We start from the raw sequence: 114,011 nt of genomic DNA, 5'->3' as shown, positions 1-114,011 counted from the left end.
TGCGCGCCGGGGCGTTGCGCCGGGTCCGCCTGCGTGCCGGGACGCCGCGCCGAGTCCCCCTGCATGCCAGGACGCTGCGCGGGGTCGGCTTGCGCGCCGGGGCGCCGCGCCGGGTCCGCCTGCACACCGGGACGCTGCGTTGAGCCCGCCTGCACACCTGGACGCTGCGCCGAGTCCGCCTGCCTGTCGGGACGCCGCGCGAAGTCGGCTGGCGCGTCGGGATGCCGCGCCGAGTCCCCCTGCGCGCCAGGACGCTGCGAAAAGTCCGCCTGCCCACCTGGACGCTGCGCGGAGTCGGCTTGCGCGCCGGGACGCCGCGCCGAGTCCCCCTGCGCGCCAGGACGCTGCGAAAAGTCCGCCTGCCCACCTGGACGCTGCGCGGAGTCGGCTTGCGCACCAGGACGCCGCGTCGAGTCCCCCTGTACGCCAGGACGCCGCACCGGGTCTGCCTCCACGCCGGGACGCCGTGCGGAGTCGGCCTGCGCGTCAGGGCGCCGCGCTGGGTCCCCCTGCACACCGGGAGGCTGCGAAAAGTCCGCCTGCCCACCTGGACGCTGCACGGAGTCGGCCTGCGCGCCAGGGCGCCGCGTCGAGTCCGCCTCCACGCCAGGACGCCGCGCGGAGTTGCCTTGCACGCCGGGACCCTGCGCGGAGTCGGCCTGCGCGCCAGGGCGCCGCGTCGAGTCCGCCTCCACGCCAGGACGCCGCGCGGAGTTGCCTTGCACGCCGGGACCCTGCGCGGAGTCGGCCTGCGCGCCAGGGCGCCGCGTCGAGTCCGCCTCCACGCCAGGACGCCGCGCGGAGTTGCCTTGCACGCCGGGACCCTGCGCGGAGTCGGCCTGCGCGCCAGGGCGCCGCGTCGAGTCCCCCTGCACACCGGGACGCTGCGCGGAGTCGCCTTGCACGCCAGGATGGCGCGAAGAGCCCGTCTGCACGCCGGGAAGCCGCGAGGAGCCCGCCTGCACACCGGGACGCTGCGAAGAGTCAGTCTGCACACCCGGCCGCCGTGTAAAGCCCGCCTGAGCGCCCGGGCGCCGTACCGCATCCCCCGTGTTCGCGTCCGCGCCGCCGGGACGGTGCCCCGTGGCTGGGGCGGGCCCGGTGCCGGGGAGCCCCGTGGAACTCGAGCCCCACGCAGAGCCCTCGGCCGGCCGGTCCGTGGTCGCCCGGCGCTCCCGGGGGGATGGCGCCGACGCTGCGAGGTGGTCGGGGGTGGGGGCGTCGGCCTCGTGGTTGCTTGCGGCGGGCAAAGGAACATCGTCCTCGTTGTCGTCCCAGGACGTCGCACGGGGCGGGGTGCCGTCCGTTTCGCCGTTGGCCCAGGGGGACCAGGATGTGCGGTGCCAGGGGGACCAGGCGCCGGACGTTGCGGAGGGCGGGGTCTCGGTCGCGTCCTGGGTGGGTTCGGGGTTCGCCCCGGCCGTCGGCGGCTCGGAGGGACGCGGTGGGATCGAGGCGTGCTGCGCTTCCGTGCTCATGCACCCCCCGTTTCCTCGCGCCCGGGCCGACTACCAGTACGCGGGCCGTCGTCCGTGCGCTCAACCGGTCGACGCCGGGTCAGTCCGTCCCGGGGCACGCATACCCGTACGAGCGGACCGGCATCCGTCGGCACCGTGTGCGGCCGACGTCGTTCCGCCGTACGTGCGCGTCACTCTACGGGTTGCCGATGTCGATTCGGGAACCAGTCCACGAGCCCGGGGGATCTGCCCGGAACGTCCCCCTACCCTGCGGTAATCCTGTCTGGCAGGCTTCGTTCATGACTGCGCGCGCCGCCGACCGGGCCCGTTACGACCGGGCCACCGCCCACCTGGACGCCCCTTTGGCCATCGTGGACCTGGACGCCTTCGACTCCAACGCGGACGATCTCGTGCGCCGCGCCGGCGGCAAGCCGATCCGCGTGGCCAGCAAGTCCGTACGCTGCCGGGCCCTGCTGGAGCGGGTCCTGGACCGGGACGGGTTCGCAGGTGTGATGGCCTTCACCCTCGCCGAGTCCCTCTGGCTGGCGCGCAGCGGTTTCGACGACATCCTGCTCGCCTACCCGTCCGCGGACCGCGCCGCGTACGCCGAGCTCGCCGCCGACCCCAAGCTCGCCGGCGCCGTGACCGTGATGGTCGACGACCCCGCGCAGCTGCGGTTCATCGAAGAGGCGCGCGACGGCGGGCGCGAAGTCATCCGGGTCTGCCTGGAGTTGGACACCTCGCTCAAGCTGCTGGGTGGACGCGTGCGCATCGGGGCGCGCCGCTCGCCGCTGCACTCCCCCGCCCAGGTCGCCGACATGGCGCGGGCCGTCGCGCGGCGGCCCGGCTTCAAGGTCGTGGGGATCATGGCGTACGAGGGCCACATCGCGGGCGTCGGCGACTCCGTCGCCGGGCGTCCGCTGCGGTCGCGTGCCGTGCGGCTCATGCAGGCCACCGCACGCCGGGAGCTGGCCGAGCGGCGCGGCGCCGTCGTGCGCGCGATCCGGGCGGTCGTACCCGACCTGGAGTTCGTCAACGGCGGCGGCACCGGCAGTGTGCAGTACACGGCCGCGGAGGACGCGGTCACCGAGATCGGCGCCGGATCCGGGCTGTACGTGCCGCGCCTGTTCGACAACTACACGTCGTTCAGCGGGCGTCCGGCGGCACTGTTCGCCCTGCCCGTCGTGCGTCGCCCCGGGGTCGGGGTGGTGACGGTGCTGGGCGGCGGATACCCCGCCTCCGGTGCGGCCGGCGGCGACCGGCTGCCGGTCCCCCATCTGCCCGAGGGCCTGCGCTACGACCCGCAGGAGGGCCCCGGCGAGGTGCAGACCCCGCTGCTCGGCTCCCCCGCCGACGACCTGCTGATCGGCGACAGGGTGTGGTTCCGGCACGCCAAGGCCGGTGAGCTGTGCGAGCGGTTCGACGTGCTGCATCTCGTGGAGGGCGAGACCGTGACGGCGACCGTTCCCACGTATCGCGGGGAAGGGCACACCTTCCTCTAGCGGCTTCCTCCAGCGGCTTCCTCTGGCGGCCCGTCCGTTCGCGGAGCATCGGTCCTCAGTCCGTCGGGCCGATGCTGCTGCCCACTCCGCCGCCGGTGGCCGCGTCGTCGATCGGCCGGATGCCCCTGGTGATCTTGTCCATGTCGGTGAGCGGCGGCCCGTCCTCGCCCGCGTCGAAGACGAACCGTACGAGCACCGGCGCCTCGGTGCCGACGCTGGAGGGGAAGGCGAGGGACTCGACGTAGCCGCCGGGGCCCTTGGCCGTCCTGACGCGCCAGCGCACGTAGTACCCCGCCCGTCCGGCGACCGCGATCTGCCCGGAGCCGACCTGCTTGTGGGACGTGATGCCGCCGTAGGGGCGCCGGTCGACGAGGTCACGGTCGTAGGCCGCGTCGGCGGCGTCGGAGATGTCCTTTTTGGCGAGGGCCTCGGGAGAGCTGGTGCCGCTCCCGCTCGCCGTGCGGGAGATGACGAGGCCGTGCCGGCACACTCCGGGGTCGCCCGGGCAGTCGTAGGTCCCGTCGGTGGTCATGACGACGTCGTCCTCGGTGACGTACTGCGGTCTGACCCAGCCGTCGGGCAGCGGCAGCGTGATGCCGTTGAGCTGGTCGGTGACCACGGCCGGGTCGTCGGCCGAGGGCTGGGACGTGGACGCCGAGGGCGAGGGGGCACCGGTCGTCGGTGAGGCGCCGGAGGTGGCGGGGTTCGGGACGGTACGGACGTTGGTGCCGCCGCCGTCGTCGCCCTTGCCGACGTAGAGCGCGCCGGTGACGATCGCCGCGACCAGGACGGCGCCCGCGGCGGTCAGCGCGACGACCTTCGCCCGGCCGGAGCCGCCGCCCCCGGCCGACGGCGGCCGCACGGGCACCGTCGGCGCGGCGGCCGGGGCACGGTGCTCGGTCCAGGCCGTGCCGTCCCACCATCGTTGCAGGTGGGGGGCCGACGGATCGGGATACCAGCCGGGCGGGGGCGACATGCTCATTGAGGCACTCTAGGACGGGGGTCGAAGATCAGTACACGACTCCTGGAGCGGCACTCCTGGAACGGGACTCTCGGATCGGGGACTCGTTGGAGCCGGATGTCTAGAGCGGTGTGACGTACGCGCCCGCGATCCCGCCGTCCACCAGGAAGTCGGTGGCGTTGACGAAGGACGCGTCGTCGCTGGCCAGGAAGGCCACGGCGGCGGCGATCTCGTCGGCCTCGGCGAACCGGCCGACCGGGATGTGCACGAGACGGCGGGCGGCCCGCTCCGGGTCCTTCGCGAACAGCTCCTGCAGCAGCGGGGTGTTGACCGGTCCCGGGCACAGCGCGTTCACGCGGATGCCCTCGCGGGCGAACTGCACGCCCAGTTCGCGGGACATGGCGAGCACTCCGCCCTTGGACGCGGTGTACGAGATCTGGGACGTGGCCGCTCCCATCCTCGCCACGAAGGACGCGGTGTTGATGATGGAGCCCTTGCCCTGGCGGCGCATGTAGGGGATGGCGGCCTTGCAGCACAGGTAGACGGAGGTGAGGTTGACCTCCTGGACGCGCTTCCATGCCTCCAGGCCGGTCTCCAGGATGGAGTCGTCGTCGGGCGGGGAGATGCCCGCGTTGTTGAAGGCGATGTCGACGCTGCCGTAGGTGTCGAAGGCGGTCTTGAAGAGGGCCTCGACCTGCTCGGCGTCGGTGACGTCGACCTTCACGAAGAGCCCGCCGACCTCCTCGGCGGCCGCCTTGCCGCGGGCCTCGTCGACGTCGCCGCAGACGACGTGCGCGCCCTCGGAGGCGAGCCTGCGCGCGGTGGCGAGCCCGATGCCGCTGCCGGCTCCGGTGATGACGGCGGTGCGGCCGACCAGGCGTCGGCAGACAGGGGTGTCGGTCACTGTGCGGGGCCTTCCGTGCTGATGAAGACGTTCTTGGTCTCGGTGAAGGCGGCCAGGGCGTCCGGGCCGAGTTCGCGGCCGATGCCGGACTGCTTGAAGCCGCCGAAGGGGGTCCAGTAGCGGACGGCGGAGTGGGAGTTGACGGACAGGTTGCCGGCGCGCACGGCCCGCGAGACGCGCAGGGCGCGGCCCAGGTCGCGGGTCCACAGGGAGCCGGCGAGGCCGTACGGGGTGTCGTTGGCGAGGCGGATCGCGTCCTCTTCGTCGGTGAAGGGAAGCAGGACCGCGACCGGGCCGAAGATCTCCTCACGGGCCGCCGGCGAGTCGGGCCGCTCCCCCGTGAGCACGGTCGGCGGGAACCAGAAGCCGGGTCCGTCGGGTGCGACACCGCGCAGGGCCGGGGCGTCCGCGGGCACGAACTCCCGTACCCGGTTCAGTTGCTGACGGGAGATCAGGGGTCCCATCTGGGTCTTCTCGTCGCCCGGATCGCCCACCACCACCGCGGACAGCGCGTCGGCGAGCAGCTCGCGGACCTCGTCGTACACCTGCTCCTGGACCAGGATCCGGGTGCGGGCGCAGCAGTCCTGGCCGGAGTTGTCGAGGAAGGAGAACGGGTCGGCCGCGGCCTTCAGGTCGGCGTCTGCGAAGACGATGTTGGGGCTCTTGCCGCCGAGTTCGAGAGTGACGCGCTTGAGCAGCGCCGAGCCCTTCGCCAGCACCTGCTTGCCCACGGCCGTCGACCCGGTGAACACGATCTTGGCTACGCCCGGGTGCTCGACGAGGGCGTTGCCCGCGACGGGTCCGTGGCCGGGCAGCACCTGGAACAGGCCCTCGGGCAGGCCCGCCTCCAAAGCGAGTTCGGCCAGGCGGAGCGCGGTCAGCGGGGTGGTCTCGGCGGGCTTGAGGAGGACCGCGTTGCCCGCCGCGAGCGCGGGAGCCGTGCCCCAGGCCGCGATCGGCATGGGGAAGTTCCAGGGCGCGATGACGCCGACGACCCCCAGCGGTTCGGGGATCGTGACGTTCAGGCCGCCCGGTACCGGGATCTGGTGGCCCATCAGCCGCTCCACTCCCCCGGCGGCGTAGTCGAGCAGGTCACGGGCGTTGCTCGCCTCCCAGCGGGCGTTGCCGACGGTGTGGCCGGCCTCGCGGACCTCCAACTGGGCCAGTTCTTCCAGGTGTTCGTCGACGGAGACGGCGAACCGGCGCAGCAGCCGGGCCCGGTCGGCGGGCGGCAGCGCGGCCCACCTGGCCTGTGCGGCGGTGGCGCGTACGACGGCCGCGTCCACGTCGGAGGCCGTCACGGCGGGGACGGTGGCGACGACCTCCTCGGTGGCCGGGTTCAGTACCTCGAGCTCGGACTCGTTCGACACGAAGGGCCTCACATGCGTTCGAAGGAGCGGCGCAGCTCCCAGTCGGTCACCGCGGCGTCGAAGGCCTCCAGCTCGACGCGCGCCATGTTGCGGTAGTGGGCGACGACCTCGTCGCCGAAGGCGGCCTGGGCGATCGGGCTGTTCTCCCAGAGCGCGGCGGCCTCCCGCAGCGTGGTCGGGACGTGCTCGTACTCGGCGGTGTACGCGTTGCCCGCGCAGGCATCGGGCAGTTCCAGCTTCTGCTCGATGCCGTACAGCCCGGCCGCCACCAGACCGGCGACGGCGAGGTAGGGGTTGACGTCGCCGCCGGGCAGCCGGTTCTCGAAGCGCAGGGAGCGGCCGTGGCCGACGACGCGCAGGGCGCAGGTGCGGTTGTCGTGGCCCCAGGCCACGGCGGTGGGGGCGAAGGAGCCCGGCTGGAACCGCTTGTAGGAGTTGATGTTGGGGGCGTACAGGAGCGAGAAGTCGCGCAGCGCGGCGAGTTGTCCGGCGAGGAAGTAGCGCATGACGTCGGACATGCCGCCCTCGCCGTCCCCGGGCATGACGTTGTTGCCGGCGGCGTCGGCGAGCGAGAGGTGGATGTGGCACGAGTTGCCCTCGCGCTCGTTGTACTTGGCCATGAAGGTGATCGACACGCCCTCCTGGGCGGCGATCTCCTTGGTGCCGGTCTTGTAGATCGCGTGCTGGTCGCAGGTGCGCAGGGCCTCGTCGTAGCGGAAGGCGATCTCGTGCTGGCCGGGGTTGCACTCCCCCTTGGCGGACTCGACGGTCAGGCCCGCGCCCGCCATCTCGTTGCGGATGCGGCGCAGCAGCGGCTCGATCCGGCCGGTGCCGAGCACCGAGTAGTCGACGTTGTACTGGTTCGCCGGTGTCAGGCCGCGGTAGTTCGCGTCCCAGGCCTGCTCGTAGGTGTCCTTGAAGACGATGAACTCCAGCTCCGTGCCGACCTGGGCGGTGAAGCCGTGTTCGGCGAGGCGGTCGAGCTGGCGGCGCAGGATCTGCCGCGGGGCGGCGAGGACGGGCGAGCCGTCGTTCCAGGCGAGGTCGGCGACGACCATGGCCGTGCCGGGGTTCCACGGCACGCGGCGCAGGGTGGTGAGGTCGGGGTGCATGGCGAAGTCGCCGTAGCCGCGGTCCCAGGAGGACATGGCGTAGCCGTCGACGGTGTTCATCTCCGTGTCGACGGCGAGGAGGTAGTTGCAGCCCTCGGTGCCGTGGTGCAGGACCTCGTCGAGGAAGAAGCGGGCGGCGAACCGCTTGCCCTGCAGCCGCCCTTGCATGTCGGGGAAGGCCAGGACGACAGTGTCGATCTCACCGCTCGCGACGAGGGCGTGCAGCTCCTCGACGCCGAGTGGGGGTGTGCGGTCTGCCACGGGAGATCTCCTTCGGCTGCTGCGCTTTTTCCACCGGGCCGGAAGCCATAAGGTATTCCGGAGAACCATTGCTTGGGAAGGGGGTGCGGCGAGTGTCGGTGGATGCCGACGGCGGCCCGGACGACCGGTTGACGCCGGTACTGCGGCCGGTGCGCGCGGGCAACGGTTTCGAGGAGGCGCTGGAGCAGATCCTGCAGGTGGTACGGCTGGGTCTGGTGCCGGGGGGCGAGCGGCTGCCGGCCGAACGCGAGCTGTCGGAGCGGCTCGGGATCAGCCGGGTGACGCTGCGCGAGGTGCTCAAGGTGCTGCAGGACCAGGGCCTGGTGGAGTCCCGGCGCGGGCGCTACGGCGGCACCTTCGTGCTGCCCCGCGCGGACGCGGGCGGCGAGGACGAGCTGCGGCGCCGGATCGCCGAGGTCGACATCGAGGACGTACTGCGCTTCCGGGAGGTCCTGGAGGTGGGGGCCGCGGGTCTGTGCGCCACGCACGGGCTCGGCAAGGAGCAGGCCGACCGGCTGCGCGAGGCACTGGACCGCACGGGCGACGCTCCGCTCGCCGAGTACCGCCGGCTGGACACCCTGCTGCATCTCACGCTCGCGGAGCTGTGCGGCTCGCCGACGCTGACCGCGCAGTACGCGGCGGTCCGGGCCACGGTGAACGACCTGCTCGACTGCATCCCCCTGCTCGTACGCAACCTGGAGCACTCGCAGCGGCAGCACGTCGCCCTCGTCGAGGCGGTCCTGGACCGGGACGCGGACGGGGCACGGACGATGATGCGGGAGCACTGCGCGGGGACGGCCGCGCTGCTCAGGGGATTTCTGGCGTAACCAAAGGTTTCTTTCGAGTCCATTGCTCTGAGCGGGAGGACGGACGTTATGGCGGGCGGGCCGTTGATCGGTGTCAGTACGTATCTGGAGGCCGCGGCGCGCTGGGGCGTGTGGGAGCTGGAGGCGGCGCTGCTGCCGGCCGGCTATCCGCGGTTGGTGCAGCGGGCGGGCGGCATGGCGGTGATGCTGCCGCCCGACGAGGCGTCCCGGGCCGCGGACGTCGTGTCCCGGCTGGACGGCGTGGTGATCGCGGGCGGCCCGGACGTCGACCCGGCCCGCTACGGCGCGGAGCGCGATCCCCGCACCGGGCCGCCCGCCCCTGCCCGCGATGCCTGGGAACTGGCCCTGATCGACGCCGCGTTGGCGGCCCGCGTCCCCCTGCTGGGCATCTGCCGCGGCATGCAGCTCCTGAACGTCGCCCTCGGCGGCACCCTCGTCCAGCACCTCGACGGCCATGCGGAGGTCGTCGGCACCTTCGGCCACCACCCGGTCAAGCCGGTCCCCGGCACCCGCTACGCCACCGCCGTCCCGGAGGAGACGTCCGTCCCGACGTACCACCACCAGTCCATCGACCGCCTAGGCACTGGCCTGCTCCCTTCGGCGTATGCGGCGGACGGCACGGTGGAGGCGGTGGAGCTGCCTTCGGCCGAGGGGTGGGTGCTGGGCGTGCAGTGGCACCCGGAGATGGGGGCGGATGTGCGGGTGATGCGGGCCCTGGTGAAGGCGGCGGAGCGGCCTCCGACCACCCCCTGAGCACCGACCGATCGGCAGACGCCGCCCACCGATCGAGCGCCGCACCGCCAGCTGCGGCAGCCGCAAGCCTGCCGGGCTCACACGGAGGCTTGCGCCCGCGCGCGGCAGCACCCCGCGTCGCGGTACACCGCTGCCGTCCCGGAAGCGGCACGACTGGGCACCGCGCCGCGGACATCAGCCGCCAACGCCCGCGCACAGCGCCACCCCCGCCTCACGGCACGCCACCGCTTCCCAGGAAAGGCCCAACTGCGCGCCGCGCCGCAAGCACCGACCGCCGTTCGAGCACCGCACCCTTGGCCCCGGCCGCCAAGCGCGAACTCCGCGCCCGCGCAGCCCCACCCCCGCCCCACGGCCCGCCGCCACCATCCCGCAAGCAACCCGCCCGAGCACCGCACCGCAAGCACCCGCCGCCGTCCAAACACCGCCCCCGTGCCCCGCCCCCACCCGCCAAAGCCGAGCGCAGCGCTACCCCCGCGTAAGCGACAGCAACCCCCTGGCCGGTCCCGTCGGGCGGTGGCCCGTTGGCCAGACCGCGCGCAAGTCGCGCGCCAGCGCCACCCCCTCGACCGGCACCCGCACCAACCGGCGCATCGCCAGTTCTTCCCTCACGGCCAGTTCGCTCAGTACGGCGGGGCCCGCGCCGCTGACTACTGCCGCCTTCACCGCGGTTGTGGAGGACAGTTCGATCAGGGGGCGGGCCAGGCCGCCCAGGGCCGCGTCCAGGACCTGGCGGGTGCCGGAGCCCTTTTCGCGGAGGATCAGGGGGGTCGACGCCAGTTCGGAGGCGGCCAGGGGGCGCCTGCGGCGGGCCCAGGCGTGGCCGGGTGCGGTCACGACGATGAGGTGGTCGTGGGCGATGACGGCGGAGTCCAGGCCGTGCGGGACGTCGACGCCCTCCACGAAGCCGAGGTCAGCCTCGCCGGAGAGCAGGCGCTGCGCGACCGCCGCCGAGTTGCCCGCGAGCAGGGACACCGCCGTGTCCGGGCGCTCGGCCCGCAGGGCCAGGAGCCAGCCGGGGAGGAGGTATTCGGCGATGGTCATGCTCGCCGCCACCCGCAGCCGCGAGTCCCGCCGGTCCCGCAGCGCCTGCGCCCCCGCGTCGAAGGCCTCCGCCGCCTCCACGATCCGCCGCGCCCAGTCCGTGACCAGCGCGCCCGCGTCCGTGAGACGCGAGCCGCGCGGGGAACGGTCGACCAGGGCCACGCCCAGCTGGCGCTCCATCGACCGGATCCGGCTGCTGGCCGCCGGCTGGGTGATGCCCACCTCCCGCGCGGCCGCGCCCAGGCTGCCGAGCCGCGCCACCGCCAGCAGCAGCTCCAGCGCCCCGAGATCAGGCACCCGGTGCGCCAGATTGCCCGCACCGCCGAAAGCCCGCGCACCCTCTTCGCTCATAACCCCAGGTTATGCCCCGATAGAACAACACTCCCTGGTGGCCCACCCCCGCCCACGGGACCGTGAACGCATGGTCACCGCAGCCCAGCACCTTCCGCACGCGACCGCACGCGCCCCACGCACTCCTCGCGCCGCGGCCGTCCGTCACCTCGGACCCAACTGGTACGCCGCCGTCATGGGCACCGCCATCGTCGGCACGGCGGGAGTGGGCCTCCCCGGCCACGTCCTCGGCCACGCCCCCGTCCACATCCCCGGCCTGCGCACCCTGTGCACCGCCGTGTGGGTACTCTCCCTCGCCCTGCTCGCCGCCCTGCTCGTCGCCCGCGCCCTGCACTGGACCCACCACCCCGACCAGGCCCGCGCCCATCTCCTGGACCCGTCAGCCGCCCCCTTCTACGGCTGTCTCTCCATGGCCCTGCTGGCCGTCGGCGGCGGCGCCCTCGCCGTAGGCCGCGACTGGATCGGCCAGCAGGCGGCGCTCGCCCTCGACGCCGTACTGTTCACCGCCGGGACGGTGGTGGGACTGGTGGCCGCCGTGGCGGTGCCGTACCTGATGGCCGTACGGCACCGGATCGAGCCGGGGCAGGCCTCCCCGGTGTGGCTGCTGCCCGTCGTCGCGCCCATGGTCTCCGCGTCGCAGGGCCCGCTGCTCGTACCGCATCTGCCGCCGGGGCAGCCCCGCGAGACCCTGCTCCTCGCCTGTTTCGCGATGTTCGGGCTCAGCCTGCTGGCGACCCTGGTGATGCTGCCGGTGATCTTCGCCCGGCTGATCACCGGCGCGCCGCTGCCGCTCGCCCTCACTCCGGCCCTGTTCCTGGTGCTCGGCCCGCTCGGCCAGTCCACCACCGCCGTCGGCAAGGTCGCGGACGCCGCACCCGGGGTCGTACCGGCGCCGTACAGCGAGGGACTGGACGTCCTCGTCGTACTGTACGGCGTCCCGGTCATGGGCTTCGCGCTGCTGTGGCTCGCGTTCGCCGCCGCCCAGGTGCTGCGGGCGCGGCGGCACGGCATGGGCTTCTCGATGACGTGGTGGGCGTTCACCTTCCCTGTCGGCACGTGCGTCACGGGCGCCGAGGTCCTCGCCCGACGCACCGGGCTGCTCGCCTACGACTGGCTGGCGGTCGGGCTGTACGCCCTGCTCGTCGCCGCATGGGGCGCCGCCTCGGTGTGCACGGCCCGCGGTCTGGTCAGCGGCGAGCTGCTCGCAGTACCTCGGCCAGCACCCGCGGGGCCTGGGCCAACGACGGTCCGTACCACGTCAGATGACGTCCGCTGACGAGAGCGCAGCGCAGCCCCGGGAAGGCCTCGGGGCCGTCGTCGGCGGTGAAGCGGTACGGCTCGTCCGGCAGCACGACGACGTCGGGGGCGGCCGCCCGCAGCTCCTCGACCGGCACGCGGGGATAGCGCTCGGGGTGAGCCGACCAGAGGTGGTCGACGCCCAGCCGGGCCAGGACGTCACCGGCGAACGTGTCGCGGCCCAGCACCATCCACGGCCGCCGCCAGATCGGCACCACGGCCGTCAGGCGGGGCCCGGTGTCCGGCAGCCGCGACCAGGCCGTCTCCGCCTCGTCCAGCCAGCGCGGCCGGGAGACCGCCCCGCAGGCCTCCAGCACCCGGTCCAGCTCCCGGAAGGCCTGCGGCACGTCCCGCACCTCGGTCACCAGGACCTCGACCCCCGCCTCGCGCAGGGCGTCGAGGTCGGGCTCGCGGTTCTCCTCCTCGTTGGCGATCACCAGATCGGGGGCGAGGGCGAGAACGCGGTCGAGCTTCGGGTTCTTGGTGCCGCCGACACGGGGGACGGCGAGGTCGGCGGGGTGGCTGCACCAGTCCGTCGCCCCGGCCAGGACGCCCGGCAGCGAGACGGCGACCGCCTCCGTCAGGGACGGCACGAGGGAGACGACGCGCATCCGCGGCTACCGCGACCGGTTCTGGACCGCCTCGACGTGCTCGGCCACCGCGACGACGACGACGCGGGTGTCCGACACCGTCGCCCGCCAGCGGTGCCGCACACCGCCGGTCAGATACAGCGTGTCCCCGCGGCCGAGCCGGTAGGCGCGCCCCTCGGCCTCGATCTCGACCGCGCCGTCGGCGACGTACATCAACTGGTCGTTGCGGTACTGGAATTCACGGCCCGCGTCATGGTCGCCGGTGAACTCCGAGGCGTGCATCTGGTGGTGACCCCGCACCAGGGAACGCACCCGCGGCCGGTCCGGCGGCTCGCACGTCTCCGCGCGCACGACGTCGACGCTGCACGCCGGGTCGGCGGCGGCGAGGAGTTCGACGGCGGTGGTGCGCAGCGCGTCGGCGACCTTCTCCAGGGACGCTCTGCTGGGCCGCGCCCGGTCGTTCTCGACCTGGCTCAGGAACGGGACCGACAGGCCGCTGCGCTCGGCCACGACGGCGAGGGTGAGCTGCAGCGCCCGGCGCCGTCGCCGTACGGCCGCGCCCACTCGCAGGGGCTGTTCCTTGTGGTCGCCCATCGCTCCCGCTCCCTCCTTGGCTCGTGGTCCGTGCGGCGGTTCGCCATGCTGAGCTTCGCCGTCCGCGGGCGGTGCTTCTGAAGAGTTCTCTGCACCTTACGCAGGTTCGGCAAACCGTTTCACGCGCCCGTCACATCCTCGTAAACACCGCGTGCGGTCAATTCGCCAATTCCCGGCGCCCGCTGAGCCCGCACGGCCCGTCGGACGCGGATTCCACCTCAAGGGCGAAAACGCTGACCAGGGGGCCCGGACGCCCGCCCGGGCCGGTGCCGGCACAGCCGGCGCACAGGACGCGGATCGCCGGCCGGCACGGGTCGGCACGACCTGCGGACGACTCCCTCGCGGGAATACGCCCGCCCTCGCGCGCGGGACGCCCGTCCGCGCCCGCCGGCGATCGGCACCGTAGTCCTCTTCTTTCGTTTTCTTCGTTTCAATGCGCGCACGAGCGCATGTGTTCCCGGCGCTTGCCCTCGCCCGCCGCATGCGATCAGGCCCGTGATCAGGGCTTGCCCGCCGGAGGACGAAGTCCCCTGCCGCGGCGGGCAGTTGATGCACGAGGCCGTCACGGACCCGGTGGCGTCGGTCCGGTTGGCCGCTACCGCACGCCTGCGCACATGCGTCCGGGGCGCCTTCGGCACCGCGCTGGAGGGTGCGGTGCCGTCGGTGCCCCGGACGAGTGGGCGGTGAGGCTCAGGTGAAGATGTAGCGCTATGTGGTTGGCCGGATCCTTTTCGTACCCGGGGTCACTACGGCGTCATCCGGCCGACCACCTCGGGGTGCTTCTTGGCCCACGCGGCGACCGCCTGCTCCTCATGCCCCTGGCCCTGCTGATTGATCTCGCTCTCCAGACTGCCGAGCTCGCCCTCGCTCATGTGGAAACCCTTGATCCACTTGGTGAGCTGCGGGTACTGCCCGGTGAACTTCTCATTGGTGATGGTGCGGATCGTGTTGCCCTCGCCGAAGAGCTTCTTGTCGTCCTTCAGCTTGGTGAGGTCGTAGCGGCTGTAGGCCCAGTGCGGCGACCAGAGCACGACGGCGACCGGCTTCTTCTGGGCGTAGGCGCGCTTGAGTTCGGCCAGCATCGCCGGGGTGGAGCCGTCGACGACCTTGTACTCCTTGTCGAGGCCGTAGCCCGGCAGGACCTTCGTCTTGAGGAGGTTCATCTCGCCGGTGCCCGGCTCGATCCCGATGATCTTCCCGTCGAAGGTGGACGCCTTGCCCTTGAGGTCCTCCAGCGACTTGACGCCCTTCACGTACGAGGGCACGGCGACTTCCAGCGAGGTCGGCTGGTACCAGGTGCCCAGGTCCTTGAGGCTGTCCTTGCTCTTGTCCCAGTAGTTCTTCTGGGCATACGGCAGCCAGGCGTCGAAGTTGACGTCCAGGTCGCCGGAGGCGAGGCCGGTGTAGACCGGGCCGACGTCCATCTGCTTCAGGTTCAGCTTGTAGCCGCGCTTTGCGAGGACGTTCTTCCACAGGTAGGTGACGGCGACGTCCTCGTCCCAGGGGAACCAGGCGACGTTCACCGGCCGCTTGGCCTCGGCCGGGGTGGAGCCCGCGCCGCCGGAGACGGGGGCCAGCTTGTCGACGACCCCGGGGTTGTCCTTCAGCCAGGCCCGCACGGCGTCCTGCTGCTTGCCCTTGCCCGCCTTGTTGATCTCGGCTTCCAGGCTGGTGAGCTGCTTCTCGCTCATCATGAAGTTCTTCAGCCACTTGCCGACGACAGGGTTGTCCTTGGCGAAGCCCTTGCGGGAGAGCGTGTGCACCCCGTCGCCCTTGCCCCAGGCGCCCTTGGGGTCCTTGAGCTTCTTCAGCTTGTAGTCGTTGTACGCCCAGTGCGGCGACCAGAGCGTGGTGACGATCGGCTCCTGCTTGCTGTACGCCCGCTTGAGCTCGGCGAGCATGGCGGGCGTGGAGCTGTCGACGACCTTGTACTCCTTGTCGAGGCCGTACTCCTTCAGCACCTTGCTCTTGAGCAGGGCCATCTCACCGGCGCTGGACTCGATGCCGGTGATCTTGCCGCCGAAGGTGGACGCCTTGCCCTTGAGGTCCGACAGGGAGTTGATGTCCTTCATGTACGCCGGGACCGTCAGCTCCAGCGAGGTCCGGTCGTACCACGAGCCCAGGTCGTCGAGCTTGCTGCCGTACTTCTTCCAGTACTGCGCGTGGGTGGTCGGCAGCCAGGAGTCGGTCTCGAAGTCGATGTTGCCCTGGGCGAGGGAGGTGTAGAGCGGGCCGGCGTCGAACTGCTTGACGTCGACCTGGTAGCCGCGCTCCTCCAGGATCTCCTTCCACAGGAAGGTGGAGGCGACGCCCTCGTCCCAGGGGATGTAGCCGATGGAGACCTTCTTGCCCTGACCGACGTTCTTGCCGTCCGAGACGGCGGAACCGCCCGAGCCGGAGCCGAACATGCCCATGCCGCCCGCCACGAGGGCAAGGACGACGACGCCGACCACGGCAATCTGCGGGCTCGGCCGGTACGACCAGATCTTCACGCCCTGCGCGGCGCGTGCCTTGGCGGCGGCGCGGCGGCCCAGCGGGGAGACATGGCTGCCCAGCGCGCCGGTCATCCGGTCCAGGTAGATCGCGAGGATCACGATCGCGACACCTGCCTCGGAGCCGAGGCCGACGTTGAGCTGCCCGATGGCCTCGTTGACGTCGCCGCCGAGGCCGCCGGTGCCGACCATGCCGGCGATCGCGGCCATGGACAGGCCGAGCATGATGACCTGGTTCACGCCGGCCATGACGGTCGGCAGGGCGAGCGGCAGCTGCACGCGCAGGAGCGTGTCGCGGGGCGTGGTGCCGAACGCGTCGGCGGCCTCCACCAGTTCCTTGTCGACCTGGCGGATGCCCAGCTCGGTCATCCGGACGCCGGGGGCGAGCGCGAAGATCAGGGTGGCGACGATGCCCGCGGAGGCGCCGGTGCCGAAGAACAGGATCGCCGGGATGAGGTAGATCATCGCGGGCAGGGTCTGCATGAAGTCCAGGATCGGGCGGACGACTCCGCTGACCCGGTTGGAGCGCGCGGCCCAGATGCCCACCGGCACCGAGATCACCAGTGCGATGATCGTGGCGACGAGGACCAGTGCGAGGGTCACCATCGCGTCGTCCCACAGTTCGAGGGAGTCGACGAAGGCGAATCCCACGAAGGTGAGGACACCGGCCAAGGTGCCGCGCAGCCAGAACGCGAGCACGGCGAAGATGCCCGCGAGCAGCAGGGGCTGGGGTGCCTGGAGGACGGCGTTGATGCCGTCGTAGGTGCCCGTGAAGACGGTCTTGAAGAAGTCGAAGAGCCACGAGGCATGGCCGAGCAGCCAGTCCACCGTGTCGTTGACCCAGTCGCCGAGCGGGATCCTAGGCACGGGTCACCGCCTTCTCGTCGCCGAGGAAGCCGACCAGGCGCTGCCTCGGTACCACCCCGACGAGTTTGCGTTTGTCGTCGAGCACGGCCACCGGGTGGGTCAACCGGGCGCTCATCGCGCACAGTTCGGTGAACGGCGTGTCGGGCGTCGCGGTCTCGCAGTCGCTCTCGCAGCCGCAGTCCGCCTCGTCGCCGCGGACGTCCCGGTCCATGACGGCGGACGCGGTCAGCACCCGGGAGCGGTCGACGTCCTTGATGAAGGACTCGACGTAGTCGTTGGCCGGCCGCAGCAGGATGTCCTCGGCGGTGCCGGTCTGGACGATCTCGCCGTCGCGCATGACGGCGATCCGGTCGCCCAGGCGCATGGCCTCGTTGAGGTCGTGGGTGATGAAGACGATGGTCTTCTTCAACCTCTGCTGCAGTTCCAGGAGCTGGTCCTGCATGTCGCGGCGGATCAGCGGGTCGAGCGCGCTGAACGACTCGTCCATCAGCAGCAGGTCGGCGTCCGTGGCCAGCGCGCGGGCCAGGCCCACGCGCTGCTGCATGCCGCCCGAGAGCTCGTCGGGCCAGGACTCCTCCCAGCCGGCCAGACCGCACAGGGCCAGCGCCTCGCCGGCGCGCTTGTCGCGCTCGGCGCGGGGCACGCCCTGCACGGCCAGGCCGTAGGCCGCGTTCTCCAGGACACTGCGGTGCGGGAACAGTGCGAAGTGCTGGAAGACCATGCTGATCTTCCGTGCGCGCACCTCGCGCAGTTCGCGGGCACCGAGCGCGGTCAGGTTCTGCCCGTCGAAGCTGACATGTCCGGCGGTCGGCTCCAGCAGACCGTTGAGCATGCGCAGCAGCGTGGACTTGCCGGATCCGGACAGGCCCATGACGACGAATATCTGGCCGGGTTCGACGGTGAAGGAGGCGTCGATCACGGCGGCGGTGGTGCCGTCGGCACGCAGTTCCTCGCGATCGGCCCCCTGCCGGAGCCGCTCGACCGCTTTGTCTGGTTGTCTGCCGAACACCTTGTAGAGATGTTCGGCCTCAAGCCTGGATGACACGCGAAGCCCTCTTGCTCGACGACAGGAACTGGAGCCGACAGGGCATGACCGGTTGAAGGGGCAACCGCATCGCTCCGGGGCGGCGCCTGCCCAAAGTGGTCCAGTCCAAACCCACCAGTTGGCCTGTTCACAGGGCGTTTGCACTCGTCACACTGGGGTTGTGGCCGGGTGACTGTCAGTGCCGTACGGCATGATGCGAGACGTGACCGGACGACTGATGCTCCTCGACACCGCCTCGCTCTACTTCCGCGCCTACTTCGGCGTCCCGGAGTCCGTGAAGGCCCCGGACGGCACACCGGTGAACGCCGTGCGCGGGCTGCTGGAATTCATCGACCGCCTGGTCAAGGACCACCGTCCCGACCTTTTGGTGGCCTGCATGGACGCCGACTGGCGCCCCCAGTGGAGGGTCGACCTCATCCCCTCGTACAAGGCGCATCGCGTCGCCGAGGAGCGCGCGGCGGGCCCGGACGAGGAGGAGGTGCCCGACACGCTCTCCCCGCAGGTGCCCGTCATCGAGGCCGTCCTCGACGCCCTGGGCATCGCACGCGTGGGCGTGGAGCCCTACGAGGCGGACGACGTGATCGGCACGTTCACCGCCCGCGCGAAGGGTCCGGTCGACATCGTCACCGGCGACCGCGACCTGTACCAGCTCGTGGACGACGCGCGCGGGGTACGCGTGCTCTACCCCCTCAAGGGCGTCGGCACGCTGCAGCTGACCGACGAGGCCTGGCTGCGCGAGAAGTACGGGGTCGACGGCAGGGGGTACGCGGATCTGGCGCTGCTGCGCGGCGACCCGAGCGACGGGCTGCCGGGCGTGCCCGGGATCGGCGAGAAGACGGCCGCGAAGCTGCTCGCCGAGTTCGGGGACCTGGCCGGGATCATGGCCGCGGTCGAGGACCCGAAGGCGAAGCTCACGCCGTCGCAGCGCAAGCGGCTCGACGAGTCGCGGCCGTACGTCGCGGTGGCGCCGAAGGTGGTCAAGGTCGCGGACGACGTCCCGCTGCCGGACGTCGACACGGCCCTGCCGCACGCCCCGCGCGACCCGGCGGCCCTGGAGGAGCTGGCGGCGCGGTGGGGTCTGGGCGGGTCGCTGCAGCGCCTGTTGACCACGCTCGGCGCATAAGAGGAACTCCCCCGTCGTGCTAACTTAGGTAAACCTAAGCACGGAGCAGGGGAGGTCGCCATGGCAGAACGTCCGGCCCGCAAGCCACGCAGGGCGCGGTCCGCGCAGGTCGTCCGCACCGAGCGGCTGACCCCGCACATGCAGCGCGTGGTCCTCGGAGGCGAAGGGCTGGCCGACTTCGCGGCCGACACCTGCACCGACCACTATGTGAAGCTGCTGTTCCCGCCCGCCGACGGCATCACCTATCCGGAGCCCTTCGACATGGAGCGCATCCGCGAGGAACTGCCGCGCGAGCAGTGGCCGGTGACGCGCACCTACACCGTGCGCGCCTGGGATGCGCAGTCACTGGAGATGACGCTGGACTTCGTGGTCCACGGCGACGAGGGCCTGGCCGGCCCGTGGGCGGCGCGCGTCCAGCCGGGCGAGACCGTCCGGTTCATGGGCCCCGGCGGGGCCTACGCCCCCGATGTGAGCGCGGACTGGCATCTGCTGGTCGGCGACGAGAGCGCGCTGCCCGCGATCGCCCGCTCCCTGGAGTCGCTGCCCGACGGTGTCCGGGCGCATGCCTTCGTCGAGGTCTCCGGCCCCGGTGAGGAGCAGAAGATCGACTCCGACGTGGAGGTCGTCTGGCTGCACCGCGGTGAGCGGCCGGTCGGCGAGCTGCTGTGCGAGACCGTGCGCGCCCTGGAGTTCCCCGAGGGCCGGCTGCACGCGTTCGTGCACGGCGAGGCGCACTTCGTGAAGGAGCTGCGCCAGCTGCTGCGCGTCGAGCTGCAGATCCCGCGCGAGGACCTGTCGATCTCCGGCTACTGGCGGCTCGGTCACAACGAGGACGGCTGGCAGGCCTCCAAGCGTGAGTGGAACGCGCGCATCGAGCAGGAGCAGGAGGGCTCGGCGCCGGCCGCGTGAGAGCTGTCCCGAAGGGGTGGCACCTCACCGAGGTGCCACCCCCTTCGGCGTGCTCACACCTTGCGCTGGTACGACCGGAACGTGCGGATCGACAGCCACACCGCCGCCACCGCCAGCACGAGCAGCGCGCCGCCGCGGCTGGAGACATCACCCCAGTCGGGGTTCTCGGACAGTGCCGAACGGCCCGCGATCATCGCCCAGTTGAGCGGGTTGAAGTCGGCGATGTGCCGCATCCAGCCGGGCATCTGGGACGGCGCCATGAAGGCACTGGACAGGAACGTCAGCGGCAGCAGCAGGAAGGTGTTGATGCCGATGATCGACTCGCGCTCCTGCACCAGCATGCCCAGCGCGTTGGACAGCGCCCCGAAGACCGTGCCGAGCAGCACGGAGGCGAGGACCAGGACGGCGACCCCGACGACGCCGCCCGGGTAGTCGGCGCCGCCCGCAAGGGCGAGCAGCACGATGACGACCGACTGGAACGCGGTGACCAGGCCGTTGTTGACGACGTTGCCGTTCATCAGCGCGGCCCTGCTGACCGGGGTGGTCAGGAACCGGTTGAGCGTGCCGCGCTGGATCTCCTCCAACGTGGCCATCCCGGCCCACATGTTGGAGCTGAGCGCGCTCATCGCCACCACGCCGGGGACCAGGTAGTCGAGATAGCTGGTCGTCCCGAAGCCGCCCAGCTCGACGATCTTCTTGAAGAGGTTGCCGAACAGGAAGAGCCAGATCACCGGCTGGATCAGGGTGATGATCGCGTACGCCGGCTGCCGGGTGAACACCAGCAGCTGACGCTGGGTCATGTACCAGGTCTGGGAGATCGCCGTGCTCATCGCGCACCTCCGGCGAGGACGAGGCCGTCGGTCGCTTCGGTGTCCGCCTCGGAGTAACGGCGGCCCGCATAGCGCAGGTAGACGTCGTCGAGGGAGGGCCGGGCGACGGTCGCGGCGGCGACCCCCACCCCGGCCCGGTCCAGGGCCGTGAGCAGTGCCGGTACGGCGGCCGCTCCGTCGTCGGCGCGGACGCTGACGCGGCGCCCGTCGACCAGCACCTCGTGCAGGCCGGACAGCCGGCCGATGGCGCCCTCCAGGAGCGTACGGCCGGCGTCGCCGACCGCCTCCCTGAGCTCCAGATGGATGGCGTCGCCCCGCAGCTCGCCCTTGAGGGAGTCGGGTGTGCCCTCGACGACGACCCTGCCGCGGTCGACGATGGCGACGCGCTCGGCGAGCCGGTCGGCCTCGTCGAGGTAGTGCGTGGTGAGCAGGATGGTCAGTCCCTCCTCGCCCGCCAGCCGGTCGATCTCGTCCCACATGGCGGTACGGGCCTCGGGGTCGAGACCGGTGGTGGGCTCGTCGAGGAAGAGCACCTCGGGCCGGTGCACCAGGCCGAGGGCGACGTCGAGGCGGCGCCGCATGCCGCCGGAGTAGCCCTTGACGGGCCGCTTCGCGGCGTCGGCGAGGTTGAAGCGGTCGAGCAGCTCGGCCACACGACTGCTCAGGTCGGCGCCCCTCAACCCGTAGAGCCTGCCCTGGAGTTGGAGGTTCTCGCGGCCGGTGGCGACCGGGTCGGCGCCGGAGCCCTGGGCGACCACGCCGATCGCGCGGCGCACCCGGTCGGGGTGGCGCAGCACATCGTGTCCGGCGACGGTCGCCGTGCCCGAGTCGGGCTTCGCCAGGGTGGTGAGGATCTTGACGGTGGTGGACTTGCCGGCGCCGTTGGGCCCGAGGAGCCCGAAGACGGTGCCCGGTTCGACGGTGACGTCCATGCCGCGCAGCGCGGTGACATCACCGGCGTAGGTCTTGATCAGCTGGCGCGCCTCCACGGCGGGCGCACGGGTGGTACTCATGATGACAGCTCTCCTGATATGCGGATGACAGCGGATGACAGCTGATCCGTCCGTGCCGGGAGCGCCGGGCTATCCTGGGTGTGCCGCACCTCGATCGCCTGGCGCCGCCGCACGGCGGACTCAGCTCGGGGTTCGGGACCCCGGCCACGCTGCTCCAACAGCCCGGCCGGGGTCCTTTTCATTGGGTGAACTCCGGTGGCAGCTCCCCCGTTTCGTGGAAGCGGCGCCACGCGTCGACGCCGGGCAGCGTGCCCTTCTCGATCTCCTCCAGGAAACCGCGGACCCACCGCGCCTGCGCCTCGACCATGTGCAACTGGTACTCGACCTCGACGAGGACGAGCCGCGGCAGCGTCTCGCTGAGCTTGTCCAGCGCCGCGCGTCCGCCGGCCACCTCCACCTCGAGGTTCTGCAGCCGCTCCTCGAGCAGCCGCACCACCTCGTCGGGCGGCAGGGCACCGAGCAGCGACAGCGCGGTCTCGAAGATCGGGAACTCCTTGGCCGGGACGGCCAGCAGATCGGACAGCCAGTCGGCCATCTCCTCCCGCCCCGCCTCGGTGAGCCCGTAGACCGTGCGCTCGGGCCGGTTGCCCTGCCGCTCGACGTCGGCGACCTCGACGAAGCCGTGCTTCTGGAGGTTCTGCACGACCGTGTAGAGCGAGCCGTAGTTGATCTTCGTGGTGACGTCCTTCCCCTGTCTGCGCAGGGTCTGGGCGATCTCGTACGGATGCATCGGCTTCTGCCAGAGCGTGACCATCACGGCAAGCGCCAGCGGGTTGCTGAGCTTGCGGCGCTTCATCGCCATGACGGTCACCTCACTTGCCTCGTCCGCTGCCTCGTCTACGAATATCCGTGGCCGAACATATCTCGACTCGCCAGTGCACGTCAATACACACGATGTATCGCGTTCGAGCGAGCGGCGCAAGGTCCGGCAGTCCTACCCGGCGCCGTACCCTTGATCGTGATGAGTCGAAGGCCGCGCGTTCCGCCCTCCCCCCTGCCGCAGCGGCAGGGGGTCGATCCGGTGCGGGTGCGGTTTCCCGCCGGGGGCCCCTGGGCCACCGCGCGGGAGTATCTGGTGGAGCGGCTGAGCGCGGCGGGGCCCGGCGTCGTCGACGGGATGTTCGCCGCCGGCCGGATCGTCGGCGCCGACGGACGGGCCGTCGCGCCCGACACGGCGTACGAACCCGGCATGTTCGTGTGGTTCCACCGCGAACTGCCGAGCGAGGTTCCGGTGCCCTTCCCGCTGGAGGTCGTGCACCGCGACGAGCACATCGTCGTCGTCGACAAGCCGCACTTCCTGGCCACCACCCCGCGCGGCAGCCATGTCACCGAGACCGTTCTCGCGCGGCTGCGCCGGGAGTTGGGCATCCCGTCCCTGGGCGCCGCGCACCGCCTCGACCGGCTCACCGCCGGGCTGGTGCTGTTCACGGTGCGGCCCGAGAAGCGCGGCGCCTATCAGTCGCTGTTCCGCGACAAGCTGGTTCACAAGGAGTACGAGGCGATCGCCCCGCACGAACCCGGACTTGACCTTCCCCGGACCCTGCGCAGCCGGATCGTGAAGGTGCGTGGTGTGCTCGCCGCCTACGAGGTGGAGGGCGAACCGAACGCGGTCAGCCGCATCGAGCTGGCGGAGCACCGGGCGGACGGTCTCGGCCGGTACCGGCTCGTGCCGAGCACCGGGCAGACCCATCAGCTGCGCGTCCACATGAACAGGCTCGGTACGCCCATCCTCGGCGATCCGCTCTACCCCGTGGTGACCGACGCCGTGCCGGCCGGCGATTTCCGGCGCCCGTTGCAACTCCTGGCGCGAACGCTGGCGTTCACCGATCCGGTCACGGGGGCACAGCACCGGTTCCGAAGCGGCCGCAGCCTGGAAGCCTGGGCCTCCTACGAGAACTGGGCCGGTCGTTGACCGACCAAGTCCGACCATTCTTTGTCCCAAAGGCGGAATGACAGCCCCCGCTCACGGCTCACGCGGTGACAAGTGCCGCGCATTTCCCACCAGTTCACTCGCACAGCCGTGAACGAATCAGAACCAACCCTTTCGGATCGATGCCACGCATGACAACATTTCAACCAAGTGCGCCCCTCGTGTGCCGTCATACGCTCCTCCTACGCTCCTTCACGGACACCGGAGACACACGCACGCTGGGGTGTACAGCCACAAGTAGGACGTTCTTGCGGAGGCTCGGACCATGACTTCATGTCGTGTTGGGTGCGCGGTAGCAACCCCGGACGACCGTCCGCGTCTCTTATGGCGTCACTTATGCAGCGCGACACCCCATAAAACCGAACAACAACTCGCCGGAAATGCGGGGCGGGGTCGTATTCCGAGGTAATACCGGAACTTCCCATTCAGACCGCCGTCATGGCTGCTCGGAACAGCGGACAAGACCCAGTGCCCCTTCTCGCGGCTCATGGAAAGCTCCCTGTACGAATCCCCCTCCATGGACCTGTGCAATTCGGCGCTCGGCACCAGTTGGCCAGTTTTTCTTCGACCGGTTCCGTCAGCAGGCCCTGTACGTGCGGTGCAGAAGGACACCGTCACCACTCAGGAGGCAACCGTGTTGGACACCTTCCAACTACCCGCGTTCTACATGCCGTTCAAGGCCACGGTGAACCCGCACTTGGAGGATGTCCGGCCACGCGTCCGGGCCTGGGCATGGTCGCTCGGCCTGCTGGAGCCCCAGCACACCGACTCGCTGCACGGCGGGTGGAGCGCCGAGGTCTTCGACCGGGCGGACTTCACCCTGTTCACCGCGCTGACCTACCCCCACGCCTCCGCCGCCGAACTGGAGCTGCTGTCCAGCTGGCACAGCGTCATCTGGTGCCTCGACGACGTCTTCCTGCCGTGGTGCGAGGAGCTCGGCCACCGCTCCCGGATCCTGGAGCGCATCGAGCGGCTGATGGCCTTCCTGCCGGTGACGGCCTACGGCTCGGGCCCGGCTCCGCAACATCCGCTGGAGCGGGCGCTGCTGGACCTGTGGCACCGCACGGCCCCCTCGGCGTCGCGCGCGTGGCGCGTCCTCTACACCCATTCCGTACGGCAGTTCCTGGAAGCCTCGCTGTGGGAGGCGGACAATCTCACGCGCCGCCGATACCCCGATCTCGTCGAACAGACCGAGATGCGCCGCGATTTCGGGGCGGCCGGATGCAGCGCACTGCTGATGGAGCATTCGCTCGGCTGGGAGATGACCGAGGAGATTCGCGCGACCCGGCCCTTCACCGTGCTGATCAACTCGTTCCGGGACACGGTCGATCTGCACAACGACATCGTGTCCTACCCCAAGGAGGTCCGCGAAGGGGCCGCAAGGAACAACATCGTGCACGTGGCGCGGGAACTGTACGACATACCGCTGCACGAGGCGGTCTCCCTCGTCGACCGCATTCTCACCGGCCGGGTCAGGACGCTCGACGAAACGGTCCGGACCGATCTGCCGCAGGCGCTGCGCGATCTGCGCGCGGACCACGCCACCCGGCACGCCGTGCTGCGGCACGCCCGTGCCATCCAGGGCTGGGCGGCGGGCTCGTACCACTGGCACAAGGGCACCGACCGGTACCGTATGGCCGCCGTCTGACTCCGGCGCCCGCTCCGACTCGTGCGGCGGGCACCGGAGTCCACCGGCCGGAGCCGGTCAGCAGCCGCGCCACCAGCGCAGGAACCGGCGCCATGCGCCCATTGGGCGGGCCGGTTCCGCGGGTGCGGGTGCGGTTGCGGCCTGCGGCGGCGTCGACGGCTCGGGGCTCGGGGCGGGAGCGACCGGCTCGGGCCGGCCGATGCCGACCTCCCAGTCGGTGCGCTGCGCCGGGACGCCGATGTATCCGGGTTTCGCCGTCACATCCTGCTGGGGCCTCGCCTCGAAGCGGACCGGCAGTTCCACCAGGTGCCGGTTCAGGATGGACGTACGCCAGTGCAACTCGTCCTCGTCGCAGTCGAGTTGGATGTCCGGAAGACGGTTCAGCAGCGCGTCGACGCCGACGTCGGCGATGGCGCGGCCGATGTCCTGGCCCGGGCACTCGTGCGGGCCGCCGCTGAAGGCGAGGTGGGAGCGGTTGCCCATCATGTTCGCCGACAGGTCCGGGCGGACACGCGGGTCGACGTTGCCCGGCGCGATGCCCAGCAGGAGTCCGTCGCCCTTGCGGACCCGCTGGCCGCCCAACTCGGTGTCCTGCTTGGCGACATAGGGGAGCTGGGTGCTGAACGGCGGTTCGTCCCACAGGGACTGCTCGACCGCCTGAGGCACCGTCATCTGGCCGCCGTTGAGCTGTGCGCGGAAGCCCGGGTCGGTGAGCACCAGGCGCAGCACATTGGCGAGGAGGTTGGCCGTGGCCTCGTAGGCGGCCATCAGGATGACGCGCAGATGCTGGCCGACCTCCTCGTCGTTGAGCCGCGCCGAGTGGTTGATGAGATGGCTGGTGAAGTCGTCCTCGGGCTCGGCCCGGCGGCGGACGGTGAGCCGCATCAGGACGTCCATGATGTACGCGTTGCTGGCGATGGAGGTCTCGGTGCCCTTGAGCATGTCGCGGGCGGCGTGCACGATCCGGTCGTTGTACTCGTCGGGCATGCCGAGGATCTGGCACATCACCGCCATCGGCAGATGCTCGGCGAACTGGGCGACCAGATCGGCCCGGCCCTCCTCGCAGAACTGGTTGACGAGGTGCTGGGTGGCGCGGTTGATGTGGCGCCGGATGCCGCGGTGGTTGATGGTCGACATGGCACCGGTGACCGCTCCGCGCAGCCGCAGATGCTCGTTGCCCTCGGCGTGACAGCAGATCGGCTGCCAGGCGACCAGCGGCATGAGCGGGTGGTCCGGCTTGATCGATCCGTCCTGCAGGGCGGTCCACTGCCGGGTGTCGCGGCAGAACTGCGAGGGGGTGCTCACCATGTGCAGGTTCTCGCTGTGGCCGAGCACCACCCAGATCGGTACGTCCTCGTGCAGCAGCGCGGGGGCCACGGGGCCGTGCTCGCTGCGGAGTTTCTCGTACACGGCCGACAGGTTCTCCGCCTCGGGGCCGTACAGCCGGCGCAGCCCGCCGGGGCCGAGGCGGTGTGCGGGGCAGCCGGGGGGCGGGCCGGCCAGGGAGTCCGTTCCGGTCGGGGAGTGGGGTTCAGGCGTCACGATGATCGCTCCGAAGCTGAAGTGGAGATCCGGTCTGCAAAAGGGGGTGAGGTGGGCGCGGCCGCACGGCGGCCCGGTGGCTCGGCCGGCGCGGGCTCATGTGCGTGCCTTCGCCAGCGCCAGCGAGTGCAGGAAGCGCAGCAGGGTCATCAGGACGTCCCGGCTGGAGGCCCGCCGGCGCGCGTCGCACTCGATGATCGGGATCTCGTCGGGCAGGTCGAGTGCGGTGCGCAGCTCGGGGATGGGGTAACGGGGGCCGTCGGGGAAGGAGTTGACGGCGACCACGAAGGGCACGCCGCGCTCCTCCAGGCGGCCTATGACGTCGAAGCTGACCTCGAGGCGTCGGGTGTCGATCAGTACGACCGCGCCGAGCGCGCCCTCGAACAGCCCGTTCCACAGGAACCAGAAGCGCTCCTGGCCGGGGGTGCCGAAGAGATAGAGCACCAGCTGGTCGGTGATGCTGATGCGGCCGAAGTCCATGGCGACGGTGGTGGCCGTCTTGGTCTCGGAGCCGAAGTTGTCGTCGACCCCGATGCCGGCCTGGGTCATGGTCTCTTCGGTGGTCAGCGGCCTGATCTCGCTGACCGAGCCGACCATCGTCGTCTTGCCGACTCCGAAGCCGCCCACGATCACGATCTTCACCGCCGCCTGGGCCGTGTGCGGCAGATGATCCTCTGCGCGTGGTCCGGGGATGGTGTCAGAGCCTTTGAAGTCCATGCATCACCGCTTCGAGGAGGGAACGGTCGGGGAGCGCCTGCCGGACGATCGGGGCGCGCGCCTGCACCAGCTCCGCCGTCAGCATCTCGGTGAGCAGCACGGTCACCACGCTGAACGGCAGACTCAGATAGGCCGAGAGTTCGGCCACCGAGATGGGTGCCGTGCACAGGCGGAGCATCGCCGCCTGCTCCGGGGTGGCCGAGGGCGGTGGATCGGCGCGCGCCACGATCAACGTGACGAGGTCGATGTCCGCGCGCTCCCCGTCGGGTCCGGCGACCACGTAGAGCCGCTCCGGGGCCTTGGTCTCGCCCGTTTTTGCGGGCTTCGGTTTCGGGGGAGGTTGTGCGGTTTCCTGACTGGGATGTCGCCGCCGGCGTTGAGGAGGAGTCATACGGTCTGCCCGTTGCGCCTGGGCGGGCTGGTGAGATGGGCCCCGATGCGTACGACGAGGTCGCGCATGCGGTTGCTCATCAGCCCGGGTTCGGCGACCACGTCGGAGAGCACCGCCAGATAGGCGTTGGCCCCCGCGGCCATCAGATAGAAGTAGCCGCCGTTGATCTCGATGATGACCAGCTTCATCCGGCCGTCGCTGCCGGGGATCTCATGGGCGACGGCACCGGCCAGGCTCTGCAGTCCCGCGCAGGCGGCGGCGACGCGGTCGGCGGCGTCGGGGTCTCCGCCGTAGCGGGCGATGCGCAGGCCGTCGGCGGAGAGCACCACGATCATCTCGATGCCCGGTACTCCGTCAGCGAGATCCTTGAGCATCCAGTCGAAGTTGGCTCGCTGCTGGATCACTTGTGGTCCCTCTCGTCGTCGGCCTCGATACGGGCCGGCTCGTTGGTCGGCTGGGTGAATGCGGTCGGGTCCGGGTCGCCCTTGAGTCCCTCCCAGAACGCCTCGACCCAGAGCCCGGGTTCGGGCTCCTTCTCCGGCTCCGGTTCGACCGGGGCCGCCCAGGAGGGCCGCGCCGCCTGGGCCTCCCGCTCCGCCTCTTCGGCGGCGGCCTGTTCGGCGAGCCGCTGGCTGAGCGGGATCTTGACGCGACTGCGTCGCTGGGGCAGACCGCCGGCGGTCCATTCGGTGACCTCGGGGACCTCGTCCTCCATGGACACGCCGGCCGGGATGCGCGGGCTGGTGGGACGCCGCCGCTTGGGTGCGCGCTTGGGACCCTCGATGCCGCCGATGTCGAGCTTGGGGGCGGCGGTGGCGCCGACGCCGTGGGCGAGGCCGGGCGCGGGGTCGCTGGTCATCATCACGCGCGGCACGACGAGGACGGCGCGGACGCCGCCGTACGCCGAGGAGCGCAGCGAGATCTGCATGTCGAACGCCTTGCACAGACGGCCGACGACGGCGAGACCGAGGCGCGGGGACTCGCCGAGGTCCTGCAGGTCGACCCCGGCCTGGGCGCGCTCCAGCATGCCCTCGGCCCGGGCGCGGGCCTCCTCGCTGAGGCTGATGCCGGCGTCCTCGATCTCGATCGCGATGCCGGTCTGCACCTCGGAGGCGGTGACGTGCACCTTGGTCTGCGGGGGCGAGTAGCGCGTGGCGTTGTCGAGGAGTTCGGCGCAGGCGTGGATGACCGGCTCGACGGAGATGCCGCGGATGTTGACCTTGGCGATGTTGTCGAGCGAGATGCGCCGGTACTCCAGGATCCGGGACATGGCGCCGCGCAGCACGCTGTACAGCGGGACGGGCTGCGGCCACTGGCGGCCGGGACGGCCGCCGCCGAGCACGGAGATCGAGTCGGCGAGTCTGCCGATCAGCGCGGTGCCGTGGTCGATGCGCAGCAGGTCGTCGAAGACCTCGGGATTACGGCCGTGGTCCTCCTCCATCTCCCGGAGTTCCTTGGCCTGTTGGTGGACGATCGCCTGGACGCGCCGGGCAATGCTGACGAAGGCGCGCTGCGAGGAGTCCCGCATGGCTTCCTCGGTGTCGACGATGTCGAGCACCCGCTTGATCAACGCCACCTGGGCCTTGGGCAGATCGCGGTAGGAGGGGTCCATGTCGCCGAGTTGGCGAATCACCTCTCCGGGGGAATTGCCGCCCCGCAGGTAGTAGATGGCGGTCGGCGTGATCTCGTGCGCGAGCCGGTGCATGTCCTGCTCGTGCCCGGCGACACGCCGTTCCAGATACGCGGCGTGACGGAGGCTCTCTTCGCGCACGGCCCGCAGGGCGCGTCCGCGTCGTACGGCTTCGGCCGCTGTCGCGATCACGAGCAGCGTGGCGACGACGCCGCACCAGACGACGGCTGTCCGGGCCGGCCCGGACACCACAGCGGCAGCTGCTCCGGTCGCCGCGGCCATCACTATGGCGGGCAGCAAAAGCACACGTGCATAGGGAAGTTCACGGCGCTGGGGAGGGGATTGGACACTCACCATGTAGGCCTTCTGAAACGAATCGAGGGGAAGTCGCACATATGGGGAACAAGCGCACGAATACACCTCAACTCGGTGCGCTGCGGGCGAGCTTAGTCCGACCGGATCATCGCCGGGTCATATTCAGCAAGCACCTGAAACGGGGCACGGGCGAGGAGTACCCTCGGCCCCATTTATACGCTCAGATCCCAACCGAACACGCCAAGTGACGGCGCACGCGCATACGAAAACCACTCACCGTGACGAGTGAACGGCGCGAGTCTTCGGGGGCGCGGGGAACTGCGCGACAAGCCACAACGAACCCGCACCCGCCGTCAAAAACCCTCACCCCACCGACGAGTAGGCGACAACCCCCCGCAGCAACAGATCAACAGCCTTACGGGCAGCCTTCGAAACCGAAGACCCCTCCACCCCGGAAACGGGCGCCGCCGCCGCGATCTGCCCCAGCACATCGATCACCTGCTTGCACCACCGCACGAAGTCCCCGGCCGGCATCTCCGCCTCCCGGAGCACCTCGTCGAGCCCCTTGCCCGAGGCCCACATGTACGCGGCCCAGGCGAACCCGAGATCGGGCTCCCGCTGCCCGACCCCCTCGGTCTGCGTGATCCGGAAGTCCTCCTCCAGCGCGTCCAGCCGCCCCCAGATCCGCACCATCTCGCCGAGCGCGGCCTTGGCCCTGCCGGACGGCAGCTTGGGCGCCATCGCGTCGTCGCCGACCCGCGACTCGTACACCAACGCCGAGACGCAGGCCGCCAGTTCGGCGGGAGCGAGCCCTTCCCAGACCCCGGCCCGCAGACACTCGCTGGCCAGCAGATCGAGCTCGCCGTACAGCCGCGCGAGCCGCCTGCCGTGCTCGGTGGCCTCGTCGCCGCGCAGATAGTCCAGCTCGGTCAGCAGCGCGACGATCCGGTCGAAGGTCCGCGCGATCGTGTTGGTGCGGCCCTCGATGCGCCGCTCCAGCTGCGAGGTGTCGCGCAGCAGCCGGTGATACCGCTCGGCCCAACGCGCGTGGTCCTCGCGGTCGTTGCACCCATGGCAGGGGTGTGCGCGGATGGCGGTGCGCAGCCGTGCGATCTCGCGGTCGTCGGCGGCCTGCGACCGCTTCTTGCGGGCCCGCTCCGGCGGGATGTGCCCGGCCTTGCTGCGCAGCGCGGAGGCGAGGTCCCGACGGGACTGCGGCGAGCGGGGGTTGAAGGACTTCGGGATGCGCATCCGCTCCAGCGCCTCGACCGGTACCGGGAAGTCCATCGACGCCAGTCGCTTCACCTGCCGCTCGGCGGTCAGCACCAGCGGGCGGGGTCCGTCATGGTGCTCGAAGCCACGATGGCCGTTCGACCGCCCGGCCGGCAGGCCAGGGTCCAGCACCAGTGCGAGACCGGCGTACTTGCCCGTCGGCACATGGATGACGTCCCCCGGCTTGAGCTTCTCCAGCGCGACCGCGGCCTCCGCCCGGCGCTCCACGGCGCCCTGCCGGGCCAACTCGTTCTCCCGGTCCTTGAGTTCGCGCCGCAGGCGGGCGTACTCCTCGAAGTCGCCGAGGTGGCAGGTCATGGAGGCCTTGTAGCCCTCCAGGCCCTCCTCGTTGCGCTGCACCTGCCGGGAGATCCCGACGACCGACTTGTCGGCCTGGAACTGCGCGAAGGACGTCTCCAGCAGCTCGCGCGAGCGATGCCGGCCGAACTGCTCCACCAGATTGACCGCCATGTTGTACGACGGCTTGAAGCTGGAGCGCAGCGGATACGTACGCGTGCCGGCCAGTCCGGCCAGGTGCTCCGGGCTCATCCCGCGCTGCCACAGCACCACGGCGTGGCCCTCGACATCGATGCCGCGCCGGCCCGCGCGGCCCGTCAGCTGGGTGTACTCGCCCGGGGTGATGTCGGCGTGCTGCTCGCCGTTCCACTTGACGAGCTTCTCCAACACCACCGAGCGCGCGGGCATGTTGATGCCCAGCGCCAGCGTCTCGGTCGCGAACACGGCCTTGACCAGGCCGCGCACGAACAGCTCCTCGACGACCTCCTTGAAGGTCGGCAGCATGCCCGCGTGGTGGGCCGCGATGCCACGCTCCAGGCCCTCGAGCCATTCGTAGTAGCCGAGGACGTGCAGGTCTTCCCGGGGAATGGACGCCGTGCGCTCCTCGACCAGGGCGCGCACCCTCCCCCGCGCCTCGTCGTCGTTGAGCCGCAGGCCCGCGTACAGGCACTGCTGTACGGCGGCCTCGCAGGCGGCGCGGCTGAAGATGAAGGTGATGGCGGGCAGCAGGCCCTCGGCGTCGAGGCGCTCGATGACCTCGGGGCGGCCCGGGGTCCACACCCGCGAGCGCTGTCTGCGCTCACGCTCACGGTCGGCCTCCCGCATCGCCCGGCCGCGTCTGCGGTCCTGGTACGACGGCCGCTGGGCCTCCATCCGGGCCAGGCGGGTGAGGTCGGGGTTGACGGCCTTCTTGCTGCCCTCGCCCTCCTCGAACAGGTCGTACATCCGCCGCCCGGCGAGCACGTGCTGGAACAGCGGCACGGGCCGGTGCTCGGAGACGATCACCTCGGTGTCGCCGCGGACGGTGTCGAGCCAGTCGCCGAACTCCTCGGCGTTGGAGACCGTCGCCGACAGCGAGACGAGCGTGACCGACTCGGGAAGGTGGATGATGACCTCTTCCCATACGGCGCCGCGGAAGCGGTCGGAGAGGTAGTGCACCTCGTCCATGACCACGTGACCGAGGCCGAGGAGGGTCTGCGAGCCCGCGTACAGCATGTTCCGCAGCACCTCGGTGGTCATCACGACCACCGGTGCCTCGGAGTTGACGCTGTTGTCGCCGGTGAGCAGGCCCACCTTGTCGCTGCCGTATCGGCGGCAGAGGTCGGCGTACTTCTGGTTCGACAGCGCCTTGATGGGCGTCGTGTAGAAGCACTTCTTGCCCTGCTGCAGGGCGAGGTGGACGGCGAACTCGCCCACGATCGTCTTGCCGGAGCCGGTGGGAGCGGCGACCAGTACGCCCTTGCCGGATTCGAGCGCCCGGCAGGCCTCGATCTGGAAGGGGTCGAGGCCGAAGTCGTACATCTCGCGGAACGAGGCGAGCGCGGTGGCCTGGTCGGCAGCACGCCTGCGGGCAGCCGCGTACCGTTCGGCCGGGGAGAGGTCGTCTGTCATCGTGCTTTCGAGCGTACCGGGCCGCACTGACAACAGGACGATCATTATCCGGAACCCGGTCCGTCAAACACCGGGAGGTGCCCGCGTCACCAGGGACGGGGGCACCTCTCGCGGATGGGAGCGGGCGAACGCTCAGGTCACGTCGTCGTAGCCGTTGACCCGGTCCGTGGTCGCCTGCTCGGGCAGCGCGCGGTTCGCGGAGACCGGCTCTACCTCGCCGATGTCCTCCGGGGTGAGGTCCAGGTCCGAGGCCTCGTCGTCGTCGGGGCCCGCCGCCTCGCGCAGCCGCTTGCGCCGGTCGTTGAGCAGCGAGAAGACGACCGCGCCGAAGTACAGCACCCAGATCGGTCCGGCGAGCGCCAGCATGGTCAGCGGGTCGGTGCTCGGCGTCGCGATCGCCGCGAACACCGTGATCGCCATGATCATGCCGCGCCACCAGCCGAGCATGCGCTTGCCGGTCAGCACCCCGGTGAGGTTGAGCATGATCAGCAGCAGCGGAAGTTCGAAGGAGAGCCCGAAGACCAGCACCATGCGCGTGACGAGGTCGAGCAGATCGTCCAGCGGCAGCAGGTTGTTGACACCGTCCGGGGTGAAGCCGATCAGCACCTTCGCGGTGGTGGGCAGCACGCGGTAAGCGAAGTAGGCGCCGCCGAGGAACAGCGGCGCACCGGTGCCGACGAACGCGTAGGCGTACTTGCGCTCGTGGCGGTGCAGTCCGGGCGCCACGAAGGCCCACAGCTGGTACAGCCACACCGGCGAGGCCAGCACCACGCCGGCCATCAGGGACACCTTCAGCGCCAGCGTGAAGGGCGTGAGCAGACCGTTGATCGTGATCTGCGCGCACTGGTGGGTCTTCTCGTGCGACTTCGCCAGCTGTTCGAAGGTCTGGCCGCAGCCGACGGAGTCCAGCACCGGCTTGGTGATGAAGTTGATGATGTCGTTGTAGAAGAAGGCGGCAACGGCCGTGACGAGCACGATCGCCAGCATCGCCTTCGCGAGCCGGTTGCGGAGCTCACGAAGGTGATCCGCAAGGGGCATCCGCCCCTCGGGATCCTTCTCCTTCTTGCGGGCAGGCTTGGGCAACCCACATCCTCATCTCGTGCGGCAGGCCGGAGGCGTCCGGCCCTGCATCAGGCCTTCGTGGTGTCCGTCGGCTCGGTGACCGGGCGGGAGCTGGTCACATCGCCGGGAGAGGCCTGGATGGTGCGCGTCGCCGGGGGCTGCTCGCCGGTGGTGGGCGGGCCGGCCGGCGTCGCCGTGCCGCTGCCGTCCTCCTTCATCGCCTTGGCCTCGCTCTTGAGGATGCGAGCGGACTTGCCGAGCGAGCGCGCCATGTCGGGAAGCTTCTTCGCGCCGAACAGCAGGATGACGACGACGAGGATGAGAATGATCTCGGGGGCGCCGAGCCTTCCGAACATAAGTCTTTACCTTCTCACCGAGGCGGCTGGGGTGGGGTGCTGTCCGGCCGGTCGGACACATGACCGATCGACCGTGTTGACAGCGATCGTAACGCTCAGGGGTAAACGTGAGGCAATCCCCGTGCGTACTCCCGGTCAGCGGCTCGGGCCTCGTTCTCCGGGCCGCGACCAGCAGCGTACCTGCCGGGGTGGCCCCGGTGACAGGCCGAAGTGGCCCGAACCACCGTGGGCGCAGGACTCGCACGCCTCGCACGGCACCGCTCAGAGGGAGTCCACGGCGCGGGCCGTGCTCATGGCCGCCCGCTCCAGGTCCTCGGCGGCACGGTTGATACGGCGCGCGGAGTCCGTCACCTGCCTGCCCAGGCGCTGCGCCTCCAGGAACACCCGCACGGCGAACACCCCGAGCACGGCGAGACCCAGAAAACCCACGGCTACCGCGAACATCGGCCAGAACATGGGGTCGAGCCTAGAGGGTGGAGTGCAGCCGCAGGGTCCGGACCCCGCCGCCGGTCAGCAGCTGGACGATCCGCTCCCCTGCAGGCTTGCGGACCGAGGCACCGCAGTCGGGGCAGGTGAAGGAGTAGAAGGTGGTGCGGCTCGACGCGCCGATGGCCAGGCGCAGCGCGGCGGCCGCGAGCTCGAAGCTGCCGCGGCAGTCCGGGCAGCCCGCCCGGAACGTCACCGGCGAGACGCTTCTCATCCCGGCGAAGGCCGCCGCGACCGACATGTCCCGCGCACCGGCCACCCCAGACACCGACGACTCGCTCACAGCTGCTGCTCCTCTACTTCTGGTCGTTCGCCGCCGGTCTCCCGGCCGGTGCCGCATCGACGACCGCGCCCGGCCCCGCGGCCCTCGCGCGCTCCTCCCCGCACCGGCGCACTCTACGGCTCACTCCCGCCCGTCGTACTGTCCTCCGTCAACCGCAAGCTCACCGTGCGCCCCCTGCGCCTCCACCCCGTCGTACGCCGCCAGCGCCTCCCGGGCCGCCTGCCGGGCGCTGTCGGCGAGGTCGCGCGGGGCGACGATCCGCCCGTCGCGGCCCAGGCGCAGCGCCAGCCGCCGCAGCGAGGCCGGGTCGGGCGTGCGCAGGGTGATACGCAGCCCGCCGTCCGCAAGCTCATCCGCACTGTCGTGCGGGTAGTACTCGGCGACCCAGCGGCCTCCGGGGCCGACCTCGACGACGACCTCGGGGTCCTCCGCGGCGGGCTGCACCAGCGCCTCGGACAGGTCCCGCAGCTCGATCTCGGGCGGCGCGGACGGCTCGTCGAGGATCTTGATCTCGGCGACCCGGTCGAGCCGGAAGGTGCGGCGCGCCTCGGAGCGGCGGCACCAGGCCTCGACGTAGGTGTGCCCGACGCTGACCAGCCGGATGGGGTCGATCTCACGCTCGGTGAGCTCGTCGCGCGCGGGCGAGTAGTAGCGGATCCACAGCCGGCGGCGCTCCGCGATCGCCCGGTCGACGTCGGCGAAGACGCCGCCCTCGGACTCGAAGGTCACCGACAGCCGGGAGCTGGCGCCCGCCGTCTCGCCCGCCGCCGCCTCCACCTTGGCGGTGGCGCGCAGCAGCGCCTGCCGGTCGCCCTCGCGCAGCCCGGGCAGGGTGGACACCGCGCGGGCGGCCACCAGCAGCGCGGTCGCCTCGTCGGCGGCGAGGCGCAGCGGATCCGCCGTCTCCTCGCCGAGCGCCGCGGGGTTGTGCCACCAGATGCGCTCGCCGTCGGTGTCGATGTCGAGCAGATCGCCGCCGCGGAAGCTGGTGCCGCACATGGGCAGCACATCGAGGTCGGAGACCAGCTCGTCCTCGGTGATACCGAAGGCGCGCGCCACGTCCTCGACCCGGGCCCCGGGGCGCTCCTTCAGATAGGTCACCAGCGAGAGCATCCGCCGGGTCTGGTCGATGGCGTTCACTGGCCTGACCGGTTTGCCTGCCACAGTCCTGCTCCGCTCCCCCTCAGCCCTTGGCCACTGCGCGCAGCCGGTCCACCACGTCGGCACGCAGCTCGGCCGGCTCGAGGACCACCACGTCCGGCCCGAACTCCACCAGCCAGGCGTCCAGCCCGTGCCCGTACGGAATCTCCAACTCGTCCCAGCCGTCGCCGAGTTCCCGCACCGCCGTGGCCTTCGCCCGAAGGGGGTACCCCGACCCCGAGCGCAGCCGGATCAGCGCGGAACGGTCGGCGGTCTCCCCCGCCCAGCTCGCCACGGTCTCGCGGACGGTGACCACATCGGGCACCGGGACGGTGAACCGCCCGCCGCGGCTGCGCACCCTGCCCGTGATCCGCGAAAGCCTGAAGACCCGCTCGGCGCTGCGGTCGCGGTCCCAGCCCGCCAGGTACCAGTGGCCGCGCCAGCACTCCAGCGCCCACGGCTCGACATGCCGGGGCTCGGGATGGGCGGCGGTGGCCTTGCGGTAGTCGAAGGAGACCGGGCGGCGGTCGCGGCAGGCCAGCATCAGCGGTTCGAACGCGGCCTCGTGCACCGGGATGCGCGGTTCCAGCGCCCCATGGGCCTCGTACGGGTCGACGTCCTCGGGCAGGCCCGCCGCGCGCAGCTTCTGCAGGGCGCCGCTCGCCGCGCCCGCGAGCCGCGCCTGCTGCCACACCTTGGCGGCGAGACCGAGAGCCGCGGCCTCCTCGGCGTCGAGCGTGATGGGCGGCAGGCGGTTGCTGTCGCGGCGGGCCAGATAGCCGGTTTCGCCGTCGAGGTTCTCCACCGTCTCGATGACCAGGCCGAGTTCGCGCAGATCGTCCTTGTCGCGCTCGAACATGCGGCTGAAGGCGTCCTCCGAGTTCGCCTCCAGATACGCCTCGATGGACTCGCGCAGCTCGCGCTTGCTGAGCGGCCGTCGGGTCCCGAGCAGACACAGCGCCAGGTTCATCAGCCGCTCGGCCTTGGCAATGGCCATCGACGCCCTTCGCCTCCCTATGGTGCTTGACGACGTTGACCGTACCGCCCCGAAGTGGCGTGGCAAAAGCCGAGGGCCCATGCCTGGACAGGCATGGGCCCTCAGTTGATCGGGTCCGGTCGGATCCGGGGATCAGACGGCGACGAGGTCGACCACGAAGATCAGCGTCTCGCCCGGCTGGATCGCGGGGGTCGGGCTCTGGTTGCCGTAGGCGAGGTGGGCCGGGATGGTCAGCTGGCGACGGCCGCCGACCTTCATGCCCTGCACGCCCAGGTCCCAGCCCTTGATGACGCGGCCGCCGCCCAGCGGGAAGCGGAACGGAGTGCCGCGGTTCCAGCTGGCGTCGAACTCCTCACCGGTGCTGAACGCGACGCCCACGTAGTGGACGGTGACGGTCTGGCCCGCCTGCGCAACAGCTCCGTCGCCCTCCCAGATGTCCTTGATCTCGAGATCAGCCGGGGGCTCGCCGCCCGGGAAGTCGATCTCGGGCTTGTCGATGCTCACGTCTTTCAGCTCCTGCTTGTCTTCGGAAAGGCAACACGCACAGTCTTACACCTCACCGAACTCACATCTTCGCGAGGATGTCGACGGTGAAGACCAGTACGGAGTCCTTCTTGATGCCGCTGCCGGCCGGCGGCTTGTCGCCGTAGCCCAGCTTCGGCGGGATGACGATGAGGACCCGGCTGCCCACTTTCTTGCCGGTCAGTCCCTGCGCCCAGCCCTTGACGACCTGCTGCAGCCCGAACGACGTGAGCGCCTTGTGGCTGTACGTCGAGTCGAACTCCTTGCCGTTGTCCCAGAACACGCCCTTGTACTGCACGAGCACGCTGTCCTTGGCGGCCACCACGTCGCCGTCGCCCTCGATGACGTACTTCGCGACCAGTTCGGTCGGCGCGTCCTTCTTGGGGATGTCGATGGAGGGCGCCTTGCCGTCGGTGTTGGTGCCGACCTTCGGCAGGGCCGCGTCGTTCTGCGGGACGTCGGTGCCCTTGGCGGAGCTGGACGCGTTGAACGTGGCCTGGATGTCGGCGACGAAGACCAGGGTGTCGGTGCCCTTGATGCCCGCCTGCGAGTTCCCCTCCTTGCCGTAACCCCAGGTGGGGGGCACGGAGAAGATGACGCGGCTGCCGGCCTTCTTGCCCGCGAGCGCATAGCGCCAGCCGTCGATGATGCTGCCCTGGGCGAGCTGGATGAGCAGCGGGGTCTTGCGGTCGTAGGAGTTGTCGAAGACCTTCGCCGTGTCCCACACCTGGCCCAGGTAGTGCGCCTGGATGTAGTCGTTCTCCGCGACCGTTTTGCCCGATCCGGCGATCAGCGTCTTCACCGCGAGGTTCTTCGACGGGGTGCCCGTGCCCTTGGCGACGGTGGGCTTCGCACCGAACTTCGCACCCGCGGTGACGGCCGGCAGCGGACCGTCCACGATCTTCGGCGGCGGCGCCGCGGACGTGGCCGGTGCGGAGGGCGACGCGCTGTCGCTGGCCTTGCTCGAGTCGGACTTCTTGTCGTCGCCGCATCCGGCGAGCGTGACCAGTCCTGCGGGTACGGCGATGAGTAGGGAGCGTCGGCGCACGGTGGGGGCCCTCGTATCGGTCGATCTTGTGGATGGCGTGCGCGCAACTCTACGGCGTGAGAAGGGCGCCGTACTGGAAACGTACGGCGCCCGTGTTGCGTTCCAGTGGTTCACCGGAACGCGTTGCTCACATTCCCGCGATGAGCTTCTCCACCCGGTCGTCCACCGAACGGAACGGGTCCTTGCACAACACGGTGCGCTGCGCCTGGTCGTTGAGCTTGAGGTGCACCCAGTCGACCGTGAAGTCCCGGCGCTGCTCCTGGGCCCTGCGGATGAAGTCGCCGCGCAGCCGGGCCCTGGTGGTCTGCGGGGGAACGGACTTGCCCTCGAAGATCTTCAAGTCGCTGCAGATCCGCGTTGCTTGACCCTTCTTCTCGAGCAGGTAGTACAGGCCACGACGGCGGTGGATGTCGTGATAGGCGAGGTCTATCTGCGCGACCCTCGGGTGGGACATGGTCATGTTGTGCTTGGCCCGGTACCGCTCGATGAGCTGGTACTTCATGACCCAGTCGATCTCGGTGCCGATCTTGTCGAGGTCCTCGGCCTCGATCGCGTCCAGCGTGCGGCCCCACAGCTCCAGGACCTGCTCGACGGTGCCGGTGCGGATGCCGCGGCGCTCGCAGAAGTCCACGGCCTTCTCGTAGTACTCGCGCTGCACCTCCAGGGCGGAGGCCTCGCGTCCGCTGGCCAGGCGCACCTTGCGCCGGCCGGTGATGTCGTGGCTGACCTCGCGGATGGCCCGGATGGGGTTCTCCAGGGTCAGGTCCCGCATCACCGTGCCCGCCTCGATCATGCGCAGCACCAGGTCGGTGGCCCCGACCTTGAGCAGCATGGTCGTCTCGGACATGTTCGAGTCGCCCACGATGACGTGCAGGCGGCGGTAGCGCTCGGCGTCCGCGTGCGGTTCGTCGCGGGTGTTGATGATCGGCCTGGAGCGGGTCGTCGCCGAGGAGACGCCCTCCCAGATGTGCTCGGCGCGCTGGCTGACGCAGTAGACGGCACCGCGCGGCGTCTGCAGCACCTTGCCCGCGCCGCACAGCAGCTGGCGGGTGACCAGGAACGGAATGAGGATGTCCGCGAGCCGGGAGAACTCCCCGTGGCGCGCGACGAGATAGTTCTCGTGGCAGCCGTAGGAGTTGCCCGCCGAGTCGGTGTTGTTCTTGAAGAGGTAGACGTCGCCCGCGATTCCTTCCTCGTGCAGGCGTCGTTCGGCGTCTACCAGTAGCCCTTCCAGAATGCGTTCGCCGGCCTTGTCGTGGGTGACCAGTTCGGTCACGTTGTCACATTCGGGTGTCGCGTATTCCGGATGTGAGCCCACGTCGAGATAGAGGCGGGCGCCGTTTCGCAGAAAGACATTGCTGCTGCGGCCCCATGACACGACACGGCGGAAGAGGTACCGCGCCACCTCGTCGGGAGACAGGCGGCGCTGTCCCCTGAACGTACACGTGACGCCGTACTCGTTCTCCAGCCCGAAAATGCGGCGGTCCATGAGTGAACATTACGCCCGATCCCCTGAGCTGAAACGGGGTTCGACCGCTCGGTTCGGATCATTTTCCGATGAAGCCGCAACCACCGCACCCCCCGCGGGAGCTGCGAGGACCCGTCCGGTGGCCAGCAGAACCAGCAGGGACACACCGCCCGCCGCACCGGGTATCGCGAACCCCCACAGGGCCCCGCCCGCCTCGACGACCGGGCCCGCCAGACCCGTTCCCACCGAGGTCCCCACGGTGAACGTCGTCACAAGCCAGGAGAACGCCTCGGTGACAGTGCCGCGAGGCGCGTGCCGGTCGACGAGCACGAACGCACAGGCGATGGCGGGCGCCAGGAAGAGCCCGGCGACCACCGTCAGCGCCACCATCGCGACCGCGCCGGGCATCAGAGTCAGCGGCAGGTAACACACCGCCAGAAGGGCCACCAGCACCTGCAGTCGGCGCCCGGGCTCGCCGGTCCACTGCCGGGCCCCGTAGACACTGCCGCCGATGAGCGCGCCGAGCCCCAGGGCAGCCATCAGCCAGCCGTACACCGCGTCCCCACCGTGGTCGTCCGCATACGGCACGGACGCCACCATGATGGAGCCCAGCGCGATACCGATGAACAGGAACGCGCCCAGCAGGGCGAGCAGTCCTGGCGAGCGCAGGGCGCCGAGCCAGTGCGCCTCACGCGGAGCCGAACGCCACGCGCGCGAGGGCTTGGAGACGACCACGGACAGGGCGCCGAGCACACCCACCGCGTTCAGCACCAGCAGGGCCGCCCGCTCCGACCACAGCGCCACGCACAGGGTCACCAGCAACGGGCCGACCGTGAACATGATTTCCTGCGCCACGGCGTCCAGGGCGTACGCGGTGTGCACCTGACCCTCGCGGCGCAGCACGGACGGCCACAGGGCCCGCAGTCCGCCCTCCAGGGGAGGCGTGAAAAGGCCGGCGGCCGCTACGCACGCGTACGCGAGCACCAGCGGGTCGGTGCCCGAGAAAGCGAAGCCCGCCATCGCGAGGGCCGACAGGACGGCCGCGGGCAGCTGGACGCGCGGCTGCCCGTGCAGGTCCACCAGCCGGCCCAGCACGGGCTGCCCGACCGCGTTGGCGATGCCGTACACCGCCGCGAGCCCGCCCGCCAGGCTGTAGGTGCCGCCCTCGGCCCGCACGAAGAGCACCAGGGCGATCGCGGCGGTCGCATTGGGCAGCCGTCCCACCAGCGTGCCCGTCAGCAGACGGACCACGTGCCGTGCCCTGAGGATCTCCAGATACCCCGCGGCCATGTCCCGCCTCCAAGTTTTACGTATAACCTCGGTTCCCATACGTAGCATGTGCGCTGTTCGCAGTCCAGGCGAAAAACCCCTCCAAGAGGAGCAGGCTCCCGGTGGCACGCAGCAGCACGCGCCCGACCAGCCGCGACGTCGCACAGGCGGCAGGCGTCTCCCAGGCCGCCGTATCACTCGTGCTGGGCGACAAATGGCGCGGCCGCGTCTCCGAGACCACCGCCGAGCGCGTACGGGCAGCAGCACGCGACCTCGGCTACCGCCCCAACCTCGCCGCCCGCAACCTGCGGCTCGGCCGCACCCGCACCGTCCTCCTCGTCGTCCCCGCGCTGACCACCGAATTCTTCGCCGGCGTCTACACCGGCGCCGCGCGCGTGGCCGCCGAGCACGGCTTCGGCGTGGTCCTCTACCCCTCCCCCGAAGGCATCGGCCCCGCCCGCGACCCCTTCGCCTCCGCCCAGGCCGCCCTCGACGGCGTCATCGCCTCCTCCATGGCCGCCGACGCCCTCAGCGCCATCCGCGGCGACCAACTGCCCCTGGTCATGCTCGACAGCGACCCCGACGGCAGCCTCGGCGCGGCCACCGTCAACCTCGACATCGCCGACGGCGTCCGCCAGGTCGCCGAACACCTGCTGAACCTGGGCCACCGCCACTTCCTGCACCTGGCCGCGGACGTGCCCTCCTGGACCTTCGAAGTACGCGCCCGCGAACTCGCCGCCCGGGTGGCCGCAGTGACCGGCACGACCGTACGCACCGCGCGCGCCCCCATCTCCATCGACGACGCCCTGACCGCCGCCGAGGCCGCCCTGTCCGCGCCCGGACCCAGGCCCACGGCCCTCGTCTGCGACGACGACAAACTGGCCGCCGGCGCCTACAAGGCCGCCCGCCGCCTCGGCCTGCGCATCCCCGACGACCTCTCCGTCACCGGCCTCGACGACCTCGCCCTCGCCACCGCCCTCGACCCGGAACTGACGACCGTACGCCTCGACGCCGAACTCTTCGGCGAACGCGGCATGCAAGCCCTCCTGGCCGTCCTCGAAGGCCAGGAACCGGAGGCGGGCGACATCCCCGTCGACTTGGTCGTACGGGGTTCCACAGGGCCCCCGGGGCCCTCCTGAACGCCTTGTGCCCCGGCCGATCCACCCGTAGGGGCACACAAGGACTGCTCCTGGCCGGAGCTCTCGACCTCGGCGGCGGCTCCGCCGCTCACCGGAAGGCGGCCGAGCCGGGCGACCGGCGATCCGCTAGAACTCCTGCACCTACGGGCCGCCAGGCCTCCTGAACGCCCTGTGCCCCGGCCGATCCACCGGCCGGGGCACACAAGGGTGAGAGGAGCTAGAAGGTTGCGGACTACTCCTCGTCGGAGTTCGCAGCCTCGTCGGAGCTCTCGGCCTCCGTGGTCGCGCCGCCGGTTTCCAGGAGGCGGCCGAGCTGACGGCCCACGATCCGCTTGAACTTGCGGGCCTGCGGACGCGTGCGGTCCAGGACCGCGACCTCCAGGCGCTCGGCGGGAATCTCCCGCTCGCTGCCGTTCGTGTCGCGGGACAGGGCCGTCACGGCCAGCCGGAGCGCCTCGGCCAGGCTCATGCCGTCCTGGTGGCGCTGATCGAGATAGCTGCTGATCTGCTCCGCGTTGCCACCGACCGCGACCGAGCCGTGCTCGTCCACGATCGAACCGTCGTGCGGCAGCCGGTAGATCTGGTCGCCGTCCGGGGTCTCGCCGACCTCGGCCACCACCAGCTCCACCTCGTACGGCTTCTCGCCCGCCGAGGAGAAGATCGTGCCCAGGGTCTGGGCGTAGACGTTGGCCAGACCGCGGGCGGTCACATCGTCCCGGTCGTAGGTGTAACCGCGCAGGTCGGCATAGCGCACACCGCCGATGCGCAGGTTTTCGTACTCGTTGTACTTGCCGGCGGCCGCGAAGCCGATCCGGTCGTAGATCTCACTGAACTTGTGCAGCGCGCGGGACGGGTTCTCGCCGACGAAGACGATGCCGTCGGCGTACTGCAGCACGACCAGGCTGCGGCCACGGGCGATGCCCTTGCGGGCGTACTCCGCCCGGTCGGCCATCGCCTGCTGGGGGGAGACATAGAACGGCGTCGACACCGGTTATCCGTCCCTTTCTGTCGAGGTCAACTGGATCACCTGAGCAAGAACCGGTCGCCGCTACAGCAGCGCGGCCCGCGGACCGTCGGGCTGCTCCAGGCGCCGCTCGAGGATCGCGCGAGCGATCTCCGAGGACTCGTCCTCGGTGAGCCTGCGGAAGCCGTCCTCGGTGATCACGGTGACGATCGGATAGATCCGGCGGGCGACATCGGGACCACCGGTCGCCGAGTCGTCATCTGCCGCGTCATAGAGAGCCTGCACCACGAGCGTCGTGGCCTGCTCCTCCGTCAGGTCGTCGCGGAAGAGCTTCTTCATGGCACCGCGCGCGAAGATCGAGCCGGAACCCGTGGCCGCGAAGTTGTGCTCCTCGGAACGGCCGCCCGTCACGTCGTAGGAGAAGATGCGGCCCCTCTCGCGGTCCACGTCGTAGCCCGCGAACAGGGGCACCACGGCCAGGCCCTGCATGGCCATCCCCAGGTTGGAACGGATCATGGTCGACAGCCGGTTCGCCTTGCCCTCCAGCGAGAGCTGCGCCCCCTCGACCTTCTCGAAGTGCTCCAGCTCCAGCTGGAACAGCTTCACCATCTCGACGGCGAGACCGGCCGTGCCGGCGATACCGACGGCCGAGTACTCGTCCGCCGGGAACACCTTCTCGATGTCCCGCTGGGCGATGACGTTGCCCATGGTGGCCCGGCGGTCACCGGCCAGCACGACACCGCCGGGGAACGTGACGGCGACGATCGTGGTCCCGTGCGGCGCCTCGATCACGCCCTGGGTGGGCGGGAGTTGCCGGTTGCCCGGCAGCATCTCCGGCTGGTGCTCCGACAGGAAGTCCATGAAGGACGAGGACCCAGGCGTCAGGAAGGCAGCTGGTAGACGCCCGGTGCTACGAGTGTTGGCTTCCACGCGATTCCTTCCACATAAGCAGCAGCCCGCCTTATGGCATCGGGCCGATCCTTGAACTGCCCCAGTGCGGCATTGCAGCTGAAGCACAGTACGCCTCGGACCCTACCCGTCTTGTGGCAGTGATCCACATGCTCCGGCACGGCTGCCAAACATATGCAGCAGACGCCCCCTTGAGCGCCGATCAACTCGTCGCGCTCGGCTTCGGTGATGCCGTACTGGCGCTTCAGATGACCTTGCCGCCCCTGAATCGCCCGGCACGCCTTGCAGCGCGTCGAGAGTCCGTCGGAAGCGGTCGCGTTGCGGTGCCATTCGCTGTGCGGCTTCACCTCTCCGCACGTCCGGCACAGCTTGTACCCGTCCGGGACGTCCACTTTCTCGCGGACCGGCTTGCCAAGCGCCTCACGGCGGCGCCGGTAGTGCGCGGCGCTGTACTCCGCCACGCACTCCCGGCAGTGCACCTGGAGGCCGTCACGCCGATTCCTGTCCCGCGCGAATGCAGTCAGAGGCAGGTCTCGTCTGCACTTCCTGCATTGCTTCGCGTTCGGTTCACCAGCAGCCATCTTCCCCCGCCGCCTTCATTTCGAAGACAAATTGGCCGAATGGCCTTTACTGTCCGCCTTTTTGCACGAAGCTTCGCACGAAATCCTCGGCATTTTCCTCGAGTACGTCGTCAATCTCGTCCAGGACGGAGTCCACGTCGTCGCTCAGCTTCTCCTGGCGCTCCTTGAGGTCGTCCGAGGCCTGCGCGTCCTGCGCCTGCTCTTCGACCTCTTCCGTGGAGCGCGTCGCCTTCTGCTGGCCGCCGCCGGTGTCCTTGGTCGCCATAACCCTCACCCCGCTCGGTTCGACGTTCTTGATCAGACCCTACAAGCAGGGTCCGACATCGGCCCCGCAGTTTCACAACGTCCGGGGACCACCTCGATGATTCCCGGACGCCGGGTTTTCCACCCTGTCGGGCCACGTCGGCCCCGGGTACCCGTCAACCTCCGGAAAGCACCCTGACCAGGTCCTCCGCCGTTCGGCAGCGGTCCAGGAGCTCCTTGACGTGATTTCGCGTTCCGCGTAGCGGTTCCAGGGTTGGGACGCGCTGGAGCGAATCCCGGCCCGGCAGGTCGAAGATCACGGAGTCCCAGGACGCGGCCGCGACGTCGTCGGCGTACTGCTCAAGACAGCGTCCGCGGAAGTACGCGCGTGTGTCCTCCGGCGGGCTCGTACGTGCCCGCTCGACCTCGTCCTCGGTCAGGAGGCGCTTCATGCGACCCCGGGCCGCCAGCCGGTTGTAGAGGCCCTTCTCGGGGCGTACGTCCGCGTACTGGAGGTCGACCAGGTGGAGGCGGGCGGCGTCCCAGTCGAGGCTGTCGCGGCGCCGGTAGCCCTCCATGAGTTCTCGCTTGGCGACCCAGTCCAGCTCGCCGGCCAGGCTCATCGGGTCGTTCTCCAGGCGGTTGAGCGTGTCCTCCCAGCGGGCGAGGACGTCCTTGGTCTGCTCGTCCGCGTCGGCGCCGTAACGCTCCTCCACGTACTTGCGGGACAGCTCGAAGTACTCCATCTGGAGCTGGACCGCGGTGAGCGTGCGGCCGCTGCGGAGGGTGACCAGGCGCTTGAGGGTGGGGTCGTGCGACACCTGGTGCAGGGTGCGCACCGGCTGGTCGACGGCCAGGTCCACGGCGATGAAGCCGTCCTCGATCATGGACAGGACCAGGGCGGTCGTGCCCAGTTTGAGGTAGGTGGAGATCTCCGAGAGGTTGGCGTCGCCGATGATGACGTGCAGGCGACGGTACTTCTCGGCGTCGGCGTGCGGCTCGTCGCGGGTGTTGATGATCGGGCGTTTGAGGGTCGTCTCCAGGCCGACCTCGACCTCGAAGTAGTCGGCGCGCTGGCTGAGCTGGAAGCCGTGCTCGTGGCCGTCCTGACCGATGCCGACGCGGCCCGCGCCGGTGACGACCTGCCGGGAGACGAAGAAGGGCGTGAGGTGGCGCACGATGTCCGAGAAGGGGGTTTCCCGCTTCATCAGGTAGTTCTCGTGCGTGCCGTAGGAGGCGCCCTTGTTGTCGGTGTTGTTCTTGTAGAGGTGGATGGGCTGGGCGCCGGGGAGCTGGGCGGCTCGCTCGGCGGCTTCGGCCATGATGCGTTCGCCGGCCTTGTCCCACAGGACGGCGTCGCGTGGGTTGGTGACCTCGGGTGCGCTGTATTCGGGGTGTGCGTGGTCCACGTAGAGGCGGGCGCCGTTGGTGAGGATCACGTTGGCGAGGCCGATGTCCTCGTCGGTGAGCTGGCTGGAGTCGGCGGCTTCGCGGGCGAGGTCGAAGCCCCGCGCGTCCCGCAGCGGGTTCTCCTCCTCGAAGTCCCAGCGGGCCCGGCGGGCCCGGTGCATCGCCGCCGCGTAGGCGTTGACGATCTGGGACGAGGTGAGCATGGCATTGGCGTTGGGGTGGCCGGGCACGGAGATGCCGTACTCCGTCTCGATGCCCATTACTCGCCGTACGGTCATGCGGCCCTCCTTGCCCGGCGGCGCCCTCGGTCGGGGGCGCTGCTCAAGTACCGCTGGCGCTCCGGTGCGTGTGCGGTGCCCGTCCCCGCACTGCGCGACTCGGCGGTACCGAAGAGCCTAGAACGGCTTTGCGCTGGTGGGGAGATCATTTGCGTCATTGCCTTGCTCCAGCCGTGGCCTGAAAAACAGTCGGCTGCGGGTACCCGGTGAGGGCACCCGCAGCCGCCCTGTCTTTTACAGGTACTGACCGGTGTTCGCCACCGTGTCGATGGAGCGTCCGGTGTCGGCGCCCTGCTTTCCGGTGATGAGGGTACGGATGTAGACGATCCGTTCGCCCTTCTTTCCGGAGATGCGAGCCCAGTCGTCCGGGTTGGTGGTGTTCGGGAGGTCCTCGTTCTCCTTGAACTCGTCCACGCAGGCCTGGAGGAGGTGGGAGACGCGGAGGCCCTTCTGCTTGGCTTCGAGGAAGTCCTTGATCGCCATCTTCTTGGCGCGGCCGACGATGTTCTCGATCATGGCGCCGGAGTTGAAGTCCTTGAAGTAGAGGACTTCCTTGTCGCCGTTGGCGTAGGTGACCTCCAGGAAGCGGTTCTCCTCGGATTCCGCGTACATCTGCTCGACGGCCGTCTGGATCATGCTTTCGACGGTGGCGGCCTTGTCCCCGCCGTGTTCGCTCAGGTCGTCGCTGTGCAGCGGGAGGCGCTCGGTGAGGTACTTGCCGAAGATGTCCTTGGCGGCCTCGGCGTCGGGACGCTCGATCTTGATCTTCACGTCGAGGCGGCCGGGGCGCAGGATGGCGGGGTCGATCATGTCCTCGCGGTTGGAGGCGCCGATCACGACCACGTTCTGCAGGCCCTCGACTCCGTCGATCTCGGCGAGCAGCTGGGGGACGATGGTGTTCTCCACGTCCGAGCTGACGCCGGAGCCGCGGGTGCGGAAGAGGGACTCCATCTCGTCGAAGAAGACGATGACGGGGGTGCCCTCGCTCGCCTTCTCGCGTGCTCGCTGGAAGACCAGGCGGATCTGCCGCTCGGTCTCGCCGACGTACTTGTTCAGGAGTTCGGGGCCCTTGATGTTGAGGAAGAAGCTCTTGCCGGCGGCCTGGCCGGTGACCTCGGCGACCTTTTTGGCCAGCGAGTTGGCGACGGCCTTGGCGATGAGCGTCTTGCCGCATCCGGGCGGTCCGTAGAGCAGGACGCCCTTGGGCGGGCGCAGTTCGTGCTCCTTGAACAGGTCCGGGTAGAGATAGGGGAGCTCGACGGCGTCTCGGATGGCCTCGATCTGGCCGCCCAGGCCGCCGATCTGCTCGTAGCCGATGTCGGGGACCTCTTCGAGGACGAGTTCCTCGACCTCGCTCTTCGGGATGATTTCGTAGACGTAGCCGGATCGGGGTTCGAGCAGGAGGGCGTCACCGGGGCGGATGTTCACGTCCAGCAGCGGCTCGGCGAGGCGCACCACCCGTTCCTCGTCGGTGTGCCCGAGCACGAGGGCGCGTTCGCCGTCCTCGAGGATCTCCTTGAGGGTGACGATGTCGCCGGCGCGCTCGAACTCCATGGCCTCGACCACGTTGAGTGCTTCGTTGAGCATCACTTCCTGGCCGCGCCTGAGCTCGTCGAGGTCGACGCTGGGGCTGACGTTCACCCGGAGCTTGCGGCCTCCGGTGAAGATGTCGGCCGTGCCGTCCTCGATGGCTTGCAGGAAGACGCCGAATCCGGCGGGCGGCTGTGCGAGCCGGTCGACCTCTTCCTTGAGGGCCACGATCTGGTCGCGGGCCTCACGGAGCGTGTTGGCCAGTCGCTCGTTCTGTGCGGAGACGCCGGCCAGGTTTGTCTGAAGCTCGACGATCCGCTCTTCGAGAATCCTCGTGTGCCGCGGCGAGTCGGCGAGCTTGCGTCGCAGGACGGCGATCTCCTGCTCAAGGTAGGCAATCTGCCCGGCCGGGTCGTCGGACCCGCGTCCTGGGCGGATGCCGCGGTTCATGTCGTCGTCGTGGGCTGCCACGGTCCTCACCTCCTCCAAGGGGAGCTGGACGCTTCCAGACCCTACCTGGGTGGGTGTCGATTGAAACCCCTAGATCACAAAGACGGTCGGGGTGTGTCCGATCTTCACCCTTGCGCTCTCCCTCACGCCAGGGGAATACCCACCGAACATGATTGGAAAGCTGACCCGGGTAGGGTCGAAGTGTTCAACACCCTTCAGAGCTGGCCGGATTCCCGTCGGCCGGACTTGTAAACGGCAGGAGACATGAGCGTGCAGCAGGAGGCCGGGTCCGGCGGCGAGGTGCTCGAGGTCTGGATCGATCAGGACCTGTGTACCGGCGACGGGATCTGCGCCCAGTACGCGCCCGAGGTGTTCGAGTTGGACATCGACGGGCTGGCCTACGTGAAGGGCTCGGACGACGCGCTGCTGCAGGACAGAGGGGCTACAACGCCCGTGCCGCTGCCGCTTCTCACGGATGTGGTGGACTCGGCTCGGGAGTGCCCGGGCGAGTGCATCCATGTGCGGCGGGTTTCGGACAGGGTCGAGGTCTACGGTCCGGACGCGGAGTGACCGGATAGGTACGGTCCGTCACGCTGTCTGATATCTCACACGCGCTCATACGTCGCTCGCTCGTCGCTCGCGCGGTGGTCGCGTGGCGCTCGCGCGGTCAGACGCTGTGCGCTCCGGCGGATGTCGAGCGTGCGAACGCGCCGTTCTTCCACTGCCACTTCGCGTTGTCGGTCACGTCGGGGCAGCAGCGGGGCACGTCGTTGGAGGAGTAGCCGAGCAGGGTGGCGACGACCGCTTTGTCGCGTACGGCGAAGTCACTCACCGTGTCCCCGGACTTCGGGTCGACGAGGGTGGCGACGACGCGGGGTTTGCCGTTGGACGCGCGCGTGACGACGTAGATGCCGTCGGGCGGGGTGCCCATGGGGGCGTCGCAGTGCACCACGGCCACGGTTTCGGGGTTGCCGTCGCCGTCGAGGTCCCCGGTGGCCTTCTTCTGCACGACGGCTTTCACCGGGCCGCAGGTGAGCGGGAAGTGGAGGCCCGTGACGGAGGGCGCGGGCGCGGCGTGCGCCGTTTTGGTTTCGCTGCGGGCCGGCTGGGCGGCGGTCGCCGAGTTGGGCTGCAGGAGCGAGGAGAGGGCCATGACGCCCGAGACGGCCGTGGCGGTGGCGACCCAGTGGATGGGCCGGGTGTGCGTGTGGGCCAGTTCCGGAACGGCGGATTGCTGCACGAGGAGTGTCTCCTGTGAGGGCTGTGCCGGTGGGGGTGGCTGCATCGTGCCACACGTCACAGTGGGGCGGAACGGCGGGGTGTTCGGTTCTTCGGGACTCCCCGCCGGGTTTGTTCAATTTGTTACGGCATGTCAACACGGGGGCGCTGCGGCCGAGTTCCGGAGGGACCCGGGAACTCGGCGGCAGCGCCCGTACGTTGTCGCGGCACGGACCGCCCCGGCGGGGCACGGACCGTTCTAGCGGCCGGAGCCGCCGTCGGCGTTGGGGCCGGAGTAGTCCTCGCCGTAGGCGCCCTTGGCGGGGCGGCGGCGGCGCATGGGGGGCTCGACGCCGTCCGCGAGACGGCGGGCGGTGAGCAGGAAGCCGGTGTGGCCGATCATCCGGTGGTCGGGGCGGACGGCGAGGCCCTCCACGTGCCAGTTGCGGATCATCGTCTCCCAGGAGGTCGGCTCGTTGAAGCAGCCGATCTCGCGGATGGACTCCACGGTGCGGGCGAGCTGGGTGGTCGTCGCCACGTAGCAGCACAGGATGCCGCCGGGGACGAGCGCCTTGGAGACGGCCTCCAGGCACTCCCAGGGGGCGAGCATGTCGAGGATGACGCGGTCGACGTCGGTGTCGGACAGGTTGTCCTGGAGGTCACCGACGGTGAGCTGCCAGGCGGGGTGCGGGTCGCCGAAGTAGCGCTCCACGTTCTGCCGGGCGATCTCCGCGAAGTCCTCGCGTCGCTCGTAGCTGTGCAGCATGCCCTGGTCGCCGATGGCGCGCAGCAGGAAGCTGCTGAGCGAGCCGGAGCCCACGCCCGCTTCCACGACGCGCGCGCCGGGGAAGATGTCGGCGAAGGCGAGGATCTGTCCCGCGTCCTTCGGGTAGACGACGGCTGCCCCGCGGGGCATGGACAGGACGTAGTCGGGGAGCAGGGGGCGCAGCGCGAGGTAGGCGACGTTCCCGGTGGTGCGGACAACGCTGCCCTCGGGAGCACCGATCAGTTCGTCGTGCGGGAAGGAGCCCTTGTGGGTGTGGAAGTTCTTCCCGGCTTCGAGCGTGAACGTGTAGTGGCGGCCCTTGGGGTCGGTCAGCTGAACCTGGTCCCCGACCTTGAAGGGCCCGCGCCTGCGGGCGGCACCGGTCGGTTCGGACATGTGAGCAGCCTACCGGGGTTTGCGGGGACGGCCGACCACCGGGACGACCGCTAGGACGGGCGGGCCATGGCCTTCACGAAGGCGCGTTCCACGTCGGCGGCGGACAGGACGCCGTAGATCTCGCCGGTCTCCTCGACCACCAGGTACTCGGTGGCGGGGGTGGCCCGCAGGACGTCGAGGAGGTCCTCGCCGGCGAGTTCGGCGGAGACGCGCATGCCGTCGGTGAGTTCCTGGGCGAGGCCGCTGACGGCGACCCAGGGGCGGCGGTGTTCGGGTACGCCGACGATGGCCGCCTCGCGCACCAGGGAGAGGGGGTTGCCGTCGGGGTCGACGACGACGAGGGCGCGGGCCCCGGCGGCGTTGGCGCGGCGCAGGGCTTCGGAGAGGGGGGTGGTGGTCTCGACCGGGACGGCGCGGCGGGTGAGGTTGCGGGCGCGCAGTTCCGGCAGGTGCTCCCTGAGCCGGGCCATGCGCAGGCTGTTGCCGGCGCCGGTCCAGATGATCGCGGCGAGGATGGCGGCCAGCAGGGCGTCGGTGACGGTGTCCATGCCGACGCTGTCCTCGGCGGTGGAGCCGAGGGCGCCGGACTGGGTGAGCAGCGGCAGGCCGATCAGGACGGAGACGGCGAGGGCGCGGCCGACCCAGGCGGCGGCGATGGTGCCGCTCATGGGTTTGCCGGTGATCTTCCAGACCACGGCGCGCAGCATGCGGCCGCCGTCCAGGGGCAGGCCGGGCAGGAGGTTGAAGGCGGCCACGATGAGGTTGGAGATCATCAGGCCGGCCAGCAGGACGCCGGGGACGGTGCCGGGCTCGACGGGCTGCATGGCGACGTAGAAGAGGCCGGCGAGGACGAGGGAGAGCAGTGGGCCGACGAAGGCCAGCACGAACTCCCTGCCGGGGGTCTCGGCCTCCTTCTCGATCTCGGAGACGCCGCCGAAGAACTGGAGCTGGATGCGGCGCACGGGGAGCTTGAAGCGCAGGGCCGCGACCGTGTGGGCGAGTTCGTGGATGAGGACGGAGGCGTAGAAGGCGACCGCGAAGAAGAGGGAGACGAGGTAGCGGGCGGCGCCGAGTTCGGGCAGTACGCGGTCGAGCTGGCCGCCGAACACCCAGGTGATCAGGGCGGCGACGAGGAACCAGCTGGGCGCGACGTAGACGGGTACGCCGAAGGGGCGGCCCATGAGCAGGCCGCCTCGGGGGGATTCGGGGCGTCTGGGCGGGCGGTTGCCGGTGCCGGAGTGGGCGAGGGTGCGATCGCCGGAGTGGTCGGCCGGGTGGTCGTGCCCGGCGCGTTCGTCCGCGGTGTCGTTGCCTGCGGCGTCGTGGGCGGGGACCGCTTCGGGGTCGGTGCCGTGCGCGGTGTTCGGGTCGTGGGTGTCCCTGGGGCCGCCCTCGTTCTCCCCCTCGGTGGCCTGGGCGGGCCGTTCGTCGGCCGGGGTGGGTGAGGGGGCGGCCGGGGTCGTAGGCCCTGCGTGGTGCTCGGCCGGCTCGTCGGTGCCGGACCGCGGCTGCCCGCTCCCGCCGCTCTCGTCCACGATGTCCCCTCGTTCGAAGCGTCTTCCGCGCCTGCCGGGCGGAAGGGTCTGGGGTCGATGGTATGCGGCCGTCGCGGCGTGTTCCGCCCCGGCACCCCCTCAGTTTTCCCGGGCGTCGCACCCGTCACGGCCGTGGCTGGGTCACTGTCAGTGGCGGGCCGTATGGTCTGGGACATGGAGACGAGCGCGGAGGGTGCGGCCGAGGCCCGGGGCAGCGGTGCGGCACAGGGGGAATCGCCGGTGTCGGTGGAGCCGGTGACGACGACGGAGACCGTGACGGCGGTCGAGACGGTGACGACAGTCGAGCCGGTCGAGACGGTGACGACGGCGGAGGCTGTGGCGACGGTCGAGACGGTGACGACGGTCGAGCCGGTCGAGCCGGTCGAGCCGGTGACGACGGCGGAAGCCGCCGCGGTGCCGGGACCGTCGGCCGGTCCGGCGAGTGCGACCGCCCCGGTGGCCATAGCCCCCGCCAGTCTGTCGCCCTCGCGCGCGAGCGACTTCATGCAGTGCCCGCTGCTCTACCGCTTCCGTGTGATCGACCGGCTGCCGGAGAAGCCGAGCGAGGCGGCGACCCGGGGCACGCTGGTGCACGCTGTGCTGGAGCGGCTCTTCGACGCCCCGGCGGCGGAGCGGACGGCGCCGCGCGCCAAGTCCCTGATCCCCGGGCAGTGGGACCGGCTGCGGGAGAGCAGGCCGGAGGTCGTGGAGCTGTTCGCGGACGATCCGGAGGGCGAGCGGCTGGCGCGCTGGCTGGGCGAGGCGGAGCAGCTGGTCGAGCGCTGGTTCACGCTGGAGGATCCGACCCGGCTGGAGCCCGCCGAGCGCGAGTTGTGGGTCGAGGCGGAGCTGGATTCGGGGCTCACGCTGCGCGGCATCATCGACCGGGTCGACGTGGCGCCCACGGGCGAGGTCCGGATCGTCGACTACAAGACGGGCAAGGCGCCCCGCCCCGAGTACGCGGAGGGCGCGCTGTTCCAGATGAAGTTCTACGCCCTGGTGGTGTGGCGGCTGAAGCACGTCGTCCCGCGGCGGCTGCAGCTGGTGTATCTCGGCAGTGGCGACGTGCTGACGTACGACCCCGTCCTCGCCGATCTGGAGCGTGTCGAGCGCAAGCTGCTCGCGCTGTGGGAGGCGATCCGGCAGGCGACGGAGTCCGGGGACTGGCGCCCGCGTCCCACCAAGCTGTGCGGCTGGTGCGACCACCAGGCGCACTGCCCGGAATTCGGGGGCACTCCCCCGCCGTATCCGCTGCAGGTGAGGGCGGCCGAGTCCGGTGACCTCGCGCAGGGCAGAATGGGGCCGGACTAGCGAAGGAGACTTACGTGGCCATCCGCGTCCTACTGGTCGACGACCAGCCGCTGCTGCGTACCGGCTTCCGGATGATTCTGGAGGCCGAGCAGGACATCGCGGTCGTCGGCGAGGCCGGAGACGGCCTCCAGGCTCTCGACCAGGTGCGGGCTTTGCAGCCCGATGTTGTCCTGATGGACATCCGTATGCCCCGCATGGACGGGGTGGAGGCGACCCGGCAGATCACCGGGCCCGGGCGGGACGGCCCGGCCAAGGTGCTCGTGCTGACCACCTTCGACCTCGACGAGTACGTGGTGGAGGCCCTGCGCGCGGGCGCCAGCGGCTTTCTGCTCAAGGACGCGCCGGCCAACGAGCTGGTGCAGGCGATCCGTGTGGTGGCCGGCGGCGAGGCCATGCTCGCGCCGAGCATCACCCGGCGGCTGCTCGACAAGTACGCCACGCATCTGCCCTCGGGCGACGAGCCGGTGCCGGACACGCTGCACACCCTCACCGACCGCGAGGTGGAGGTGCTGAAGCTGGTGGCCCGCGGGCTGTCCAACGCCGAGATCGCGGCCGATCTCTTCGTCAGCGAGACCACGGTGAAGACGCATGTCGGGCATGTGCTGACCAAGCTGGGGCTGCGCGACCGGGTGCAGGCCGCGGTGTACGCGTACGAGAGCGGACTGGTGCGTCCCGGCGCGCAGTGAGCCCTCATGGCCGTAGAAGAAGGGCGTCCCCTGCGAGGGGGCGCCCTTCTTCCGTGTGCCCGGCTTCGGTGTGTCCGGCGGTTCAGTCCTTGCTGAGTTCCCAGAAGCGGAACACCGTCGAGGCGTCCAGGCAGTATTCGAGGCCGTAGACGTTCTCGCGGGTCACCGCGTACTGCTTGGCCTGCCAGATGGGCAGGACGGGCAGCTGGTCGGCGACGATGTCCTGCAGCCGGTCGTAGTCGTTGTCGGTCGCGGAGCGGTCTCTCTGGGCCGCGGTGCGCGGGATGAGCGTGCCGGTGATGGTGCTGTTGCTGTAGTTGTTGCTGAGCACGTTGCCCTTGCCGAAGAACGGGGCGGTGAAGTTGTCGGCGTCCGGGTAGTCCGGCACCCAGCCCTTGACGTACACGCCGTACTTGCCCGCGGCGATGTCCTTCTCGTACTGGTCGAAGGCCACGGACTTCACGTCGGCGTCGAACAGGCCGCTGGCGTTGAGCTGCTTGGCGATCGCCTTCAGTTCCTCGTCGGTGGCCGGGCCGTAGCGGGACGGGGTGGACCACAGGGTCAGCTTCACCTTGCCGGTGATGCCGTCGGCCTTGAGGGCGGCGGCGGCCTTGGCCGGTGAGGGGCTGGCGCCGTAGGTGTCGAAGAAGGCGGTGTTGTGGCCCGCGATGCCCGCCGGGATGATCGAGTACAGCGGGGTGGCCGTGCCCTGGTAGACGTTCTTGATGAGGGCGTCGCGGTCGAGCAGGTAGGCGATCGCCTTGCGGACGCCGAGCTTTCCGGCGACCGGGTCCTTCATGTTGAAGACCAGGTGCTGGACCTCGGCGCTGCTGCCCTCGACGACCTCGACCTTGGAGTCGTTGTTGGCGTTCTGCAGGTCGGCGATGGCGCCCGCGGTCAGACCGCGGTAGGCGATGTCGACCTTGTCGTTCTGGAGGGCCTTCTTCAGGGCGTTCTGGTCGCCGTGGAAGAACTTCAGCGTCACGCCGGAGTTCTTGACCTTGGCGGTGCCCTTGTAGCTCTTGTTGACCGAGAAGACGGCCTGCTTCTTGTCGAAGGAGTCCAGCTTGTAGGGGCCGGAGCCGACCGCCTTGCCGTCCTTGCGGAGCTTGTCGCCGTCGTACTGGGTGTGGTCGACGATGGAGCCGGCCCCGGAGGCGATCTTGCTCGGGAAGGTGGCGTCGGAGACCTTGAGCCGGAAGACGACGGTCTTCTCGTCGGGTGTCTCCACCTTGTCCAGCATGGGGAACATGATGGCCGGGCCCGCGGCGTCGTTGATCTTCAGCATGCGGTCGAAGGAGAACTTGACGTCCTGCGAGGTGAGTTCGTCACCGTTGCTGAAGTGCAGGCCGTCCTTGAGGGTGCACTTGTAGACCTTGGCCGAGGTGTCGCTGAAGCCGCACGACTCGGCCGCCTCCGGCTCGGGTTCGGTCCCGCCGTTGGGGAAGCTGAGCAGGGACTGGAAGACGTTGTTGAACAGCAGCCAGGACCCGGGGTCGTAGCCGGAGGCGGGGTCGGTGGCCAGTACGTCGTCCGACATTCCCATGACGACGGAGGATCCGGTTCCTCCTGAATCGCCGCTGTCGGCTCCGCAGCCCGTCAAAAGCCCGGAGGCCAGTCCCGCCACTACGGGCAGGACCGGCCACTGGTTGCGCATCTTCACGGCAATGTGCCTTCTCGTCGGTGTCAGGAATCCCGGGGCCGCCGTCCCTGGGGCCCCGGGGATCTTGTCAGCCGCTCACGCCCCGGCTGAGCTCCCACAACTGAAGAGTCGAGGAGGAGTTGAGAGCGTACGCGGTACCGGTCACGTCGTCGCGGGCGGCCACGTACTGCTTGCCCTGCCACAGCGGCAGGATCGGCACGTCGTTCGCGACGTCGTCCTGGATCTGGGTCAGATCGGGGGATGCGGCGATGCGGTCGGCCTCGCGGCGGGACGCCGGGATGAGGTCGTTGATGATCTTGGTGTTGTGGTACGGAAGCTTGAGGAAGTTGTCCTTGTCGAGGAACGGCGCCAGGTAGTTGTCGGCGTCCGGGAAGTCGGGGAACCAGCCCATGCCCCAGACGTCGTAGGAGCCCTTGCGCTCGGCCGGGATGTAGTCCTTCCAGAGCGAGCCCTGGATGCTGACGTCGAACAGGCCGCTGCTGTTGAGCTGCTTCTGAAGGATCTGGAACTCCTTCTTGGTGGCCGAGCCGTAGTGGTCGGTCGTGTAGTGCAGCGTCAGCTTCACCGGAGTGGTGATGTTGGCGGCCTCCAGCAGGGACTTGGCCTTGCCGGCGTTCGGGTCGCCGTACTTGTTGAAGAACGAGTTGGAGTGGCCGGTGATGCTGGCCGGGACCAGCGAGAACAGCGGCTCGGCCTGGGTGCCGTAGACCTTGGAGACGAGCTCGGCGCGGTTGATCAGCTGGGCCATCGCCTGGCGGACGGCCTTCGTCTTCACGCTCGGGGCGTTGGTGTTGAAGGCGAGGTAGCGGATCTCGAGGCCGGCCATCTCGACGAGGTCGACGCTGGTGTCCGAGTCGTTGGAGAGCTTCTGGATCTGCTCCGGCGACATGCTGCGGGTCATGACGTCGATGTCGCCCTTGTCGAGCGCCTTGCCCATGGCGTCGGCGTCCGCGAAGGAGACCATCTCCGCCTTGGAGTTCTTCACCTTGAGCGTCCCCTTGTAGTTGGGGTTCTTGGTGAAGGTGGCCTTGACGAGCGCGTCGTTCTTGACCTGGCTGGACAGGGTGTACGGACCGGAGCCGTCGACGTCGAAGCCGTCGCGCAGCTTGTTCTTCTCGTAGTCGTCGGGGTTGACGATGCCGGCGACGGGGGTCGACAGCTTGTACGGGAAGGTGGCGTCGGCGGTCTTCAGGTGGAAGATCACGTCGCGGTCGCCCTTGGCCTCGACCGTGTCGATGGTGGAGAGCAGGCCGACCGGGCCGCCCTCGGCGTTGATGGCGCGCACTCGGTCGATGGAGTACTTGACGTCCTGCGCGGTGATGGCGTCGCCGTTGGCGAACTTCAGGCCCTCCCGCAGCTTGCAGGCGTAGCGCTCGTTGCCGGAGTCGGTGAATCCGCAGCTCTCGGCGGCCTCGGGCACGGGGTCGCCCTCGCCGCGCGGCTGGATCATCAGCGTCTGCACGGTCTGGCGCAGGATGTTCCAGGTGCCCACGTCGTAGGCGTACGCCGGGTCGAGCGGCGCGGGGGCGTCCTTGGTGGCGGTGAACTGGTCCGTCGTCCCGACGACGATCGCGTCCCCACCGCTGCTGCCACTGTCGGAACCACCACAAGCGGCGAGCACGGGCGCGAGCAGGCCGACCACGGCAGGCAGCACCAAAGTCTTGCGGTTCATGCTCGAGTTTCTCCAGAAGCTGTTCAGGTCCGTGTACCCCGCATGCAGGGGTGTCGCAGCGGATCACGGGGATAGGGGCGATGGTCCTCGCGATGAGATTAGTCCGCACCTGCACGAGGGTTCGCAGCGACTGGAGTTGAGCCTCCATCACGCAGCGGAATCGGCTGCGGACGGACCGGAAGCCCACGATGGGAAGGATTCGTGCAGGCTTCCATCAATCGGGACACAAAGGCACGCCCGCGCACGCCGAAATCGGGCGGGCAGCACACGCCGCCCACCCTGTCGAGGGCCGCAAACGTGGGGAACGTCACATCTCAACGACCCCGCCAGGCACCGTAATTCGGCCGCTCGTCCCGCTTCGAATTCTTTCGCCCACCGGCACCGGGTAATGCTGTCCTATCAGTACCGCACCCTGCGTGAACGTTCAGCGCATTTCTGTCATCAGACGGTGATCAAACCGCGCAGAAATGTCAGGTCGACCTCTTCGAGGGAGGTGACGACGGTGCGCCGGTGGGCGGGGGCGATGGGGGCCACCGAGGGCACCACGACCACGTGGCAGCCCGCGGCCTCGGCCGCCGCGACCCCGGTCGCGGTGTCCTCGACGACCGCGCACCGGGCCGGGTCCACGCCGAGTCCTGCGGCGGCGGCCAGATACGGGTCGGGGTGCGGCTTGGTGCGGGGCACCTCGTCGCCGGCCACCGAGAGGGCGAAGTGCTGGGGGCCGAGCGAGGCGAGCACCCGGTCGATGATGCGCCGGTGCGAGGCGGAGACGAGGGCCGTGGGGATCTCGTACTCGGACAGTTCGGCGAGAAGTCTGGCGGCTCCCGGCATCAGCGGCAGGGCGCGGGCGATACGGCTCTCGAAGCCCTGGTTGAGCAGGACCGACAGCTCGGCGAGGGTGATGTCGGCTCCGGTGGCCTCGATCAGGAACCCCGCGCTGCGGGTCATGGGCCCGCCCACCACGACATGGCGCCAGGAGTCGTCGAGGGTGTGGCCGAGGCCGGAGAAGATCTCCACCTCGACGTCCCACCAGAAGCCCTCGGTGTCCACCAGGGTGCCGTCCATGTCGAGGAGCACGGCCTGCAGGGCTGAGCCTTCGGCCGTTCGGGTTCCGAGCGCGGGGACCGTACTGGTCATCCGGGCGCACCTCCTTGAGGGACGATCAGGCCGGTTCCCGTGCGGGGAACCGGCCTGCAGTGGACCGACCAGTGTACGACTGTCGCGGGCGAAGTGCCTTGTTTATCCGCTGTGGGCCGGGGCACACCCCATGTACGCCCCGGTCCGCTGTGAGCTGCGCCTTTGCGGTCCTGCTCGCCGTCCTCAGCGTGCGTTGAAGTACTTCGCCTCCGGGTGGTGGATCACGATCGCGTCCGTGGACTGCTCGGGGTGCAGCTGGAACTCCTCGGAGAGCTGGACGCCGATGCGCTCGGGCTCCAGCAGGTCGGCGATCTTGGCGCGGTCCTCGAGGTTCGGGCACGCTCCGTAGCCGAGGGAGAAGCGGGCGCCGCGGTACTTCAGGGCGAACATGTCCTCCATCTGGGCCGGGTCCTCACCCGCGAAGCCCAGTTCCGAACGCACGCGCGCGTGCCAGTACTCGGCCAGCGCCTCGGCCAACTGCACGGACAGGCCGTGCAGTTCGAGGTAGTCGCGGTAGGCGTTCGCCTCGAACATGCGCGCCGTCTCCTCGCCGATGCGGGAGCCGACGGTGACGACCTGGAAGCCGACGACGTCCGTCTCCCCGGACTCCTGCGGGCGGAAGAAGTCGGCGAGACACAGCCGGCGGCCGCGGCGCTGGCGCGGGAAGGTGAAGCGCGTGCGCTCGTTGCCGTGCTCGTCCAGGACGATCAGGTCGTCGTCCTTGGAGACGCACGGGAAGTAGCCGTAGACGACGGCGGCTTCCAGCAGGTTCTCGGTCTGCAGCCGGTCCAGCAGGCCGCGCAGCCGAGGTCGCCCGTCGCTCTCGACGAGTTCCTCGTACGAGGGTCCCTCTCCGGTGCGGGCCTGCTTCAGACCCCACTGGCCCTTGAACAGCGCGCCCTCGTCCAGCCAGGTCGCGTACTCCTTGAGCTGGACGCCCTTGATGACGCGGGTGCCCCAGAACGGCGGGGCGGGGACCGGGTTGTCGATGGCGACGTCGGAGCGGACGTGGCCCTCCTCCGGGCGCTCGTCGACCTCGACGGCGGTGCTCGCGCGCACCCGGCGCTGCTTGAGTTCCGGCAGCTTCGCGCCGGGGACGCCCCGCTTGACGCCGATGAGCGCGTCCATCAGGCGCAGCCCCTCGAACGCGTCGCGGGCGTAGCGGACTTCGCCCTCGTACACCTCGTGCAGGTCCTGCTCGACGTAGGCGCGGGTGAGGGCGGCGCCGCCGAGGATGACGGGGTAATCGGCCGCCAGGCCGCGCTGGTTGAGCTCCTCCAGGTTCTCCTTCATGATCACCGTGGACTTGACCAGGAGTCCCGACATGCCGATGACGTCGGCGCGGTGCTCCTCGGCGGCGTCGAGGATCGCGGAGACGGGCTGCTTGATGCCCAGGTTGACGACGTTGTAGCCGTTGTTGGACAGGATGATGTCGACGAGGTTCTTGCCGATGTCGTGCACGTCGCCGCGCACGGTCGCGAGGACGATGGTGCCCTTGCCCGCCTCCTCGCCCTCGACCTTCTCCATGTGCGGTTCGAGGTAGGCGACGGCGGTCTTCATGACCTCGGCGGACTGCAGCACGAACGGCAGCTGCATCTGGCCGGAGCCGAACAGTTCGCCGACGACCTTCATGCCGTCCAGGAGTGTGTCGTTGACGATGTCGAGGGCGGGGCGGTCCTGGAGTGCCGCGTCGAGGTCGGCTTCCAGGCCGTTGCGCTCGCCGTCGATGATGCGGCGCTTGAGGCGCTCCTCCAGCGGGAGGGCGGCCAGTTCCTCGGCCTTGCCCGCCTTGAGCGACTTGGCGGTGGCGCCCTCGAAGAGCTGCATGAGCTTTTGCAGGGGGTCGTAGCCCTCGGAGCGGCGGTCGTGGATGAGGTCGAGGGCGGTCTGCACCTCTTCCTCGCTGAAGCGGGCGATCGGCAGGATCTTGCTGGCGTGCACGATCGCCGAGTCCAGGCCCGCCTTGACGCATTCGTCGAGGAAGACGGAGTTGAGCAGGATGCGGGCGGCCGGGTTGAGGCCGAAGGAGATGTTCGACAGGCCCAGCGTGGTCTGCACCTCGGGGTGGCGGCGCTTGAGTTCGCGGATCGCCTCGATGGTGGCGATGCCGTCCTTGCGGGACTCCTCCTGGCCGGTGCAGATGGTGAAGGTCAGGGTGTCGATGAGGATGTCCGACTCGTGGATGCCCCAGTTCGTCGTCAGGTCCTCGATCAGCCGCTCGGCGATCTCGACCTTCTTCTCGGGCGTGCGGGCCTGGCCCTCCTCGTCGATGGTCAGCGCGATCAGCGCGGCGCCGTGCTCCCGCGCCAGCGCGGTGACCTTCGCGAAGCGGGAGTCGGGGCCGTCGCCGTCCTCGTAGTTGACGGAGTTGATGACCGCGCGGCCGCCGAGCTTCTCCAGGCCGGCCCTGATGACGGGGACCTCGGTGGAGTCCAGGACGATCGGCAGGGTGGAGGCGGTGGCGAAGCGGCCGGCCAGTTCCTGCATGTCGGCGACGCCGTCCCGGCCGACGTAGTCCACGCAGAGGTCCAGCATGTGGGCGCCCTCGCGGATCTGGTCGCGGGCCATCTCCACGCAGTCGTCCCAGCGGCCCTCCAGCATGGCCTCGCGGAACTTCTTCGAGCCGTTGGCGTTGGTGCGCTCGCCGATCGCCAGGTACGAGGTGTCCTGACGGAACGGCACGGTCTGGTAGAGGGAGGCGGCGCCGGGCTCGGGCTGCGGGGTGCGCTCGGTCGGGGTGACGTCCCGGACCCGCTCGACCAGCAGGCGCAGGTGCTCGGGCGTGGTGCCGCAGCAGCCGCCGACGAGAGAGAGGCCGTAGTCGCGTACGAAGGTCTCGTGGGCGTCGGCCAGTTCGGGCGGGGTGAGCGGGTAGCTGGCGCCGTTCTTGCCGAGGACCGGCAGGCCGGCGTTGGGCATGCAGGACAGGGGGATGCGGGAGTGCCGGGAGAGGTAGCGCAGGTGCTCGCTCATCTCGGCCGGGCCGGTGGCGCAGTTCATGCCGATCATGTCGATGCCGAGCGGCTCGAGGGCCGTCAGGGCGGCGCCGATCTCGGAGCCGAGCAGCATGGTGCCGGTGGTCTCGACGGTGACGGAGACGATGATCGGCAGGTCCAGGCCGGACAGCTCACGGGCGCGCTGGGCGCCGATGACGGCGGCCTTGGTCTGCAGCAGGTCCTGGGTGGTTTCCACGATGAGCGCGTCGGCGCCGCCCGCGATCAGGCCCTCGGCGTTCTGCTGGAAGGCGTCGCGGATCGTGGTGTACCCGATGTGGCCGAGCGTGGGGAGCTTGGTGCCGGGGCCCATGGAGCCCAGCACCCAGCGCTGCCGGCCGTCCCGGGCGAGGTAGCCGTCGGCGGTCTCGCGGGCGATACGGGCGCCCGCCTCGGACAGCTCGTAGACCCGTTCGGGGATGTCGTATTCGGCCATCGCCGCGTAGTTGGCGCCGAAGGTGTTCGTCTCGACGCAGTCCACGCCGACGTCGAAGTACTCCTCGTGGACCGAACGGACGATGTCGGGGCGGGTCAGGTTCAGGATCTCGTTGCAGCCCTCGAGGTTCTGGAAGTCCTCGAGGGTGGGGTCCTGCGCCTGGAGCATCGTGCCCATCGCTCCGTCGGCCACCACCACTCGGGTGGCGAGCGCCTCACGGAGCGCGGACACACGGGTCCGGCTGTCGGCGGAAGGGGTCGTTGGCGACGAGGCCATGAAGGGGCTCCCTTTAGGTGCGACGGCTGTCGGCTTTGCGCCCTGCCGCAGGACTTCCCGCGGCGGGCGCACCACGCCAGGGTAACCGGGTCCGCCCCGGGACGTTCGGGTCGTCCACGGGACGGACGAGGGTGACGGGCAGGTCACTTGCGGGATACCTGTGTCACAACAGATCGCGACAGATGCCGGCCGACCATTAGCGAGAGGTCGGCATCGACCGGTAGTGTTCGACATTGCCGAACACCGGCAGCGACGTCGCGCGTCGACGGTCGAAGGGGACGGAGGCAGTACGGCGATGGCACGGAACATCCAGTCGCTCGAACGGGCGGCCGCGATGCTGCGCCTGCTCGCGGGCGGCGAGCGACGGCTCGGCCTCTCGGACATCGCCTCGTCACTGGGCCTCGCCAAGGGCACCGCCCACGGCATTCTGCGCACCCTCCAGGCGGAGGGCTTCGTCGAGCAGGACGAGCCCTCCGGGCGCTATCAGCTGGGCGCCGAACTGCTGCGGCTGGGCACCACCTATCTCGACGTGCACGAGCTGCGGGCGCGCGCACTGGTGTGGACGGACGACCTGGCGCGCTCCAGCGGGGAGAGCGTGTATCTCGGCGTCCTGCACCAGCACGGCGTGCTGATCGTGCACCACGTCTTCCGGCCCGACGACAGCCGCCAGGTGCTGGAGATCGGGGCCATGCAGCCCCTGCACTCCACGGCCCTCGGCAAGGTCCTGTCGGCCTACGACCCGGTCGCGCACAGCGAGGCGCTGGAGGCCGACCGCAAGTCCTTCACCGATCGGACCGTGTGCGACCTCGAGGCCTTCGAGCACATCCTCGACATGTCCCGCGCGCGCGGGTACGCGGCCGACATCGAGGAGACCTGGGAGGGCGTCGCCTCCATCGCCGCCCCCATCCACGACCGGCGGCGGATGCCGGTCGGCGCGGTGGGCATCACCGGAGCCGTGGAGCGGCTGTGCCGGGACGGCGAGGTGCGGCCCGAACTCATCGCCGCGGTACGGGACTGCGCCCGCGCGGTGTCGCGGGACCTGGGCGCCGGACGGTTCTGAACCCCGGCACCCCCCGCGGCCGGACCGTCCGGTCGGTACGCACCGTGCTTGTTACCCCTCCGTACGCATCCGACCGCACCTGACCTGCAAGATCGTCAGCTTGTGGGGATCGGTAACGATCGTGCTTTCGACAACACGACCCTTGACGGGCGGCTGACGGCGGAGCAAGACTCCCGTCCATCGGTCGGCATTGTCGAACACCTACCGGCAATACGCGTTAGAGTGTGACAACGCCAAGGGCCGAGATCGCCCTCACCCCCGAGGGCAGCTCGAACTCCCGGAGGGACCCGGGGTTCGGTCCCCTGGACGAAGGACAAAGGAGTCGCGGGTGTCCAGCTCCGACATCTTCATCGGCGAGACCATAGGTACCGCCATACTCATCCTGCTCGGCGGTGGCGTCTGCGCCGCCGTGACGCTGAAGGCCTCCAAGGCCCGTAACGCGGGCTGGCTCGCCATCGCCTTCGGGTGGGGCTTCGCCGTCATGACGGCCGTCTACATCTCCGGCCCGCTCTCCGGCGCCCATCTCAACCCCGCCGTCACCGTCGCCCTGGCCATCAAGGACAGCGACTGGAGCAACGTTCCGGTCTACTTCGCCGGCCAGCTGCTCGGCGCCATGATCGGCGCGACCCTGGTGTGGGTCGCCTACTACGGCCAGTTCCACGCGCACCTGACCGACAAGGAGATCGTCGGCGGTCCGGGCGCACAGGCCACCAAGGTCAAGGCGGTCGAGGCGCAGGAGACGGGCGCGGGCCCGGTCCTGGGCATCTTCTCCACCGGTCCGGAGATCCGGCACGCGGTGCAGAACCTCCTCACGGAGATCGTCGGCACCATCGTGCTGGTCCTCGCCGTGCTCACACAGGGCCTGAACGCCAAGGGCGACGGACTCGGCGTCCTGGGCGGTCTGATCACCGCTCTCGTGGTCGTCGCCATCGGCCTCTCGCTCGGCGGCCCGACGGGCTACGCGATCAACCCGGCCCGTGACCTGGGTCCGCGCATCGTGCACGCCCTCCTGCCCCTGCCCAACAAGGGCGGCTCCGACTGGGGCTACGCCTGGGTCCCGGTGGTCGGTCCGCTGATCGGCGGCGCGATCGCTGCAGGCATCTACAACGTCGCTTTTGCTTAAAGGCACCGGTAGAACAGTCCCTCCCAACTCAGCACATCCCAGGAGCACACAGTGACCGACGCGCACACCGCCGGCCCCTTCATCGCCGCGATCGACCAGGGCACCACCTCCAGCCGCTGCATCGTCTTCGACAAGGACGGCCGTATCGTCTCCGTCGACCAGAAGGAGCACGAGCAGATCTTCCCGAAGCCGGGCTGGGTCGAGCACGACGCCACGGAGATCTGGACCAACGTCCAGGAAGTCGTCGCCGGGGCCATCGCCAAGGCCGGCATCACCCGGGACGACATCAAGGCCATCGGCATCACCAACCAGCGCGAGACCACCGTGCTGTGGGACAAGAACACCGGTGAGCCCGTCCACAACGCCATCGTCTGGCAGGACACCCGCACCGACGCCCTGTGCAAGGAGCTCGGCCGCAACGTCGGCCAGGACCGCTTCCGCCGCGAGACCGGCCTTCCCCTCGCCTCCTACTTCGCCGGTCCCAAGGCCCGGTGGCTGCTGGACAACGTCGAGGGCCTCAAGGAGCGCGCCGAGGCCGGCGACATCCTCTTCGGCACCATGGACACCTGGGTCATCTGGAACCTGACCGGCGGCGTCAACGGCGGCAAGCACGTCACGGACGTCACCAACGCCTCCCGCACCATGCTGATGAACCTGCACACCATGGCCTGGGACGAGAAGATCGCCGAGTCGATCGGCGTACCGCTGCAGATCCTCCCCGAGATCCGCTCCTCCGCCGAGGTCTACGGCGAGATCACCGGCGGCAGCCTGGGCGACCTGCTCGGCGGCATCCCGGTCGCCTCCGCGCTCGGCGACCAGCAGGCGGCCCTGTTCGGCCAGACCTGTTTCGCCGAGGGCGAGACCAAGTCGACGTACGGCACCGGCACCTTCATGGTGATGAACACCGGCGAGAAGATCATCAACTCCTACGCGGGCCTGCTGACCACCGTCGGCTACAAGATCGGTGACCAGGACACGGTCTACGCCCTGGAGGGCTCGATCGCCGTCACCGGCTCCCTGGTGCAGTGGATGCGCGACCAGATGGGCCTGATCTCCACCGCCGCCGAGATCGAGACGCTCGCGCTCTCGGTCGAGGACAACGGCGGCGCCTACTTCGTGCCCGCCTTCTCCGGCCTGTTCGCCCCGCACTGGAACGCCGACGCCCGCGGTGTGATCGCCGGTCTGACCCGGTACGTCACCAAGGCGCACCTCGCGCGCGCCGTCCTGGAGGCCACCGCCTGGCAGACCCGGGAGATCGCCGACGCCATGGTCAAGGACTCCGGCGTCGAGCTGGTGACCCTCAAGGTCGACGGCGGCATGACCGCCAACAACCTGCTGATGCAGACGCTCTCGGACGTCCTGGACGCGCCGGTGGTGCGCCCGATGGTCGCCGAGACCACCTGCCTCGGCGCCGCCTACGCGGCCGGTCTCGCCGTCGGCTTCTGGAACAGCACCGACGACCTGCGCGCCAACTGGCGCCGGGCCGCCGAGTGGACCCCCCGCATGGACGCGGCAACCCGCGACCGTGAGTACAAGAACTGGCTCAAGGCCGTCGACCGGACCATGGGCTGGCTCGAGGACGAGAGCTGACGCGGGCCCGCGAGGCCCGGCCGGCTCCGATGAGGAGTAAGTACCCGACATGACCAGTCAGTCCACCCTGCAGTCCGTGCCTGCCCTGGGCACGCGCCCGGCCTCCGGCTTCACCGCGAGCCGCGCCGAGACCCGGGAGCAGCTCGCCAAGGCGTCGTTCGACCTTCTTGTGATCGGCGGCGGCATCCTGGGCATCTCCACTGCCTGGCACGCCGCGCAGTCCGGCCTCAGGGTGGCTCTGGTCGACGCCGGCGACTTCGCCGGCGCCACCTCCTCCGCCTCCTCCAAGCTGCTGCACGGCGGTCTGCGCTATCTGCAGACCGGCGCGGTGAAGCTGGTGGCGGAGAACCACTTCGAGCGCCGTGCGGTCTCCCGCCAGGTGGCACCGCACCTGGCGAACCCGCTCACGTTCTACCTCCCCGTGTACAAGGGCGGGCCGCACGGCGCCGCGAAGCTCGGGGCGGGCGTCTTCGCCTACTCCGCGCTCTCCGCGTTCGGTGACGGCGTCGGCCACCTCCTCTCCCCCGCCAAGGCGGCGCAGGACGTGCCCGAACTGCGCACCGAGAACCTCAAGGCCGTGGCCGTGTACGGCGACGACCAGATGAACGACGCGCGCATGGCGCTGATGACGGTCCGCGCGGCCGTCGAGGCGGGCGCCGTCGTCCTCAACCACGCCGAGGTGAGCGGGCTGCGCTTCACCCGGGGCCGGGTGACCGGCGCCGAGCTGCGCGACCGCGTCACCGGCGACGAGTTCGGCGTGAGCGCCCGGCTCGTACTCAACGCGACCGGCCCGTGGGTCGATCACCTGCGCAGGATGGAGGACCCGAATGCGGCACCGTCGATCCGTCTGTCGAAGGGCGCGCATCTGGTCCTGAAGCGGACCTCGCCGTGGAAGGCGGCGCTGGCGACCCCCATCGACAAGTACCGCATCACCTTCGCCCTCCCCTGGGAGGACATGCTGCTGCTCGGCACGACCGACGAGGAGTTCGAGGGCGACCCGGCGGACGTCGCGGTCACCGAGAAGGACATAACCCAGATCCTGGACGAGGCGGCCTTCTCCGTCCGCGACCAGCAGCTCTCCCGTGACCTGATCACCTACTCGTTCGCGGGTCTGCGTGTGCTGCCCGGCGGTCCCGGCGACACGGCCAAGGCCAAGCGCGAGACGGTGGTCACCGAGGGCCGCGGCGGCATGCTGTCCGTCGCGGGCGGCAAGTGGACGACCTTCCGCCACATCGGCCGTACGGTGATGCGGAAGCTGGAGTCGCTGCCGGGCGCCCCGCTGGGCGACGACTTCGAGCCCATCGCCTCGCTGCCGAAGAAGCTGCCGCTGCCCGGTGTCGCCAACCCGCGTGCGGTCGCGCACCGGCTGCTGGTGGACAACCCGGCGCCGGGGCCGCGGATGGCCGCCGACACGGCCAAGCACCTTGCCACGCACTACGGTTCGCTGGCCTTCGACATCGCGCGGCTGGCGAACGAGAACCCGGAGCTGGGCGAGCGGGTGCACCCGGACGCCCCGGAGATCTGGGCGCAGGTCGTCTACGCCCGGGACAACGAGTGGGCCGAGACGCCGGACGACGTGCTGCGCCGCCGTACGACGCTGACGATCCGGGGACTTGCCTCGGACGAGGTCCGGGCGAAGGTGCAGGACCTGCTCGACAAGAAGTGACCTCGTGCCGGTTCCTCGCCCTGGCCGGGACCGGCACGACCGGGGAACGGCCTCTCTCCCCTAGGAGGCCGGATCCCGTGCGAGGGGCGGCTCCGCGCCGACGGAGCCGCCCCTCGCGCATGGCCGCGTGTTCCGGGGTCTGAGCTGAGCATTCGGCACCCCGTTCAGCCCACTGAACCCCCATAATGGCCTGAGACATCGGATGTCTGAACGACAGGGAGGCCGGACATGGCAGTCACCGACGAGGCGATCGAGAAGATCAAGGGGATGATCGTCTCCGGCGCGCTGCGCCCCGGCGACCGGCTGCCCAAGGAGAGCGAACTCGCCGCCGAACTCGGACTGTCGCGCAACTCCCTGCGGGAGGCGGTGCGCGCCCTGTCGCTGATCCGCATCCTGGACGTACGGCAGGGCGACGGCACCTATGTGACCAGCCTGGACCCGCAGTTGCTGCTGGAGGCGCTGAGCTTCGTCGTCGACTTCCACCGCGACGACACCGTGCTGGAGTTTTTGGCGGTGCGCCGCATTCTGGAGCCGGCCGCGACCGCGATGGCCGCCGCCCGGATCAGCGAGCAGCAACTGGACGCGCTCGCGGCCCAGTTGGACAAGCTCGGCAACGCGCCCTCGGTGGAGGAGCTGGTCGCCTGCGACCTCGACTTCCACCGCGGCATCGTGCAGGGCTCGGGCAACTCGGTGCTCTGCTCGCTGCTGGACGGCCTGTCGGGGCCGACCACCCGGGCCCGTATCTGGCGCGGGCTGACCCAGGAGGACGCGGTCAGCCGCACCCTGCACGAGCACCGGGCGATCCTGGCCGCCCTGCGCGACCGGGACGCGGAGGCGGCGCGGTCGTGGGCGACGGTGCACATCGCGAGCGTGGAACAGTGGCTGCGCTCGACGCTGTGACGGCCCAGGATGCCCTCAAGTCCGCTGGAGCCCTCCGTTCCGGCTCGCGCGGCCGAGGGGTGTCCCGGGGTGGCGATCGGGGCAGTGATCCGTTCACTCGCCCGTGCAAGGGGGCTGCGGGCGCCCCCGCCGCACGCCGTAAGGTTGGGTGGTCAAGCGGAGGGCACGTCGGAAGGAGGCCTGGGTGATCGAGCTCGAGGGGGTACCCGAGCTGATCGACCCGGTCATGGTGGCCGCGTTCGAGGGCTGGAACGATGCCGGCGACGCCGCCTCCACCGCGGTCGCGCATCTGGACAGGGAGTGGAAGGGCGAGGTGTTCGCGGCGCTGGACGCCGAGGACTACTACGACTTCCAGGTGAACCGCCCCACGGTGTGGATGGACGCCGGCGTGCGCAAGATCACATGGCCGACGACGCGCCTCTCGGTGGTCCGGGTCGGCGGGGACAAGCCGCGTGACCTCGTGCTCGTCCGCGGCATCGAACCGTCGATGCGCTGGCGCTCGTTCTGCAACGAGCTGCTGGGCTTCGCCCATGAGCTGGGCGTGGAGCTGGTGGTCGTGCTGGGCGCGCTGCTGGGCGACACCCCGCACACGCGTCCGGTCCCGATCAGCGGCACCACGTCCGACGCGGACCTGGCGCGGCGCATGGACCTGGAGGAGACCAAGTACGAGGGGCCCACGGGCATCGTCGGCGTCCTTCAGGAGGCCTGCACGCACGCGGGCGTGCCCGCCGTGTCGCTGTGGGCGGCCGTGCCGCACTACGTGTCGCAGCCGCCGAACCCGAAGGCCACGCTGGCGCTGCTCAACCGCCTTGAGGACCTGATCGACGTGCGCATCCCGCTGGGCGAGCTGCCCGAGGACGCGCGCGCCTGGCAGGTCGGCGTGGACCAGCTGGCGGCCGAGGACAGCGAGGTCGCCGAGTACGTCCAGACGCTGGAGGAGGCCCGGGACACCGCGGAGCTGCCGGAGGCGTCGGGCGAGGCGATCGCGCGCGAGTTCGAGCGGTATCTGCGCCGCCGGGACGGGTCGGGTCCGGCCGCCGGCGGTCACGCCACCGCGGACGGCAGCGAGAACCAGCCCTATCGGCGGGACAACCCCGGTGGCCGTACGAAACCACCGAAACCACCGAAGCCGAGCGAGGACGACGACGAGTCCTCGGAGGACTGAGAAAAGGGGCGGTGCGCGTGGCGCACCGCCCTTCGTCTGTGTACAGGCTTTGGCCGGATTGAGGCGTGACGGCTGTTTCACGCCGGATTGCACACGTTACCCAATTCAACTTGTTCCAAACCAAGTTGGCGGAAACCGGCTTTACGCGTCGGCGTGCGCGTGCTTGGTTGTGCAGCGACGGCGCACCCGCACGGACCGAACCGAAGGGAGCGGTACCGATGAGCGACCAGGTACAGCCGGCACAGGGTCCCGGAGCCGGTGGGCCCGGGCCCGACGGAGCGGGATTCACCTATCGAGGAGCCGAGCAGGAGCTGATCGTCGTCGCGAGCCCCGACGCCCGGCTGCGCGCCCGACCCGAGGGCGTCCGCTCGGCGACCGGCGCCGACCTCTCCGCGCTCAACATGTTCCTCAGCGACGAACAGCTCCAGTTGCAGCCGTTGTTCGGCAGCGAGGAGCGGCTCCAGCAGGTCTCCCCCGCGCCGGGCGAGCAGGGGCCGCCCGACCTCGCGCTGTTCTACCGCGTGCGCGGCGGGGAGAGCCGCGCCCAGGAGCTGCGGGCCCGGATCGCCGCGCTGCCGGGCATCGACACCGCGTACGTGAAGCCGGGTGCCGTCCCCGCGACGGTGGCCGACGACAACCGCAGGCTGAAGGAAGGCACCCCGGTCACACCGGACTTCAGCGGCCGCCAGGGCTATCTGCGTCCCGCTCCGGAGGGGGTCGACGCCCACTGGGCGTGGCACCGGCCCGGTGGTGCGGGGCGGGGGGTGACCATCGTCGACGTCGAGGGCGCCTGGCAGCTGGGGCACGAGGACCTGGCCGCCAAGCTGGCCGGCATCGTGGTCGGCACCCCGCTGACCGATGTGGCCTGGCGCAACCACGGCACCGCCGTCCTCGGTGTCATCGGCGGCGACCGGGGCGAGTACGGCGTGAGCGGCATCGTGCCCGAGGCGGTGACCGGCGCCGCGTCCGTCAAGGACATCGGCACGGCGGCCGCGATCCACGCATCGGCCGACCGCCTCGGCCCCGGCGACGTGGTGCTGGTCGAACTCCACCGCCCCGGGCCGCGGTTCGAGTACGCCGAGCGCGACGACCAGCGCGGCTACATCGCCCTGGAGTGGTGGCCGGACGATTTCGCGGCCGTCCGGTACGCCGCCGCCAGGGGTGTCCTCGTGGTGGAGGCGGCGGGCAACGGCGCCGAGTCGCTGGACGACGCGGTCTACGAACGCCGCCCGGACGAGTTCCCCGAGTGGTGGCGCAACCCGTTCAACCCCTCCAACGAGTCCTCCGGCGCGATCCTGGTCGGCGCGGGCGCACCGCCGCCCGGCACCCACGGCCGCGACCACGGACCCGACCGGTCCAGGCTCGCGTTCTCCAACTACGGCGCCCGGGTGGACGCCCAGGGCTGGGGCCGCGAGGTCACGACCACCGGCGGCTTCTGGGACCGGCCCGGCGATCTGCAGGGCGGGCCCGAGGAGATCGCCTGGTACACGGACACGTTCTCAGGGACCTCAGCCGCCTCCCCGGTCGTGGTCGGCGCGCTGGCCGCCCTCCAGGGCATGCTCACGACGGCGGGCCTGCCGCCGATGTCCCCGGAGCGTGCCCGTGAGGTGCTGCGGGCCACCGGCTCCCCGCAGCAGGACGCACCGGGGCGGCCCGCCTCCCAGCGGATCGGCAACCGGCCGGACATCAAGGCGGCGGTCACGCATCTGCTGCCGCAGTCGGTCGGCTCGGACCGGGCCGAGCGGTACTGGGACGAGCTGGTGCCGTATCCGCGCGAACTCCCGCCGCGGCTGAGGCTGTTCGTGGCCGGCGCCTGGCGGAACCTGGACCACCCGTCCCCCGAGGTGCGCCAGGCGGTGCACTCCGCCTTCGCGGGGGGACGGCCCGACGTCCGAGTGTGGTTCTCGGACGACGAGATCGTCGGCCTGGTCGTCACGGGCTGACGGATCCCAACCATCAAGGGCCCAACCATCAAGGGAAGGTGACACCCGCATGAGCACCACCCCGCAGATGAGCCAACTGGGACAGCAGAACCCGAGCACGTCGCCGTATCAGCAGCCGTTCGGCCAGCAACAGCCGTTCGGGCAGCAGCCGTTCGGGCAGTCACAGCCGTTCGGGCAGCAGCCGGGCCTCGGGCAGCAGCAGCCGATGGGGATGAGCGGCTCGCTGGAGCAGCTCCAGCAGCTCGGACAGCAGCAGCCGTACCAGCAACTGCTGCAGCAGATGGGGCAGCAGCCCTACGGTCAGCAGCAGGACCAGCACGACCAGCAGGCCCGGCAGCAGGAGCAGCAGACGCAGCAGCAGCTCCAGCAGCTCGGGCAGACGGTCGTTCAGCAGGTGATCCAGCAGGTCCAGGCCCAGCCGCTCGCGGCCGGCGTGGCGAACGGCTTCGTCGACATCGTCCAGCCGCTGCAGGGCCAGCCGCAGCAGGTCTTCCTGCGCATCAACAACCAGTTCCGGGTCCTCAACAACCCGGCCCCGCAGCTGCACCAGCAGATCCAGGAGGCCTTCGCGTTCGGCCACCAGGTGATCGGCGTCTGGGACACCCAGGCCCCGAACGTGCTGCGCAGCGTGCGGATCCAGCGCATCTGACCGGCCGCTGACAGCGGTGGGGCGCTTCCTCCCGGGAGGAAGCGCCCCTTTGCGTGTGGGGGGGTACTACAGGGCCACGCCCAGCAGTGCGTCCACGGCGCGCGAGACGACCCCGGGAGCGCCGGTGTCCGTGCCGCCCTCGGCGTCCTGACGGGCCACCCAGCGGTCGACCGCGGCGAGCGCGGCCGGGGCGTCCAGGTCGTTCGCGAGAGCCTCGCGGACCTCCTCGACCAGGGCCTCGGCCGGCGGACCGTCGGGCCGGGAGACGGCGGCGCGCCAGCGGCCGAGCCGGGCCACGGCGTCCGCCAGGACCTGGTCGGTCCACTCCCAGTCGGAGCGGTAGTGGTGGGCGTGCAGGGCGAGCCGGATCGCGGCCGGGTCCACGCCGTCGCGCCGCAGCTGGGACACGAAGACCAGATTGCCCTTGGACTTGGACATCTTCTCGCCGTCCAGGGCGACCATGCCGGCGTGGACGTACGCCTTGGCCATGGGGAACTCGCCGGTCAGCACCTGGGCGTGCGAGGCGCCCATCTCGTGGTGCGGGAAGGCGAGGTCGGAGCCGCCGCCCTGGACGTCGAAGCCCATGCCCAGGTGGTCCAGGGCGATGGCGACGCACTCGATGTGCCAGCCGGGCCGGCCGGGGCCGAGCGAGCCGCCGTCCCAGCTGGGCTCGCCCTCGCGGGCGGTCATCCACAGCATCGGGTCGAGCGGGTTCTTCTTGCCGGGGCGGTCCGGGTCGCCGCCGCGCTCGGCGGACAGCAGCCGCATGGCGGCCGCGTCGAGGTTGGAGACCTTGCCGAAGTGCGGGTCGGACTCGACGGAGAAGTAGATGTCGCCCTCGAGTTCGTAGGCTGCGCCCGCCTCCCGCAGCCGCTCGACGAGCGGGACGATGCCGGGTATCGCCTCGACCGCGCCTATGTAGTGCTGCGGGGGCAGCATCCGCAGGGCGGTCATGTCCTCGCGGAACAGGGCCGTCTCCTGCTCGGCGAGCGCGACCCAGTCGACGCCGTCGCGCTGCGCCCGCTCCAGGAGCGGATCGTCGACGTCGGTGACGTTCTGGACGTACTGAACCTGCCGCTTGGTGTCGAGCCACACGCGCTCAACGAGGTCGAACGCGTTGTAGGTCGCCGCGTGACCCATGTGGGTCGCGTCGTACGGAGTGATACCGCAGACGTAGATACGGGCGACGGGACCGGGGTCGAGCGGGACCACGCCGCCGGTCGCGGTGTCGTGGATCCTCAGGTCGCGGCCCTGACCGGGCAGGGCGGGGACCTCGGAAGCGGGCCAGGCATGCATGTCATGAGCCTAACCGGACGGAAGTTCCGTATACGAACCGGACCAGGCCGGATGGCCGACGGGGCGCTCTTGCGCGACGACGGCCCGTCTGCTCCTAGACCGGCGGCCAGGGAATGGCGGGCCATTCCCCGCCGGGCTCCGGGTGCTTGCCCGATTCCAGCAGTTCGGCGACACGCGCGCGCGTGGCGTCCAGTTCGGCGCCGGTGATCAGCGCGGACAGCCGCGCGGCGAGCGCTCCTTCGGCGCCCAGTGCCTCCTGGAGCGTCTTGAGGACGCCGACCGCCTCCGGGTCCAGCGGCTCCCCCGCCCACCCCCACAGCAGCGTCCTGAGCTTGTTCTCGGTGTTGAAGGTCACCCCGTGGTCGATGCCGTAGAGCCGGCCTTCGGCCGTCGGCAGCAGATGGCCGCCCTTGCGGTCCGCGTTGTTGATCACGGCGTCGAGCACCGAGAGCCTGCGCAGCCGTACGTCGTCGGCGTGCACCAGCAGCGCGGTGCGGCCCTCGCCCACCTCGGCGAGGCCGATCGCCTTCCAGCCCGGCTCGGGCTCCTCGGCGTCCACCAGGGCGAGCAGCTCGGGGGCGTCGTCGCCGGCGGACGCCTCGATCCACAGCTGGACCATGCCCTCGCCGTACGGCCCCTCGCGCAGCACGGTGGGCGGGACGAGCCCCCAGCCGGTCGCCTCGGAGACCTCGTAGGCGGCCACCTCGCGCTGGGCGAGGGTGCCGTCGGGGAAGTCCCACAGGGGGCGTTCGCCGGCGACGGGCTTGTAGATGCAGGCCGCCTCGCGCCCCTCGTGGGAGATCGTGCAGTACAGCGCCGCGTTGGACGCCTCGCGGATACGGCCGCGCACGGTGAGCTCACCGTCGGTGAGCAGCTCGACGGGCGTCACGCTCCGCGGCGGTATCCGTTCTGGCGCGGACATACGTGTCCTTCCGGGTCGAGCGGGAGGCTGCACAGCGGGCACGGCGGCCGCCCGGCGTTGACGACGTCGAGGGCACGCTTGGCGAAGGCTCTCGCCTGCGTGCCGGTCAGCCGGACCCGCAGCATCGGGGGCCCGTTCTCCTCGTCCTGCAGCAGGCGCTCCTCGGCCTCCGCGAGGTCCTCCTCGGAGTCGGCGTCGAGTTCCACGAGGGCCTGCGCCTCGACGATCATGCGCTGTTCCTCGCCGTCCCAGGCGAGGGCCATGGTGCCGACCCGGAACTCCTCCTCGACCGGGGTGTCCAGCGGGTCGGAGTCGGTGATCTCGGTGGAGGCCACGGCCGGGACGGCGGCGCTGCCGCCGCTGCGCCGCACGACCTCGTCGAGCAGTTCGTCCATGCGCTCGGCAAGGGCGGCGACCTGGGTCTTCTCCAGGGCCACGCTGGTCACACGGGGGCCTGCGGTGGCCTGGAGGAAGAACGTACGGCGTCCGGGCAGCCCGACCGTACCGGCCACGAAGCGGTCCGGCGGGTCGTAGAGGAACACCTGACGGGACACGTCCTGTCTCCTGGAATCGGGGATCGACATGGGACCGGATGACCGCACGGACTGTGCGGACGGGGGCGCTACTGCAACCGCTTCACCCTACTGCTCCCGACGATCACGGTGCGCCCGCACCGCCACCGACCGGGGCGTCGTCCGCCGGGGGCTCCTCACGCGGCACCAGAGAGGTGAAGTCACCGGTGTCACCGAGGCGTACGAGGAACGGCCTCAGGCGGGTGTAACGGATCGCGGTGATGGAACACGGTTCAACGGAGATCCTCTGGAAGAGGTCGAGATGAAGTCCCAGTGCGTCCGCCACGAGCGACTTGATGATGTCGCCGTGCGAACACATCAGATAGACGGCGTCGGCTCCGTGGTCGCGCTCCACGCGCGCGTTCCACTCGCGTACGGCCTCGGCGGCGCGGGTCTGCATCGACCGCATCGACTCGCCGCCGGGGAACGCGGCGGCCGACGGGTGCGCCTGCACGACCTGCATCAGCGGCTCGTCCCCCAGCTCGGCGAGCTTGCGGCCGGACCAGTCGCCGTAATGGGCCTCCCCGATGCGCTCCTCGGTGTGCACGGCGAGTTCGGGCCGGGCGTCCAGGAGCGGCTGGACCGTCTCGCGGCAGCGCTGCAGCGGGCTGCTGACCACCTCGCGGATCGGCAGCTCGGCGAGCCGCCCGGGCAGTGCGGCGGCCTGCGCGGCCCCGCGTTCGTCGAGAGCGACACCGGGCGTCCAGCCCGCGAGCACCCCTTCGGTGTTGGCGGTGGAACGTCCGTGCCGGACCAGGATCAGCGTGGGCATGCGGCCAAGAGTAGGCGCACGACGGGGTGCGTCCACGCCGGTACGGCGGGAGAATGCGCTCCGTGATCGTCGACTGTGCCATTTATCGCGACGGGCGTCGCACCGAGGGCCCCGATGACTTCTCGGACGCGCTGGCGCAGTGCCGCCGGGGGCGCGACGCCTTCGTCTGGATCGGCCTGCACGAGCCGACGGAGAAGGAGTTCGACCGGGTCACCGAGGAGTTCGCGCTGCATCCGCTGGCCGTCGAGGACGCGCTCAGCGCGCACCAGCGCCCCAAACTGGAGATCTACGACGACTCGCTGTTCATGGTCCTCAAGCCGGTCGGGTACGAGGCGGCGAGCGACAACGTCACCTCCGGCGAGGTCATGGTCTTCATCGGCGACTCGTTCGTGGTGACGGTGCGGCACGGCGAGGAGTCGCCCCTGGCTCAGGTGCGGCGCCGCCTGGAGGAGGAGCCGGAGATGCTCCGGCAGGGGCCCACGGCGGTGCTGTACTCGATCGCCGACGCCGTGGTCGACCACTATCTGGAGGTGGCGGCCGAACTGAGCACCGACCTGGACGAGCTGGAGACGGAGGTGTTCTCGCCGACCGGCGGCGGCTCGCGCCACACCGCGTCCCGGATCTACGCGTTCAAACGGCAGGTCCTGGAGTTCCGCCGGGCCACCGGACCGCTGACGCAGCCGGTGGCACAGCTCGCGGGCAACGGGGCCTTCGGCGTCAAGGTGCCCTTCGTGCACGACAAGGCGCGTCCGTTCTTCCGGGACGTGAGCGACCACCTCACGCGCGTGAACGAGTCGGTGGAGGGGCTGGACCGGCTGGTCTCGGACGTGCTGTCGGCGCATCTCGCGCAGATGAGCGTCCGGCAGAACGACGACATGCGGAAAATCTCCGCCTGGGCGGCCATGGCCGCGGTCCCCACGATGATCGCGGGGATCTACGGCATGAACTTCGACCACATGCCCGAGCTGCACTGGACCGTGTCGTACCCGGCGGTGATCCTGCTGATGGCCGCCCTGGAGGTGCTGCTCTTCCGGCTGCTCAAGCGCCGGGGCTGGCTGTAGGGCCGCTGCCCGGATCTCAGGCGTACTCGGGTGCGGCGGCCGCGGGCCCGCCGAGCGCGTCGCGCCGCTCCGGCATCCGCAGGCTCACCATCCGCCGCCAGCCCGCGAGCCGTTCGTAGGCGTAGACGGCTTGGATGCCGGCTGCGAGCAGCGCCGACCTGGTCCTCGGCCAGCCGAGGATGCGTCCCATGTGGGCCATGACGGCGAGGCTGACGTCGCGGTAGATGCGGATCTCGGCGAGCGCGCACTCGCGCAGCGTCCGCTGGATCGCCCGGCCGTGCCCGGCACGCGCGAAGCGCAGCAACTCCTCGTGGCAGTACGCCAGATGGTTGTCCTCGTCGTTCGAGATCATCTTCACCGCGCGGCCGATGTCGGGGTGGTCGGCGAAGTGCCTGCGCAGCAGGTCCATCTGCTCGGAGGCGCGCTGTTCGGTGACCCGGCTGTGGGCGAGGTAGGTGATGATGTCCTGCACGGTGAGCCGTTCCTCGCCCTTGAGCTTGTCGTGGGAGAGGCCGATGCCGTGCCGCTCCAGGAGCATCGTGTAGTCGGTCTCGGGCGGGACCTCGACGGGGTCGAGCCCGCGCTTGTTGATCAGGGCGTTGAAGATCCGCCCGTGCTTGTCCTCGTCCGCCCCGTGCCGGGTGATCCTGGGGGCCAGCCGGCGCTCGCTGTCCGGTACGAGCGCGGCGATGCGGCCGTTCTCCCAGCCTCCCTGTGACTCCCCGCCGGCGGCGATGGAGCAGAACAGGGCGAACGATTCGTCGTCGTCGAGGATCTCCTGGAACAGGCTCTTTGCCGAAAGCATCGTGGACACCTCTCTGCAGGACTCACGGAACTCCGCCGGATTCCGCAAAGAACGAGTCAATTGCGGCTCGAGAGGTGCTGCAACAGCTGTATCGGACAACTCCGCCAAAAGGCGGACCCTCAAGGCCGCACGGGGGCGTAACCGAGCGGGCCCGGGCGCGTTGTTATCCGTGACGGCCGTGGCGGGGAAGACCCCCCGAGCCCCCACCACGGCCGCAGAAACCTCCTGCCCCCGGTGTCACGCCAGTCCGGCGCGCTCCAGGGCCTCGGTTCCGGCCCGGAGCGAGGCGAGCCGCTCGTCGAGCGTGAAGCCCGCCGGGTTCAGGCTGAGGCTCGTGACTCCGGCCGCCGCGTACTCCTTCATCCGGTCCGCGATGCGGTCCACGGAGCCGAGCAGCGTCGTCTGGTCGATCAGGTCGTGCGGTACGGCGGCCGCGGCGCCCTGCTTGTCGCCGGACAGGTACTTCTCCTGGACCTCGGCTGCCGCGGCCTCGAACCGCATGCGCTGGGCGAGCTGGTTGTAGAAGTTCTGCTTGGCGCTGCCCATGCCGCCGACGTACAGCGCCGTGTACGGACGGAAGGCGTCGGCGAGCGTCGCCACGTCCTTGTCCTCGCCGACGGCCAGCGGCAGCGTCGGGTGGACGTCGAAGCCCTCCATGGTCTTGCCGGCCTTCTCGCGCCCGGCACGCAGGTGCTTGATCGTGGTCTCCTCCAGGTGCGCTGCGGAGGGGAAGATCAGCAGGGCGCCCTCGGCGATCTCGCCGGTCTGCTCGAGGTTCTTCGGGCCGATCGCGGCGATGTACAGCGGGATGTGCTCGCGTTCGGGGTGCACGGTCAGCTTGATCGGCTTGCCCGGGCCGCCGGGCAGCGGCAGCGTCCAGTGCTCGCCCTCGTACGTCAGGCGCTCGCGGGTCATCGCCTTGCGCACGATCTCGACGTACTCACGCGTGCGTGCCAGCGGCTTGTCGAACTTGACGCCGTACCAGCCCTCGGAGACCTGCGGTCCGGAGACGCCGATGCCGAGGCGGAAGCGACCGCCGGAGAGGGAGTCGAGCGTGGCCGCGGTCATCGCGGTCATCGCGGGCTCGCGGGCCGGGATCTGGAAGATGGCCGAGCCGATGTCGATGCGCTCGGTCTGGGCGGCGACCCAGCTGAGCACGGTGGCCGCGTCCGATCCGTAGGCCTCGGCGGCCCAGCAGACGGCATACCCGAGCCGGTCGGCCTCCTTGGCGACCGCCAGGTTGTCCGCGTCCATTCCGGCACCCCAGTAGCCGAGGTTGATCCCGAGCTGCATGCCGTTTCCCCTTACCGATCAGTAACGTGCCTTTCCGCAGACCCTAGCGTGTGAAAACTGGTTGTCCACAGGCCCCCACGCCACAGGTTCAGGCCAGTAATCTCGGCGTTCATGGAGCAGAGGCATCTCGGCCGTACCGGTCTTCGCGTGTCCCGTATCGGACTCGGCACCCTCACCTGGGGCAGGGACACAGACGAACACGACGCCGCGGACCTCTTGAAATCGTTCTGGGAGGCGGGCGGCAACCTCGTCGACACGGCGGACGTGTACGGCGACGGGGAGGCCGAGTATCTGCTCGGGCGCCTGATAGAAGGCCTGGTGCCGCGCCGGGATCTGGTGATCTCGACCAAGGCGGGCAGCGTGCCCGACCCGGACCGCCGCGTCGACGGCTCGCGCGGGCACCTCCTGTCCGCACTGGACGCCTCACTCGCCCGGCTCGGCACGGACTACGTCGACGTCTGGCACATCCACGCCTACGACCCCTGCACCCCGCTCGACGAGACCCTCCACGCGCTCGACCTCGCGGTCAGCAGCGGTCGCGCCCGCTATGCCGGGGTGTCCAACTTCTGCGGCTGGCAGCTCGCCAAGGCCGCGACCTGGCAGCTCGCCGCGCCCGGTACGCGTACGAGACTGGCCAGTTCGCAGATGGAGTACTCACTGCTGCAGCGCGGCGTGGAGCGCGAGGTGCTGCCGGCCGCGCTGGACCTGGGCATCGGTCTGCTGCCGTCCTCGCCGCTGGGCCGCGGGGTCCTGACGGCCAAGTACCGCGGCGACTCGGCTCCCGCCGACTCGCGGGGCGCCTCGGAACACCTCGCGCCCTTCGTGGCGCCCTACCTCGACGACACGGCGAGCCGCATCGTGGACGCCGTGCAGACCGCGGCGGACGGGCTCGCGGTGACGCCCCTTCAGGTCGCCCTCGCCTGGATCCGCGACCGGCCCGGCGTGACCGCCCCCATCATCGGCCCACGCAACGCGCAGCAGCTCACGGCGGCATTGTCAGTGGAGACGCTTAGTCTTCCTGACGAGATCTGCCGGGCTCTCGACGACGTGTCGGCGCCCGTGCACCGCTATCCCGATCACGACTGGAGCACGCTGTGAGCACGCACCCGGAAACCACGGAGAACGCCACGCCGGGGATGCCGGGGGCGGGAGCGGGGGGCGCGGGGGCGCCGGGGACGCCGGGGGCGGGAGCGAAGGGGGCGTCGGGCGCGCGGGACACGGGAGCGCCGGGGGCGGGAACGCCGGGGACGCCTGGGACGGAAGCGAAGGGGACGCCGGGCGCGGGGGCGCGGGATGAGGCGGGGCGGGGCGGGGTGGTGCGCGCGGCCGCGCAGGACGAGAGCGCCACTGAGGACGAGGTGGCGGGCGGGGCCGCGGACGGTGCGGCGCAGGGTGAGGCTGCGGGCGGTGCCTCAAAGGATGCGGTCTCGCGGGATGCGGCCGCGCATGGCGCCGCACCAGACGAGGCGGTGGACGGCAGGGTGACGGACAGCGCCGCGCGGGATGAGGCCGCGCGCGATAGGGCCGTGAACGGCGCCCCGCAGGATCAGGCGGCGGGCGGCGCCTCAAAGGATGCAGATGCAGCCTCGCAGGATGCGGCCGCGCATGACGCCGCACCGGACAGGGCCACGGACAGCGAGGCCGCGCACGACGAGGCGGTGGAGGGCGAGATGACGGACGGCGGCGCGCAGGATGAGGGCGCGGACGACGAGGCTGCGAAGGGCACCCCGCAGCACAAGGCGGCGGACAGCGAGGCTGCGGACAGCGCCCCGTCGGACGAGGCTGCGCAGGACAACGCCGCGCACGATGAAACCACGCAGGACGAGGCGGCGGACGGTGCCGCACCGGACGCGGGAACGGCGGCACCAGACGCGAGGACGGCCGCACCGGCCGCAGAAACCGCCGCACCAGACGCGGACCCCACTGCGCAAGCAACGTCCGACGGCGACGGTGCGACCGCCGCTCAACTGTCCGAGGCCGAGGCAGAGTTGCTGGCTCAGCAGGTTGAGCGGGAGCGGATCGAGCGGCGTAAGGCGGAGAAGCGGGGCCCCATCGACAGTGGTGCGAAGCTCCGTGGGAAGGCGGCCGATCTGCTTGCTGCCGTCCGGGCCGTGGAGAGTGGGCAGAAACCCGTGGCCGCCGTCTTCGGCGAGCCCGAGCGTGCCCCCCGGCGCCCCGCGCCCGAGCCGGTGCGGCGCCCCCAGCCCGCGCCCGCCGCATCGCCCGCGGCTCCCGCCCCGGAGACGTTGGGCGCGGTGGGACGCGTTCTGGCCGACGGAGGCGCCCCGGACACCCTCGCACCGCAGATCACCGCGGCCCTCGGCGAGGGCGCGGACGAACAGTTGCGGTCGGACCCGTGGCTGCTGCTGCGCGTCGGCGGCGTACGGCCGGAGCAGGCCGACGGATTCGCGCGGGCGCTGCTCGGCGCGGAGTGCCGGCCGGACGACGAGCGGCGAGGCCGGGCGCTGACGGGATGGCTGCTGGAGCAGGCGGCCCTCGCAGGGCACACGGCCCTGGAGATGTCCGCGCTCATCGCGGCGCTGACCCAACGGGGCGTGCCCGACGCGGAGGAGGCCGTACAGAGCACCGTCGCGGAGGGCGATGCCCTGGTCTTCCAGGACGTCCTCGACCCGACCGCACCGGCACCGGAGCCGGCCGAGGACGGCGAGCAGGCCGAGGAGCGCCCGGTCCGCGTCCTGATCGGCCTGGAGCGGTACGCCCTCGCGGAGGAGAGCCTCGCCGACGGTCTGGCCCGGCTGATCAACTCCGTGCCGAAGCAGGACGGTTCGGCCGAGGACTGGGAGCAGGCGGCCGTCGCGGCGCAGGGCTCCACCGCCGAGCTCGTCCGCGCGGTCGCCGGTCACGGCCTGGTGCTGCACTCCGGCGGCGAGGCGTCCCGGGCCGAACCGGCGGCGCTGCTGGGCATCGCGGCAGACCTCGGACTGCGTGCCTGGGCGGCCACGCACACCCCCGGCGGCCGCGACCGGTTCGCGGCGCTCCGGGCCGGGGAAGGGCAGGAAAGCACCGGGCAGGGGCAGGAGGGCGCCGGGCCCGACGCTTCCCGCGCCACCACCGTCGCCGGTCTGCTCTCCGGCGTCGAGGGCCCCGGGCGGGATGCCGACGGCGCGCTGGACCTGGATCTCCTCGTCGTACTCGACGCACCTCAGCTGGACGTCGAAACGGCGGCCCTGCTCGTCGAGTCGCTGCCCGACGGCGCCCGGCTGGTGCTGGCCGGCGACCCCGCGGTGCTGTGGTCGGCCGGGCCCGGGCGGGTGTTCGCCGACCTGCTGGCAGCACGGGTCTGCCCCCGGGTCTCCTCCCGGCTGCCCGACTCGGGGCCGCTGGGCGAGCTGGTCTCCGGCATCGGTATCGGCGAGCTGGGCCAGATCGAGGCCCCGGGCAAGGAGGTCGTCATCGTCCCCGTGCGGGACGCGGGCGAGGCCGTGCACCGGACCGTGCAGCTCGTAGCGGACTCGGTGCCGCGCGCGATCGGCGTTCCCCCCGAGCAGACGGTGGTGATCACCCCGGGCCACGGCGGCGCGGCGGGCACCCGGGTGCTCAACGCGGCGCTGAAGGAACGCCTCAACCCCGGCCCCGGACGCTTCGGCGGCTTCGACCCCGGCGACCGGATCGCCTACTCCCCCGCACCGGGGCGTACGGTCCCGGGCACCGTGGTGAAGGCCGACGCCGACGGGCTGCATCTGTCGTGCTCGGGCCTGCCCGTCGTGGTGGCGAAGGAGCGGGTGGAGCAGTGCGTGCGCCACGGGTGGGCGCTGACCGCGCACCAGGCGGTGGGTGACCGGTGGCCCGCGGTGGTCGCGGTGCTGCCCGGAGACGCGGTGCCGTCCCTGAGCCGCGCATGGATCTACACCGCGTTCGGCCGGGCGGACCGACATCTGTCCGTCGTCCACGGCGTCGAACAGGCACTGCCCAGAGCCGTCGCCGAGGTCGTGGCCAAGCCCCGCACCACCCGCCTGCCGCTGCTGCTGGCGACCCAGGTGCCGGCCACCGGCTGACCCCGCTCACGACCGCTCCACGACAACGGCGGCGGTCCCGGGGTTCTCGCCCCCGGGGCCGCCGCCGTCCTGACCATGGCGCGTCGGCCGTGTTGAGACGGCCGTAGCGCGATCGCCCACCGTCCGCGATCCGCGATCCGCGATCCGCGGTGTTCAGCGTTCCGCGTCCAGCGGCTCCAAGTCCTCCTCGCCGTCCAGATCGCTGTCGACGTCGTCGTCGAGATCGACCTCGTCCTCGTCCTCGTCCTCGTCGACCTCAACGTCGTCGACGTCGTCGTCCTCGTCGTCGAGGCGGATGTCGTCGAGGTCCTCGTCGAACACCGCGCTGACGTCGAAGCGGCACACCACCCGCTGCGGGTCGATCTGGTCGAACGGCGCCTCGAGCCACTCGCCGGGCTCGGCCGGTTCGTCCGTCGCCGTCACCCAGAGCGTGGAGTCGCCCTCCTCCAGCCCGAACTCCTTGTGCCGCGAGGCGATCTCGTCCGGTTCGAACTCGCCGAAGAGAATGCCCAGCGCGCCGTGCACCGTCGTGGAGGCCTCCGCGCCCGCGCCTCGGCCGTCGTCGGAGTCGGCGGCCTCCACGCGCTGCGCCTGTGCCAGCAGCCGCTGCGGCTCCACCACGGCGTAGTCGCGGCGGATGAGCACGCTCAGCGCGTTCGGCTCCTCGGGGCCCTTGTACGGGGGCAGCGAGTCCTCCGCACCGGGGATCTCGAAGGGCGTGACCTCGTCGTAGCGGTCGTAAAGCAGCTCGTCGTACGTCTCGGCGGCCGCGGCGAGCTCGTTGAACGCCTCGTAGACAGCCGGGTCGTCCTCCCCGGACCTGCGTTCGACCGCGGCCAGGTGGCGGTCGAGCGCGGTCTTGACCGCCTCGGCGGCGGCGCGTACCTCGGCAGCGGTGGGCTGCACAGCATCAGACATAGTGCAGACGCTATCCGTACCGGGCCCCAGCCCGCACAATAGATGCGATGCCGGAATACGAATTTGTCGACGTGTACGTACCGCGCGGGGTTTCCCGCAAGGACGCCACACGCCTGCTGACGGACCATGCCGAGTACGGTCACTGGGAGTTGGACCGTCTGAGCCTGATGCGCGACGGAAGCCGCAGGGTGCGGTTGCGACGGCGGATCATCCGCCAGGTGCGCGCCACGTGGTGAGCTGAGGCCGGGACGGACGACCGAAACGGAGCGGGCCCCGCCAGCACGGGGCCCGCTCCGTTCTGCGCACCGCTAGGGAAGTTTCCGGTGCTTTGTCCGTGCCTGTGGCTCCTTATGCGGAAGCGCGCGCCTTGCGGTACATGACCGCTCCGGCCAGCAGCGCGCCCGCGCCCACCGGGAGCACGAGGCCCATCGGCAGGTCGCTGCCGGTGTGCGCCAGCTGTGCGGAGCCCGCGGGCTGGGTGCCCGTCTGGGTGCCCGGGTGGTTCGGGTGCGTGGAGCCGCCCGGCGTCTCGCCGCCCGTACCGGGAGGCGTGCTCGGGGTGCCGGGGTGAGTGGGCTCCGAGGGGTTGCCCGGCGGAGTCGTCTCGTGACCGCCCGGAGGCGTCTTGTGCCCGCCGCCCGAGCCGCCGTTGGTGCAGTCGTCGTCCTTGGCGGGGTTGCCGATGCCGATGACGTCGATGCTGTTGCCGCACACGTTCACCGGCACGTCGACCGGCACCTGGACCAGGTTGCCGGAACCCACACCCGGCGAATCACTGGCGTGACCGTGAGCCCGCGAGCCACCGTGCCCATGAGAGGAGCCACCGCCGCTCTCGTTGGCGCACGAATTGCCCGCGGCCGGGTTGAGGACCCCGACGACGTCGACCGTGTTGCCGCAGACGTTGACCGGGACATGAACGGGCACCTGCACCGTGTTGCCGGACAGGACGCCTGGTGAGTTGGAGCTCGAACCGCTCGCGCCCGAGTCGGCGTGGGCGTAGCCGCCTGCTGCGGCGAGCACGCCGGTCGCGGCTGCCACGGTCATCAGGCCCTTGCGGGTGACCTGTCGCATTGCTGAATTCTCCTGCCTTCGATCCTGACCTGGAATCCTGCGAATTCCACGAAGAAATCCGGTACAACGGCCGGTCGGCCCCGGAGCGCATGGCGTGCGCTCCGGAGCCGACGGCGTGAAACGACCCTCAGCGGATCGACGTCACTTGTTGATGCAGGTGTTGCCGAAGGCGGGGTTCAGCAGCCCGATCACGGAGACCGTGTTGCCGCAGACGTTCACCGGGACGTGAACGGGCACCTGAACGACGTTGCCGGAAACGACGCCCGGGGAGTGCACAGCGGCACCCTGAGCACCGGAGTCGGCGACAGCCAGGCCCGCACCCGCGAGAACCAGACCACCAGTGGCAGCCGCAGCAGCGACGACCTTCTTGATCATTATTCCTCCTTGTAGGCAAAAGCGATCTCGTGTTGCTGATCGCATTACCTGTAACGAGGAGGAAGTAATGGAGCTACGAGCTGATGGTCGCATTCACCCGTCCCGGCGCCACTCCGTACGCGCTGCCGATTACGAAGGTCACGAAGCGGCGATGACGAAGGTCACGAACCAGCGGTCCACGACGGTCAGGATGCGTCGGTCTCCGTCGGTCAGGAAGCGTCGATGAACCGGTCCAGGACGCGCACGCCGAACTTCAGGCCGTCGACGGGCACCCGCTCGTCGACACCGTGGAACATGCCCGCGAAGTCCAGCTCGGGGGGCAGCTTGAGCGGGGCGAAGCCGAAGCCGCGGATGCCGAGGTCGTCGAAGGACTTGGCGTCCGTGCCGCCGGAGAGCATGTAGGGGATGGCCTTGGCGGCCGGGTCCTCGGCCACCAGCGCGGACTGCATGGCCTCCACCAGCGCCCCGTCGAAGGTGGTCTCGACGGCCTTGTCGGCGTGCACGTCCTCGCGCTGCACCTTCGGCCCGAGGATCTTGTCGAGGTCGGCGAGGAACTCCTCCTCGAAGCCGGGCAGGAAGCGCCCGTCGACGTGGGCCGTGGCCTCGCCGGGGATGACGTTGACCTTGTAGCCCGCGCCGAGCTGGGTGGGGTTGGCCGTGTTGCTCAGGGTCGCGCCGATGAGCTTGGCGATGCCACCGAGCCTGGCCAGGGTCCCTTCCATGTCCTCCGGGTCCAGCTCGGTGCCGAGGGCGTCGCCGAGTTCGTCGAGGAAGGCGCGGGTCGTCTTGGTGACGCGGACGGGGAACTTGTGCCGGCCGAGGCGTGCGACCGCCTCCGACAGTTCGGTGATCGCGTTGTCCCGGTGGATCATCGAGCCGTGGCCCGCGGTGCCGGCCACCTTCAGCTTCATCCAGTGCATGCCCTTCTCGGCCGTCTGGATCAGATACAGCCGCCGCTGCTCGCTGACCGTGAAGGAGAACCCGCCCACCTCGCTGATCGCCTCGGTGACGCCCTCGAAGAGAGCGGGGTGCTCGGTGACCAGGTGCTTGGCGCCGTACGTGCCGCCCGCCTCCTCGTCGGCGAGGAAGGCGAGGACGATGTCGCGCGGGGGCCGGCGCCCGCTGCGCAGCCGGTCGCGTACGACCGCGAGGGTCATCGCGTCCATGTCCTTCATGTCGACCGCCCCGCGGCCCCATACGCACCCGTCGGCGACCTCGCCGGAGAAGGGGTGGTGGGTCCAGTCGTCGGCGTTGGCCGGGACGACGTCGAGGTGGCCGTGGATGAGGAGCGCGGGCCGCGAGGGGTCCTCGCCCTCGATGCGGGCCACGGTGGAGGCCCGGCCCGGGTGCGACTCGAAGATCTCCGGTTCGAGACCCACCTCGGCGAGCTTCCCGGCGACGTACTCGGCCGCCTTGCGCTCACCCGGACCCGAGTGGTCGCCGTAGTTGCTGGTGTCGATCTGGATCAGCTCGCGGCAGAGGTCCACGACCTCGTCCTCGCCGGTGACGCCCCGCGCCGTGTCCGCCTCGCTCACGCTGCTTCCTCCCGCTGTCACTGCTGGTGGTTCCCCTCATCCTCCCTCTCCCCCGCCCGCTCCCCAAGAGCGGACCCGCTCCGTCACACGCCGTTCACGCGGGACGGGGGGTGACCGGGGACCCCTCCGGAGCCTGGTACTGTTTCCTACGTCGCGGCGGGTGAAACCCGCACGACAGACACCTTGTCCGGGTGGCGGAATGGCAGACGCGCTAGCTTGAGGTGCTAGTGCCCTTTATCGGGCGTGGGGGTTCAAGTCCCCCCTCGGACACCACAGTCGAAGTGAGGCCGTGACCCCTCGGGGTCACGGCCTCACTCGTTGTGTGGGGCATCTCTCCTTCGCCGAAGAAGCGCGAGGTCAGCGAGGTGCCGGCCGGCTCCGGGTGTCCCCGAGCCGCTCTCACGAGTGGCCGACCGAGGGTCCCGAACCTAGCCTCGTACTAAAATTTCCGGCTTGTTACGGAGCTGGAGGAGGACAACCCCAGGCAGACCTGCGGGCCCGCCAGCGCCCCGGAGGCTTCCGGGATCGAGACGCGAGGACCGATGGCAGCCATATACGAGAGCAGTGCTCTCGGCCTGCTCGACGATGAGCTCGGCGCTGAGATCCACCAGCAGTTTGGTGACACCGCACGCTTTTCCGGAGGTCAGGCGGCCTCCGCCCGCACTCTCGTCGACATCTTCGACTCTTCCGTACGCTCCTGCCCCGACGAGCTCGCCCTGGACGACGGGACGACCCGGCTGACCTACAGGGCGCTGGCCGCCGAGGTGGAGCAGCTGCGCGGGCGGCTGGGCGCGGCCGGGGTAGGGCTGGGCGACCGGGTGGGCGTGCGGGTCCCCTCCGGGACCAACGATCTCTACGTCGCCGTCCTCGCGGTCCTCGCCGCGGGTGCGGCCTACGTCCCCGTGGACGCCGAGGACCCGGACGAGCGGGCCGAGTTGGTGTTCGGCGAGGCGGGCGTGCGGGCTGTCGTAGGGACCGGGCACGAGTTGAGCTTCATCGGGCCGCGCAGCGAGGTGCCCGCTGCGCGGCCCGGCGTCGAGCACGACGCGTGGGTCATCTTCACGTCCGGTTCGACCGGGAAGCCCAAGGGTGTCGCGGTCAGCCATCGCAGTGCCGCCGCGTTCGTGGACGCCGAGGCCGCGCTGTTCCTCACCGACGACCCCATCGGTCCCGGTGACAGGGTCATGGCGGGGCTGTCGGTCGCCTTCGACGCGTCCTGCGAGGAGATGTGGCTGGCCTGGCGCTACGGCGCCTGTCTGGTGCCCGTGCCCCGCTCGCAGGTCCGCAGCGGCGCCGACCTCGGGCCCTGGCTGGTCGAGCAGGAGATCACCGTCGTCTCGACGGTGCCGACGCTGGCCGCGCTGTGGGAGCCGGAGACCCTCAACGACGTACGCCTGCTGATCTTCGGTGGCGAGGCCTGCCCGCCGGAGCTGGTGCAGCGGCTGGTGACCGAGGGGCGCGAGGTCTGGAACACCTACGGCCCCACCGAGGCGACCGTCGTCGCCTGTGCCTCGCTGATGAGCGGCGAGGAGCCCATTCGCATCGGGCTGCCGCTGGACGGCTACGAGCTGGCTGTCGTCGACGAGGCCGGGGAGCCCGTATTGATGGGCGGCAGCGGGGAGTTGGTGATCGGCGGGGTCGGGCTCGCCCGGTATCTCGACGCCGAGAAGGACGCGGAGAAGTACGCGCCGCTCGAGTCTCTGGGCTGGGAGCGGGCGTACCGCAGCGGCGACCTCGTCAGGGCCGAGCCGGAGGGACTGGTGTTCCTGGGGCGGGCCGACGAGCAGATCAAGCTCGGCGGTCGCCGGATCGAGCTCGGCGAGGTGGACGCCGCGCTGCAGGCGCTGCCCGGTGTCGCGGGCGCCGCGGCCGCCGTGCGCACCGCCCGCGGCGGCAACCAGCTCCTCGTCGGCTACGTCGTCACCCAGGACGGCTGGGACCACGCGGCCGCGGTGGAGAAGCTGCGCGCCGAACTGCCCGCCGCGCTCGTCCCGTTGCTGGCCCCGGTCGCGGACCTGCCGACGCGGACCAGCGGCAAGGTCGACCGCAACGCACTCCCCTGGCCCCTGGAGGGACTGGAGACCAGCGGTCCCGCCGAGCAGCTCTACGGCACCGAGGCGTGGCTGGCCGAGCAGTGGACGGAAGTCCTCGGCATCCCCGTCACCAGCGCCCGGAACGACTTCTTCGCGATCGGCGGCGGCAGCCTGGCCGCCGCGCAGCTGACGACGAGGCTGCGCACCCGCTACCCGAGCGCCGCCGTCCTCGACATCTACCAGCAGCCCACCCTGCGCAAGCTGGCCCGGCATCTGGAGGAGTCGGGGCAGGAGGACGCGGGCGGGCGCACGGTCGCCCCGGTGCCGACGCGCGCGAAGGTCCTCCAACTCCTGCTCCTCGTCCCCCTGTTCACCCTGCTCGGACTGCGCTGGACCGTCACGCTCGCGGCGGCCGGGAATCTGCTGCCCGCCTACGCATGGCTGCCGACGGCCCCCTGGTGGCTGCTCGCACTCGGTGGCCTGGTGCTCTTCACGCCGCCGGGGCGGCTCGCGCTCGGCGCGGGCGGAGCGCGGCTGCTGCTGCGGGGCGTGCGGCCCGGCCGGTACCCGCGCGGCGGCGGCGTCCATCTGCGGCTGTGGACCGCCGAGCGGCTCGCCGAGTTCAGCGGGGCCACCTCGCTGACCGGCTCCTGGCTGGAGCGGTACGCACGCGCGCTGGGCGCCAAGGTCGGCCAGGACGTGGATCTGCACTCGCTGCCGCCGGTCACCGGGCTGCTCAAGCTGGGCCGGGGCGCGGCCGTGGAGTCCGAGGTCGATCTCTCCGGCTGGTGGCTGGACGGCGACCGGCTGGAGATCGGTGGGGTCAAGGTCGGCGCGCACGCCACCGTCGGCACCCGCAGCATCCTCTTCCCGGGCGCCCGCGTGGGCAAGCGCGCCGAGGTGGCACCGGGCTCGGCGGTCACCGGGCAGATCCCGACCGGTCAGCGCTGGGCCGGTGCGCCCGCGGTCAAGCTCGGCAAGGCCAAGCGCAACTGGCCCAAGGAGCGCCCGCAGCGGGGCACGTACTGGCGCGTGATGTACGGCCTGACGGGTCTCGCGCTGTCCGCGCTGCCGCTGCTTGCGGGCGGGGCCGCGTTTCTCGTGGCGCACGCGCTCCTCGACCCGGCCGCGCCCGTGCGGGGTGCCGCGATCGCTCTCGTCCCCGCGACGCTCGCCTTCGGGGCGGCGTACGCGCTGCTGCTCGTGGTCGGCGTACGGCTGCTGAGCCTGGGGCTGCGCGAGGGCACGTATCCGACGCACAGCCGGACCGCCTGGCAGGCCTGGACGGTCACGCAGCTGATGGACCGCTCCCGCGAGACCCTGTTCCCGCTGTACGCGGGGCTGGTCACGCCGGTGTGGCTGCGGCTGCTCGGGATGCGGATCGGGCGCGGGGCCGAGGTGTCCACGGTGCTGGCGCTGCCGAGCCTGACGACGGTCGGCGAGGGAGCGTTCCTGGCCGACGACACGCTGACCGCGCCGTACGAGCTCGGGCGTGGCTGGATGCGGATCGGGCGCGCGGAGATCGGGCGGCGGGCGTTCCTGGGGAACTCCGGGATGACGGCGCCGGGGCGCAGCGTGCCGGACGGCGGTCTGGTCGGGGTGCTGTCGGCGACACCGAAGAAGGCCAAGAAGGGCAGCTCCTACCTGGGGCTGCCGCCGGTGAGGCTGCCGCGGAGCACCGCGCCCGGCGACCACAGCCGGACCTACGATCCGCCGGCCCGGCTGCTGTGGGCGCGCGGTCTGGTGGAGCTGTGCCGGTTGGTGCCGGTGTTCTGCTCGGCGGCGATCGCGGCCGCGACGGTGACGGTGCTGTGCCTGCTCGGGCCGTGGGCCGCGCCGCTGTCGGGGCTGGCGCTGCTCGCGGCGGGAGGCACGGCGGCCGTCGTGTCTATCGTCGCGAAGTGGCTGCTGGTGGGGCGGCACCGCACCGGCGAGCATCCGCTGTGGAGCGGGTTCGTGTGGCGCAACGAGCTGGCGGACACCTTCGTCGAGGTGGTCGCGGTGCCGTGGCTGGCCGCCTCAGTGCCGGGGACACCGCTGATGACGGGCTGGCTGCGCGGGCTGGGCGCGCGGATCGGCAAGGGCGTGTGGGTGGAGAGCTACTGGCTGCCCGAGACCGATCTCGTCACGCTCGGGGACGCCGCGACCGTGAACCGCGGCTGCGTCCTGCAGACCCACCTCTTCCACGACCGGATCTTGCGGACGGATACTGTGGTTCTCCGTGAGGGCGCCACGCTGGGCCCTGGCGGGATCGTGCTGCCCGGCAGCACGATCGGGGCCCGCACCACGCTGGGTCCCGCGTCGCTCGTCATGGCAGCGGAGTCCGTCCCGGACGACACCCGCTGGCTGGGCAACCCGATCGAGGCATGGCGTCCCTGAGCGCGGGTCACTCGGAGCCGGTGAGCGGTGCACCGGCACGGACGAGCGGCAGTACGGCGCAGGGAGCAGAAGCGGCAGTGGCAGTTCAGCAGGCGGCGGGTGCGGACCCGTACTTCCCGGACCACGGTGACGCCCGGTACCGGGTGCACCGCTACGAGCTGGCGCTGGACTACCGCCCCGGCCCGAACCGGCTGTCCGGGACCGCCCGCATCAACGCCATAGCGGGCCGTTCGCCGCTCACCGAGTTCGTCCTCAACCTCTGCGACTTCAGGATCGGCCGGGTCCGGGTCGACGGGCGGCAGCCGCACTACACGCATCGCGGCGGCAGGCTGCGGGTCCGTCCAGCCAAGCCGGTGCGGGCCGGTGCCGCCTTCACCGTCGAGGTGCAGTGGTCGGGCAACCCCAAGCCGGTGCACAGCTCCTGGGGCGGGCTCGGCTGGGAGGAGCTGGAGGACGGGGCGCTGGTGGCGAGCCAGCCGATCGGGGCGCCGTCCTGGTACCCGTGCAACGACCGGCCCGCCGACAAGGCGTCGTACCAGATCTCGGTCACCACGCCGTCCGCGTACGCGGTGGTGGCGGGCGGCCGGCTGCTGACCCGCACGACGAAGGCGTCCACCACGACCTGGGTGTACGAGCAGTCCGCGCCGACGTCGAGCTATCTGGTGGGGCTCGCGATCGGCAAGTACCAGACGGTGCTGCTGGGCGACCCGGGGCCGGGCGGGGTGCCGCAGCACGGGCACATCCCGGCGCATCTGCTGCCCGAGTTCTCCCGGGACTTCGCGCGGCAGCCGCGGATGATGGACCTGTTCCAGGAGGTCTTCGGGCCCTATCCGTTCGGCGAGTACGCCGTGGTGGTGACCGAGGAGGAGCTCGATGTCCCCGTGGAGGCACAGGGGTTGTCGCTGTTCGGCGCCAACCACGTGGACGGGGCGCGCAGTTCGGAGCGGCTGGTGGCGCACGAGCTGGCGCACCAGTGGTTCGGCAACAGCGTGTCCATCGCGGACTGGCGGCACATCTGGCTCAACGAGGGGCTGGCCAAGTACGCCGAGTGGCTGTGGTCGGAGCGCTCCGGTGGCCGCGACGCCCGGCATTTCGCCGCCGTCGCCCACCGGTTGCTGTCCACGCTGCCGCAGGACCTGAAGCTGTCCGACCCGGGCCGCAAGTCGATGTTCGACGACCGGCTCTACGAGCGCGGCGGGCTGACCGTGCACGCGGTGCGCTGCGCGATGGGCGACGACGCGTTCTTCCGCATGCTGCGCAACTGGGCGGTGCTGCACCGGGACGGGGCCGTGACGACGAAGACGTTCACGGCCCATGTGAACCGGTTCGCGGACGAGCCGCTGGACGACCTCTTCGCGGCCTGGGTGTACGGCGCTCAACTGCCGCCGCTGCCCTCGCAGTTCCCGGCGCGGCCCACGCACCCGCCCACCAACGCCGAGTCGGCGTAGGCGGGCGGGCCGTCCGGCAGGAGGGCCGTCAGCTCGCGGGCACCTTCAGCTTGTCCCAGCTGACCTTGCCGGGGATGCCGTCGGCGTCCTTGCCCTTGAAGCCGAGCTTGTGCTGCCAGGCCTGGTAGGACTTGCGGTCGGCGTCGGTCCACTCGGGGCCCGGCCCGACCTCGTAGTGGTCGCAGCCCTCGGCGACCAGCCGCTTGCCCATGGCCGTGATCAGCGGTGACTTCTGCCCTTCGTGGAAGAAGCCGCCGCCGGGGAAGGGCGCGTGCCGGGGCTTGGACGGCGGCTTCGGGTCGTGGTCCTTGCCGCCGCCCTTCCCGGCCAGCCGTTCGGCGATGCGCTTGCGCATCCCGTCCATGGTGAAGCCGCGCGGGTCCTGCTTGCCCGGCTGCCACTCCTTGTGGCCGATGACCGACCGCTCGCTCCAGCCGTAGTGCCGGCAGATGGCCGCGGCCACCTTCTCGATGGCCTCCTTCTGCGCCTCGGGCCAGGGGTCCTTGCCGTCACCGAGGTTGATGCACTCGAAGCCGTAGAAATGCCGGTTGCCGTCGGTGTCCGCCTCGTTGTCGTGCGGCAGCTTCGACTCGTTGACGACGGCGCGCAGTACGTCGCTGTCGCCCAACCCGGCATGGTTGGCGCGGCCGTTGCCGACGAGGTGGACCTCGCCCTTCTTGTCGATGACGCCGTGGCACAGCGGGCCGGGCAGCCCGGAGTAGCCGTTGTAACAGATGTTGACCGAGTTCTCGGTGCCCGAGGTGACGGTGTGATGGATCATCACGCCGTTGATCGGACCCCATTGTCCCTTGCTGTTGCGGTTGTGGGTGCGCCAGTTGCGCACCTCGTGGACCGTCAGGCCCTCCGCCCGCAGGATCTCCAGCAGCTTGGACGCGCTCATGGGTGTGGCCATCAGTTGTCTCCCTCCGCCGCGGCCTCCGCTTCCGCCGTGGTCTGCGACCTTCCGTGCGACGGGTCCTCCGCCGCGGTCTCCTCGCGCCGTGCCTGCTCCTCCGCGGCCAGGGTGGCCTTGTCCGCGGCCGGGATGCTGCTGGCCAGCGGGCCGAAGGCGAGCCGCAGGTCGACGGCGCCCTCCTCGCCCTTGACCAGGGCCAGCGGGGCGAAGTGGCGGGCGATGCCGGCCGGCCCCTGGAGCAGCGGGCGGCGCGCCGGGTCGGCCGGCCATTCGACGGCGCCGGTCGCGGTGCGGGCCGGGATCAGCCAGTGGTCACCGGTGCGGTAGGCGCCGCCCTTGGCGAAGTACACCTCGACGCCGTCCTCCAGCGGCAGCCACTCCCCCTCGGTGACGGGGACGGCGCCGCCCTTGAGGGTGGCCGTACGGCCCTTGCGCCTGGGGCCCTCGTGGTGGTCCCAGCGGCGCAGGAACGGGTTGAGGCCGGGCAGCCGCCCGACGCCCGGCTCGGGCTCGGCGGACAGCCGGACCCGGCGGCCGGGCAGGTCGAGTTCCTCGACGCGCAGCAGCGGCAGGGCCTCCAGGCGGGAGGAGCAGGCGGTGTCCGTGAACTCCACGAGGTCGCCGACGTCCAGGTCGAGTTTGTCGTCGTGGCCGAGGGACGCCAACTGCACCCAGGTGCCGTCGAGTTCGTCGACCGGGAAGACCACGGACCCGTTCTCGCGGGACCATTTGAAGGTGGCGTCCTTCGCCGTGCCGCCCGCGTGCACCTCGACGCGGTACAGCTGGTTCTCCGTGCCGCGGTAGCGGGCGTCCGGCCTGACCAGGCAGGGGTCCTCGTCGGCGTGGTCGGGGCGTTCGCTGCGGGCCGCGAGGCGGGCCGAGGAGAGTGTCTGTCCCTTCGCCCACTTCTCGAAGGCGGCGCGGACGACCTCCTTCGACGGGTCGGTGTCCTCGATCGCCAGCTCCGCGAGCGAGAGCGGCAGCACCTGCCAGACCACCTTGACGCGGGCCGCCGTGTCCGGCATCGCCGCGCCGAGGGCGACCTCGCGCAGCGCCGGGTCCTCGGCGGCGGTCACCGAGCGCTCCCAGACGTTCAGATAGGCCACGAACGGCGCCTGCGCGGGCGAGGGCAGCCGGTCGCCGGGTTTCTCCGGGTCGCGGTAGGCGTCGGGCTGGTCCCAGTAGGTCCAGTACGAAGGTGGAGCCGCCGTGTCCTCCGCGGCGTCCTCGGCGTCCTCCTCCGGCACGGGCGTGCCCGGCGCCGGGCGGTCCGCGTCGAGGAGGATGCCGTCGACGTAGTAGCGCCCGCCGTGGATGTAGAGGGTGTCGATGTCGTGCTTGCCGCCCACGTACTCGATGCGGAAGCCCGCCGCGTCGCGCGGTCCGCCGTGCCGGCCGATCAGGTCGGCGGCCAGGGTGCGGGCCTGGTAAAGCTGGATCGCGGTCTGCTCGTTGGCGTCGGCGTCGAGCTGGACACGGCCCTGCTGGGCGACGACCGCGGAGTAGTGCCGCTCCGGCCGGAAGGTGAGACGGGAGAGGTCAGCGTGCATGAAGGGGGTCCCCCTGGTTCGGAAAAGGGTGCGGGTGCGGGTGCCTGTCGGCCTCGGATCAGGTCACGAAGAAGATCCCGGCGTCGGTGCCCGCAGGGGTGTACTCCGCGAGCCGCGCGCGCAGACCGTCCTCGCGCTGCGGCCGGTACAGGTCGTGGAAAGCGCCCTGCTCAGCCCCGTCGTCCGCGCCGCGCCGGATGTCCTCGGGGCAGCGGTCGGACAGCTGCGCGTACCAGGGCGTGCCGTAGCGCACGGACGTGAACAGCGGCCGTGCGTCGGTGCAGCGGTGGCGCCTGGGGGTGCGCGAGCCGGCCGGGACGGCCGAGTGGCGCAGGCAGCCGATGCCGCGCCGGGCCACGTGGAGCTTGCCCGTGAAGACCGAGTTCTCGGCCAACTCCACCGCGTGAGTGTGGACTTCGCCGATGACGGTCGTGCGGTGCACGTGGAGCACGGCGTGGGCGTGGCGGCAGTCCGGGGCGGACAGGGCCTCGCGCTCGGGGCCGGTGGCGTCCAGGATGCTGTCGCGCAGATGGATGTCGAGGGGGTCCTCGCTCACCTCGTCGCCGATGACCTCGACGGTGCCGAGGATGCTGTGCTCGACCTGCAGACATGCGGTGGTGCGCTCCAGCACGATGCTGGGCTCGTCGGGCGAGTGCGGCTCGCACTCGGGCTCCAGCGACCAGCCGGGTACGAGGGTGGAGTGCCGTAGGACGACGGCTCCCATCGGCCCGGTGACGTTGATGCCGCGCCCGGCGACCAGCAGCCCGTCGAGGACGATCCGCGGCCGCTCGTGCGGAGCGCAATCCTCGTCCACGGCACGGATGTTGAGGGCGTCGGGACGGTTGCTGTACCAGTCGAGGAGCCGGATCACCGGGCGGGTGCCCTCGGCTGCGCGCAGCTCCAGCCGGTCGCCCGGGTCGAGGTCGAAGTCCAGCTGCTCCTGGTGGGCGCCGCTGTGCGTGATCTCGATGATGCCGTCGGGGCCGGTGCGGCCGGCCCGGCGGTCGTGCTGCCAGGCCCGGTAGGCGTCCATGATCTGATGGTGCTGCTGCCCGGGCCCGACCCGGTAGAACGTCGCGTCGGGCCGGTCCGTGCGGTCGGGCCGCTCGTACTCGCCGCCGCCCATGTCGGCGCCGTACGCGTAGTGGTAGTCCACCCATACGCCCTGCCGGGGCGCCGACCTGGACCCGAACGCGATGCGCCCGAGCTCCGGGTCGACGGCGATCTGGCCGCGCCTGGGGCGGTAGCGCCAGTCGGAGAGGTCGGCGACCACGATGTCCGAGGGCGGTACGGGCCGGTCCTCGCCGTCGCGCCGGATGACGAAGGACTTGCCGGGGCCGTAGTAGTCGAGCAGCCGGTCGTGGAGCAGACGGCGGGTGATGAAGGCGGGGACGTTGTCGACGGCGGCGATGTGCGTGGGCGACGGCTCGGGGACGGGCTTGGTGACCAGGGGGCTGTCGTTGCCGAGGATCGAGAACGTGTAGAGGTTGCGGGCGCGGTCGATGCAGTACGCCGGGGACGAGGTCAGCGCGTACGCCCTCAGCCGCCAGACGAAGAGGCCGACTCCGGCGGGCGTCCAACCTCCTTGCCTGCGCGGGGAGTTGGCGCGGCGGACGTCGACCGTGCGGGCGGTCGTCTCGAAGGGGCCGCCGGTGAGCGCGAGCGCCGAGCCGTCCCGGAGGTCCAGGAGACGGCCCCTGCCGGTGTCCCGGTACAGCTTCACCGACTGGTTCTGGGCGACCAGCCGGGACAGCTCGACGGCGCGTGCGGGATGGCCGGCGACCCGCTCGGAGATCTCCTCCAGCAGGTGCAGTGTGCCCTTGCGGCGGCGGGCGGCGACGGTGGCCGCCACGTCCGCGCGGGGTGCGATCGCCTCGGCGAGGGCCTCGCGCCCGCCCTCGTGCAGGCCGGTGGTCAGGACGCGCTCGTAGCCGGGCAGGGTGCGGTAGCCGACCAGGTCGCCGAGGTACGGCAGCACCCAGGGCGCCGCCGTCTCCACGAACAGGTCCTCGTAGCCCTGGTCCACGCCGTCGCGGACCCGGTCCAGCTGCTCGGCGATCACCGCGAGCAGCGCGCGCAGCGGCTCGCCCTCCTCGGCGTCGCGCAGCAGGTGCCAGCGCGGCAGCAGGGCGGCGAGGCCGTCGGGCTCCCGGGCGGCTGCCGGGGTCGCCGTGTCGAACTGGACGTCCGCCGGGTTCGCGGCCATCACTTGACCTCCGTGAGGATGAGGGTGTCCGCCGCCCGCGGGGACAGCAGGGCGAGCCGGGCGGGGCGAATGCCGCGGAAGACGAACACCGAACGGCCCTTGGCGAGGCGCCGGGTGTCGGTGATGTCGGGGTTGAGGCGCAGGAGTTCGGCGAGCGTGATGCCGTACCGCGCGCAGATCCCCGACAGCGTCTCGCCGTTCGCGGCGCTGACGGTGTGCACCTGCTCGTCGTACGACGCCGGGTGGGCCGGCACCGAGGCCCTCGGCGGGCCGGGGTCGGCGAGCAGCGCGGCCAGTTCGTCCGGAGTCGCGGAGGCGGGGACGCCGGTGAAGACGTCCACGTCGACGTAGTCCACCCCGGGCACGGTGTGGGCCGTGGCGAGGAGGTCGGAGAGCCGGGCGGGCTGCCCCAACTCCCGTCCTTCGTAGCCGAGTCGGCGCATGAGCGCCTGGCGCAGCCGTGGCTCGACGTACTCCCAGGCGTGGTCGGGGGCGACCTTGACCTTCGCGGCGACGAGCAGCAGGACCAGTTCGCGTACGTCGACGCGGACGGGCAGGTCGGCGTCGCCGTATTCGGCCAGGGCGCCGCGCAGGGCGCGCAGGGTGTCCGAGTCGCCGTCCAGCGGCACGTCGTCGGTGCCCGCGACCGTCACGTGCAGCAACCGCCGCCGCCCGTCGAAGAGTTCGCGTGCGGCGGCCCTGCCGATGCCGGCCCGGGAGCGGGCGAAGTCCTCGTAGTCGGCCGGCGAGACGAGCCGGTCGAGGGCGGAGACGGCCAGCGGGACGGTACGGCGGGTCAGGCCCGGGCCGTCCGCGTCCGCGCCGCCCGTGGCCGGGCGGGGGTTGGTGACGGCGGTGACGCCGAGCGGGCGGGTCAGGGGCTGGGTGAGCCGGTCCGCGGGCACGTTGGCGGCCTTGCCGGTGCCGAAGCGGTAGCTGGCGTGGACGTTCTCGTGGCCGCTGGGCAGCCGGGCGCCGTGCACACCGTCGCCGAAGGTGACCGTGGTGCGGCCGTCGGAGGCGGTCCCGGTGATGTAGACGCGGTCGCGCGGGCCCCGTCCGGCGAGACTGTCCACCTCGTGCCAGAGCACGCCGTCGACCCGGATCTCCAGCACCGGTGTGGCGCCGAGGGGGTTGTCGTCGGCCAGCCAGGTCAGCGGGGACTGCCAGAGCGCGAAGGTCTGCCCGACGCGGTCGGAGTCGCCGCTGCCGATGGCCTCCTGGCGGCTCTCGCCGTGGGTGGCCTCGACCACGTTGCCGAGGATCTTCACCGTGTCACGGCGGTAGCGGTGCACGAGGTCGGTGGTCAGGGTCAGCCGGGTGTGGACGTGGTCGCCGGGCAGCTGCGGGTCCACGGCCGGGTCGGCGGCGGCGATGGCGACGACCTCGGTGGCGGTGACACCTGCCGTGCCGGGGATGTCGCTGCGCTCGCCGGTGACGACGAGCAGCCGTCCCGCGCTCAACCCGTCGTACAGCTCGGCGAGTTCGATCTCGTTGCCGTGCACGTCCTCGCCGAGCGGCTCGTCCGCCGGGCGCAGCGGCTCGCCCGCCGCGTACACCGTGGTGTCGCGGATGTGCGACAGCAGGACGTCGAACTCGTCCAACCACGGGTCGGCGAGGGTGAGTTCGGTGCCGCGGCCGGTGATGCCGTAGTTGGTGTACGCCGCCGTACGCACCGACACGACCTGGGTGGTGACGAACGCCAGCTTCGCGTCGCCGGGGATGCCGTCCTGGGCGCCCTTGGTGGGGCGCTGGATCGCGACCCAGCTGCCGACGGTGATGCCGGTGTGCACGGAGTCGAGCTGGAGCACGTTGCGGTTGACCGGGGCCGGCTTGCTTGCGATGACGACCTCGATGTTGGGCTCGCTGCTGCCCACCGTGTAGCGCAGGCTCACCTCGTACTCGCCGTGGGTGAACTGCCGGGTGTCGCCCGGGCGCAGGGACTCCTCGCGCGCGGTGCCGTTGTTGACGCCGACGTGGACCACGCCCTGCTCGTCCGGACGGGACACGAACAGGGTCCGCGCGGGCAGCCCGTCGCGGAGGCGGATGTTGACGCCGGGCTCCTGGGAGTCGGCGGGGCGGCGGGTGAGCCAGCTCAGATCGCGGTCGTGGGGGGCGCGGGTCGACAGGTCGACCTGGCCGGGCCCGAGCGTGAAGCTGACCTGCTGGGTCAGCGGCAGGGTCACGGCCCGCTGGTCGGAGCTGTTGCCCTCCACGTACTGGAACTCCGCCCGCACCGGCGCCTTCGCCCCGGTGTCGTAGACGATCCGGACACCGGTGAGCGCGGCACCCGTCAGCGGCCAGTCCGTGGACCGGATGACCCGCCCCTTGTCGTCCTGCACGGGCTTGAGCGGCGCCGTCGCCCCGAACGGAGCCGCGGTGACCCGCATGGCAAGCAACGCCCGCAGCAACTGCCCGGTCGCCCCAACGGCCGCCCTCCGCCAGGCCGGATACAGACTCCTGACCCCCGGATTGAGCACAGCGAGCAACCGAGCAGCATCGCCCCCGGGCCGCCCAGCACCACCCCCGCCGGACGCGCTAGGAGCCTGGGCTCGCAAGGCGGGAAGAACAGCACTCAGCGCATTGAAGGCGGCGTCGCGAGAGTCACCCTCCAGGGGCGCGGGGAACTGCGCGACAAGCCCAGACGAACCCGCACCCGCCAACGCACCCCCAGGGGCACCCTCATCGGCGTCCTGCGCAGGAGCCAACCCCATTGCACGAGCCCCGAGTTCATCCAGCACCGCATGCAACTGCTCGAACCACCCCGCAACCTCCTCCCACGGCTCGGCCAACACCTCAGCCTCACCCAGCCGCGCAACAGGCTCCGCCAGACACCCCACCAACCCCTCGGGCGTCTTCACGTCCCCCAAAGCCGTCCGCAGCGGCGCAAGCACCTGATCCTCGAAATCCTCGATCAACCGACTGACCGGCCGCGGATTGGGCACCTCGGGCGTCGGCGGCTCATCCCCGGGCTCCCCGGGAGCAGACGGCTCCGCAACCCACCGCAGCACCTCGTCGACCAGCTCCTTGAGCGTAGGCGGCGCGGACTTCGGCAGCGTGAGCACCGTGACGTCCTCGTCCCGATCGACACGCACCCCGGCGATCGGCAGCAACTTCCGCTCCCCACCCGCCTGTTCACCAAAAACGAACAGCAACTGATCCCCGGTCTGCAGAGAGTTCCCCGTCCCCTCGACGAACAGCTCGGACCGCCGCTCCAGATCCGCCGGCGTCACCAGCGCCGGCCGCCTCCTGCGCACCTTCAGCTCGTTCCAGTCCCAGCGGGCCGTGAGGTCCCGGCTGGTCTCGAAGGTGACGGACTCCTCGTCGGCGGAGGCCGGCACGCTGTGGGTGCGTGCGCCGCGCGGGATCACGACGGGCAGCGTCTCCGCGCGCGGGTCGCGTTCGAGGGTGTACGCCAGGTGCGTGGCGGCGGCGACCCCGGGGCGCGGCCGGTGGCCGACGAGGCGGCCGAGCAGGACGAGCGAGCGGTGTTCGCCGACCGTGCGGATGTAGGCCTCGTCGGCGATCCGCTCCGAGTGGAAGGTGAGCAGGTCGCCGAGGACGGCGGTCGCGTCGAGGAGGCCGATGGCCGGGTCGTCGGGGGTGCGTACGGTCAGCCCGTCGAGTGCCGGGTACGCCGGTGACGCGAGCCGGTCGAGCAGGGCGGCGAGGAAGGAGCCGTACTCGCCGACGCGGTAGTCGAGGGCGGTGCGGCCGGGCGGGTTGTGCACGGGAACGGGCGCCAGGCGCTCGTCGTGGCCTCCGCACGCCCCTCCGCAGGAGCACGTCGTACTCATCGGGCACCTCCCAGGGCTATCGCCAGCAGGCCGTTCTCCGGCCGGTCCGGATCGTTGTCGCAGGTGGCGATCTCCAGCGGGCCGAGCCGCAGCACGCCGTCCTCCCTCTCTCCTCGTTCCTGCTCGAACAGCCGCCGCAGCCGGGTGACTTCGACGCTTCGCACGCCCGGTACGGCGGCGGCGACGGCGACCAGCCGGCTGAGCCGTACGGGCTCGCCGAAGGTCAGCGCGTCCGGGTGGAAGAACCCGAGCCGTCCGTCCGCGAGCCGGCCGCTGCCCAGCACGCGGTACAGCTCGGCCAGGATCTGCCCGTGCTGATGGCCGGGCGCGGCGCACACGTTCAGCCGGATGTCGAGCGGCACCAGGCGGGCGGGGCCGACGACGAGGTCGTGGCCGATGCGCCGGTACGCCTCCAGGGACTGTTCCACCCGCGCGAGCAGTCCGGCCGACGGCTCGGCGCTGCCGTACGAGTCGATCGCGACGTGTGCCTCCTGGACGCTGCCGGTCCAGCGGATCTCGGCGGCAGCCCGCTGTACGCCGGGCAGTGCGCAGGCGAGGGCCGCGTAGTCCTCGGCGGTGACGGCGCGCTGCCGGGTGCGGCGCAGGTCGAGCGGGGCCAACTGGCGTGCCTGCTCGGCGGGTTCGGGCTCGACGCCGCCGGTGGCGGGCAGCGGGTTGCGGACCTCGGCGGCCGGGGGCCGCTCGCAGTCGCTCTGCACGACCAGGTGGTTGATGGCCTCGGCGCCCACGTTGCCCGCGTGCCCGCCGCCACGCCGGTACTGCAGGGCGAGCCGGGTGCCCGGTGCGGGCCTCGCGCCGTGCCGGCCGTCGCCGAAGCGCAGGGCGAGGCGGCCGTCGTCCTGGAGTTCACCGACGAAGTGCCGGTCGCGTGGCCCGCTGTGCAGCAGGTCGCGGCGCGGCACCCAGGTCTGCTCGCCGTCCTCGACGCGCACGGCGGGCAGCGCCTTGCGGGGATCCTGGTCGGCGGCGGCGGTCGCGGAACCCCGCAGCACGGGCTCGTCGGGGTGCAGTCCGGCCGCGTACGCCGGGCCCCAACTGTGCGCGATCTCCCAGGCGATGTGCCCATCGAGCACGGTGCCCGCGCGGGCCCGGGCGGCGAGGATCTCCACCCGGCGCAGCTTGGCGTCGAGCAACTCGTCGTTTCTGTGCAGGAGTTCGCGCAGGGCCCGGACGGGATGCGTCCGCAGCTCGTACCGCTCGATGGTCTTCAGGCCGTAGACGACGGTCAGTTCGGCGATCTCCTCGTCCGAGAGCCCGTCGCGGTCGCGGGCGCTGCGCCACAGCTCGACGAGCCGCTGCCGCACTCGCCCGGGGATCGCGGCGATGCGCTCGGCCTGTCCTGCGGCGACGGTCTGCGGGTCGGGGAAGGGCACCGCCTGGACGACCGGGGAGCGGCCGAGGACCGGGCGGAAGCGGGGCTTGATGCCGGGATACACGGACTGGGCGAGGAGGGTGCGCAGTGCGGCGGCCTGGGCGTACGCCGTGCCGGGCACCACGCGTTCGTGGCGCTGTCCGGCGCGTTCCAGACCGATTCCGGCGCGTACGGTCGCCGCCTCTCCCACCACCTGGAACAGTTCGCGGACGTCGTCGGGGACGAGTGCTTCCCCGCTCTCCGTGCGGTCCGTGAGGGAGTTGATCAGCCGGGCGGGTGCGTTGCCCTCGGCGGGGTCGTCGCATCCGAAGGCGGGCCGGTCGCAGGGGGCGACGACGGCCGGTTCCGGCGGCACGGTGGCGGTCTCCGGCAGGCCGGTGAGGGTGCGGCCGTGGTCGACGAGGACGACGTTGCCGCGGGCCAGGGTGACGTCCTCGACGGGCAGGCAGTCGCGTCCGCCGCGCGTGGTGAGGCAGAGCGGGAAGCGCAGCGCGTCCTCGGCGGCCCAGGTGACCTCCAGGACCGGCTGGTCCTCGATGCGGTCGACGCCCGGGGTGACGGAGGTCAGGCGCACGGCCTGGCGGTGGCTCGGGTCCTGGTCCCCCGGGGTGCCCGTGCGCGGGCCCTTGACCTCCTCCAGGATCAGCAAGTCGCCCGGTGTGAGCGCGAGTTGGCGGTCCCGGCAGGTCTCCGGGTCGTCCCACTCGTCGCGCAGGGTGGCGGAGGTGGCGCCCTTGGGCAGGGTGCACACCTCGCCGCCCCAGGTCCACAGGCGGATCGCGTTGTGCGCGACCTTGAGTTCGAGCGGGTCGGCGGCGAGGACCGGTTCGAAGACCTCCACCGAGCCGCGTTCATCCAGGTCGCCGAGGTCGTTCTCGTCGATCACCGGGCCCGGCTCGGGCCGGTCGTGCGGGTCGAGGCTGCGGACGTCGACGGAGGCGAAGCGGAAGGTGCCCGGGGCCAGCGTGGTGTCGCCCGCGGTCCGGACGGTGACGTAGGCGCGGGCCGTGCAGCCGTCGTGCATCGCGTAGTCGATGAGCCGGACGTGCCGCCGTACGGAGACCCGGCGGCGCGCGGTGTCCAGATAGGCCTCGGTGGCGACCGCGTCCTGCTGGTAGCTGATCTGGTCACCGGTGTACGCGAGCAGTTCGACGAGGGTGACGCCCAGGTCGGCGGGGTTGCGCTCGACCCAGTCGGGGGTGGTGAGCGCGAGCCGGTCGAGGAGCAGCTTGCGGATGGTGTCGTAGTCGCGGGCGGTGTAGTCGATGACGGGCGCGGCGGGGAAATCGGTCTGTCCCCCGGCTGTTTCCTTGCAGTCGAACGGAGTTGGGCAGTCCGGCCGGAAGGTGAAGGCGGCGCGGTGGTAGCGCTGGTCGAAGCCGCGGAAGGGTTCCGTGCCCGGGCGGCCGTACGGGTCGGTCTCGACGAGCGCGAGGACGTACCGGGAGGTGTCGCCGGTCCGGTCGAGGGTGACGTAGAGCCGGTCGTCGAGCTCCGGGTCCTCCTCGCGTTCGACGCTGACGTCGACGGCGGTGATGCCGGTGATCCGGCGGCCGCCGTCGATGCGGATGTTCTCGGGGCCGAGGCCGTGCGGGGCCTTGCCGAGGAAGGTGACGGTGAGCAGGAGTCCGTCGTCGTCGACCTCGACGGCGTCGATCCCGTTGAGCTGCGCGGCCCTCACCTTGGCCCGCCGGGACGTGGCGGTGGTCATACGGCCCTCCCTTCGAAGACGTCGTCGGTGCGGGCGCCGGTGGCGCGCAGGACGTACGACAGATGGACCCGTACGGCGTTGTCGTCGCTGATCACGTCGAGGGCGACGACGTCGATGAGGTCGCCCAGCCAGCGCTGCAGCGAGGCCTGCACGGAGAGTTCGAGCGTGCTGACGATTTCCGGGCTGTTGGGCGCGAAGACCAGGTCGAGCAGTCCGCAGCCGAAGTCGGGCCGCATGACCCGCTCTCCCGGGCTGGTGAACAGCAGTTGCTCGATCAGGTCGTGGATGTGCTCGGCGTGGGCGGCGTGCGCGGTGCGGCCCCGCCGGTCGGCGCGGAAGGGGAACGCGATGTCGGTGCGCGGGCGCACTGCCCGGCTCGGCTGGCTCATCGGACGGTCACCTTTCGCGGTGCGGCCATGACGACGGGCGGGCCCTGCGGCACGAAGGCGGCGGTGAAGCAGAGGGCCGCGGAGGTGTCGAGCAGCACGGGGACGCCGTCGACCGTGATGCCGGTGCCGTCGGCGGTCCAGCGGACCGAGACACAGGGTGTGGGCACACCGTCGACGGTGTGCGGGCAGCCGGCGACGACGTAGGTGTGCCTGGCCGTCGCGACGGCGGCACCTCCGATGCGTACGCCGCCGGAGGGTGTGGTGGCGGCGGTGACCCGGCCGCCGTGCGGGCAGCCGATCACGGCGCCGGCGTCGAGCAGACTCCCGGACAACTTGGTGCGTCCCCCGTCCTCTATCGCTTCGAGAGCACGCTCAACTGGCCCTCGTTGATGGTTACTTCCTTGCCGCGGAGCACGATCTCGGCGCCTGCGCCGGTCGCGATGACCACGGCCTCCTTGGTGATGCGGATGTAGGCGCCGCCCTGGGCCTGCAGCAGGATCCCCTGCTCGGCGCCGGCGGTGTCGTTCATCACGATCTTGTGCGCGCCCGGGGTCTGCACGACGACGGGCTTGTCCGGCGAGTTGGCCTGCAGCGCACGGCGCGCATCGGGCGGCAGCTCCTCGGCGGCCCCGTACCAACACCCGGTCCACACGGGGAAACTGGGGTCTCCCTGCTCGAACTCCACCCACACTCCGGCACCGGGCGGCGGCACCACGAACTGCCCGGCCTCGGGACCGGTGAACGGCAGACAGGGCAGCGCCCAGGTGGACGCCTCGTCGCCGAGGACGTCGGGCACCTCGACGGTGACACGGCCGATCCGCAGCGGGTCGTTGTTGTCGACGACGCGGCCGCGGAACTTGCCGAGGTAGCGATTGTTGGGTGCCGCCATGCTGAACTGCTCCTGGTGGGTGGGCCGTTGAGGGGCGTCGGGTGGAACGGGCGGTTCTGGTGGTACGGGTGGATCAGGCGGTTCAGGTGGTTCGGGTGGCTACGGCCGGACGTGGTCGCTGCGGGCCTCCAGCCCTTCCCTGGAGAGGGTGAAGTTCTGCTGGAAGGAACCCGGGCGCAGGTTGTGGGTGACGGACTTGACGTAGTAGTCGCCGTCGTACGCCCGCCCCGAGCCGCGCACGCCGACCAGTTGGCGGGGCTGCAGGATGTAGCCGTGCCGGTTGACGTCGAGCGAGCCGGATCCGGAGACCACGTCGGCGGAGACGGCGGCGCGGGCGAGGAGTTCGGCCTCGGCCTGCTCGCGCTGCTGCTTGGCGGTGCCGGAGAGCGTCTTGCGCTTGAGCGCCGGGGTCGGCCGCCGCCCGAGGGGCGGGCGCAGCGGGCTGATCGGCGGCTGGGGCAGCAGGGTGGACACGCGGGTCCCCGGGTCCTGCCAGCGCGCCTGCGGTTCCTCGCGAGCCGTGCCGTCGTACGAGAACGTCAGCTGGTCCACGGTCGTGTTGGCGTCCATGTTGACGTTGAGGGCGTGCTGGCGGATGCCGAGACGGACCTCGGGGCCCCAACGGGCGGACGACTGGCCGGGGTTGGGGCCGGGTTCGAGATAGAAGGTGTAGCCGTTGGCGCGCGCGAGGTCGGTGACGTACTGGAGGTCGGTGCCCGTCTGGTAGTGGACGCGGAGGTCCTGGTGCGGCGGCTGGGCGATCTTCTCGGCGTAGACGTCGGGGCGGATGCCGTAGTCGGAGTAGCGGCGCAGGATCGCGAGGACGCGCTGGGAGGGCGGCAGATTGGGATAGCGAGCGGTGCGCTCCTCCAGGTCCATCAGGAGGGTCAGGTCCTCGCCGGTGACGGTGAGGGTGGAGTGGCCGGGCTGGTTGCTGGCGCCGACCTCCTGCCGTACGACGAGCCCGTCGAAGAGGACGTCGGTGGTGCCGCGGACGCTGACGGTGACGATGAGCCGGGTCTTGGGGTCGAAGAACCCTTCGGGCAGCAGCCGTTGGTTGATGATCCCGGTCTTGGTGAGGTCGAACGCCAGCTGGAATCCGCTGCGTTCGCCGGCGGTGGCGGTGATCTGCGCGGACAGCAGGGCCTCGGTCACCTCGGCCGGGACGGGGCGGGCGAGCTTCGGCCCCATGAGCAACGTGATGTGAACGGGCCCCTGCCCGACGGGCTGTTCAGACACGCCGGTGCCCTCCCGGCTCGGGAATCTCGACGACCCGCCCGGCCTCTTCGGTCAACTCCCGGGGATCCAGTACGGGGTTGGCGTCGGCGATGCGCCACCACTGACCGGGGTCGCCGTAGAACTGCTGGGCGAGGAGGTCGGGGCGCTCACCGGCGCCGACGGTGTGGGCCTGGGTCTCGCTGTCGTCCAGTGGGGGCAGCAACCGGCGCTTGGCGTACCGGACTTCGGTCCCGTCGGGCTGCCGGTGCACGCCGATCTCGCCGTCGTGGTATCGGCTGGTGCGGGGGTAGGGGTGCGCGCCGGGTATCGCGCCGAGGGCGTTCTCGTAGGGCTGGATGTCGGCCATGGGTGTGTGTCAGCCCCTTCCACTCAGTACGTCCGCGCCGGGCAGCCTGAGCGCACCGAGGCTGCCGCCACGGGCGGCTGCGGCGAGCCGTTCCTTCTGCGCGAGATGGGCCATGTAGAGGTCGGCGCCGCGGTGCCCTGCGGGCAGGTCGCTGACGGTGAGGATCTTCATGCCGATGCTGAGGGAGGCCCGTATCGGGTTGAGATTCACGTCGAACGCGGATTCGTTCACGGAGAGTTCGGTGAGCCGCACGGGCATGACCCGCTTGCTCCCCCACGTGAACAGCGTCAGCGGCATCTCGATCGGACTGATCTCGATGGTCCCCTTCTGCGACAGCCGGCTCGCGGCGCGCAACTGCGCGGTGGTGGGCTGCACGAGCATCTCGAGCGTGGCCAGTTGGGGGTGGATGCCGTCGGGCGCGGCGATCTCCAGCTGGTCGGTGGCGTCGATCTCGGCAGTGAACTTCCAGGTCTCCTCGGCGGGGCCCTTCAGCCGCAGAGCCTCGTTCCGGTCGCCATTCCCGGTGCCACCAGCTCCGCCGTCACTGCTGTCCCCGGCGGACTGGGGGGCGATGCTGCGCTCCAGGGTGTCGGGGTTGAACTGGAGGACGATGACGCGTTGGGGGGTGCCGCGGTCGGGGTCCACTACGACTAGGCCGGAGCGGATGGGTTTGGGGATGTTTGCGTAGCGGGTCATCGATTCTCCTGGATACGCACTCGCTCAGCCTTGGACCTTGGTGCTCGACACACGACATCCGTCGCACCAGAAGCAGTAGACGATGCCCCCGAAATCCAGAGTCCCGAAGGGAGTGCGGCTGCTGTCCATGTACGCCAGGAACGGCATGGCGTTGTGGCATTCGGGGCAGCGCGGATGATTGTCCGCCTCACGCCACTGGGGCAGTCCGCCCACTTGGTGCAGAGTCTCCCCCGGCACCGCGCGCACGCTCACTCCACACTGATTGGGGTGCCTTTCCAGAGCGAGTGACCGCTCAGCGCCGGTGAGACTCAGCTTGGGGTCGGCGGGACCGTGCGGCCCGTAGTAGACGGTGAGCCCATCGGGGTCAATGCGCACCGTCGTGGAATCCAGTGCGCTGCATCGGCAGGAATACCAGTAGAAGACCGGGTCGTGGGTGAGATCGTAGGGGAGGGAACTCGCCGACAAGGACAGCAGCGGAGCGCTGGGCTTCTCACAGGACGGGCAGATGGGCACCTCCCCCGAAGCGGCTCCTCCGACCACGTGAGGGCTTGCTCCGGCTTCGGCAACGAAGCCCATGAACGCGGGCTCGCAGACTGCCCTGCCCTCCGTGTTCGGGAGTCCTCCCGCGAGTTCGACGAGCAGTTCCCAGGCCGGGTCGTCGTTGATTTCACCTCTCAGTGCGCGCACCCGTGCCAGGGCGTGCTCCGTCCGGGCCAGAGCCAGCTGGATCAGCGCTGCCGGGTCGCCCTCACGACGCCACTCGTCGGTCAGGTCGTCCACGGACGCGTCGGAAGCTCCGGACAACAGCCCGAGCTGGACGTGCTCGTTCTCGATCCGGTCCTGGTACGGACGCAGGCGCTCAGGTGTGTAGACCGCCATGCTGTACAGGACGTTGGACACGGGGGACTTGGGCTGGCCGATGGCCAGGTAATCGGCGATGAAGCCGTCGAGCAAAGTGTCGGGAAGCCAGGGCACCAGGCGCGCCGCGGAGCGGACCAGCACGGGGTGCCGACGCAGGCGTTCCGCCGCGCCGGTCTTCTCCTCGGCCGCATCGGGGACGAGTTCGAGGTACTGGGCAAGGTACTCGGCCACGTGCCTGTGCTCGGTGGTACGGAGCAACTCGGCGGCCTCGCCGACGCCCTTGTCCGGCTGACCGGCCAGGTGCGCGAAGATCCGATCCCGCTTTGCGGGTCCGGACAGCCGCGTGCTCGCCATGATGCTGTCGATCTGCGTGTGCGTCACTTTGCTTTCTTCCAGTAGTAGATCAGCATTCTGTCGATTGCCCTGGAGTACCGGATCTGCCCCTGGTCCACCAGCTTCTTATAGTGTCGGGCAAAATGCGCCACGTACTCTTTTGTGAGGACTTCGGGTGGAGTCGACAGCACGGTGAGATAGCGTTGGAAATCGAATTTTGCGGCCCGCGTGAGGTCCTGAGCGTCACGTTCGTACTGGGCTGGCTGGTTCTTTCCGCCCCAGGTCCGACCGAGTTTGTGGATCCGCTCCGGTATGAGCAGCGTCAGCGCCTGCTTGTATTTGTTCTGCGCTTCCTTCTGGTGCTTCTTTCGGCCCTGGCTCTTGTCTCGAGCGAGCAACAGCTTGTCGTTGAGGACCTTTTTCTTGCGCTGCTCAAGATCTTCCTTCTCCTGCCTGGTGAGGATGCCGGCCTCGTCATCCTCCAACATGCGCTGCAACTCGTCGTCGGTCGCGGCCGCCTCGCTGATGGCCTTGTCCTGCTCCGCCTGGATCACGGCTCGCCCGGAGGGGATGTGGTCTGCCGTGTACTGCTCGGTCAGCGCCATGCTCCGCTTCTTCCGAAGACGCTTGTCACGACGCTGGCGCTTGCGGGTGCCTTCGTAACTGTTGGTTTCGCCCACCTTCACGAAGTCGTCGTCCACCGTGAAGGGGTAGTCCAGGATCTCCTGCAGTCCCGGATCGAACGTGGCCCGGCTCTGCCCGTTGCGGGCCTGCTGGGCGCTACCGCCACCCGGTGGCCGCTCGCTCTGAGCCTCCTCGCGCAGCCGCCCGGTCCGCTGTTGCCTTACCTGTTCGGTTCCCGGAGTCTGTGGCGTCGTCCCATCGCCCAAAGCTGCGGCAGCGTCCTCGCCCTCGAGCTGATCCGCTTCGCCGACACCCTCCACAGGGTTGAGGCGAGCCTCGATCTCGACGACGTTCGAACCCCGCAGGTCCAGGCCGGTGAGGCGGTACCACAGCCGCATCGCTGCCAGGACAGCCTGCATGGCCGTGCGCAGGATGCCCTTTTGCAGTAGGGCCCGGAGTTTCGGCCGAATGCGCGCGGCGATCTTCTGCAGCCGCGCCTCCTTCGACTCCTTCGACTTCTCTTCCTTCTTACGCTGGTCTTGTTTGCGCCTCTTCTCTTCCTGCCGGCGCTTCTTGTGGTCCCGGAACTGGTCCCTCTTCTTCTTGAAGAAGTTCCGGAGCTTGGACGCACCGTTCTTCAACGCCTTGCCGAGCTTCGACTTCTTCAGCTTGCGGCCGAGGGTCTTGGCGGCGTTGCCGACCTTCTTCAGGGCGCCCTTGACCGCACCCTTGGCCTTCGAGAGGGCCTTGCCCATCGGGGACTTGGGCTTCCTGGGCTTGGTCGGCTTGGGGCCCTCGATCTCCTTCTGCTTCTTTTTCGAGGGGGACTTGGGCTTCGTATCCGCGCCGGAAGGCTTCTCCTTGTCCGGCGTCCGGTCCCTGTCCGGCGTCCGGTCCTTCGCAGCCTCCTGCTCCCGCTCCGGCGTCCGGTCCTTCTCGGGCGAACTCTCCTTCGGCTTCCCTTCCGCCGCATCCGGCTTCTTAGCCGGCCCCTTAGGCGTAGCGTGATCCTTCGGTTTCACCGGGGACTTGGGGTCAGGGGACGCTTCGCCCTTCGGCCTAGAAGCCCTGCCGTCCCGGGACAGGGCCTGGCGGGCCTTCCGCACCGCGCCTCGCGCCGAGTTGACCGCCGAGCCTGCCGCCTTCTTCGCCCCGCCCCCGACCTTCTTCAGGCCGTCCATGATTTTCTGGGCCATGCCCTTGAGGCGTTTGCCGACGCCCTTGGTGGCTCGGGAGAGGCGCTGAAGGAGGAAGTTGGTGATGAAGTCCAGGAGGGCGACGACGCCGGCGGCGACCGCTTCCGCGAAGAGGCACGCCGCCGGGCCCGCCTTCACCGCCTTCAGGTAGGCCCAGAATTTCGAGAAGGCGGACAGGATCGAGCTGACCGTCGACCAGGCCGCCATCAGGCCCTGGATGATCGTGAGGATGGCGCCCGCCGCAGGCACGATCATCGAGACGACCTTTTCGATGACCAGCGACGCGATCATCATCGGCAGTGAGGCGATCACCGCGTCCCAGGCCATCTTGCCGATCTGTTTGATCGATACGCAGCCCTTGACCAGGACGTCGATGACGGCCTTGCCGAGGCCCAGGATTCCCTCGACCTTGGTGTCGAACCAGCCCTTCACCGCCACCTTGATGGCGCCCCAGAGGTGGTCGGTGATGCCGGTCTTCGCCGAGCTGCCCGCCTTGGCGATCCAGCCGCCCGGGTCCGGTGCGATGTCCGCGACGAGGGCCGCGAACTTCCCCAGCGCCTCGATCGCCGCCTGCGCGAACTTGATCGCGCCGACGATGACCGCCTGGTACGCCTTGATGACCGCCTTGACGCCGGCTTCGAGGACGTCCAGCAACGCGTTCAGGCCCGCCGCCAGCGCGTCCAGCAGGCTGTTGACCGCCTTTTTCAGGCCATCGGCGAGTTTGTTGACCGTCGCGATCGCCGCGTCCCGCAGGCCCTCGATCGCCTTGCGGAAGCGGTCCCGTAGCTCCGGGAAGGCCGCGAGGAGCGTGTCGCCTATCGCTATCAGTACGTCCGCGAGGGCGTTGATCGCCTTGATCGCCAGGTCGCGTACGAAGTCGATGGCCTTGTTGGCCCAGTCCTTGAACTGGTCGATGATCCCGTTGACGGCCTTGCGGGCGGCGTCGAAGACCGCGGTGACCGCCGCGAGCAGGCCCTTGAAGAAGTCGGCGACCTTGTCGGCGACCCAGCCGAGCAGCCCGCCGGAGGGCTTCTTCTCCTCCTTCTTCTTCCTGGCCTCCTTCTCGGCGTTCTCCCGCTCGGTGTCGATACGGCCGTTGTCCTTGTCCTTGCGCGCGCCGATCTCCTTGTCCTTGTCGTCGCGCGCCTTGACGATCTCCTTGTTCTTCTTGTCGTGCTCGTCGCCGGAGTGCTTGTCCGCGTCCTCGATCTTCTTGTCCTGCTCGCTGCGCCAGCTCTCGCGCTGCTTCTGCGTCTCCTGGGCGACCCGGCCGCGTTCGGCGGTCTGCTGCGCGGTGTTGCGCTCGACCTCGCGGTCGATCTCGTTCTGCTTGTCCTGCTTGGCCTTCTGCTCGCCCTGCTGGTGCTGCTTGTCCTTGGTGGCGAGATCGCCCTGCGCCTTGCCCGCGCCGGCGGTGATCTCGGTGCCCTTCTCCTGCTTGGCGACCGCGCCCACGCCGGCCTGGGGCGCGGGTGTGGCTGCCAGCGCGCCGGCCTTGCCGCCACCGCCGCTCCCACCGGACGCCTTGCCGGTGAGCCGTTCCGCCGGGGCGTTCGGGTAGATCTGGTCCTCGCCGAGCGGCTTGGCCGCGTCCGCCCGTCCGGTCGTCTGCAGGTCGGACTGCTTGTCCTTGAGCGCCTTGGCCTGGTCGTCGGTGCGCGTCGGGTCGCTGGGGCCCTCAAGGCGGATCTTGGGCGCGGGGCCGACGGTCTTGTTCTCGAGTGCGGGGTCGGTGGTGGGGATCGAGTCGGCCGTCGCCTCGACGTGCTTCGCCTCGGACTCGCTCAGGCCCTTGTCCGGTACGGCGGGAGGCGGCGGCGGAGGCACGTCGGCCGCGGGCTGCCTGCCCTCGGCCTTGTCGCCGCCCTTGGCCTTCTGATTCTCACCCTGGTCCTCGGGGCCGACCCGCTCCACCTTGCCGGTGACCTGGGCGGCCGGGGGCGCTGCCTGCGGCGGCGCGGAGCGCGTCTGCGGCGCCCCGGAGGGACGTTCACGCGTCGGCGGGGCCGCGTCCAGCCGCTTCTGCTCGTCGGCGATCTTCTTGTCGGCGGCCTTGTCGACCCCGGGCATGGCGGCGGCGGCCTGGTCGGGCGCCAGTTTGCTGACGGTCTGCACCGCTGTCTTGGGGTCCTGCCCGGAGACGTCCGGCGGGTCCTGCTGCTTCTCCTTGGCCGCGGCCTCGCCGCCTCCGCCTCCGCAACTGCCCTGCTTGCCCCCGTCCTGCTCGGGCGCGGGTGCGGGCGGCGCGCAGCCGCCGCCGTCCTTCTCCAGTGAGGCCTCGGGCCTGGGTGCGTCGGTCGCCGCGCTCTGGCCGGGCCCGGCGGCCTGCTCGGCGGCCGGGCTCACCGCCGCCTGGGCGACGGACGGCGCCGCACCCGGACCCGCTGCGACGGCGGGC

Annotated in this window: 90 protein-coding genes and 1 tRNA gene; 27 read left to right on the top strand and 64 right to left on the bottom strand. The window is 70.7% G+C overall.

The features are described 5' to 3' along the window. Window positions 1-1,756: 1,756 nt before the first annotated feature. Complete coding sequence (locus JYK17_RS25400) at window positions 1,757-2,959, top strand: amino acid deaminase/aldolase (protein WP_222811242.1); 1,203 nt, start codon at window positions 1,757-1,759, stop codon at window positions 2,957-2,959. A 55-nt stretch (window positions 2,960-3,014) separates the two neighbouring features. Here the strand turns inward: JYK17_RS25400 and JYK17_RS25395 are convergent, their stop codons facing one another. The 4 genes from JYK17_RS25395 to JYK17_RS25380 form a co-directional block, all read right to left on the bottom strand. Beyond that, window positions 3,015-3,935: a DUF2510 domain-containing protein gene (locus JYK17_RS25395; protein ID WP_222811243.1), complete on the bottom strand. Its 921-nt coding sequence runs from the start codon at window positions 3,933-3,935 to the stop codon at window positions 3,015-3,017. A 106-nt stretch (window positions 3,936-4,041) separates the two neighbouring features. Further along, the gene (locus JYK17_RS25390) at window positions 4,042-4,824 is read right to left on the bottom strand and encodes a 3-oxoacyl-ACP reductase (protein WP_108011678.1); all 783 of its coding nucleotides are present in this window, start codon (window positions 4,822-4,824) and stop codon (window positions 4,042-4,044) included. Continuing rightward, window positions 4,821-6,194, bottom strand: coding sequence for an aldehyde dehydrogenase family protein (locus tag JYK17_RS25385; RefSeq protein WP_222811241.1), 1,374 nt, complete (start codon window positions 6,192-6,194; stop codon window positions 4,821-4,823). Before JYK17_RS25385 ends, JYK17_RS25390 begins: the two co-directional genes overlap by 4 nt. A gap of 8 nt (window positions 6,195-6,202) precedes the next feature. Continuing rightward, window positions 6,203-7,567 (bottom strand): glutamine synthetase family protein, encoded by a 1,365-nt coding sequence (locus JYK17_RS25380; protein WP_222811240.1) that lies wholly within the window; start codon window positions 7,565-7,567, stop codon window positions 6,203-6,205. Window positions 7,568-7,659: 92 nt separating this feature from the next. On the opposite strand from JYK17_RS25380, the gene JYK17_RS25375 reads away from it, so the two are divergent. Both JYK17_RS25375 and JYK17_RS25370 read left to right on the top strand, forming a co-directional pair. After that, window positions 7,660-8,394, top strand: a complete 735-nt coding sequence (locus JYK17_RS25375; RefSeq protein ID WP_222811239.1) for a FadR/GntR family transcriptional regulator — start codon at window positions 7,660-7,662, stop codon at window positions 8,392-8,394. A 48-nt stretch (window positions 8,395-8,442) separates the two neighbouring features. Then, window positions 8,443-9,147, top strand: coding sequence for a gamma-glutamyl-gamma-aminobutyrate hydrolase family protein (locus JYK17_RS25370; RefSeq protein WP_108011686.1), 705 nt, complete (start codon window positions 8,443-8,445; stop codon window positions 9,145-9,147). Window positions 9,148-9,612: 465 nt separating this feature from the next. On the opposite strand, the gene JYK17_RS25365 is transcribed toward JYK17_RS25370, so the two are convergent. Further along, window positions 9,613-10,539, bottom strand: coding sequence for a LysR family transcriptional regulator (locus JYK17_RS25365; RefSeq protein ID WP_222811238.1), 927 nt, complete (start codon window positions 10,537-10,539; stop codon window positions 9,613-9,615). Between the two features lie 70 nt (window positions 10,540-10,609). Here JYK17_RS25365 and JYK17_RS25360 point away from each other — a divergent pair, with 70 nt between their 5' ends. Then, window positions 10,610-11,815, top strand: coding sequence for a TDT family transporter (locus tag JYK17_RS25360; RefSeq protein ID WP_222811237.1), 1,206 nt, complete (start codon window positions 10,610-10,612; stop codon window positions 11,813-11,815). On the opposite strand, the gene JYK17_RS25355 is transcribed toward JYK17_RS25360, so the two are convergent. The 4 genes from JYK17_RS25355 to JYK17_RS25340 all read right to left on the bottom strand — a co-directional run bounded on the left by JYK17_RS25355 (window position 11,727) and on the right by JYK17_RS25340 (window position 17,423). After that, window positions 11,727-12,446, bottom strand: a complete 720-nt coding sequence (locus tag JYK17_RS25355) for a helical backbone metal receptor (RefSeq protein WP_222811236.1) — start codon at window positions 12,444-12,446, stop codon at window positions 11,727-11,729. The genes JYK17_RS25360 and JYK17_RS25355 overlap by 89 nt on opposite strands. A 6-nt stretch (window positions 12,447-12,452) precedes the next feature. After that, window positions 12,453-13,019: a helix-turn-helix domain-containing protein gene (locus tag JYK17_RS25350; RefSeq protein WP_108011694.1), complete on the bottom strand. Its 567-nt coding sequence runs from the start codon at window positions 13,017-13,019 to the stop codon at window positions 12,453-12,455. Window positions 13,020-13,765: 746 nt separating this feature from the next. Continuing rightward, window positions 13,766-16,378 carry an ABC transporter permease/substrate binding protein gene (locus JYK17_RS25345; RefSeq protein WP_222811235.1) on the bottom strand — a complete coding sequence of 871 codons (2,613 nt, stop codon included), beginning with the start codon at window positions 16,376-16,378 and terminating at the stop codon, window positions 13,766-13,768. Beyond that, window positions 16,371-17,423: a quaternary amine ABC transporter ATP-binding protein gene (locus tag JYK17_RS25340; protein WP_108011698.1), complete on the bottom strand. Its 1,053-nt coding sequence runs from the start codon at window positions 17,421-17,423 to the stop codon at window positions 16,371-16,373. The genes JYK17_RS25345 and JYK17_RS25340 overlap by 8 nt, the downstream gene beginning before the upstream one ends. 193 nt (window positions 17,424-17,616) lie before the next feature. Here JYK17_RS25340 and JYK17_RS25335 point away from each other — a divergent pair, with 193 nt between their 5' ends. Both JYK17_RS25335 and JYK17_RS25330 read left to right on the top strand, forming a co-directional pair. After that, entirely contained in the window at window positions 17,617-18,546 is a 930-nt protein-coding gene (locus JYK17_RS25335) for a 5'-3' exonuclease (RefSeq protein WP_234548444.1), read from the top strand. Window positions 18,547-18,606: 60 nt separating this feature from the next. Further along, the gene (locus tag JYK17_RS25330; protein WP_128803543.1) at window positions 18,607-19,455 is read left to right on the top strand and encodes a siderophore-interacting protein; all 849 of its coding nucleotides are present in this window, start codon (window positions 18,607-18,609) and stop codon (window positions 19,453-19,455) included. A gap of 53 nt (window positions 19,456-19,508) precedes the next feature. On the opposite strand, the gene JYK17_RS25325 is transcribed toward JYK17_RS25330, so the two are convergent. The 3 genes from JYK17_RS25325 to JYK17_RS25315 all read right to left on the bottom strand — a co-directional run bounded on the left by JYK17_RS25325 (window position 19,509) and on the right by JYK17_RS25315 (window position 22,100). Beyond that, window positions 19,509-20,285 carry an ABC transporter permease gene (locus tag JYK17_RS25325; RefSeq protein WP_108011702.1) on the bottom strand — a complete coding sequence of 259 codons (777 nt, stop codon included), beginning with the start codon at window positions 20,283-20,285 and terminating at the stop codon, window positions 19,509-19,511. Next, complete coding sequence (locus JYK17_RS25320; RefSeq protein WP_128803542.1) at window positions 20,282-21,298, bottom strand: ATP-binding cassette domain-containing protein; 1,017 nt, start codon at window positions 21,296-21,298, stop codon at window positions 20,282-20,284. Before JYK17_RS25320 ends, JYK17_RS25325 begins: the two co-directional genes overlap by 4 nt. A gap of 178 nt (window positions 21,299-21,476) precedes the next feature. Next, window positions 21,477-22,100, bottom strand: coding sequence for a PadR family transcriptional regulator (locus JYK17_RS25315; RefSeq protein ID WP_222811234.1), 624 nt, complete (start codon window positions 22,098-22,100; stop codon window positions 21,477-21,479). Window positions 22,101-22,259: 159 nt separating this feature from the next. On the opposite strand from JYK17_RS25315, the gene JYK17_RS25310 reads away from it, so the two are divergent. Further along, window positions 22,260-23,210, top strand: a complete 951-nt coding sequence (locus JYK17_RS25310) for an RluA family pseudouridine synthase (protein ID WP_222811233.1) — start codon at window positions 22,260-22,262, stop codon at window positions 23,208-23,210. Window positions 23,211-23,862: 652 nt separating this feature from the next. Then, entirely contained in the window at window positions 23,863-24,876 is a 1,014-nt protein-coding gene (locus JYK17_RS25305) for a terpene synthase family protein (RefSeq protein WP_128803539.1), read from the top strand. 57 nt (window positions 24,877-24,933) lie between these two features. Here the strand turns inward: JYK17_RS25305 and JYK17_RS25300 are convergent, their stop codons facing one another. The 16 genes from JYK17_RS25300 to JYK17_RS25225 all read right to left on the bottom strand — a co-directional run bounded on the left by JYK17_RS25300 (window position 24,934) and on the right by JYK17_RS25225 (window position 41,303). After that, window positions 24,934-26,418: a cytochrome P450 gene (locus tag JYK17_RS25300; RefSeq protein ID WP_128803538.1), complete on the bottom strand. Its 1,485-nt coding sequence runs from the start codon at window positions 26,416-26,418 to the stop codon at window positions 24,934-24,936. A 96-nt stretch (window positions 26,419-26,514) separates the two neighbouring features. Further along, the gene (locus tag JYK17_RS25295) at window positions 26,515-27,135 is read right to left on the bottom strand and encodes a GTP-binding protein (protein WP_108011710.1); all 621 of its coding nucleotides are present in this window, start codon (window positions 27,133-27,135) and stop codon (window positions 26,515-26,517) included. Continuing rightward, window positions 27,116-27,526 carry a DUF742 domain-containing protein gene (locus JYK17_RS25290; RefSeq protein WP_108011712.1) on the bottom strand — a complete coding sequence of 137 codons (411 nt, stop codon included), beginning with the start codon at window positions 27,524-27,526 and terminating at the stop codon, window positions 27,116-27,118. The genes JYK17_RS25295 and JYK17_RS25290 overlap by 20 nt, the downstream gene beginning before the upstream one ends. After that, on the bottom strand, window positions 27,523-27,930 hold the full coding sequence (locus JYK17_RS25285) for a roadblock/LC7 domain-containing protein (RefSeq protein ID WP_016434374.1): 408 nt from the start codon (window positions 27,928-27,930) through the stop codon (window positions 27,523-27,525). The genes JYK17_RS25290 and JYK17_RS25285 overlap by 4 nt, the downstream gene beginning before the upstream one ends. Further along, window positions 27,927-29,513, bottom strand: coding sequence for a sensor histidine kinase (locus JYK17_RS25280; protein WP_128803537.1), 1,587 nt, complete (start codon window positions 29,511-29,513; stop codon window positions 27,927-27,929). The genes JYK17_RS25285 and JYK17_RS25280 overlap by 4 nt, the downstream gene beginning before the upstream one ends. Window positions 29,514-29,834: 321 nt before the next feature. After that, window positions 29,835-32,696, bottom strand: a complete 2,862-nt coding sequence (locus JYK17_RS25275) for a DEAD/DEAH box helicase (RefSeq protein WP_108011716.1) — start codon at window positions 32,694-32,696, stop codon at window positions 29,835-29,837. A gap of 87 nt (window positions 32,697-32,783) precedes the next feature. Further along, window positions 32,784-33,734 (bottom strand): twin-arginine translocase subunit TatC, encoded by a 951-nt coding sequence (gene tatC / locus JYK17_RS25270; protein WP_108011718.1) that lies wholly within the window; start codon window positions 33,732-33,734, stop codon window positions 32,784-32,786. Window positions 33,735-33,781: 47 nt separating this feature from the next. Then, complete coding sequence (tatA, locus tag JYK17_RS25265) at window positions 33,782-34,069, bottom strand: Sec-independent protein translocase subunit TatA (protein ID WP_108011720.1); 288 nt, start codon at window positions 34,067-34,069, stop codon at window positions 33,782-33,784. 261 nt (window positions 34,070-34,330) lie between these two features. Next, window positions 34,331-34,525 (bottom strand): hypothetical protein, encoded by a 195-nt coding sequence (locus tag JYK17_RS25260; protein WP_108011722.1) that lies wholly within the window; start codon window positions 34,523-34,525, stop codon window positions 34,331-34,333. A 10-nt stretch (window positions 34,526-34,535) separates the two neighbouring features. Next, window positions 34,536-34,838: a hypothetical protein gene (locus tag JYK17_RS25255; protein WP_181362436.1), complete on the bottom strand. Its 303-nt coding sequence runs from the start codon at window positions 34,836-34,838 to the stop codon at window positions 34,536-34,538. Window positions 34,839-34,958: 120 nt separating this feature from the next. Beyond that, window positions 34,959-36,002: a helix-turn-helix transcriptional regulator gene (locus JYK17_RS25250; RefSeq protein ID WP_108011724.1), complete on the bottom strand. Its 1,044-nt coding sequence runs from the start codon at window positions 36,000-36,002 to the stop codon at window positions 34,959-34,961. A gap of 19 nt (window positions 36,003-36,021) precedes the next feature. Further along, window positions 36,022-36,975: a helix-turn-helix transcriptional regulator gene (locus JYK17_RS25245; RefSeq protein WP_108011726.1), complete on the bottom strand. Its 954-nt coding sequence runs from the start codon at window positions 36,973-36,975 to the stop codon at window positions 36,022-36,024. Window positions 36,976-37,107: 132 nt separating this feature from the next. Then, window positions 37,108-37,479 (bottom strand): FKBP-type peptidyl-prolyl cis-trans isomerase, encoded by a 372-nt coding sequence (locus tag JYK17_RS25240; protein WP_108011728.1) that lies wholly within the window; start codon window positions 37,477-37,479, stop codon window positions 37,108-37,110. A 61-nt stretch (window positions 37,480-37,540) separates the two neighbouring features. Then, window positions 37,541-38,545: an FKBP-type peptidyl-prolyl cis-trans isomerase gene (locus tag JYK17_RS25235; protein ID WP_108011729.1), complete on the bottom strand. Its 1,005-nt coding sequence runs from the start codon at window positions 38,543-38,545 to the stop codon at window positions 37,541-37,543. A 127-nt stretch (window positions 38,546-38,672) separates the two neighbouring features. Continuing rightward, entirely contained in the window at window positions 38,673-40,034 is a 1,362-nt protein-coding gene (gene pafA, locus JYK17_RS25230; RefSeq protein ID WP_108011730.1) for a Pup--protein ligase, read from the bottom strand. A gap of 9 nt (window positions 40,035-40,043) precedes the next feature. Next, a complete protein-coding gene (locus JYK17_RS25225) occupies window positions 40,044-41,303 on the bottom strand; it encodes an MFS transporter (RefSeq protein ID WP_108011732.1) in 1,260 nt (419 codons plus the stop codon). 101 nt (window positions 41,304-41,404) lie between these two features. Here JYK17_RS25225 and JYK17_RS25220 point away from each other — a divergent pair, with 101 nt between their 5' ends. Next, the gene (locus JYK17_RS25220) at window positions 41,405-42,421 is read left to right on the top strand and encodes a LacI family DNA-binding transcriptional regulator (RefSeq protein WP_222811232.1); all 1,017 of its coding nucleotides are present in this window, start codon (window positions 41,405-41,407) and stop codon (window positions 42,419-42,421) included. Between the two features lie 232 nt (window positions 42,422-42,653). Here the strand turns inward: JYK17_RS25220 and prcA are convergent, their stop codons facing one another. The 6 genes from prcA to arc form a co-directional block, all read right to left on the bottom strand. Beyond that, window positions 42,654-43,409 carry a proteasome subunit alpha gene (prcA, locus tag JYK17_RS25215; protein WP_108011736.1) on the bottom strand — a complete coding sequence of 252 codons (756 nt, stop codon included), beginning with the start codon at window positions 43,407-43,409 and terminating at the stop codon, window positions 42,654-42,656. A gap of 60 nt (window positions 43,410-43,469) precedes the next feature. Then, window positions 43,470-44,315, bottom strand: a complete 846-nt coding sequence (gene prcB, locus JYK17_RS25210; protein WP_108011738.1) for a proteasome subunit beta — start codon at window positions 44,313-44,315, stop codon at window positions 43,470-43,472. Next, a complete protein-coding gene (locus tag JYK17_RS25205; RefSeq protein WP_016434391.1) occupies window positions 44,267-44,875 on the bottom strand; it encodes an endonuclease VII domain-containing protein in 609 nt (202 codons plus the stop codon). The genes prcB and JYK17_RS25205 overlap by 49 nt, the downstream gene beginning before the upstream one ends. Window positions 44,876-44,921: 46 nt before the next feature. After that, window positions 44,922-45,140 carry a ubiquitin-like protein Pup gene (locus tag JYK17_RS25200; protein ID WP_108011740.1) on the bottom strand — a complete coding sequence of 73 codons (219 nt, stop codon included), beginning with the start codon at window positions 45,138-45,140 and terminating at the stop codon, window positions 44,922-44,924. Between the two features lie 154 nt (window positions 45,141-45,294). Further along, entirely contained in the window at window positions 45,295-46,806 is a 1,512-nt protein-coding gene (dop, locus tag JYK17_RS25195; protein WP_340643629.1) for a depupylase/deamidase Dop, read from the bottom strand. Window positions 46,807-47,040: 234 nt separating this feature from the next. Further along, entirely contained in the window at window positions 47,041-48,807 is a 1,767-nt protein-coding gene (arc, locus tag JYK17_RS25190) for a proteasome ATPase (RefSeq protein WP_016434394.1), read from the bottom strand. 243 nt (window positions 48,808-49,050) lie between these two features. On the opposite strand from arc, the gene JYK17_RS25185 reads away from it, so the two are divergent. Next, window positions 49,051-49,356 carry a ferredoxin gene (locus JYK17_RS25185; protein ID WP_108011746.1) on the top strand — a complete coding sequence of 102 codons (306 nt, stop codon included), beginning with the start codon at window positions 49,051-49,053 and terminating at the stop codon, window positions 49,354-49,356. 97 nt (window positions 49,357-49,453) lie between these two features. On the opposite strand, the gene JYK17_RS25180 is transcribed toward JYK17_RS25185, so the two are convergent. The 3 genes from JYK17_RS25180 to JYK17_RS25170 form a co-directional block, all read right to left on the bottom strand. Further along, window positions 49,454-50,026, bottom strand: a complete 573-nt coding sequence (locus JYK17_RS25180) for a hypothetical protein (protein ID WP_222811231.1) — start codon at window positions 50,024-50,026, stop codon at window positions 49,454-49,456. Between the two features lie 237 nt (window positions 50,027-50,263). Then, the gene (locus tag JYK17_RS25175) at window positions 50,264-51,166 is read right to left on the bottom strand and encodes a tRNA (adenine-N1)-methyltransferase (protein ID WP_108011750.1); all 903 of its coding nucleotides are present in this window, start codon (window positions 51,164-51,166) and stop codon (window positions 50,264-50,266) included. A 50-nt stretch (window positions 51,167-51,216) separates the two neighbouring features. Then, window positions 51,217-52,701, bottom strand: coding sequence for a site-2 protease family protein (locus tag JYK17_RS25170; protein ID WP_108011753.1), 1,485 nt, complete (start codon window positions 52,699-52,701; stop codon window positions 51,217-51,219). Between the two features lie 174 nt (window positions 52,702-52,875). Here JYK17_RS25170 and JYK17_RS25165 point away from each other — a divergent pair, with 174 nt between their 5' ends. Beyond that, on the top strand, window positions 52,876-54,012 hold the full coding sequence (locus tag JYK17_RS25165) for a RecB family exonuclease (protein WP_234547569.1): 1,137 nt from the start codon (window positions 52,876-52,878) through the stop codon (window positions 54,010-54,012). A 14-nt stretch (window positions 54,013-54,026) separates the two neighbouring features. Further along, on the top strand, window positions 54,027-54,698 hold the full coding sequence (locus JYK17_RS25160; RefSeq protein ID WP_016434400.1) for a response regulator: 672 nt from the start codon (window positions 54,027-54,029) through the stop codon (window positions 54,696-54,698). Window positions 54,699-54,780: 82 nt separating this feature from the next. On the opposite strand, the gene JYK17_RS25155 is transcribed toward JYK17_RS25160, so the two are convergent. From JYK17_RS25155 to metH, 4 genes are all read right to left on the bottom strand, one after another. Further along, window positions 54,781-56,361, bottom strand: a complete 1,581-nt coding sequence (locus JYK17_RS25155; RefSeq protein ID WP_108011755.1) for an ABC transporter substrate-binding protein — start codon at window positions 56,359-56,361, stop codon at window positions 54,781-54,783. Between the two features lie 67 nt (window positions 56,362-56,428). Continuing rightward, the gene (locus JYK17_RS25150) at window positions 56,429-58,033 is read right to left on the bottom strand and encodes an ABC transporter substrate-binding protein (RefSeq protein WP_108011757.1); all 1,605 of its coding nucleotides are present in this window, start codon (window positions 58,031-58,033) and stop codon (window positions 56,429-56,431) included. Between the two features lie 441 nt (window positions 58,034-58,474). Next, window positions 58,475-59,170, bottom strand: coding sequence for an HAD family hydrolase (locus JYK17_RS25145; RefSeq protein ID WP_108011759.1), 696 nt, complete (start codon window positions 59,168-59,170; stop codon window positions 58,475-58,477). A gap of 183 nt (window positions 59,171-59,353) precedes the next feature. Continuing rightward, window positions 59,354-62,875, bottom strand: a complete 3,522-nt coding sequence (metH, locus tag JYK17_RS25140) for a methionine synthase (protein ID WP_222811230.1) — start codon at window positions 62,873-62,875, stop codon at window positions 59,354-59,356. 295 nt (window positions 62,876-63,170) lie between these two features. On the opposite strand from metH, the gene JYK17_RS25135 reads away from it, so the two are divergent. The 8 genes from JYK17_RS25135 (at window position 63,171) to JYK17_RS25100 (ending at window position 72,971) form a co-directional block, all read left to right on the top strand. Next, window positions 63,171-63,935 carry an IclR family transcriptional regulator gene (locus JYK17_RS25135; protein WP_108011763.1) on the top strand — a complete coding sequence of 255 codons (765 nt, stop codon included), beginning with the start codon at window positions 63,171-63,173 and terminating at the stop codon, window positions 63,933-63,935. A gap of 328 nt (window positions 63,936-64,263) precedes the next feature. Beyond that, on the top strand, window positions 64,264-65,058 hold the full coding sequence (locus JYK17_RS25130; protein ID WP_128803533.1) for an MIP/aquaporin family protein: 795 nt from the start codon (window positions 64,264-64,266) through the stop codon (window positions 65,056-65,058). Window positions 65,059-65,109: 51 nt separating this feature from the next. Then, on the top strand, window positions 65,110-66,648 hold the full coding sequence (gene glpK / locus JYK17_RS25125; protein WP_108011767.1) for a glycerol kinase GlpK: 1,539 nt from the start codon (window positions 65,110-65,112) through the stop codon (window positions 66,646-66,648). 49 nt (window positions 66,649-66,697) lie between these two features. Next, window positions 66,698-68,314 (top strand): glycerol-3-phosphate dehydrogenase/oxidase, encoded by a 1,617-nt coding sequence (locus JYK17_RS25120; RefSeq protein ID WP_108011769.1) that lies wholly within the window; start codon window positions 66,698-66,700, stop codon window positions 68,312-68,314. 228 nt (window positions 68,315-68,542) lie between these two features. Continuing rightward, window positions 68,543-69,214 carry a FadR/GntR family transcriptional regulator gene (locus JYK17_RS25115; protein ID WP_108011771.1) on the top strand — a complete coding sequence of 224 codons (672 nt, stop codon included), beginning with the start codon at window positions 68,543-68,545 and terminating at the stop codon, window positions 69,212-69,214. Between the two features lie 184 nt (window positions 69,215-69,398). Then, complete coding sequence (locus tag JYK17_RS25110; RefSeq protein ID WP_108011773.1) at window positions 69,399-70,379, top strand: PAC2 family protein; 981 nt, start codon at window positions 69,399-69,401, stop codon at window positions 70,377-70,379. A gap of 218 nt (window positions 70,380-70,597) precedes the next feature. After that, window positions 70,598-72,322 carry a S8 family peptidase gene (locus JYK17_RS25105; protein ID WP_222811229.1) on the top strand — a complete coding sequence of 575 codons (1,725 nt, stop codon included), beginning with the start codon at window positions 70,598-70,600 and terminating at the stop codon, window positions 72,320-72,322. 49 nt (window positions 72,323-72,371) lie between these two features. Then, the gene (locus JYK17_RS25100; RefSeq protein ID WP_222811228.1) at window positions 72,372-72,971 is read left to right on the top strand and encodes a hypothetical protein; all 600 of its coding nucleotides are present in this window, start codon (window positions 72,372-72,374) and stop codon (window positions 72,969-72,971) included. A 66-nt stretch (window positions 72,972-73,037) separates the two neighbouring features. Here the strand turns inward: JYK17_RS25100 and mshC are convergent, their stop codons facing one another. The 4 genes from mshC to JYK17_RS25080 form a co-directional block, all read right to left on the bottom strand. Next, window positions 73,038-74,267: a cysteine--1-D-myo-inosityl 2-amino-2-deoxy-alpha-D-glucopyranoside ligase gene (mshC, locus tag JYK17_RS25095; RefSeq protein WP_222811227.1), complete on the bottom strand. Its 1,230-nt coding sequence runs from the start codon at window positions 74,265-74,267 to the stop codon at window positions 73,038-73,040. A 94-nt stretch (window positions 74,268-74,361) separates the two neighbouring features. Continuing rightward, complete coding sequence (locus JYK17_RS25090; protein WP_108011781.1) at window positions 74,362-75,189, bottom strand: SCO1664 family protein; 828 nt, start codon at window positions 75,187-75,189, stop codon at window positions 74,362-74,364. Beyond that, window positions 75,153-75,743, bottom strand: a complete 591-nt coding sequence (locus JYK17_RS25085; protein WP_016434415.1) for a DUF3090 domain-containing protein — start codon at window positions 75,741-75,743, stop codon at window positions 75,153-75,155. The genes JYK17_RS25090 and JYK17_RS25085 overlap by 37 nt, the downstream gene beginning before the upstream one ends. A 103-nt stretch (window positions 75,744-75,846) precedes the next feature. After that, window positions 75,847-76,533 (bottom strand): histidine phosphatase family protein, encoded by a 687-nt coding sequence (locus JYK17_RS25080; RefSeq protein ID WP_108011783.1) that lies wholly within the window; start codon window positions 76,531-76,533, stop codon window positions 75,847-75,849. Between the two features lie 62 nt (window positions 76,534-76,595). Here JYK17_RS25080 and corA point away from each other — a divergent pair, with 62 nt between their 5' ends. Beyond that, on the top strand, window positions 76,596-77,594 hold the full coding sequence (gene corA / locus JYK17_RS25075; RefSeq protein WP_164932287.1) for a magnesium/cobalt transporter CorA: 999 nt from the start codon (window positions 76,596-76,598) through the stop codon (window positions 77,592-77,594). Window positions 77,595-77,610: 16 nt separating this feature from the next. Here corA and JYK17_RS25070 read toward each other — a convergent pair whose 3' ends face one another. Next, window positions 77,611-78,399 (bottom strand): ferritin-like domain-containing protein, encoded by a 789-nt coding sequence (locus tag JYK17_RS25070; RefSeq protein WP_128803527.1) that lies wholly within the window; start codon window positions 78,397-78,399, stop codon window positions 77,611-77,613. A 237-nt stretch (window positions 78,400-78,636) separates the two neighbouring features. Then, window positions 78,637-79,692: an LLM class F420-dependent oxidoreductase gene (locus JYK17_RS25065; protein ID WP_222811226.1), complete on the bottom strand. Its 1,056-nt coding sequence runs from the start codon at window positions 79,690-79,692 to the stop codon at window positions 78,637-78,639. Window positions 79,693-79,803: 111 nt separating this feature from the next. On the opposite strand from JYK17_RS25065, the gene JYK17_RS25060 reads away from it, so the two are divergent. Further along, window positions 79,804-80,790, top strand: coding sequence for an aldo/keto reductase (locus JYK17_RS25060; RefSeq protein WP_108011791.1), 987 nt, complete (start codon window positions 79,804-79,806; stop codon window positions 80,788-80,790). A gap of 428 nt (window positions 80,791-81,218) precedes the next feature. Beyond that, a complete protein-coding gene (locus JYK17_RS25055; protein ID WP_222811225.1) occupies window positions 81,219-83,708 on the top strand; it encodes a helix-hairpin-helix domain-containing protein in 2,490 nt (829 codons plus the stop codon). A gap of 153 nt (window positions 83,709-83,861) precedes the next feature. Here the strand turns inward: JYK17_RS25055 and JYK17_RS25050 are convergent, their stop codons facing one another. Beyond that, window positions 83,862-84,626 (bottom strand): hypothetical protein, encoded by a 765-nt coding sequence (locus JYK17_RS25050; RefSeq protein WP_108011793.1) that lies wholly within the window; start codon window positions 84,624-84,626, stop codon window positions 83,862-83,864. Window positions 84,627-84,673: 47 nt separating this feature from the next. On the opposite strand from JYK17_RS25050, the gene JYK17_RS25045 reads away from it, so the two are divergent. Continuing rightward, a complete protein-coding gene (locus JYK17_RS25045) occupies window positions 84,674-84,862 on the top strand; it encodes a DUF5703 family protein (protein WP_007380901.1) in 189 nt (62 codons plus the stop codon). A 112-nt stretch (window positions 84,863-84,974) separates the two neighbouring features. Here JYK17_RS25045 and JYK17_RS41040 read toward each other — a convergent pair whose 3' ends face one another. From JYK17_RS41040 to JYK17_RS25030, 3 genes are all read right to left on the bottom strand, one after another. Then, a complete protein-coding gene (locus JYK17_RS41040) occupies window positions 84,975-85,697 on the bottom strand; it encodes a chaplin (RefSeq protein WP_222811224.1) in 723 nt (240 codons plus the stop codon). 141 nt (window positions 85,698-85,838) lie between these two features. Further along, window positions 85,839-86,072 (bottom strand): chaplin ChpH, encoded by a 234-nt coding sequence (chpH, locus tag JYK17_RS25035; protein ID WP_016434424.1) that lies wholly within the window; start codon window positions 86,070-86,072, stop codon window positions 85,839-85,841. A 209-nt stretch (window positions 86,073-86,281) separates the two neighbouring features. Then, complete coding sequence (locus JYK17_RS25030) at window positions 86,282-87,607, bottom strand: M20/M25/M40 family metallo-hydrolase (protein WP_128803523.1); 1,326 nt, start codon at window positions 87,605-87,607, stop codon at window positions 86,282-86,284. A 185-nt stretch (window positions 87,608-87,792) separates the two neighbouring features. Here JYK17_RS25030 and JYK17_RS25025 point away from each other — a divergent pair. From JYK17_RS25025 to JYK17_RS25015, 3 genes are all read left to right on the top strand, one after another. Next, a tRNA-Leu gene (locus JYK17_RS25025) sits at window positions 87,793-87,880 on the top strand. Between the two features lie 269 nt (window positions 87,881-88,149). Continuing rightward, window positions 88,150-92,019, top strand: coding sequence for a Pls/PosA family non-ribosomal peptide synthetase (locus tag JYK17_RS25020; protein WP_222811223.1), 3,870 nt, complete (start codon window positions 88,150-88,152; stop codon window positions 92,017-92,019). Between the two features lie 77 nt (window positions 92,020-92,096). Continuing rightward, window positions 92,097-93,467, top strand: a complete 1,371-nt coding sequence (locus JYK17_RS25015; protein WP_222811222.1) for a M1 family metallopeptidase — start codon at window positions 92,097-92,099, stop codon at window positions 93,465-93,467. A 28-nt stretch (window positions 93,468-93,495) separates the two neighbouring features. On the opposite strand, the gene JYK17_RS25010 is transcribed toward JYK17_RS25015, so the two are convergent. From JYK17_RS25010 to JYK17_RS24950, 13 genes are all read right to left on the bottom strand, one after another. Next, on the bottom strand, window positions 93,496-94,380 hold the full coding sequence (locus JYK17_RS25010) for a peptidoglycan-binding protein (RefSeq protein ID WP_108011805.1): 885 nt from the start codon (window positions 94,378-94,380) through the stop codon (window positions 93,496-93,498). Beyond that, the gene (locus tag JYK17_RS25005) at window positions 94,380-95,933 is read right to left on the bottom strand and encodes a DUF6519 domain-containing protein (RefSeq protein ID WP_222811221.1); all 1,554 of its coding nucleotides are present in this window, start codon (window positions 95,931-95,933) and stop codon (window positions 94,380-94,382) included. Before JYK17_RS25005 ends, JYK17_RS25010 begins: the two co-directional genes overlap by 1 nt. Before the next feature lie 58 nt (window positions 95,934-95,991). After that, complete coding sequence (locus tag JYK17_RS25000; RefSeq protein ID WP_222811220.1) at window positions 95,992-98,139, bottom strand: hypothetical protein; 2,148 nt, start codon at window positions 98,137-98,139, stop codon at window positions 95,992-95,994. Then, entirely contained in the window at window positions 98,139-101,936 is a 3,798-nt protein-coding gene (locus JYK17_RS24995) for a putative baseplate assembly protein (protein WP_222811219.1), read from the bottom strand. Before JYK17_RS24995 ends, JYK17_RS25000 begins: the two co-directional genes overlap by 1 nt. Continuing rightward, complete coding sequence (locus tag JYK17_RS24990; protein ID WP_222811218.1) at window positions 101,933-105,040, bottom strand: putative baseplate assembly protein; 3,108 nt, start codon at window positions 105,038-105,040, stop codon at window positions 101,933-101,935. The genes JYK17_RS24995 and JYK17_RS24990 overlap by 4 nt, the downstream gene beginning before the upstream one ends. Then, on the bottom strand, window positions 105,037-105,429 hold the full coding sequence (locus JYK17_RS24985) for a GPW/gp25 family protein (protein WP_128803517.1): 393 nt from the start codon (window positions 105,427-105,429) through the stop codon (window positions 105,037-105,039). The genes JYK17_RS24990 and JYK17_RS24985 overlap by 4 nt, the downstream gene beginning before the upstream one ends. Then, a complete protein-coding gene (locus tag JYK17_RS24980; protein ID WP_108011817.1) occupies window positions 105,426-105,761 on the bottom strand; it encodes a hypothetical protein in 336 nt (111 codons plus the stop codon). Before JYK17_RS24980 ends, JYK17_RS24985 begins: the two co-directional genes overlap by 4 nt. 20 nt (window positions 105,762-105,781) lie before the next feature. Further along, a complete protein-coding gene (locus tag JYK17_RS24975; RefSeq protein ID WP_108011819.1) occupies window positions 105,782-106,318 on the bottom strand; it encodes a phage baseplate assembly protein V in 537 nt (178 codons plus the stop codon). Window positions 106,319-106,417: 99 nt separating this feature from the next. Beyond that, entirely contained in the window at window positions 106,418-107,557 is a 1,140-nt protein-coding gene (locus JYK17_RS24970; protein ID WP_108011821.1) for a hypothetical protein, read from the bottom strand. Then, window positions 107,550-107,903, bottom strand: a complete 354-nt coding sequence (locus tag JYK17_RS24965; protein ID WP_222811217.1) for a LysM peptidoglycan-binding domain-containing protein — start codon at window positions 107,901-107,903, stop codon at window positions 107,550-107,552. Before JYK17_RS24965 ends, JYK17_RS24970 begins: the two co-directional genes overlap by 8 nt. A 9-nt stretch (window positions 107,904-107,912) precedes the next feature. Beyond that, the gene (locus JYK17_RS24960; RefSeq protein WP_222811216.1) at window positions 107,913-108,599 is read right to left on the bottom strand and encodes a hypothetical protein; all 687 of its coding nucleotides are present in this window, start codon (window positions 108,597-108,599) and stop codon (window positions 107,913-107,915) included. Window positions 108,600-108,623: 24 nt separating this feature from the next. Further along, the gene (locus JYK17_RS24955; RefSeq protein ID WP_108011828.1) at window positions 108,624-109,841 is read right to left on the bottom strand and encodes a hypothetical protein; all 1,218 of its coding nucleotides are present in this window, start codon (window positions 109,839-109,841) and stop codon (window positions 108,624-108,626) included. Continuing rightward, window positions 109,838-114,011 (bottom strand): phage tail protein (locus JYK17_RS24950; protein ID WP_504739980.1); only part of this gene is annotated, 4,174 nt, incomplete at its 5' end. The genes JYK17_RS24955 and JYK17_RS24950, both read right to left, overlap by 4 nt.

This window comes from Streptomyces plumbidurans (genome assembly GCF_019857225.1).
Taxonomy (GTDB): domain Bacteria; phylum Actinomycetota; class Actinomycetes; order Streptomycetales; family Streptomycetaceae; genus Streptomyces; species Streptomyces plumbidurans.
Note: the sequence above shows the minus strand (reverse complement) of the source record. Positions and strands in the feature narration are given on the sequence as shown.

Bases quoted from the DNA above. Each gene is read 5' to 3' on its own strand.
- JYK17_RS25310 (WP_222811233.1), top strand. From the start codon at position 22,260: ATGAGTCGAAGGCCGCGCGTTCCGCCCTCCCCCCTGCCGCAGCGGCAG.
- JYK17_RS25200 (WP_108011740.1), bottom strand. From the start codon at position 45,140: ATGGCGACCAAGGACACCGGCGGCGGCCAGCAGAAGGCGACGCGCTCC.
- JYK17_RS25080 (WP_108011783.1), bottom strand. From the start codon at position 76,533: ATGCCCACGCTGATCCTGGTCCGGCACGGACGTTCCACCGCCAACACC.
- JYK17_RS24990 (WP_222811218.1), bottom strand. From the start codon at position 105,040: ATGACCACCGCCACGTCCCGGCGGGCCAAGGTGAGGGCCGCGCAGCTC.
- JYK17_RS25320 (WP_128803542.1), bottom strand. From the start codon at position 21,298: ATGAGTACCACCCGTGCGCCCGCCGTGGAGGCGCGCCAGCTGATCAAG.
- JYK17_RS25205 (WP_016434391.1), bottom strand. From the start codon at position 44,875: ATGGCTGCTGGTGAACCGAACGCGAAGCAATGCAGGAAGTGCAGACGA.
- JYK17_RS25350 (WP_108011694.1), bottom strand. From the start codon at position 13,019: ATGGGCGACCACAAGGAACAGCCCCTGCGAGTGGGCGCGGCCGTACGG.
- JYK17_RS25395 (WP_222811243.1), bottom strand. From the start codon at position 3,935: ATGTCGCCCCCGCCCGGCTGGTATCCCGATCCGTCGGCCCCCCACCTG.
- JYK17_RS25150 (WP_108011757.1), bottom strand. From the start codon at position 58,033: ATGAACCGCAAGACTTTGGTGCTGCCTGCCGTGGTCGGCCTGCTCGCG.
- JYK17_RS25360 (WP_222811237.1), top strand. From the start codon at position 10,610: ATGGTCACCGCAGCCCAGCACCTTCCGCACGCGACCGCACGCGCCCCA.
- JYK17_RS25280 (WP_128803537.1), bottom strand. From the start codon at position 29,513: ATGGTGAGTGTCCAATCCCCTCCCCAGCGCCGTGAACTTCCCTATGCA.
- JYK17_RS25365 (WP_222811238.1), bottom strand. From the start codon at position 10,539: ATGAGCGAAGAGGGTGCGCGGGCTTTCGGCGGTGCGGGCAATCTGGCG.
- JYK17_RS25330 (WP_128803543.1), top strand. From the start codon at position 18,607: ATGGCAGAACGTCCGGCCCGCAAGCCACGCAGGGCGCGGTCCGCGCAG.
- JYK17_RS25010 (WP_108011805.1), bottom strand. From the start codon at position 94,380: ATGGCCACACCCATGAGCGCGTCCAAGCTGCTGGAGATCCTGCGGGCG.
- metH (WP_222811230.1), bottom strand. From the start codon at position 62,875: ATGGCCTCGTCGCCAACGACCCCTTCCGCCGACAGCCGGACCCGTGTG.
- JYK17_RS24995 (WP_222811219.1), bottom strand. From the start codon at position 101,936: ATGAGTACGACGTGCTCCTGCGGAGGGGCGTGCGGAGGCCACGACGAG.
- JYK17_RS24965 (WP_222811217.1), bottom strand. From the start codon at position 107,903: ATGGCCGACATCCAGCCCTACGAGAACGCCCTCGGCGCGATACCCGGC.
- JYK17_RS25175 (WP_108011750.1), bottom strand. From the start codon at position 51,166: ATGTCCGAACCGACCGGTGCCGCCCGCAGGCGCGGGCCCTTCAAGGTC.
- JYK17_RS25020 (WP_222811223.1), top strand. From the start codon at position 88,150: ATGGCAGCCATATACGAGAGCAGTGCTCTCGGCCTGCTCGACGATGAG.
- JYK17_RS41040 (WP_222811224.1), bottom strand. From the start codon at position 85,697: ATGCGACAGGTCACCCGCAAGGGCCTGATGACCGTGGCAGCCGCGACC.
- JYK17_RS25400 (WP_222811242.1), top strand. From the start codon at position 1,757: ATGACTGCGCGCGCCGCCGACCGGGCCCGTTACGACCGGGCCACCGCC.
- JYK17_RS25260 (WP_108011722.1), bottom strand. From the start codon at position 34,525: ATGTTCTGGCCGATGTTCGCGGTAGCCGTGGGTTTTCTGGGTCTCGCC.
- pafA (WP_108011730.1), bottom strand. From the start codon at position 40,034: ATGGACCGCCGCATTTTCGGGCTGGAGAACGAGTACGGCGTCACGTGT.
- JYK17_RS25145 (WP_108011759.1), bottom strand. From the start codon at position 59,170: ATGACCAGTACGGTCCCCGCGCTCGGAACCCGAACGGCCGAAGGCTCA.
- JYK17_RS25120 (WP_108011769.1), top strand. From the start codon at position 66,698: ATGACCAGTCAGTCCACCCTGCAGTCCGTGCCTGCCCTGGGCACGCGC.
- JYK17_RS25315 (WP_222811234.1), bottom strand. From the start codon at position 22,100: ATGGCGATGAAGCGCCGCAAGCTCAGCAACCCGCTGGCGCTTGCCGTG.
- JYK17_RS25090 (WP_108011781.1), bottom strand. From the start codon at position 75,189: ATGTCCGCGCCAGAACGGATACCGCCGCGGAGCGTGACGCCCGTCGAG.
- chpH (WP_016434424.1), bottom strand. From the start codon at position 86,072: ATGATCAAGAAGGTCGTCGCTGCTGCGGCTGCCACTGGTGGTCTGGTT.
- JYK17_RS25275 (WP_108011716.1), bottom strand. From the start codon at position 32,696: ATGATCGTCCTGTTGTCAGTGCGGCCCGGTACGCTCGAAAGCACGATG.
- JYK17_RS25065 (WP_222811226.1), bottom strand. From the start codon at position 79,692: ATGCAGCTCGGGATCAACCTCGGCTACTGGGGTGCCGGAATGGACGCG.
- JYK17_RS25290 (WP_108011712.1), bottom strand. From the start codon at position 27,526: ATGACTCCTCCTCAACGCCGGCGGCGACATCCCAGTCAGGAAACCGCA.
- JYK17_RS24975 (WP_108011819.1), bottom strand. From the start codon at position 106,318: ATGGCGGCACCCAACAATCGCTACCTCGGCAAGTTCCGCGGCCGCGTC.
- JYK17_RS25000 (WP_222811220.1), bottom strand. From the start codon at position 98,139: ATGGCCGCGAACCCGGCGGACGTCCAGTTCGACACGGCGACCCCGGCA.
- mshC (WP_222811227.1), bottom strand. From the start codon at position 74,267: ATGCATGCCTGGCCCGCTTCCGAGGTCCCCGCCCTGCCCGGTCAGGGC.
- JYK17_RS25005 (WP_222811221.1), bottom strand. From the start codon at position 95,933: ATGCACGCTGACCTCTCCCGTCTCACCTTCCGGCCGGAGCGGCACTAC.
- JYK17_RS25370 (WP_108011686.1), top strand. From the start codon at position 8,443: ATGGCGGGCGGGCCGTTGATCGGTGTCAGTACGTATCTGGAGGCCGCG.
- JYK17_RS25325 (WP_108011702.1), bottom strand. From the start codon at position 20,285: ATGAGCACGGCGATCTCCCAGACCTGGTACATGACCCAGCGTCAGCTG.
- JYK17_RS25295 (WP_108011710.1), bottom strand. From the start codon at position 27,135: ATGGACTTCAAAGGCTCTGACACCATCCCCGGACCACGCGCAGAGGAT.
- JYK17_RS25135 (WP_108011763.1), top strand. From the start codon at position 63,171: ATGGCACGGAACATCCAGTCGCTCGAACGGGCGGCCGCGATGCTGCGC.
- JYK17_RS25165 (WP_234547569.1), top strand. From the start codon at position 52,876: ATGGAGACGAGCGCGGAGGGTGCGGCCGAGGCCCGGGGCAGCGGTGCG.
- JYK17_RS25105 (WP_222811229.1), top strand. From the start codon at position 70,598: ATGAGCGACCAGGTACAGCCGGCACAGGGTCCCGGAGCCGGTGGGCCC.
- JYK17_RS25070 (WP_128803527.1), bottom strand. From the start codon at position 78,399: ATGCTTTCGGCAAAGAGCCTGTTCCAGGAGATCCTCGACGACGACGAA.
- JYK17_RS25060 (WP_108011791.1), top strand. From the start codon at position 79,804: ATGGAGCAGAGGCATCTCGGCCGTACCGGTCTTCGCGTGTCCCGTATC.
- JYK17_RS25335 (WP_234548444.1), top strand. From the start codon at position 17,617: ATGCGAGACGTGACCGGACGACTGATGCTCCTCGACACCGCCTCGCTC.
- dop (WP_340643629.1), bottom strand. From the start codon at position 46,806: ATGACCGTACGGCGAGTAATGGGCATCGAGACGGAGTACGGCATCTCC.
- JYK17_RS25225 (WP_108011732.1), bottom strand. From the start codon at position 41,303: ATGGCCGCGGGGTATCTGGAGATCCTCAGGGCACGGCACGTGGTCCGT.
- JYK17_RS24960 (WP_222811216.1), bottom strand. From the start codon at position 108,599: ATGACCCGCTACGCAAACATCCCCAAACCCATCCGCTCCGGCCTAGTC.
- JYK17_RS25185 (WP_108011746.1), top strand. From the start codon at position 49,051: ATGAGCGTGCAGCAGGAGGCCGGGTCCGGCGGCGAGGTGCTCGAGGTC.
- tatA (WP_108011720.1), bottom strand. From the start codon at position 34,069: ATGTTCGGAAGGCTCGGCGCCCCCGAGATCATTCTCATCCTCGTCGTC.
- JYK17_RS25355 (WP_222811236.1), bottom strand. From the start codon at position 12,446: ATGCGCGTCGTCTCCCTCGTGCCGTCCCTGACGGAGGCGGTCGCCGTC.
- JYK17_RS25115 (WP_108011771.1), top strand. From the start codon at position 68,543: ATGGCAGTCACCGACGAGGCGATCGAGAAGATCAAGGGGATGATCGTC.
- JYK17_RS25245 (WP_108011726.1), bottom strand. From the start codon at position 36,975: ATGGCCATTGCCAAGGCCGAGCGGCTGATGAACCTGGCGCTGTGTCTG.
- JYK17_RS25045 (WP_007380901.1), top strand. From the start codon at position 84,674: ATGCCGGAATACGAATTTGTCGACGTGTACGTACCGCGCGGGGTTTCC.
- JYK17_RS24985 (WP_128803517.1), bottom strand. From the start codon at position 105,429: ATGAGCCAGCCGAGCCGGGCAGTGCGCCCGCGCACCGACATCGCGTTC.
- JYK17_RS25100 (WP_222811228.1), top strand. From the start codon at position 72,372: ATGAGCACCACCCCGCAGATGAGCCAACTGGGACAGCAGAACCCGAGC.
- JYK17_RS25050 (WP_108011793.1), bottom strand. From the start codon at position 84,626: ATGTCTGATGCTGTGCAGCCCACCGCTGCCGAGGTACGCGCCGCCGCC.